Source organism: Paenibacillus pabuli NBRC 13638, assembly GCF_001514495.1.
GTDB lineage: Bacteria > Bacillota > Bacilli > Paenibacillales > Paenibacillaceae > Paenibacillus > Paenibacillus pabuli.
This window is the reverse complement of record NZ_BCNM01000001.1, coordinates 634,385-749,727: the sequence shown is the minus strand read 5'-3', so window position 1 is coordinate 749,727 and position 115,343 is coordinate 634,385. Positions and strand designations below refer to the sequence as shown.

Below are 115,343 nucleotides of genomic sequence, written 5' to 3'. Positions count from 1 at the left end.
CAGCAATTGTTTTACCTTCAAATATGACTGGAGCAACCGTAACCGAAGTAGCGGATGCATATCCAAGACCTGAGGAAATGCGAATATAGTTTTGCGGCAGGTCATTCATACACAAAATCCGTTTCTCAATAGCACTTTGACCGACAAGACCTTCACCTGGTGCGATGGATACTTTACCAAGTGAACGTTCATTTTCTCCGTCAGCTGCATATGCCGCAATACGAATCAGTCGATTATCCTTCCAATAATATAAGACGCTATAAGGAATTTCCAACAGAATCGCGATTTGGTTCAGGAACAGCCGTGACAGTCCCTCCAAATGATTTGGATTTTGCAGCAGAGTGGCTATATCGGCAATCTTGCTTTTCAATCGATTCTGTTCCTGTACCGTATCAAGCAGGTGATTGGTCTCTTGCCCAAGATCACCTACTTCATCATGTGTTCGTACATGAACCCGCTGCGTTAAATTTCCCCCTCTGGATATATCCGTGATCGTTTGTATTACATCTCGCAAGGTTTTGACAATATTGCTTGATACAACCAAGCCAGCCGTAATGGACAATGCAGCAATAATTCCCCATAGTGTGTACATGACTGTAAGTAACGTTGAACTTCGTGAAGCCAGTTCATTTACTCTTGTTTCGGTCAGAGCAATCTCTGTGGTTCGAAAGGAATCAAGCTGAGACCTCAACAAATCCATTTCATTTTTGCCTGGATCGGATTGAAAAAACGCAATCACTTTCGCTTGATCCCCTTGTTTCTTCAGTTCTACCAAAGGTTCTCCGGCAATCTCAATCCAGCGTGTAATATGTGTTTTGATGTTTTGCAAACTCCGCTGCTGAGAAGGATTGTCACTGATCAATGCGAATAACTGATCATAGTTGTAATTCCACTGCGCGAGCCCCTGTCTATATGGCTCAAGGTAGCTTTCATCCCCTGTAATCATGTATCCACGCTGTCCTGTTTCCATGTTCAGCACATTTTTCTCAATCGTGTTGGTCAGGTTGTGCACTTCTAGGTCATGGTGGCTGATAAAATCATTCTCTTTTTGCAATACATTAATTTGAGCTGATAGAATCAGTAAAACAGCACCAAATAATAGCACCACCATAAGATAGCCCAATAGAATTTTGGAGCGTATCGTAAATCTTCTCTTTTTCGACAACGCTGAAACCTCCAATGAAATAAACAATTCCCATACCTAATAAAGAGTTGCATATGTAGTTTATACGTATACGTATAGTATGACAAGCATATATATGGTCATTGTCCCAATCCAAAGACGACCTGCTCGGGCAGGTCGTCTTCATAAGGATTACGATGCTTCCAATTCGGATGGAATTAGGCTTTCGGAGCTATCATTTTCGCTGGGTCCACATATTGATCGAATTGCTCTTCCGTAAGCAGACCTGTCTGTAATGTAGCTTCTTTCAGAGACAGCCCTTCCTTATGTGCAAGCTTGGCAATTTTGGCTGCATTCTCATAACCGATGTGAGGATTGAGAGCAGTAACCAGCATAAGGGAATTATTCAGATTGTGTTCAATCTGGCTGAGGTTAGGCTCAATGCCGACTGCACATTTATCGTTAAACGCAACGATGGAATCCGCAAGAAGTTGAACAGATTGCAAGAAGTTATAGATAATAACAGGTTTGAACACATTCAACTCAAAGTTACCCTGACTTGCCGCGAAGCCGATCGCTGCATCGTTCCCCATCACTTGCGTAACGACCATGGTCATCGCCTCGCTCTGGGTTGGATTCACTTTACCCGGCATAATGGAACTGCCCGGTTCGTTCTCTGGAATACGAATCTCTCCCAGACCACTGCGTGGGCCACTCGCGAGCCAGCGTACATCATTGGCAATTTTCATCAAGTCAGCTGCAAGCGCTTTAACAGCACCGTGAGCATAAACGACTTCATCATGACTCGTAAGTGCATGGAATTTGTTTGGAGCGGATACAAAATCCTTACCTGTATGTTTACCAATCTCCTTGGCTGTATAATCACCAAAGTCGGGATGTGCATTGATTCCGGTTCCAACAGCCGTACCACCAATTGCGAGTTCTTTCATATAGTTGACACTATCCCGAATCATGCGTTCACTCTTATCGAGCATCGCTTCCCAGCCGCTGATCTCCTGACCGAGTGTAATTGGCGTTGCATCCTGAAGATGAGTACGTCCAATTTTGATAATATCTTTGAATTTTTCCGATTTGTCTGCAAAAGTTGCTTTCAGCACTGCGATTGCCGGCAAGAGCTGATCTTCAACCGCAAGCACACCCGCAACATGCAGAGCCGTCGGGAATGTATCATTGGAGCTCTGGGACATGTTCACATCATCATTCGGATGCAGACGTTCTTCCTTGCCCTTCTGTTCAAGCAACTGGTTACCCAGATTGGCAATGACCTCGTTCACGTTCATGTTAGACTGTGTTCCGCTACCCGTCTGCCATACCACGAGCGGGAAATGATCATCAATCCGGCCAGCAATAATTTCATCAGCGGCATAAGCAATCGCATCTGATTTGGCAGCCGATAGTTTACCCAATTTATGATTGCTTGCAGCAGCGCTTTTTTTCAAAATGGCAAGAGCACGTACGACTTCCATCGGCATATGCTCGCGACCAATCGGAAAGTTCTCCTTGCTGCGCTGCGTTTGAGCTCCCCACAGCCTGTCGGCTGGTACTTTCATTTCACCTAACGTATCTTTCTCAATGCGGTATTCCACTTGCTTCTCCTCCTCCAAAAAGATGGTTTGTGTCTCTACAAAATACGTATACATTCTTTTGTTCACAGCATCTTGCATTTGTTGATTCCAAAGTGATCGCTGGGGATTTATGCAAAATGCTCTTTATGAGCAAAGCTTGTGTATCTTGTCATATTATACATGATTGCCTGCCAGGTTTTCACCTTTTCGACAAAATTGTAAGCGTGACGCAAAACGTGCAAATGTTTATTTTTGTGGCTTGATTGGGTACAAACGACTGGATTGTTCGAATATTTCACCAGGCTCAAGACCAATAAGACCGATCTCTTCAGCAGGAACGCCCTGTACATTCGGAGCATTAACCAGGTTCATCTGTGGTTCAGGACAGAAGAAGTCGCCCGCCATGTTGTTGTTCCAGATCATCCAATGCTTGTAGGAAGTCCCTACATCATACACCAGCTTGTCGCCGGTACGATGATCAGTCAGTTCCATATAGTTACGCCCATTCTGAGGTTCTGCCGTGTAGTGATTATCCATGGCTGCAAAAAACGGACTGACACCCTCACCTTTTAATTGTTCTTCTTCTGGTGTAAGCGGTTGAAATTGTCCCGTAGGCAAGGAACGTTCATTCAACTCCCGGCGTTGTCCAATTGTTGCTTTGGCCGTATAATCGGATGCTTGGCTTTCCGGTGCAAATGGAACACGGATTGCGGTATGAAATGCAAACAGATTCGGCATACGCTCCTGACCATTATTGCGGACATTCAATTGCTGTTGAAGTCCATGGCTGCTTAGCGAATAACGGAGCGTCACAGTAAATGTGAATGGCAGGTATTGATGGAACACATGTCCTTCCTTGACTTCCTGACTAAGTACGACATAACTCTCCAGCTTATCAGATCCATAACCCTCAACCTTCCACTCAACATTGTGCAAAAACCCATGCAAATGGTTGCCTGTAGCTGGTTCGTTTATAGGCAATTGATAGACTTTGCCATCCCAGGGAAATTGACCATCCTCATAGCGATTTGGTGGAGAAAGAATCGGAATTCCATATACGGCAGGAGCAGCCATAAAATCGTCCATATGCTCCTGATCCGGCTCCCGCAAATAGCGGAATCCCCGCTCTGTATCGCGGAAAGCGACAAGGTTGGCACCCACGCTTGGAATGACAGCTGCTTCAAACTGATCAAAGCGAAGCCAGACAGCCGGTATACCTCCAAATTGTTCTTCAAAAGCTGCATTCTGCTGTGTCATCGTTATATGTACCTCCTGCATACTAAGGTTATATTATACGGCTCGACTATATCATGCCCGGGCACAAAATACCAATCTATGATAGAGAACAAATTCATCATGGAAAGACAAAAAAGACAGCCGCGGCGCTTCGCAGCTGTCTCTATAGGCTCATGTGCCATAATAGAACCCTTCCACAATTCTTTGGAATGTATTCCTAACCCCGGCTCAGTCAGTCCACATATTTGCCATGATCCGGAACGGAAGTTTCTTCGAAATCCAGATCGAGTTGCTTCAGCGAATCCCTCAACATATCGCCGGTTAAGGTATGTCCATGCCCTGTAACAGCAACCTTCGGCTGCAATTGGCGAATATGATGTACTGATTGATGAGCCGCTTGCCAATCTGTCGTGAAATATGCGGGCGGACCGTGTAACTGTTTGTCCTGAAGCAGCACATTCCAGAGCGATTCCTGTTTTACCGTGACAATCGCGTCTCCGGCAATCAGGATACGATCTTCTTCACGAAATAGTGAAACATGCCCCGGCGTGTGACCAGGGGTGTGTATCCATTTCCAAGCCGAAACTCCTGGAATGGAATGGTCATCCGGCAGACTGAATATCCGATCATCCAGATTGATGGCTTCATTGGGATACGTGAATGACAACCGTGCCATCAAACCTCCACCTACGGTAGGGTCCGCCGGAGGGTAATCCTTCACACCTGTCAAATAAGGCAGTTCAAGCGGGTGTGCATACACCGGGACACCCCAGAATTGTTCCAATTCGATGACGGTCCCTACATGATCAAAATGACCATGTGTCAATATAATCGCAGACGGAGGACCAGGAAAGCGTTCAGTTGCAACATGAAGGATCTGATCGGTGAAACTCGCTACTCCTGTATCCACGAGCACCCAGTTTCGGCTTCCCGGCTCACCGATAAACACAACATTAACGAACAGTGTACGCAGACTGAGGATATCGTGCGCGACTTCTTCGAGTCCCGTCATCCCTGCTGTAATCAGATTGTCAGATGCCATTCACGGTTACCTCCCATTCAGGCGGATTGTCTCTCTGGTTCCATTCATCTGTCATAGACTTCCCTTTTCTGGAGTATCTATTCCTTACATCCAATAAAATAGACGGTGTACACCCTGTTTCAGGCATACACCGTCTAGTATAATCAGCTACATCCCATATTAGAACAAGGAATCTCGGACATATTACGCCGGGTAAGCATCCAGCGCCGCATCAAGCAGCTGATTGTACATATCGTCGTCGTTTTCCAGCAGCTCGTCCATGCGCAGCAATTCCTCTTCATCCCCGGACTGTTCGGTGAAATGCAGACTATAATCCCAATCCTTGCCGTTCTTGCTCATGAACGTAATCTCATATACTGACTTTTCGCCTTCTGCACGAAAAACCGTATTCCCTACATAATTTTTTTCGTCTTCACGACGCATCTCTGCACGAATAATCTCAATATTCACAATCGTTCTCTCCTTTTATCTCTCAACTGTTGCGGGTCTCCACAATTTATGGTAAACCTAGTTTGGTAATTATTATTGGTTAATTGTACAATATATATTGTAGCAACGTATACCTTATTCAATGAGGGAACCATACTAACTCCTTACATACTTGTAATGAGGACTATAATAACAAACAGCTACGACATTATACCAAATTGGAGGAAAAAATAGCATGAACAATTTTGAATTGAATTTACAGCAATATGCCGAACTGGCTGTCAAAGTTGGTGTCAATGTCCATCCGGGGCAGACTCTTGTCGTGAACGCACCCATCTCGGCAGCACATTTTGTGCGTTTGATCGTCAAAGCGGCTTATGGGACAGGTGCCAAACTGGTCAAAGTGAACTGGAGTGATGAGGTAATCACACGTCTTCATTATGATCTGGCACCAGAAGAATCATTCTCCATTGAGCCGAAATGGTTTGCAGGTGAAATGACCGAACTTGTTGAAGAAGGCGCCGCCGTTCTGCATGTTATCGCAGAAAACCCGGATTTACTTGCTGGTGTTCCTCAGGAACGGATCGTGACAAGTCAGAAAGTTCGCGGTAAAGCATTGGAAAAATATCGCTCCTATCAAATGGCAGACAAATTCAGTTGGTCCATCGTAGCCGTTCCTTCTCCTGAATGGGCAGCCAAAGTATTCCCTGATCTTCCGGCAGAGCAGCAAATCGATAAATTGTGGGATGTTATCTTCAAAACCGTTCGCATTGGAGAACAGGATGCTGTCGCAGAATGGAAAACGCATTTGAAGAATCTCGATTCTCGTGCCGATCTGCTTAACGAAAAAAAATACAAAAAGCTTCACTATACGGCCCCTGGCACAGACCTTACGATTGAACTTCCCGAAGGTCATATATGGGTATCCGGTGGCAGCATCAATGAACAAGGACATGTCTTCGTTGCCAATATGCCTACAGAGGAAGTGTTCACCGCTCCACTCAAAACCGGAGTTAATGGCACTGTACGCAGCACGAAGCCTCTGAGTTACGGCGGCAACCTGATTGACGGCTTCTCCCTGACTTTTGAAAATGGTCGGATCGTTGACTATACTGCCGATCAAGGACTCGATACACTGAAAAGCCTGATTGAAATGGATGAAGGCGCCCATTATCTGGGCGAGGTAGCTCTCGTTCCGCATCAATCGCCAATTTCCGATACGAATATTTTGTTCTACAACACCCTCTTTGATGAAAATGCATCCAACCATCTGGCGATCGGTAACGCTTATGCCTTCTGTCTGGAAGGTGGCAAAACAATGTCCAAGGATGAATTGGTCAGCCATGGCATGAACTCCAGTCTCACTCATGTGGACTTCATGATTGGATCAGGAGAAATGAACATTCACGGTGTCACTTCCGAAGGCAGCGAAGAACCGATCTTCCTGCAAGGCAACTGGGCTTTCTAATTTAAACGGTGTAGATGAGAGAGAGGGTCATTCCTCTCTTTTCCTGCGTAAGCGGGGCATTCATGATATGGAGGAACTTGATATGTTGAGTTTTGAACAAAAACTGGATCATTATGCTGAACTGGCCGTAAAAGTTGGAGCCAACGTTCAGCCCGGACAAATCTTCGTCATCAGCGCCATGATTGATACAGCTGAATTCGTGCGTTTGTTGGTGCGCAAAGGCTACGAGGCCGGAGCTAAGAATGTCATCGTCAAATACGGAGACGAGACGGTCAATCGATTACGTTTTGAAATGGCGCCTGAGGATTCCTTTCAAGACCCACCGAAATGGCATGCCGCTGAACTTGAGGAGCTGGCAGCGAACAATGCTGCATTCCTGACCGTATTGTCATCCAGCCCGGACCTATTGAAAGGAATCGATCCAGAACGCATTTCCACCCATCAGCGTACATACGGTCAGGCGATGTCCAAATACCGTCAATATCAGCAGGCCGACAAAATGAGTTGGACAGGAGTAGCCTGTCCTTCACCGGATTGGGCCGCCAAAGTGTTTCCCGACCTTCCAGCTGCCGAGCAGATGAATCAGCTCTGGGAAGCCATTTTTGCTGCTGTAAGAGCCGATCTGGATGATCCAGTAGCAGCTTGGGAGCAGCATATTGAGCGTTTGGAGCACAAAGCAGTTGCCCTGAACAGCAAAAAATATAAAGCTTTGCATTTTGTATCACCTGGAACAGACCTTACCGTTGAGCTTCCTGAAGGACATATCTGGGCGCAGGCTGGTAGTGTTAATGAACAAGGCACTCGTTTTGTCGCCAATATTCCGACCGAGGAAGTATTCACTGCCCCAGCCAAATACGGCGTGAACGGTAAAGTGTCCAGTACCAAACCACTCAGTTATGGGGGAAGTATTATTGATCGCTTCTCCCTAACATTTGAGAAGGGACGCATCATTGATTTTCATGCCGAAGAAGGTCAGGATACACTCGAACGGCTCATTAACATGGATGAAGGGTCCCATTACCTCGGTGAGGTTGCTTTGGTGCCCTTCCATTCACCAATCTCGGAAAGCGGTATTCTCTATTACACAACGCTATATGATGAGAATGCTTCATGCCACCTCGCTATCGGCAGTTCCTATGCCTTCAATATCGATGGTGGGAAAACCATGTCAACCGAGGAGCTTGCAGCTCGCGGCATGAACTCCAGCATTACTCACGTGGACTTCATGATGGGATCGCCGGAAACGAACATATACGGCGTGACAGCGAATGGCGAGCGTGAAGCCATCTTCCTAAAAGGTGACTGGGCTTTCTGAAGCTAGTTGAAACTGATAAAATTCCATAATTATTAAATATCATTTAGAGGCTGCCCTACTGACCATCATTTACTGGTTAGTATGAGGCGGCCTCTCTCTAATTCAGAATATACTTTTCCTTATTCTGTCGGGCTAACCTCCCATTGTATCGCTTCCATATAATGTTGTAAAATGAAATGATACCAATGTTTGTGGATTGTTCACCAGAAAGGAGAACATCATGGCCAATCGGCTCCAATTACTTTTAGCCTCGGATTTCCATAATTTGGGCCCGCAGCTTCAAGAAGAAGTGTACTACGAATACTATAATATGGTACATGGTCTCATCGTTTACATCATCAAGGAACGTGCAGCAGCAGAAGATGTTATCCAGGAAGCTTTTATCAAAATCATTAAAAACAAACCTCTCTTCGACAACGAGGTCAAACTGAAAGCCTGGCTGAAGGTAGTCACACGGAATACCGCCATTAATTATCTGAGAAAAAATAAAAATAACCGTAACCAACTGGATACGGATAGTGTTTTTATAGATATGGAGACAATGAATCAGACGGCAGCTTCCGTGGAGAGCACGGTGGAGACTCAAATGATGCAGGAATCCATCGAGTTCTACCTGGAACAGCTTAAGCCAGAATACCGTGTACTCGTGGAACTGCGCTGGAAAGAGGGTCTTTCCTATCGGGAAATGGCTGATCTACTGGATACATCCGAAGAAATTGTGAAGCAACGTTTGTTCAGAGCCCGGGGAAGTATAAAGAAGAAATTACATAAGGAATGGGGTGGAAGCATTGAGCAAAGGCAAGTCCGATAAGCAGATTGATTCATTCGATCCAGAGCTGGAAGATGAATACTTTGATGCCGCGTTTGATACGGCTTTTGACGAAGCCTTCCGTCAGGCTGTATCTGCCTTCCCTGCTTCCAACACCGAACCTATGCGTCAATCCTGGCTCCACGTTCAAAAGGAGATTGCCCGGGTTGGCGTACGCAAGAAAAGAATGCGCACCATACGTTTATCTGTCATTGTGGCAGCGTCTGTGACCATCGGCGCCGTTATCTTCAGTATGCCTACTGGGACGCAAGCCGTCTCTCCTTTTGTACAATCAATCAAGGACTGGGGCAATGGTATGAAATCCATCGTTATTGAGGATCGTACTACTCATCTAGGCGCTGATCCGTCGACAGCCAAGACACCTCCACCTCCTGAACGAGGAATCAATGAGGCTCCCACATTTTCCAGTGGAGATGAACCACCTGTAGAAGCAGATGGAGAGATTAAGCTCCCCTTCTATGAGACGTCACACTTACTTGAACCTATTATCGTAACAAAGGATATCGCACGCTCGGGATTTAAAGGTGATTTTTTGTTATCAAAAGCTATTCCCGAGCGGTTTACAAAGATCAAATTTGAGCTCATGCTGGATACCCTCAATCCCGTCAATCCGGAAGATTATTACGAATCTCAACGAATGAGGGTTCGTTATAGCGGAGAAGGCAAAAATGGTGAAGAAGAAGTCATTCAGTTTGATTATGCCTATGTTTCGCCTGGTCAGATCATTGAGGGGCCCATGCTTCGCGAAACAAGTATCGTCAAATTGGCTGATGGCAGCGAGGCATTTATGTACCTCGGACCCCCCTATAATACCTTTCAATGGATGATGGGTTCTGTAAACATGAGCTTATTCGGAACCGTCTCGGAAGAAGAGATGATTGCTATTGCCAATGACCTGCAGGAACAAAAATTTCCAGGTAGTACCCTAAAATAAATTAAAATAATACGTTGCTTGAAATATGTGTTGTCGTCTCAGGTTTGACCCCGTCGTCGGCCGTGTGAAGACTGACGACTCGATAGTAATATCCGGTTATAACAGTCCAGCTCGATTGGGCATTAAGAGTCTGCGTTTGGGTTTTCTTCTTGGAACCGGATTGATAGAGTATCCAGGCCGATCCCGTCCAGCGTTCAAGTCGATAATCGACTTGCAGTGATTTCATTTCCGAGAAGGTTGTTGTCGTTGTATTTACAATCGCAGTCAGCCCCCCTCCAGGTGTAACCGTTCCGACTGCCTGATAAATATATTTCGGGGATGTCAATGCATGAACACTTGGTTCCAAGGGCGGTGGTGGTGGAGTAAGCGCGTGAGGCTTGATACTTGGACTGGCGACAGCTACCTCAGCCGTTGGTAGAGCAAGAATTATTGGTGCCGATAGCGCTGCAACAATCATGACTTTCAGCATGGACGTTATTCTCATTTTCCGCATATGTATCCACCTTTCATTTTCCAAATTTTGATTTTGTGTAAATATTAAACGGATGTAGTGGTTTGAAGGTTTCAAAAAAATAAAAGACGCACCGACTTACATGTCGGCAGCGTCTTTTGGTCCTTTGATGCATTCGGGTGAATACATACAGAATGGATGGAACCTAAATAATTCCATTCCGTATTCATAAGATAACGTTGATATGAAATTATTCTCACCTGCCTCAGACCAAATGACAGGCTACAAAATGATCCGATCCTATGTTCCGATATGTTGGCGTTTGCTGCTTGCAGATATCTTCTGCCCATGGACAACGCGTATGGAACTTGCAGCCTGTTGGCGGATTCACTGGACTTGGGATATCCCCTTTAAGCACAATTCGTTCCCGTTTCAATTTGGGAATCGGTACAGGTACGGCTGATAGTAAGGCTTTCGTATACGGATGCAGAGGATTGCCGAACAACTCATCTCTGGAAGCCGTCTCGACCATGGAGCCCAGATACATTACTCCAATGCGGTCACACAGATGTTCCACCACACTCAGATCATGCGAAATAAACAAGTAAGCAAGGCCCCTCTCTTGCTGAAGCCGTCTGAACAGGTTAATAATTTGAGCCTGAATAGACACGTCCAATGCAGATACCGGTTCATCTGCGATAATCAGTTTTGGATTTAAGATCAAAGCACGTGCAATTCCAATCCGCTGTCGCTGTCCCCCAGAGAACTCATGGGGAAAACGATCAATATGGTAGGATGACAATCCGCAGGCTCCGAGTACCTCCTTGACGAGCTCGCGCACCTCGCTTGCGGTCGCCAATCCGTGATCCAGTACAGCCTCCCCGATTGCATCACCAATACGTATGCGCGGATTCAGTGAACTGTATGGGTCCTGGAAAATAAGTTGAAGCTGCGGACGGATCTTCCGCACTTCCTGCATAGACAAATGATGCAAGTCTACACCTTGAAAACGAATCTGTCCTTCTGTTTTCTCTGTTAAGCGTACGATGGTTCTTCCAACAGTGCTCTTGCCGCTTCCGGATTCACCCACTAATCCAAACGTCTCTCCTTCATGGATCGTGATGCTGATATCATCGACCGCTTTCACATGGGCTACTGTACGATTCAATAAGCCTTTGCGCACTGGAAAATAGGTTTTAAGATGTTCAATTTCCAATAAAGGTTTAGACATGACTTAATGCCTCCTCATACAGCCAGCATGCAGCCTTCTGTCCAGGTCCAAGCTGCTTGAGCGTCGGCATTTGTGTGGTGCATATCGACATACAGTGCTCACAACGATCAGCAAAATGACAGGAATCTTTTAAGGATAACGGATCAGGTACATGTCCGGGTATAGAATACAATTCATCCTGCCTTTGATTGATAATCGGCTTGGAACGGAGCAATCCCTGGGTATATGGATGTTTGGGAGACTCAAACAATTGCACAACCTCCCCCTCCTCCACCACTTTGCCTGCATACATCACAACGACATAATCCGCCATTTCGGCTACAACTCCAAGGTCATGTGTGATCATCAGAATGGAGGTTCCTGACTGGGATTTGATGTGCTGCAACATATCCAGTATCTGTGCTTGAATGGTCACATCCAGTGCGGTGGTTGGTTCATCCGCAATTAACAGTTTCGGGTTACATGAGATGGCAATGGCAATCATAATGCGCTGCAGCATACCTCCACTCAGCTCATGCGGATAGCTGTTCGCAATCTGTTCCGGTCGTGAAATGCCAACTTCGGCAATCAACTCAACTGCTCTTGCGCGAGCCTGTTTTTTACTCATTTTCAAGTGTACAATCAGCGGCTCCATCAATTGCTCACCGATTTTCAGAACGGGATTCAGAGATGACATCGGCTCCTGGAAAATCATGGAGATGTCATTGCCCCGAATGGCACGCAGCGAGGATTTACTTTCACGGAGCAGATCCCGCCCTCCAAAACGAATTGCACCGCCTACCACCTTGCCTGCCGGTTCTTCGATTAAACCCATAATCGACATGGCGGTTACACTTTTGCCGCAGCCTGATTCACCAACGATGCACACCGTCTCCCCTTCTCGTACATTGAGGCTTACGCCGTCCACAGCTTTGACATGGCCTTCTTCTGAATAAAAATGAGTTTCAAGTTGTTCAATTTCAATCATATTTTGCATGAGGTGCTCACCTTCTCTTCTGTTTGGGATCTAATACGTCTCGAAGACCATCACCAAAAATGTTAATCGCAATAACGGTCACGAAAATGGACAGTCCTGGCGGAATCCATAACCACGGATGCTGTTGAAAATCAATCATGTTGTTGGCCGCATCGATCATATTGCCCCATGTAGGCGTTGGTGGCATGACACCCAGTCCAAAAAAGCTGAGCACCGATTCGCTGAGAATGGACCCTCCGATATTCAGAGTCGCCATGACGATGAGAAGCGGAACGATATTGGGCAGAAGATGGTGAAACAGTTTCCGTCGGTCACGCAAGCCAAGAACAACAGCAGCCTGCATGAATTCCCGCTCACGCAAGCTTAACATCTGTCCTCGTACCATTCGGGCCATACCGGGCCAGTTGACAAAGCTGAGCATCAGCATGACGATATACATTCTGGAATCTGGCGGAACTTTCCAATCCGATAACAACGCGCCGAAAATAAACAGCAGCGGCAGTCCGGGAATGGTAAGCAGCAAGTCGGCAATCCGCATAATGACCTGATCAACAATGCCGCGATAATATCCGGCGATGGCTCCAAGCAAGGAGCCGATAAAGACGGATAGAACCATGGAGGCCAGACCAACGGTGAGCGAGATACGGCCAGCCATCAGCACGCGGGTAAGCACATCCCTGCCGAGCGCATCCGTACCAAGCCAGTGATGAATGCTTGGACCTTGTTTCATTGCTGCCATATTGATCTTGTTATCGGTGTAAGGTGAGAACAGCGGTCCAATGAAACAGGCCACAAACATCAACAAAACCACGATGAATCCGCCAACGGCAAGTTTGTTTTTGAGCAGTCTTCGCAGCGACAATTTCCATAAAGAAGACTTGGCAGGAACCTTTAAAGGCAAGGCAGATTCTGGGGCATTTCTCGTTACAGACGATGAAGAGATTGTCATGTTCATAGCCCCCTTATTGCAAACGGACACGCGGATCGGCGATGTGATAGAGCACATCGGACAGCAGCGTTCCAATGACGGTCAGGATGGCGATGAACATGGTAAAGCCCATCAGCAGCGGATAATCCCGCAGGGAGAAGGACTGCATATATAACTGACCGATACCGGGCCAGCTGAATATTTTCTCAATGATCAATGAACCACCGAATAAGGATGGCAGCTCGAACCCAATCAGTGTAATCGCAGGCAGCAGAGCATTGCGCAAGGCATGGGTATATAACACTTTGCTTTCTTTTAATCCTTTGGCTCGTGCCGTTCGAATATAATCTTGTTTGATCACATCAATCATGTTGCTGCGGAAGTAACGGGTAAGTGAGCCTACCCCGAGCAGGGTCATGACAATTACAGGCAAGGTCATATGTTGAATTACCTCTTTAACATACGCCAGACCGATGGCATTACTTCCTGTGGTCATCATGCCGCCTGGAGGCAACCATTTTAAGTCAACCGCCAGCAGTTTAATCAAAAATAATCCGATAAAGAAGGATGGCACGGACATGGCGGCAAAGATGCCTATCATCACAAAGGTATCGAACCACGAATACTGCTTATAGGCAGCAATCACACCGATAATAACCGCGATGAACCAGGTCAGGAATGTGGTCACAGCAGCTAACAGGAATGAATTCCAGATATATTCGTTGAATAGCGCGAGCACTGGCTTTTGTTGTGCCAATGAATATCCGAAGTCTCCGTGTACAGCATTTTTCATCCAGATGAGGTACCGTTCGATAACCGACTTGTCCAGTCCATACAATTCGCGCAGTTCGGCCTTACGCTCAGGACTCAGTTTAATATTGCTGGAGATGTAGTCTCCAGGTGTAAGTGCATACAGGCTGAAAATCAGAACGGAGGCGGCCAGCAAAATAAGAACCATATATGTCATCCGTTTCACAATGTAAGTGCTCATATCAGGCTCCTTATCAATGCGTCCCTTGCATCTGCGATATCGCAAACGCAAGGGACGTTTTGTTTATTTCTCATTTATGCTCTTGATTCGTACGACCGCTTATTTCAGAGACCACTCCGGCAAGCTGGTTGCAATCCCCCGATATGGACTGACAGAGAGCCCATCGATCCGACCGTTATAGGCGTAGACTGTTTTTTTGTAACTGGTGAAAATGACAGGCAGCTCATCATTGAGCAACTGGTACAGCTCTTTGTATACTGCCTTGCGTTCCTCAATGTCTGTCGTAGCCAGGCCTTTGTTGAAAAGCTCTTTCACCTTGGGATTGTCGTACCCTTTCAGCTCACCATCCACAAATTGCAGTACCCCGTCCGCAGGATCCGTTAGCATCGCGGTGGAGAAGGAAGCCATGTCGTAATCGCCGCCCTCCACTTTGGAGACAAGCGAGTTGAAATCAGCGAAGACTTCAGGCTGGAACTGCACGCCAATCGCTTCAAAGTTTTCTTTGGCAACTGCAATGAAGATATCCGTGGCCGGACTTTTCGTTCCGAGGAAATGCAGGGACAACTTCTTCCCGTTTTTTTCACGGATGTCATCCGCTCCAGGCACCCAGCCAGCGTCGTCCAGCAATTGATTGGCTTTGTCCGGATCATAGGCGTATGGATTAATGCCTTCTTCCGTATATGACCAGGAAATAGGTGAAGTCGGAATGTTGGCAACAGCGCCTGCCCCCTGGTTAGCGTCCACATAGATGGACTGACGATCCAGGCCATACGTGATGGCTTGGCGTACTTCTTTTTCCTGAAGCTGTTCATGTTCCAGATTGAGCTGTAAATATCCGTATGTACTTGGTGTGTAAGGCAGAAGGTTGAGGTATGGGATATTTTTCAACTTATCAATATTCTCCTGAGTAGCCGTGAACGAAGTGAAGTCGATCTCTCCGGTCTCAATAAACTGCCAGGTGTCTCCTTCCGATGTTTTATATATGAAATGCTCCGTTTTCGGTTTGCCCTTGTAGTAGAATTCATTCGCAACGAATCGAACTTCCTGACCCGGAATGAACTTTTCAAGTTTGTAAGGGCCATTGCCTACAGGCGTGGCGTGAAGATTTTTAATGTATTCGAGCTTCCCGAATTGATAGTCTTTGCCGTAGTAGGCTTTGGACAATACTTCAGAGCCCAGTGTAAGCAATGCAGTCGCGTTTGGTTGCTCCAGAGTGACCGAGATCGTTAACGGATCAATGATCTTAATACCCTCAATGTGATCTGCCTTTCCTTCGGTATACGCTTTGCCACCTTTAACCTTGGTGGAGAAAATATCAAATCCACCGTCATACGACTTGTCGTGCAGAATGGTCCAGGTAAAAGCAACATCATCAGCGGTGAGCGGCGAGCCGTCACTGAACTTGGAATCTTTTCTCAGATGAAACGTGTATGTACGCTGATCGTCCGATACGTCCCAGCTTTCAGCCAGGTCCGCCACAGGCAGTCCTTTCTCATCCACAGTAACCAGCGAAGCAAAAAGCAATGAGGCAACGTTGCCATCATATCCGCTCTGGTGGAAGTACGGTGTGAAAGCCCCGCTGGGATCCGTAAGTCCCACAATAACCGTATCCGTCCGTTTTTTTGCGGTCTCAGGTAATTGATTCAGGTCCGTCGCCTGAAAGGGTGCATCCAGTGCTGCAGCAACCGGAGTCGCCTTTGTGCCCGAATTCGTTGTTCCACTTCCAGAAGAAGTGCTCTCTGTTCCTCCACTACCAGCACATGCAGATAACACAATTGCACTACTGATCATTAACGATGCCACAGATAAACCTTTCAATCTCATAAAATCCTCCCCAATTCATAAATAGTCCATATTTTTCTCGCTCAGCCGTTCCTAATTCCCGAAATAATTCAGAATATATATATAATTCCTATGAAATTAGTAAGGTATAAGTTCGATAAGCCCTATTATAAGAACCGCATTTGGTTCTGTAAATAGAGAACCACAAAAAAATATTTATATTAAACCCATTAATATCCACTTTAAAGCGATAAAATAGCCGTATGTTTAGTGCGGATTTCCTGAATAAATTTCAGTTCGACCACAACAAACATACGGCTGGATCAGAGGCAAACTTTTTTTCTAAAAACCACATTTTGATAAACGTTATTGCTCCAAATAATTCATGACATTCGGCAAAATTTGCTCCAGTGCATGAAGACGAAGTGAATACTCTACCAGGCTCTCTCCTTCAAAATGCGCATAGACCAATCCTGCTCCACGAAGCTTGGAAAGATGATCATGAGTAATTCCTTTGGAGAGCTTCAAGTGACGAACAATCTCTATAAACGAATGCGGTCCCTGATGCAGAAAACGCATGATTTTCAGTCTATTCTTCTCTCCTAAGCTGCGGATCACGCGTAAATGATGGGTCGGAATATACTCATGGTCTCCCATATACAATCTGGAGGAATAATGACACAGCAGGGTATCCCCAAAATGCAGGATGACATTTAACGGCTGAAAATGAAATTGTGGCACAAGCAGCAGTCTCTCCAGCCCTTTCATATCCCGGAACATCAACCCATTGGTCGCATCGTCGAGTACCTCTTTCTGGGGAGATTGATTTAACTGCTTCTTACGGTTCATAACCTCGTGGCGCTGATGTTGTAAGATTACGGGATCCAGCAAGCGAAAATATTGATCGTTCCATCCGGTCAAGACATAGGTCATCTTGGTCTGAAAGGCAGCGATATCATCCGTATAGGGGAAACTGTACCGGGCAAAAATGTCACGGAGCTCAAGCACTGTTCGTTGGCTGAACCATTCAATAAAATCTTCCGGCTCCTCAGCTTCCACTCGCAAACAGACAAGTAAATACATCCATTTCCAATCATCATCCACGTTCATATTTTGCAAAACAGCAGCAAGCTCAGGGGTTAGCTGCCCTTCTGTACCTTGCGCCCAAGCTATGGATAAATCAATCTTTTTATGCGATTTCCGGCAAATATATGTATGCAAACTGGCCATGAATTCAAATACAGGCGTAAATCCAAACTCAATGCGATAGCTCAATCTCAACCTCTCCTATCTTGCAAAGTCGTTCCATTATACCTTGTTTACAGCCGTGCGAGCTACGTTTATAGGGTAAACACAAAAAGCCGCACAGTGAATTAATCCACCGTACGGCCTTTCTATAGACCAGATCTCATTTCTCCATAAATAACACCTTGGATCAGGCCCCTTCGCCTTCTACCATCAGATCAAGCTTAATCACATTTACACGTGAAATCCGCTTATGCTCGGTCTCTTGAATAACAAAGACATAACCACCATACTCTACCGATTGCCCCACTTCTGGTGGGATGGCTTCTACTCTGGAGTATAACCAGCCGCCAATCGTGTCATAGTCTGCCCGGTCCATATCCAGACCAAAGCGCTCACTAACCTCTTCAATCAGCATGAGGCCGTCAATGGAGTATTCCATTTCATCCACTTTCTCAATCGCTGGCCGCTCTTGGTCAAATTCATCCTGAATCTCGCCTACAATCTCTTCCATGATGTCTTCAAGCGTCACAAGACCGGATGTGCCCCCGTATTCGTCAATCAGGATGGCAATCTGTGTCTTGCTGCGCTGCATCCGCTTGAGCAGGTCACTGATCGGGGTAGAATCGGGTACGGCGAGAATCGGCCGGATCACCGAGATTGTATCTGTAAGCTGAGACCGCATCAGGTCTTTGATGTGAATGAAACCGATAATATGATCTTTGTCACCGTTATAAACCGGATAACGGGTGCGCATGCTTTCACTGGCAATTTCCAAATTTTCCAGCATGGACTGATTGGCATTCAGGCAGATCATTTCCGTCCGCGGAATCATAATTTCACGGGCGGTCGTTGCCGTAAAATCAAATATATTATCAACAAGCGCCAATTCAGTATTGTCAATTAAACCGCTCTTATTGCTTTCTTTCATCAGAATGCGTATTTCATCTTCACTATGCGCCGAGTCATGCTCCGAGGCCGGTGCCATGCGAAACACTCTCAGCAGGCTGTTCGCCATTCCATTCAGGGCCCAGATAAAGGGATACATTAATTTGTAAAAGAACGTAAGCAGCGCCGCAGACCATAACGTAATCGTCTCTGATTTGCGGATGGCCATCGTCTTGGGAGCAAGTTCCCCGAGTACAATATGCAAAATCGTAATAATAATAAAAGCAATCGCAATGGAAATTCCGTGTACATATACCGGTCCCATTCCTAATGCAGTAAACATGGGCTCTAACAGGTGAGCAATCGCTGGCTCTCCCAGCCATCCGAGTCCAAGTGAAGCGAGCGTGATGCCCAATTGGCACGCGGATAGATAAGCATCTAGGTTGCGTACAATATTGGAAGCATACATCGCATTTTTATTGCCTGTTTCCACCAAAGCTTCAATCCGGCTGCCACGAACTTTGACCATCGCGAATTCTGCTGAGACAAAGAAACCATTCATCAATACAAGCAAAGCAATTAAAAATAAATTCAATATACTCGGTAAGGGGTCACTCAAATTATCATCCTATTCGCCGTCATTCTTCGGCAAATAGGTCCACCTCCTTCGAAAATGTAGGATATTTGCTATTCTGCCGCTCATATGCAGTTTCAATTTCCCAATGCGTTCACCTCCACCTTCTTCTGTCGAATAACAAGGATATGCTTCTTTTATTATATAATTCTACACTACACAGTCAATCCGTGTCCTATGACAACGAAATGATGCATACGGGCTATTTCGTTAACAAATGTACCGAATACGCTGTTTTTTTTACGTTTTACTAACAAATATATGCATCTTCTTACTTACGGTTTAACTTTTCTCTTACGCTCAGTTAATCATTCAGCTATATACTTCCAAATAGAACAACAATTTTCGATTCCGGAGGTATGTACATTGAAAAGCCATCATGCTATGAAATGGAATGCTCTACTACTCAGCGCGGCTGTTGCGATCACAGCAGTGCCTTGGCAGGCCAATGCTGAACCCGTATCTGCCCAGCACCAGACGGCCCCGGCCGCATTTACCATTTTACCTATCGATCGCGCTCAGATTCTGGCTGGCCAAAAGCTGGATTTTCGGGTTGAACTGAACGGTGCCAAGCTCCAATCGGGAGATATCAAAATCCAGGTTAATGGCTTGTCACCGGACAAATATTTTGGCAAATCCGGAACCTGGACAAGCAGCAGTGATCTGAGCACAGAATACACCATCCGGGATGTTACCTTCAAAGAGAGTGATTCCATCGTGGTAACCGCCGAAACAACGGCTACAGGCAAGCGTACATATTCGCGGGTCGTATACCAAGTGTTCAATCCTTCCAAAGACACGGCCATACTGACAAACGGTGAGCAAGCCAAAAATGTCGTTCTGATGATCGGCGATGGCATGAGTGCCAATATTCGCACCGCCGCTCGCGTTGTATCCAAGGGTATTCACGAAGGCAAATTCAATGGCTGGCTGGAGATGGAACAAATGGATGCCATGGGCATGGTCACCACGTCTGGCATGGATTCCATCGTTACCGATTCGGCCAATAGTGCTTCCGCATATGCAACCGGTCACAAAACGGCCGTCAATGCCGAGGGGGTCTACCCGGATAATACACCAGACCCTTTTGACGATCCGAAGGTGGAAAACATCGTTGAGCTGGTCAAGCGGACGCGTGGCATGGCTACTGGGCTTGTAACGACTGCGGATGTAACGGATGCGACGCCGGCTGCAATGGCTGTCCACACGCGTAAGCGTGGTGAGCAAGAAGCGATTGCCAGCATGTATTTGAATGAAGCCAATCGACCGGATGTTATTCTGGGCGGTGGACTGGAGTGGTTCCTTCCGGCGAAGGATGGTGGAAAACGCAAAGACGGACGCAATATTGTGGAGGAGTTCAAAAAAGAAGGTTATACCTACGTTACTGATGCAACGAATCTGGATAAGTCTGCCTCTACCAAATCATTGCTCGGTTTATTTCGCAAAGGCAACATGAACGTATATTATGACCGGGAATATACTCAGCCTAACAACAACGAAATTGTGGGCACGGATACCGATCAGCCAACGTTAATGGAAATGACCGACACAGCCCTTCAGGTGCTGGAACAGAACAAGAATGGATTTTTCCTGATGGTTGAAGGCGCATCGATTGATAAACAGGCTCATACCATGGATTTTGAACGCTCCGTATGGGATGCAATTGAATTCGATCAAACGGTGGGTCGGGTTAAGGAATATGCAAAGGAACACCCGGATACACTCGTGATCGTCACATCCGACCATGGTCATTCTCTTACCCTCAACGGAACATATAACACGGAAGCCGCCAAAGGTAAATCGGGCGACGAACTCCGTGAATTGATCGGTACCTATGCTGATTCCAAGTTCCCGACGTATGTGGATGCAAACGGGGATGGCTTCCCGGACAACCCGGATTCGGAGTGGAAGATTGCTGTCGGCTGGGGCAATATGCCGGACAATAATGAGGACTATCTTTCTAATCCGGTGCCAATCAGCCCTACCATTCAGGATCCTAATGTGAAGGACAAAACATGGTATATCGCTAACCCGGATAAAGATCCGGACGGTGTCCACTATACGGGTAACCTGCCTCATGATGAAGGCCAGGAAGTCCACACATTCGACGATGTACCAATCAATGCCTCAGGACCCGGGTCCCGCCTGTTCTCCGGTTATCTGGATAATACGGATGTGTTCCGCAAGATGGTAACTGCATTGAAATTGGATGCGTCCAAATAGAATAACGGTTGACTAACAAAAGAGTATCCTCGCTCATGTTGAGACATGGCAGGATACTCTTTTTACGCGATTTTATGAATAAGGTTTGAATAACGCCGATCTACGCTCAACTGTTTCTACTGCTTTATTCTGCCTCCGCTACGATCACTCTCTATAGGATCACTACGTTTTCTTTAACGGTGTCCCAGCGCCATGACGTGTTTTCCCCTTCCCCAATCTGAAGACCGCCAATCCATGATGTTTCTTTTCGTAACAGCGCCCAATCTGCTTCTCCGTTCAGCACCTGAATACCTAGTTTGGTCAGAGATAGGACACCGTTACGGAAATCGTCATGCTGCTGCTGGAAATCAGGAAAGGCTTGTACACCGCTCAATTGAAGTAAGGCATGAGGTTCCTCCGTCATTCTCTTCAGATGCGCCCAGTACTCCAGATCCCCCATCCCCAAGAGATGCAGCCTGTTTCCGACATGCTTGAATAATGGATAGGGGTGATCCACGCCCTCACTTACAGCCTCCAGTGTGGTTTGCTCAATGATGCTCAGTCCATTGAATACGGAAGGCAGACGGGACAGATGGGCCTTGAATGCAGCGTGTGCAAAAGGGAGCACGGATGCATTTTCCAGCAAATAGTCCTGGTGATCCTGAATGTCAGATGATGCATAAGCTGCCCAAAACTCGCTGCCAGCCTGGAGTTCCTCTGATTCCATGACATGCCAAGTACCTGACAATCGTCCTATTTGCGAAGGGGTAAGCTGTCCTAGTCCCCGAAAATGCTCAATATCCGGATAGGAATCAATGCATAACAGATTCAACTTCGTATCCTTTAGGTCCTGTTCCTTGAAATAATCCAGCAGGTATGAAAGCATCGACTGATCATAGAGGTCATACTCAAACCACAGAACGATCTCTTTGTATGGATGGAATGAGCTTAACCTCTGCTCCAGTTCTTTAATTTTCAAATATTCTGTCTGCGGAATATTCAAATGCTGCTCCAAATATGGTGCACGTGCACTTCGCGCCTTCTCATTCCTCATATTTCTCGTTATCGGTCCGAAGGTATACAGTTCTTTCCAGACCAAAATGTCACCTTGAATCCCGCTTTGTCTTAACCGGTCAGCCGCATGGTCACCATTCATAATGTGTAGCATTCCTTTTCCTCCTTCATATAGATCACTAAATACCGAGATGACGTCCGCCACAGGAAGTGATCTCCTGAGTCTGGACCTGGCATCATACAGGCGTTTCTTCAGTGCCGGAACGTTCACACCAAGGAACTCTGACATTTCCTTAAGTGAATAGCCCTGAAAATAAAACAAATCCACAGCAAGCTGCATGGAAGACGGTAAAATGGCAATTGACTCTCGTAAGAGACGACGGACCTCTCTTTTCAAAGCCTGTTCTTCAGGATTGTGAGCTTCATCCTCCTCCTGAATGAGATCCTGAATTTCCAGGACTGGAACGGTGGCATGCTGCTTACGCCTCATTTGACGGTAACATTGTCTTTCCACGATGACTTTGAACCACCCGGGAAAAGCATCGGGATTCTCCAGCTTCGACAGATTGGCAAAGGCCTCGGTGAACGCCTCTTGAACCACATCTTCGGCCAGGAATGTGTCCTCTAATTTTTGATAGGCTACTGCCTGTGCCATCCCACGAAAATGCTTCACCAGCTGTTCATAAGCCTCGGCTTCCCCCTGAATTGCTCCATCGATCCATGTCTTCAATATTGTCTGGCTCCTTCCTGTGCGCTTGCTGCATGATGTATTTATTTCTAAGTGCCCTGATTTGAGGAAAAGGTTACTTCTGTTAATGTTCTTTTTTTATTTGTTTATGCTCTATATCATAATATAGGAAAAGCTGCCCCGTTTGCAGAATAAGATCCGCATTCGAGACAGCCTGTGTATGGCCGTATTATATTATGTTCTCTTTTTCCCTACAGAATAGCGTCTGCTTGGTTGCTGCGGATAGTTCCCGATCACACCTGGATATTGATACAACAAAGGCTCATCGAATGTAGCGTAGTCGAGATTGACCATCAGCAGAATGATGCGTTTTCCGGTATTGGGATCACTGATAATGATATGGTCACGACCTGCTGCTTCCAGTATACCTTGGAAAATACGAGCATTCCACTCTTTGTTACCTTCATAAGTCATGTAGAACGTACCGAATTTACCGAGGTTCAGACGCAAAATGTTTTCAATGTAGGATTGTTCAAACTGCGGTGCAGTTGTTGTGACAACGCCACCTCCTGGCGTCATTGGACTGCCACTGGATACGAGTGGAGGTACACTTGTGGAGCTTGGTGAAACCATGCCTGGTGTTGGCGACATCGAAGGCATTCCGTTACCGATTTTGTAAGATGTTCCTTGAACTTGCGAGTTGGCCTGTTGACCCAGTGCCTGCGTTGTTGGTTGATATGGTTGGTTAATCATTGTAATTCCTCCCCAATTTTAATAAACTTCCGGACAGTCATCACCTGTCGGACTGAAGAAACAATGCGCCTTGAAACGGCCTGTATTTTGCTGGTTATACCACGTTGGTGGACAGTCGCCCACAGGTCGGAAGAACCAAAGGGAATTGCTGGCCGGCCAGATCCGTTCACCATTGATGACACGCTGCGCCAAGCGTATTTCCGATTGTCTTGCCCGTTGGTAGAAGTACCCTTTTTGCGTGGACTCAAAGCCACCGGGATTCTGAAAGACCATTCGATTAATGTCCCGAATATCGCCGAAGTCCAGGCAATCAACCAGCACCCGGTTTACACCCACATTGCCTACAAGCAGCATGCCTTGTTCGCCGTCACCTTCAGCCTCGGCCCTCATCAGCCTTGCGAGCAGCTTGACGTCTTCCGAGTTGGCTTTAATAACAGCCATATCCTGTTTCCTCCCTTGTTGAACCTCTTCTTCACCGTACATCGTATTGTGCAGACGCCCATTCGGTGACACAATTTCGCATTTTGGCGTAAAAAAAAGCCCGGAACCTCACTGCAGATGAAGTTCCGAGAAAAATGATTTCCTATATCCCCCACTATTCAGGGCTTGGCTTCAATCCAATAATCATAAGCATGGACGATATTGCCTTTATAGGCGTTATATTCACTTAAAAGATCTGGAAGGAGAGCCAGTTGACGTTCCATCTCCGCTGCTCCTTTATCATAAAATGAAATATGTTTCCCTTCAAAATTCTCCTTCATCTCCACCGAGATGAGCAGTTGTTTACCCAGACGATCAGCAATAGCCATCTCCTGACTGACAACGTTGGCGATACCATTGGAGCCCTCGGCAATGTTGCGGAAGGCCATCAGGGATACGTGATCCAGTGTCGTTATCATGTATTCACTGACAGACATGTCTCTTCCGGGTAACGGTAACGTATCGAGCCAAACAGCCAGATCTGCACTCGTTTCCAAATTGCTATCTTTTTTCGTCTCTTCCTGGAAATAAGCAATATTCGCAGCCCATTCGGTCAGCAGCATATCCCGATTATTTTCCCATTCCGGCAAGGTGTAGGGTTCAATATCAAGGTGAATCCCTTTGAACTGTTCATTTGGTTCAGATTCGGCATTATAATTTTTCACATAATCGATCAATCGCTGGATCCGTGGACGGTTTTCCTTTTTCCCCCAGATGGGATGGCCGCCCATGGCGTGAACCTCAATACCTTGAGCCTGAGCACGTTTCACAAAACTGCGGTAGCTGGAGTATGGTTGATCCAAATCAAGCCTGACATATAGCCAGTTAATTTTTTGTTCTTTCGCAAACTCCAGAATGTGATCTCCTCCATCATCCGTAACCTCAGAGGCCTGCCAGATATACGTACCCCGAATTCCTGGTTGATTGGCTGGATTCTCAGGCAAAGGCTGGTCATCCGGCTCCAGCTGTCCCCAATAGACAATGTCATGTACGGCCGAGCCTGCGTAGGAAGTGTGATCCGTGAATGCAGATGCTACTTCATTTATGACATTCTCCAGTTGTGTTGTACCTTTCCCGGCAAATGTGGTGAACTCTTCGCCAGGCATAGGCTTGGTGTTGACTCCAATGGTAACAGACACATTTCTGGCGTCAGCCCATATCATTTCTTGTTCAATCAAACGTATAATTCCATTGTTTCCTTGGGCGCTATCACGGTAAGCGAGCAGCGTAATATGATCAAATTGTCCGATAAACCAGTGTGACAATGACTCGTTATCCGCATCTTCAGCAGTTCTGCTGCCTGTCACGGTGTAAGAGTCCAACCAAAAAGGCAAGTCAATATTCAATTCGACTGCCCCAGTCTGTTTCACCTGTTCCAGCAATAGCTTCATATTGGCAACCCAGGATTGAACCAGCGGCTTGGCATCTTCTTTCCACTGTGGCAGTACATAAGGTTTGATATCCAGGTGTATGGCGTCAAATCGCTCATTCGGCTCGGCAGCCAGATTATAATTGCTGACCCAGGATGCCAGCTTGAGCATCGGTCCTTCACGACCCTTCACAGCCCATGACGGATCTCCGCCAAGAGCTTCCACGGCAATTCCAGCCTCGCTGGCTTTGGCGATAAATGTGTGATAGACCTCCTCTGACAGATTCATATCCACATTCACATATAGTCTGTTGATCTTATGTTTAGCTGCATTGTCCAGCAGCTCATCTCCTCCGTCACTGACAGACTTGGCCTGCCATACCCAGGCTGCTCGTATATCTGCATCAGCTTTTGCAGTAGATTCGAAGCCTGTCATTATAATCCCTCCAATCACCAATAATAGCCAAAACACCTTCCGGGATGGTTTCCCGAACATATTCTCCCTCCATTCCTGTACTGTGGTAAATCACATTCATTATAGCAACCGAGTTATCAAAAACAAATAAGCCCAAGTGCTTAACTTGGGCTTATTTCTGCTATGTTTTCAAAAGTTTACAATCGTCTGGAGAAATCCCGGTACTAGTCCTCATATATCATTTTTCGGGTCATGCCCCCATCAATAATCAGGTTGGTCCCTGTGACAAAGGTATTGCTTGGATCGGACAAATATAAACATGCGCGGGAGATATCCGAAGGAACACCTACACGTCCTGCTGGGTGCTGTTCATGGTCCTCCGGCTTCAGTTCCTCGACATTACCAGTCTCAATCCATCCCGGACTGATACAATTGACCCGAATTTGATCCTTGCCCAGGGAGACCGCCATTGCATGCGTCAACGCCACGATAGCGCCTTTGGATGCAGCGTAAGCCTCTGTTTCGGGCTCAGACATAAAGGCACGCGTAGAGGCCATGTTTACGATCGCTCCACCGTCTTCATTATGCTTCATATGTTTGGCCGCTTCCCTGCTTGCGAGAAAGCAGCTTCGCACATTCGTATTGAGTACATCGTCCCACTCTTCCAGGGTTAGCTCATAGGGCGACTTCCATCTCGCAACCCCTGCATTGTTGACCAATATATCAATCCGCTTGAATTCCTCTATCGCAGTCTGGATGAGATTCGAAATATCCTTTTCCTTGCGAACGTCACACGGGACAAAGATGGCCTCACCGCCTTCATTGCGAATGGAAGCTGCTGCTGCAGCCCCCTCGGCTTCCTGATAGTCGGCAAGTACGACTTTAGCCCCTGCAACCGCATAGGCCTCAGCCACACTCCGTCCGATACCCTGAGCGGCTCCCGTTACAACCACGACTTGATCAGTAAATGACATCTTTATTACCTCCTCTATGGGGATGGTCCTTCATCACATAAGTCGACATACAACTCGCTGAATACGACCATAGAATGAATAAAGTCTCTTCTTATATAGAAACACGTTAACCCTATTAAGAAACGCTTGTCCACAAAAGATACAAAAAAAGCTTACGCCACAGTGGCGCAAGCCAGCCGGCTTATCCGCGTACACGCTCTGAATACAAACGATTGTAGCGTTCAAAGCCTACATAACGCGTTCCCTTGAAAGAGAGTCGACCTTCATCTCCCTCGGCGCACAAGCCGTACTCATCACCATTCACTTTGAATTCGAGACGGTCCCCGCTCTCTACTTCAAAAGTGATGTAATAAAGCGTACGGGCTGTGCTTCCTGGTTCGGAGTGCGACTGACTCATCTGCATTCTCCTGCTGGTAATTCGTGAAGGTACAGTTAGGAGCGGCTCCGAGTTGTTTCGCCCCCACCTCCATACTTCCTTCCCAACCGACAAGAGAACAATACCTATAATCAGGACAAATACTACCGGAAAGACGGTTCCAAAAAAATCAAACATCCAGGATGATTCAATGCCCATGTCTCTCCCCTCCGTTCATCAAACCTAGGACAGCCGGAGTCTTGACCCGTCTCCTGTAATATATATGCGCATGAACAGGGAACTTGTTATTGGGATTGAAATTGAATGGGAGAGCATGGCAGATCTAAGTAGATCCCAGACAAACAATATAGCTTCCGATTATGCTAATTGTGTGATGACAAGATGTGCTGATACTGGTCGTGTTCCGCCTGCAAGCGGTGTAATCGTTAATGCCGTTGAATTACCGGCAGGGTTCCGTACGGTCAGGATTGAATTAATAACGGTCGTTTGTACTAAGGCTACCCCTACAATCTGAGACGTTCCTGTTGCTCTGCCAACAACGGTGGGAGCCAGATCAGCGCCATTGAGGGTTAGAATAAGTTGACCGGCTTCATTTATGCTCACTTGAAACAGCACCTGATAAGTGCCTATTGCTGCTAGATTGAATGAGCTAGGTCCTGTTCGAGTAATTGTTGTTCCGCTCGTAGGGCCATCTTGCGGAAAACTTACATCCGTGCCCGGAGCAACCGTTGCAGCATTGTCTGGAGGCATCAGCGCAAAGAAATCAGCAAATCCCAGAACGCCCCCGGCTACACCTGTAGCTCCAGTGGCACCCGTGGCACCCGCTGGACCTGCCACTCCGGCAGCGCCTGTCACTCCGGTAGGCCCCGCTGGACCTGCCGCTCCTGCAACACCCGTGGCTCCGGTGGCTCCCGCTGGACCTGCTGGACCAGCTGCTCCTGCCACCCCGGCTGGCCCCGCTGGACCCGTGGCCCCTGCGGCTCCGGCCGGACCTGCCGCTCCTGCAGCACCCGTGGCCCCAGTCGCACCGGGAAAGCCTTGCGGTCCAATGGCTCCAACTGGACCCGGCACACCCTGCGGCCCTTGTGGACCCACAAGTCCTTGTTCCCCAGGAATACCCTGCACGCCCATGGGTCCGGCTGGGCCAGCCAGTCCCTGTGGACCCATGGCTCCCGCTGGTCCAGGTTGACCTTGTGGTCCTTGTGGACCTGGAGGGCCTCCGGCAGGCCCCTGAACTCCGGCAGGCCCTCGAGCTCCGGGTGGCCCTTGTACCCCTTGTACCCCTTGTTGGCCCTGAATCCCCTGTGCTCCCTGAATACCTTGTGGTCCTGTTGGACCAGTAACCGTAGGCGTAATAATTTTCACTTTAGATGGCGGACATTTTACCTGAACTAATTTCTTTGCCACCTTCATTTTGCAATTTTTTCTTTTAGATTTGCAAGGATAGACCGTTACCTTTTTTCTCTTAGATCGCTTCTTCTCTTCTGAACTGCTCATCGTGTGGACACCTCCCTATAGACATAGTTTAACGTACGTATGTGGTTAGTTTGGTGTATGGACGAAAAACCATATTCAACTAAACTACAACCTATATTTAGGAAAAAGAGGCTATTTACATGGTAGAGTAGCCCTTTATTTGCATGATTCCCCTGCCCTTAACCATTTAGTTTCATTGGATATCCAGGTAAATATATGAACTACTATTATAAAAACTTAAAATACCAAAAAAAGAAACGCCCCCATTTGGAGTCGTTCCCCGATGATTTAACTTCGATATTCAGAACACGGTATACATTACACTCTTAAATCTAAGCGTACATCAAGTCCATCTTACTGCTCTTTTCGCTCACATACGTTTGTAGTTGTACAAGCTGATTTATTGCTTTCCATCTGAGTTTTATCCAAAGAAAGGTCATTTATATCTGGCCTTATTCGCAGAGATTGTGATCTTTTATGTGATGTATTTCATTTAGTGTGCAGTTAATCGTACGTTTCGAGTATTATTGCTGATACAAATAATTTAGTTTTCTACACTCGTTCCTCATGGATTACTAATTTCAAATCTTTCTCTTTGTATTCTCTTCCATTAATTTTTTTAGCTTTTATTTCTTCGATAAAATGATATTTCACTTCTATACTTCCGTCTGTTATTTCAATTGATTTGATACTTTCATTTATTAGACGACAAACTAACTCTTTTCCAAATCCAACTAAACTAAATAAGAAGTGTTCTTCTGGAAGCCAGGTACGATCCTCTTTTTGATATACTTTTTCGATTATCTTGTAGTGTTGAACACTTAAAGAATCTTTAAAGTCTATTACTTCCTCCCGAGACATATCAGACAAATAATCATATAGCTCAAATGCTTTGGGTTTAATAGTAAAAATATCAGTAGATTCCCTTGCTTTTAAATAATCATTATAATCTGTTCCCATCCATTCAACGAATAAACAGATATTTTTAGCCATGTCCCAAAGTACATTAGAAAAGAATGGACCTAAGTCCATTGTAAAAAGTTCATTTTTTTGTACAACATGTTGTATTATACTGAAATTAACTAAAGCTTCATCCCATATAGGACCTCTTCCCATATAGGAGGCTTTGAAAAAGAATGCCAAAGGGACATCGAAATACTTTGAGGCTCTTAAAATATGTTCTAACGTCGGAAACGCAAGTCCATCAAAATAGTCATTTATTTTATCCTCTTCAAAACCTAGCCATTTTGCTACCTCTAGTTTATTCAGTTTGGATTGATAAAAACATAATTCCTTAATCTTGTCTCCGAAATTCATTGCAGTAAATTCAAAGTTTCCATTCAAGTAATTATGAAAAACTTTATATTCAGTGTATGCGGACTCCTTATTAGCTTTTATAATTTCTTGTTCTTTTGGTGTAAAATTATATGAAGAAATTTTGTGCACTCGCGTTATTATCTGATTTAATTGTTCTATAGTCGCTTTAATGCTTCTTGTACCTCTTCTTACATAAACAGCTTCCGATTCTATAATTACACCTTTCTCAGATGAATATGTTTTAGGAGAATAGAACAGGCGACTAGCGCTTTTAACTTCAAGTAACCCAAACTTTTTAATTTCTTCGTTTAAATTATCTTCAAAGTAAAGTAATTTAAAATCAATAATCGTGTTTAAAGAAGATTCAATTTTTTGGGATAATTCTGCTTCATCTATTTCGTTTTCTACGCCTACTAACTCATGAGTTTTATCTTTAACTCCAAGTACTAAATAACCCCCATCAGAATTAGCAAAAGCTAGCATATCCTTTAAGACGTTATAGAACTTCTGTTTATTATCAATTGATAGGTTTTCTTTAAAGTCCCACTTATCATCTTCCCTACCTGTAGCCAATATTTCATAAAACTTGTCTTTATTTATCATGTAATCAGTCCTTTTTCGTGTTGATCTTAATTTAAATGCAGTATATAGTTCGCCTCAGATTTCAACTGAAATCGTATTTTAACGCAATCCTTCTCACAAATTAATCTGATTCATTTCCCTTGTAAATTTTTTGTTTACTTATGTAGCAGAAAAACACTCGACTAAAAATTATACAGACTGAACAATCCAGATTATAACAAGAAGTGCCCTGGCTATAAAGACCAAGGCACTTCTTTTTTATATGCTTGCTTTAATAATCTCTTCTATTCTTGGCCAACTGTAATCTTCATCACCACGTACAAGTTTGATTCTCCTGCTTGGCTTATCGATCGATGTTACAACGCCTCGCAGCTCCTCGTCATCAAACGGATTAAATACAGTCAGCGTGATAGATTTGCATTCCTGGTACGATTCAAAAATCGCTTCCTCAATGAGCTGCATTTCTTGTTCATCCAGGACTGGCTTTCCCCGTCTCTCCTGCACACTCATTTCGTTTAAGTAAGCTTCCCGATGTTCCGGAAGAATAATGCGAGATCCTTCAAAGATCCCGTTACCTGTCAATTTGCTTGCCACAGTTCCATTCCTCCTTAATATTGGGTCCAGTAATCAGTGTTATTGGTATTAGATGCTGTTGGTCTATGATCGACCTTAGGCCGCTCACCTTCACGCTCCCAGCCCTCTAAAATCACTATGTTAGACGTATCCGACTTATCTTCCCAATATATGTATTCAGCAGTCACAAGAGCTTCCAGCGCAGCCATGACGTCCGGTTTATGCTTACCTGTCTTAATCGTCAGTTCATGTATGGTCGGAAACCGACGCCGCCCACCTTTGTAGTTGTACAAGATCCTCAGTACCTTGCGTTGAAAATCCGTCAACATTTTAAGTCCCCCTATGCTGTCGTTCTTATAGGACGGCATGCCAGTAAACCAGATTCGCGAAATGTCCGTGGCTGCCCCGACAATAGATCATCAGCTTTGATCATTCCGGATCGGATGCTTTTGACCTGGATACGGCGTTTCGTGATCTTTCCGCTTTGGTCCTCGTAAATGATCTCCACCAACCACCCCAAGTATTTCACTGGCATGTTCATCCCTCCAATTTAACAGAACATTTGTTTGTTTTTAAACATTATATGCGAATATACGTTCGATATCCAACAAAAAAAATATCCATTCAAAATAATCAGATAATATCTACATTAAATTAAAAAAGGTCATTACAGTAATAGACGGTTAATAACTGCTTTTAAATGTTAAAACGTTGTGTTGGAATATTGGGACAGAAATGATAAATTAAAGATAGTTTAATTGAAGGGAGGTATTTTATTGTGTGGTTAGAAGTTGTTTTGAAATCATGGAGAGAATTCGAAAAATTAGTTAGCACATTTCCCCGAGGACAATGGATATATCGGGGACAATCAAATGCAGAATGGAAAATAGTTACTTCTTTACATAGAGAGTTTGATAAGGTACAAATGTTCAATGAATACATTAACATGGAAATTGGATTAAATTACAACTTAGCAGAAATGGAAATGACTAAAGAATTTATTTCATCGTATAATCTTTACTCAACTCATACTTTATATGAACCAAAAGAAACAGATTCAAAAGAGAGAGCTCTTTACTTTTTAGAGGCTTGGTCATTAATGCAACATTATGGTGCCCCGACTCGATTGCTTGACTGGACATATTCGCCATATGTTGGGGCTTTTTTTGCTGTAGATGGTGCAACGTCTGATTTTTGTATCTATGCACTAAAAATTAAAAACTTTTTAAATTATAATCATAGACTCGTAGATGAAAACGACGAATTACTGATAAAACCGGTATCGTTAGGTTTTACTAGCGATCCGTCATATTTTCAGACCTATGAGCCACTTAGGAAAAACGAAAGACTTAGACGTCAACAAGGCTTATTTATAGTATCAAACGAAAATTATGAACAATTTGATAAAACATTATTGAATTATCAATTAAATAAAGGAAAAATTAACGAAAAAGGTGAAATTGTGGCTTACAAATTCATTTTCCCTAAGAAATTCATTTTGGATACTTGGGATAATTTACAACGAATGAATATTAATCATGAGACTTTATATTCAGGGTTGGAAGGTTTTAGCAAGTCAATTAAGTTAGGTTTGCTAAACCGTAATGTTACCCAGTTTATTAAACTAAAGAAATGAATTTTATGCTTCAAAATTCAGTGAAGGATGCTCTCGGGATTAAATAATTGATCTAGGGCGGCCTATCGATCGCCTTATAAACAAGATCTTCAGAAGGTTCAGGAACAAGTTAACTAAACAAGGAATCCTGTAATTGAGGGTGTATATACTAATCAGTAAAAAAAATAAGAAGTACCACTTCGTATTGAGCAATATGGAAAGTATAAAATAATCTTGAATGAATTAGGTGAAAAATGTGGGCATCATAGAAAAAGAATCTTTATTATACAAAAAAACCTCTAGAACCTTAGGCTATATGGATTTTATGAATGGAAGGGTAACTTTGAATGTTTCCCCTAATATACATAAAAACACTATCAAAGGAATGAGGAGAGTTACTGCTCCCGAAAACAAAGTTAAAATCTTGCAACACGAACTAAATAACAATACTCATTATTCAGAAGATAAAATTAGATATCTACAAGAAATGACAACTTATTTCCATGAATTGAAGCATTGGCATGAATACGTGGGCACTAGTCTTGGTTACGAAATCTATAAAATTTATTTAGAGTATTATTCAAGGACAATAATGATTTTACGTTATATGGGAAACAACTCTAAACAAATAAAGTTACCTTTAAACTCTTTAAATTTCTACAACAAGGCAACAAAACAACATTATACTGAATACAACGATTTCCTTAATAGGTTTGGAAAGTTGAAAAATAGAAAAGTTTTTATTGTTGACAATATTTTTGAAGACGTTAGAAAGCTAAAAAGTAAGAATTTTAATAAAAGAATATTAAAGGATATCCCATTTTTCTTAGATGGATTAAATATAGAAGAAATTATATTTGCAGACGTTCCGTTAACAGGAATTTCTTTGCTAGAGGCCTCAGCTGTTCTTACTCAAGTTTTTGCAATCTACGATATATATGGTCTTGAAGAGTCGAATCTCTTCCTTAAACAAGCATTTGAGTCTCCTATACTCTGGGCATACAACTCAGTTATTAAATCAATGTTATGCGCACATCCAAATGTTCCAAATGAAATGATGCAGGCAATCATTACACATTCAATCACTTATCCCTTAGTAAAGCAACAGACAGCTGAGAATGATCCGATTGAACGATTTATGATATTCCTTGAAGAATTAAAAAAAACTGATGAAACACCCCGATCTCTCCCAGAGATTGAACAATGGATATTAAACATATACCGAAAGCTAAATTGGACGGAACCGAAAGACTTTCTAACAGAGCAAGTTATTGAGTCAGAAAAAATATTGAAACAACATCAACTCGAACTAGAGAAAACGGATAATTTCACTGATGCAATTGAGGATTATAATGCTTCCTATCACTCTGATAGATTGTACTTTTTACACAAGCTTCGTGAGAATATTATTTATTGGTCGAAAGATTATTATTATGAAGACACACCAAAACCACATGCAGTAAATTTAACTACGAGCTTCAAAAAACCATTACAATTTACAAATAATGAATTGAACTCTAGTTTGAGATGGTATTTTTCAACAAACATAATTGAACAGTTATTCTCAAAATCTAAGGAAGAGTTCATTTGCCCGTTCAAAGGCAAAAATGAATGTCCTGCTGAAACGGAATCCTGCGGTAAATTCCCCTTGCAGATGCCCCCTGATCATCCTGAATGCGAATTTCTTGTAACTTCATGCGAAATAGTTCTTCCGAATTGGGACATACTCTAAAAAATATAAAGCCCTCCAATGTGTCTGGATCATTAGAACGCTACTAGGCTGCTATGTTGTCACCGAGCACTGAGCTATGGATGAAGCAGTGGACACGTTGTCTGAAAAACAATATATGCAAACAAAAAAAGACACTGCCAGCGTTATGCCAGCAGTGCCCTTTTCACCGATTCTTTCGGATTTAGATATATTATAGCCCGTTTCGACATTTTTGTAAATTATTCCAATAAAATATAGAAACATTTTCCTAGGTCTGATAGACTATATCCATAATACATATATTGGAGGAAGAACCTTGAAGAAAGCTTTATTACTACTCTCTACACTCATGCTTACTGCCTCACTTACAGCTTGTGGATCAGACAAGACAGCAATTAAGGACGACAACCCCGCACAAGCCAAGGTAGAAGAAACAGCAGCTCCAGCAGCAGAGCCAGCTGCTGAGCCGGTTGTTGAAGAAGTGAAAGAAGAAGCACCATCTCCAGACGATATTTGGACGTATTACGATAATGCCACATGGTCAGACGATTTCAACGGCGTAAAATCCAGCATTGAGACAGTAGTCGTTACAGATCAAGCCCCTAAAGATTATGACGAAAACAATCTCACAGCATCGGCAGTTGGGGTCAAATTTAAGATCGAGAATACGACTGATAAGCTTTGGACTACATACCCAATTGTTACTCCGTTCTCTGTTGGTAACCAACAGCCGCTCACAACTGTGAGCGCTGCTACTTCTATCGTCCCCGCTTATTTCTCGGTTCCAGCTGGTTACGGACATGGTAAATTCTACTTCCTAAACAATGGAACAAGTAATCTAACTGTTACGATGACACACTCATCAGGATTAGAGTATATTGCAGCTACTGTTAAGCCGGGAGCAGCATATACTTGGAGAAGCACGGCGGGATATGCGCAAGGTATGCGCGGTGGTGATTATACCATCTCATTCCATTGTTCCAGTGGTGTAAATGCAAAGTGGTCTGCATTCGCTTCCAATAGCGTCACTGAAGCTAACGCATAAAACATTAAAATCCGTTACGACTGATTATTCACAAAAAAGGATTCGAGGCCATTATCGGCCCACCCATTAAGCCCTTAATGATTTAAAATCTTTACTTGGCTCAAGCCAAGCCTATGCTGAAGCATATACAGACAGAAAAGGGCAGCCCTTTATAGGCCGCCCTTTTTAATATTCGGAAATTACCCCTTGCCGGCAAGTTGGCCAACAAATTAATGTTCGTCTTTAACGTGATATTTACCCGGCTGCAGAAACGTTGCTCGGATCCAAATTGCATCTAGTGATGTGTCTACATTGTCTAAATCAAAAGAAGAACATAAGGAATTATGTATGAAGTTCGTTGAAGAAATGAGATCAGAAAGTGATGTATCTCCTGAAAAGTTTTTCGAAATTATGATGAATCACGTCTATGAGACAGCTTATCTCAAGGGGGAATACGACGAGAGGAAACGACAAGAGGCACGATCAAATAAGGCCCTGCCAGCTAAGTGCTGATAGGGCCTTTTGTATTGCCAAGCGCTTGGGATTACTTAATGATAAATTCAATTTTTGTTCCATTTATTGATGTATATAAGTCCTGCTACACCAATAAAAAATAAGACAGACATAGGCCCAGCCACCCCTAGCCCGAATGACCAGCCTGCAAGCAATGCAATTCCACAATAAATTAAAAAAATCATGCCTATGGAGGCGCGCCATGTGAAAATGACACTACCAAACAACGCAAAAAAATTCAAATTCCTCACCCCCTATTTTTCTCCCCATGACTTCTTAATAAAATAAAAATGCCCCGCCAGCACTGGCAGGGCATTTACCAATTCTTTCGGATTTAAGCGTAGATTACCACAATCACCCTTTTTGGTCAACGTATTTTAACAACCGGCTAACCACAACCGCCATTTCTTCACGGGTGACAGAAGCACCTGGTCTTGATCCATCGAAGAATTCCTTCGCTGTTACCTCTGCCCACGCCGATTCTGCCCATTTACTTACAACGTTAATATCCCTTACTGTCACTGGCTTGTCCCCCTTCACGGGCGTCTGCCCATAGTAGTTGATTAAGTATTGGGTAGGCTCAACGACGCCAGCTTCTGTGGCTGTATAACCAAACTGAGGTGAGCAAGCTTTACGAACTTCATAATGCAAATGTGCCCCGCTGCTGATGCCGGTACTGCCTTGCTTGCCGATCAGTTGCCCACGTTTTACTTGTTGGCCAACTTTTACACCTGCAGCTGAAAGATGGGCGTATACGTGTAAATAACCTTTGTCATCTTTGATGGCCACTACGATTCCATAATTACCGAAGCCGGATCCGGACACACCCATTTGGGCATGTGTCACTTCACCAGCCACAAATGCATTGATTGGTCCGTCTGCAGGTGTGACAACGAGATCCACGCCCCTGTGAAACTTGTTAGCCCCGCTCACTGGATGCTTTCGCATGCCGAATGGACTTGTGATCTTGTACCCGTCAAATGGATTACTCATGTCTTGCTCCTTTCCATATCGCTTCTTTAAATCAGTCAGGCTGCCGTTGAACTCATTGAGATCCACGTTGCCGACAATACCCGGTACTTTGCCAGCGTCGCTATATTGCCATATGGTCCAGGTCTTCCATGCAGGCTGATCATCTGGAACCTTTGTGTTACTATAACGGGCAATCCATAAATCATAACCTGATAAACCAGAATCAAAGTTGCTTGCAAATGAATTGCCGGTATAGATGATCGGTTTGACACCCGTCAGCCGTTCCAACTCCGTCAGGAATGCTTTGGCCACAATGTTGATCTGTGTCTTGCTGATCCCGTTCGGATTGTTCTCGTAGTCCATAACAGGCGGGAGTTGCAGGGCTTTCGCCCCGCCGATCTCCTCGAGGGATTTTGCATAATGGGCTGCCTCTGCCTTTGCTGCAGCTGCCGATGTGGCTCGTAGGAAATGATACGTCCCAACCATCAACCCAGCCGACAACGCCCCCTTAACGTTGGCCACAAAGTTTGGATCTGTGTACGTCTGGCCTTCAGTAGCTTTGATGAAGGCAAATTCTCGTTTGTCAGCTTTAACAGCTAGCCAATCAATCTTCCCCTGGTAACGGGAAACATCAATGCCTTGAACATTGTTATCCTTACGCGCTTGCACCTGTACCAGCTCCTTTATCGTTGTCGTTTCCACCTTTACCCTTCAGGACTTCAATTGCCTGCTTGATTACGGCGGGGATAGGCGCACCCATTTTTCCGCCATTTTCAGTGATCGATAACAGCTCATTTGCGATATAGAAGAATGCCACAGTGTCACGGAACAAATGCCCATCACCAAGAATCCCATCCACCAAATGGCCAACCGCAACCATGGCAAAAATAAAGACCTTACGGGCGATCCCTATAAGGCCAATTTTACTTTTCAACCCTCCATTAGAACCGGCTGCCACGACACCTGTAAGATAATCAAGCACCACGAACACCAGCAATACTCCCAACACTCCAGACCAACCCCCAAATAAATAAGACACTAACCAGCTACCCATTGCCAAAGCCCATTTCCCCACGTTCTCCAATTTCCTATCCCCCATCTATTTAATATGAAAAAAGCCCCCTGACCACTCCAGAGGGCATAAAAATAGCGTTCCATATTTGGAACGCTTGTTACTTATCAATTAAAAATTCAACTCCACTTTCGGTCAAAATAATGTCAACTTCTTTTCGCAGAGAGATAGGTACCGTCTTGTACTCTGTTGTTCCGAAAATAATACGTTGTGCAAAGAACATAGCTACCATGGTATCACCTCCTTCCAAGCGTAGGAGCAGCCAGAATAGGAGTCGCTGGATCATTCATACACCTTTATTGCTATTTCTGCTATTACATCATCAGTAAAAGCCGCTCGTTCTGCAAGAGCCTTGCTCTGAGCTTTCAGAAGTGTGTTATCTTGCTTCAAATTCTCGAAATCTTCACTCGGGACCGATACATACACAATTGGCGGTTGATTAGGTTCATCACCAAACACGATATAATTCCCATCAATTAACCTACTCTCTTCTAACAGGTACTTATCTTTGTTTTTATCTATTAGATCTAAGCGCTCAGATTCGTTATTGTACTGGTATGTGTACTTCATGATACCCTCCTTTAACCCAGTAATGTTGTTGTTATATCACTGACACCGATTTTAAAATAACCTATAAAACCACCGTAGATACTGTTTGTCCCGTACGCATATAATTCGATTACATCACCAGCATTAACAGCTATATCTTCTGTAAGATAGGTTGGGTATTGAGTAGATGCTGCGTATTTATTCCCACGAGCGACACCATTAACATACGTTTGTGTATATACTTGGCTACCAATAGATTCTCCTGAAGGTGAGTTATTTAAAGAACAGGATACTCTATAGGTACCCGCATAGTTTGTACGAATTCTGTATGTTGGTGTTGGTGTAGTAGAGGAAAACGACCTCGGACTTGGATATTCATATAACGTTTGGGTCCCTGGTAATAAGCCCAGATCTAGAGTACCTGTGATATCAAAAACCTTGACACCTTTTTTTATATTAGCAGCCTTTAGATTTGCGTCCCCCAATATGACAATATCCGTTTCATAATTGCCTTTGGTTTTAGTTTGGTTAGTTGTATTTGGTGTAACCGTACCACCGACACCTCTATTGGGTATTGTGCCTTCTGTACCAGCGATGATTGTTCCCTCAAGTACCTTATCTGCTGGAACGACCACACTTGGTACGATAATGTCACCCCCGTAAATCCCAGCTGGATGTGTTTTAGTACTCCCCCCAGGTGTTATTGTCAATGTGCCTGTGGTGCGTTCTGGTAACGTGCCTACAATATCAACTCGCTCCGAATTAGAGAAGCTTTTGCCCTCCCGTACATCTGATGGATTAGCATTACCTTTAGCTCTCACCACTCCTTTCATTTTGGTAATTAACTGTGACCATGTATCAGATGTGGATGCCGAAATCCCCATAGCAATAAGCGCGGCAACCACATCCGCTTTTCGCTCATTGCCAAGCTGCTTTGCCTCCAATGCCACCTCATAAGCTTCTTGGATGCTTAAGTTAACACGTTGATCACTCGTGGAAATAACACCGCTGGTATCAGTGACAACATAAAAAAGCAACAAACCAGCTTTGGCCGTTGCCTGTGATGTTGTCTTTTTAACCACGCCATCAATGTCCACGTATAGATATTGTCCTTGAGTTGGATTCAAAGCCATTTCTCCGGCAGTTATTTCATAGCGGCGCCCACCTACATAGGCGACACCAGCTGTCCAACTTGCCTTTAACCCTTCAGCACTACAAACCAGCCCCATTAAACCATCAATCACAGCAACAAAGTTGCCGCCCATTTCTTTAGCCAGCTTTTCAAGGAGTGTGTGCGCGGATTCGATGCCGCCTTCCATCGTGTTAAGCCTGTTTGAAGTAATTCGGGTACCAGCTTGTACGAGCTCAAACAATGGTCGTCCTGTTTGCGGGTCCGTCTTTTGTTTCCCAGATGAATCTAAAATGGGCCGGGTCATATCCGGGATCTCGTCCAACCACGTTTGTTTGTTATACACCTGTCTTCACCTCCAGCTTTATATTGAATTCGAACCCGATCAAATAGCCGCGATCATTCTTGATCACGTTTTGTGCCTGATTGGCCAGCGTACGCCCTTGGTCGTCCATGAGCGATGCGCCTAGGATCTGTTTGCCGACCAAATCGGTGTCAGCAAGAAATACATATTTGCGGACGCTTCTTCCGGAAATAACTGTATTGTGAATCGGGTACGGGACAAGTTCCCCGCCAACATTGACCAAAGCATGGTCAAAATATGAATCCACACTATTGACCACATTATCAAGCAACAACGGTTGAATAACCTCAGCAGCCATTATGTTGACCCTCCTTGCATTGGTATTTCTAAACCTGTAATTGGACTATCTATCCGGGCCGACGTGGTTACTGCCCCCGTTGTGATTGTCCCTTGTGACAAAGTTCCGCTTGTTCCAAGTTCGATCGGCATTTCAAGTCCACAAATCGGGAAGTCTACGCTGTATCCATAGGCTTTCACGCCCATTGTGATGGTCGACTTGGGGGCTTGGACAACCGGTACACCCCTGTTAATATGGACCGGGCGAATATATTCGAAATCGGCAAATAACCCCGCCAAATTGATCGGGGCGCCAGCATCATATTCGAAGTGGATTTCCTTGGCGAGAAACTCTTCCGTCACCTTTAAAAGCTTGCCGTATTGCGAACCAATTTGTCGTAGGATCGGTAGCTTAAATGGCTTCTTGGCCAACCTTTTTCGTCGAATGGCTTCACGACGGTTTGCCAACGATCCTACCTGTTCCGTCCGGAAGTAGATCCATTCCCAAAGACCAAGCCCCCAGGTCGCCCGCTGCAGCAAGAACTGATCCACTAATTCATCCATCTTCTTCTCACGCAGATCGATTTCTTCTTCCATTACTCCAAAATGCCAGCCTGCTACTTCGTTTTCATACCAATACGGCGGTAAAACTTCCCGGTACCGAACTGGAATCATAGCAGCACCACCTCAACCTGCAGGAACGATACAGGTGGGACATCAACATCCTGAACATCATCATTAAGGGTAAAGTCACTGTAGTTCTCCACGCCTGGCACGAGCAAGAGAGCGGCAATATAGTTGTATAACAGCTTGCTGCGACCGTTAGCATATGCAATTACCCGTTGGCGGATCAGTTCGACCAGTTGCTGTAGATCTTCAATTGTTTGCAACGTGGCTTTAACGGTAACAAGGAAGATCGGAGCAGGATACACGGCCAGGTCATGGCCAGCAATACGGTATTCCTCCCACATCAACGCTTTGACTTTCTCCGCAAACTCGGCTGTGATTGGTTGTCCGGCCATGTCGGTCAGATACAGATCAATAGAATTGTCATGGCGTTCCTTTTCCACGGCCACAGCTCCACCCACGCCTTGGATCTCTTTGGCCCAAATTTCATAGTCCTTTCGGCGGCCGTTGCCTTCTTCAACAAAAGCACGATCAAGAATACGCAGGCGGTAATCATCGTTGGATTCGCCTTCCTTCCGGACCATACCATCAGCCCATCCATGGCCGTCCAAAAATTCATCATCTGCCCAGATCGGTGTGGACTGCAACACGCCATAGCCCCACAATTCTTGCTGTTCAGCAATCTCCTGAGCGATAGGGTACCAAAGATCATAGAAGTATTCCCCTTCGCCCACAGGAGGCGGTGGCAGCCCTCTTTCGTTGGCCATCGTAATTGCCCGGTTAACCCATCGTTGATAGATCATATCTGGGGTTTCTTCCAGCACAGGAACAGCGGGGAATTTGGGCAAATCATTAATCGTCAAGCTCATGTATCGATCACCTCATTGAGTTCGGCGACGCCTACAAGACCCGTTATCTGGATGGTTAAATCCATACCCCGATCAACACGTGTCATTGACGTTACCTCGGCTTGCTCAATCTCCGGGTGAGCCGTCAGCGCTTCTTCGATATCGCGGATAATTTCAGTGTCTTCCCATCCTGGCCATTCTGATTTTTCAACGCCCATGTCAGCACCGTATACAACATATTGGAATCGCTCGGTACAAATGATCTTCATGGCGGTTTCAACAAGAAATTCCTCATAACTGGTTGTCCGCACTGGACGCCCCGACTCATCCAGAACAGCCCTGCGGTTACGGTAGTCCATTTTGTACGTCCATTTGGTTGCAGAAGGAATGTTGTCCACCAAATCGGTGACGTCTACTTCTTCAAGATCCAAATCCGGGAATAACGTTTCGTCCTCATCCATGCACTAACGCTCCTTTCCTAGCACGTAATAACGCTGACCAGTCATGCGGGAAACAAGGAGCCTATCCCCGACTTCTAACGGACTTGGTATCAGGAGTTTGCCTTTTAAGATCGTTGGTTCTGGTTCCACAACGTCAAATGTGACCTCAATTTCCCGTTCTTGCAGGTAATCTGCGAAGACCAGACTTGCCGACTCATAGGGATGAGGATCTCCATCCACCTCAATCTTTGCAGTTGGCCAGCTCAGGAGGGTTGCACGCTCAGTATCCCGCGCATCAATATGCCCCGCCACCTTCTGTTGTAAAAGTTTCATTGCATCACCCATCATTACGCTTCCCTCCGTTCCAAAACCAACTTGACCGTAAATATGCCCTTGCTCCAGGTCGTATCGGCGCTCTCCACGATCCATTTGGTGACCACCGTCGTCTTGATCAGCACGAGCCAGCCAGCCCGTAGCCCTGCCAAAGTATGATCTTCATGACGAACGGTGATCTTCTTGATCTGCTTAGGTTTGGACATCGCCTTTACCCGTTGCGTCGCCACTGTCGTTGGATTCTCGTCTTCCTCGACTTCAATGATCTCTTCCATCCGGCCAAACGTCTTCAAAGCTGCAGCATTGGTTTTCGTAATAGATGCTGCCAGTTTGTCATCCTTGTACTTCTGCGCGGTAACCACCGTGTACGTTTCCTCAATGTTATAGCCTGCACTGCTGGCTTCCATTTGTTCGGGCACGAAAATAGGAACAACCTCGTTCTTGCCCTCACGAACCACCTGCAGGTAAAAATTTGTTTCCGTCCGGACAACATCCACATGGTATCGGTAGCCGCTACGCTCATATGCTTTTTGCAATACGTCCAGGATGATCTCAGAATGCGCCAGGGTCCCATATCGCTCATCCAGATTAAAGCCGAGATTAGGACACCGGAAATCGACGCCAGTCGTCTGGATGTACCTCTGCAACTCAGATCCTGCTTCGCCCTTCAGGTATGGTCTGGTGCCTTTGTTCTTTGCCAAATACCAACCAATCTCTCGGGCTTTAATCTCCCAAGCACCTGTAAATTCATCTTGTTCAAAGTCGATAATGGGACCGTGAAAGAACTGGTTCTTATGATGAAGAAGGGACTTACCTATCTTATGGGAAAAGCACATCAGCATACCGGCCACGCTAATCGTGGGGATGTCACGCAGCCGAACAGTCATGTTACGCGCAATTTCGTCCCGTTGAGAAGACCATGATATATCGGTTATAGCAGGAGCAAGGGCCGCCCTGGCATCTTGCTTTCCGTATACAACTGCAAATTTGTCCATGACCGACCCCCTTACTTCATTTTTTTATTTGCCGCCGCAATCTTGCTCTTGCGACCAGTATAGTCAAAATCACCCGTTACATTATCTGCAGCTTCCTTCGCAGCAGCTGAACTCTTCTTCTTATCTGTAGCTTTTTTCTTCTTTTTGGTCGATTTCTTTTTGTCCTTTTTGCTGGACTTGGCCGTTGTATTGGGTCGACTCTTGGAAGACTTCGTTATAATCACGCCAGGCTTCAGGAGTTGCTTCGTGTTACTGTAAGAAATGATTTTCACAGGCTTGTGTTCAACCAGTGACATAGTGATATGAATATTGCCTTGGCCATCTTTATAAACGATCTCCATGTTCTCGATCAACATGGTCTGGGAAAAGAGTTCATCGAAGTTCAATACAACAGGCTTTGGCTTCCACTTCTCCAGTAGTTGCCACGTGGTTTCTGGTCGCTTATAGGTGACTGTCTGTTTCTTATCCGTCTCCCACAGTTCCCGCCATTCACGAGGCAAAATGGTCGTAAAAGAAACCCGCTGCAGCTTGGCAGTGGGTTTCCCTGTACGCTCTTGTCCGGTGATAACGGGGAATGTATCCACGTCATTCCCCGTTGTAATTTGTACCTCGGCTGGAGTGATCGGGAAGGTCAGCCGGATGGCCCCTTGAGACATCGCCAACATGCGTTAACCCCCTGTCTCCAATGCTTTGTATATTTCTTCACCTGCTACATCACGGATCAGTGCACGCCCTTCAGGGCTTGTCAGAGCCTTGGCAAAGGATTGGAAGTCTGTTATGCCCGCTGCAATCCCTCCGAGATCGATTGTGACATTGCCAATCGTTACAGACTTGCTTCCACTGGATGCCTGCGCAGACAACGGAGTCGTCCGGACGGGAATGGCACTGCCGGACAAATTCGGACCTTCAATGCCATCCACACCGTCCCGCATTGTCCCAGCAATCTGGTTCATGCGTTCTCGAATCGAATCTGGTCGTAGCCCATCCGAGAACATGGAAACGAAATTCCCCGCCCATCGGTCCGACTTACTGGCAGGTCCCTCCTTGGTCGGAGAACTAAAACCAAGGTAATCTTTGATAACCCCTGCAGCTTTGGAAACGATACTTGTCAATGTCGGGAATTTACTTTGCATTCCCGCCGCCATCATACTGATCAGATTGCTGCCCCAGGTGCTTCCTTTGCTTGAAACAGTAGAGAGCGATTCAAGATGTTGCCGAGTAAGATCAATCGCGCTTTTGGCCGATGAGCTCACACCACTAAAACTTAATGCAGCTTGGCCGTTGCCGCTGATAATGTCCCTTGTGCTATTCTTTGTTGTAACGCCCAGATCCTTGGCTTTCTGTTCGGTTTCCTTGGCTGCCGTACCAACGGCTTTGACGTTACTTTCAGCCTCTTTGGACTCAGAGCCTTTGAACATACTCACTAATTTATCTTTAATATGATCTGCGGCTTGAGTGACGCCGCTCTCGTTCATTGCATCTGTAAGGCCTTGCTTAAGCCCGCTCTTTTGTACATTGGAAACAACACTTTCCATCGTTTCCTTGATTTTTTGTTCGCCTTCCTTCGTCGTGGATGCGGTCGTTGAGATAAAAGCTTCTTTCGGCAACTGAGGCGTGACAGGAACCGACTTCGGTTCTTCCTTCGGACCAAACCCCATCCATCCTTTGATTGAGTCTGTAAGATTTGAGACACCCTCCACCATGTCACGAGTAAGTCCACTCGAATCAGCAAGAGCACCAAGTTTCTCACCTGCCCAACTACCAACCGCTGCACCTGCAGCTGTACCAAGAGGACCAACAAGTGATCCCAATAGACCGCCCACTGCCCCACCTGCCAAGCTACCGACAGTTGAACCACCCTTTGTGGAGATGGCTTCTTTCCAACCTTGTTCTTTTGCTGTGCCATACATGTCATAAGCCGAGAAACCAACATTAGCAATTGTGCCAAGCACACCAAGGCCTTTCATGACACCTTTAGCTGCGCCACCGACACCTTTTACACCCGTTGACAACAAGCCATCCGGCCCAAGCTTTGGATTAATTTTAGGCGTTTTGGGCGTCTTAGCAGAAACGTCTTTAACTTTCGACTTCGTTGACGTTTGCGGCTTTGACTTCTTATCGCTCACAATATCCGTTCTGGTTGTATTTTTGGTCGAAGTGTTGGATTTCGACTTTGATCCACCTGATCCGCCATTCCTTCTGTTCTTACGTCTGTTCTTGCTATTTCCTCCGCCGTTACCACCCATGATGCCATTAACGTAAACACGAGTTGCATTAACGTTCATACTGGACACAAGATCAGATCCGCCGATTGGAGAAGATCCTCCACCACCAAACTTACGAGTGCCGGGAATTTTGTTCCATGCCCACTTTCCTGCGCTAGTAACATCACCGTAAAGATTCTTAGTTCCCTTCACCATACTAACTGTGCCCTTGAGAGCAAGCACACCAGCCAAACTAATCATTAAATAGTTGAAAAAGGTGTCGTATTCCTTATAAAGACTTACGGCTTTCCCAATTCCCGTTGCGATCCCTGATCCCAACGCCTCTATTTGTGCTTTGTTATCTGTCAACAAGGTATTGAATTCCTTCATTGCAGGGACGGAGGCTTGCATGATTGTACCGCCAATGTCCTGCATTTGCATCTGAATCTGAGCCTGTGACTGTCTGTATTCAGTCATTGGATCAGATGCTTGTTGCTGAGAAACCATTCTATCAGCCGTGCCGGTCATGTCAGGCGCTTTCTCAAAGGCAACGCCATACGTCTTCAAGATTGAGTCTGCATTATCTTCACCCGTTGCTGACCCCAGCTTGGTCAATGACTGCTTCAATTCATTACGGTCTTGGCTGGCCATATCAGCAAGTAAAGCAGCTATCGCGCCCTGGGCTCTCTGTTTATCCCCGGAATTGATGTCTGCAGCAAAAGCTTCAGCTTGTCGTGCAGCATCTTTCTTTCCTGATCCCCGAGCACCAAAGTAATCAGCCATGTCGTCAGCATTAAGAGCCTTAACCCCAAAAACTTCCTTAAAGAAATCGCCCGGCTTGTCGAAATTAAAGGCCCCTTCTTTTACCGTTTGACTTAGAAAATTACTCATTTGAGCTGAGCTTGTGCCGCTACTTGCGAAGTAGGGGCTATATTCCCAAAACGTATCCGCTAGGTCTTTTTGGGGATCTCCTACTGACATGTAAGCATGAGCTATGCTGTCAGCAACTTGCGAATAGGATTCCTTAAAGTTTTTAGCTGTTTGGGTGACTGCTCTCTGCATTTCCTCAGATCCGGAATCGGGAATGACTGCTTGTAGTTTCGTTGTGGCCGCGAAGGCTTCGCTAACCTTAGATTTGTCCTGGACCATAGGTGTAAGGGTAGAAAGTTCAGCAGCTCCTGTGGCTCTATCAGAGATAAGCCCTTGAGCAACTAATCGGTCATTTGTGGCCATAACATCTGAACGCTGCTGAGTTGATAAGTATGGGGCAAGCCGTGAAGATTCCTTGTAATAATCCCCTACACCACCGAACACTGCATCCGACATGCCTCCACCCAAAACCAACCCACCACCGAGGGCAGCAAGCCCGGATATTTTGGCAGAAATGTTATCGACCAGCGGACTGATTTGATCGTCGGCATGTAGTCTTACATGGGCATCAGATACACCCTTTACCTCAGCATCTGCACGAGACACAGAACGACGGAAGTTCTCGGCGCTGGAACGTGCCCGTCGGAATAAGTCCCCGACCACAGCACGACCGAGCTGCCTTGTTTCGTCTGCAGCTCGTCCGACCTGGGCTCCAAGATCACGCGCTGACTCCCCTGCACGATGTATGGACGATGAAAACTCACTGCCCATACGATCTGCAGCACGGCGAAGACCACCAACATCGTCTTGCGTATTTCTAAGCCCGCTCTGCATACGACGCAGTGTACCAGATACGAGATCCCTTGCTTCAATAGGTACGGTTATTCTACTGGCCGTAGCCATATCTTTCACCCCTCCCTATTTCTTATTGAGCTTCTTCATTTCTTCTTCGGCCAACATCGATGCGGCCAAACAAAAATGATACTGCCTGTTCCGATTAACTTCATACGGCAAGACTTCGGAAGGTAATTTCTTCTGGTTAATCCAAAAGGATGCTATCCAGCTTGCTTCGCCGTCTCGCCGGATGAGTTTTTTGCTTCTTTAAGCAACTCTTCCTTTGTTTCTTGGAAGTTACGAACCGCCTTGGCCAACACAGCATAGTGATCAGGGTTGTTTAACATACGTGGCGGTAACTCGTTTTTGTTCACGCAATTGTACGCCTTCAGAAGTTCAATGTTTTTCCAATCGAAATCATGCTCTGTGGCTTTTACGATCATGGCATCAATGTCATTGAACGACCCCTTTTCTGTGCCATCATCGTTATATGCTGCCTCATAAGCGCGGCGCAGGTCCATAGTGGTCAGACGACGCACAGACCATTTTTCCCCGTCCACTGGCACTTCAATTTGTTCAGGTTTAGCCGCCTCTGTACCGGCAGCGAGATACTTCTGTAATTTGTCACTCATTGGTTGTTCCTCCTTTTTTGTTAACAAAAAAGCCCCTATTATTTTAGGGGCTCTTGGTATTCGGTTTGAGGTGTTTCCTTAGGTAACAATTTCAATATCCTCAAACCCAATTCTATGGCTTCGTAAATTTCAATTTCGTTAAAAGCAGAATTATGTCCATGGGCTGCGTAGTTTCGAATCTTCATGAACTTCTCATTCAGAATCCATATATCTTTAGAAATTATTTTTTTATTAACTGCTTCTTTCATCGCAGCCCTATGGTTCAGATACATCTTGTTATTCTCTTTGAGAACAAGTAATCTAACTCGTTTTTCAATTTCAGAAGAAATGAGGATAATAAGGGGCACAGGGTGATCAATTAGTTCTTTTATTTGTTCTTCAAACGGATCCCTTTTAACTTTTTTTGTTGACACCTCATATTCTTCCGGAGCTTCTTTGACAACATCTTCTTCGTTTAAAGAATCATTCTTTGGTTCTTTGTTATCTTTGATTAGATTCTTAGTCTGTTTTTCCTCAACCTCTTCAACTTTATCTTTCAATTCCTGAACAATTTCGGACAATTCTAACTCAAAATCACCTTTTTTGAATCGTTTGATTCTAAGCAACAGATCTTTTAAATCTGGAATCAGCGTAGTGACTATTAATAAAACCAAAATGTAAAGTGAAGTGTTATCAAACCGGATGTTGTCCGAGAACATTCTTAGAATAATGACTGTTATACATAGGGAAATAATGCTAACTTTGAGTATGTTATTTTTATACCGAACAGTTCTCTTATAAAGTTCCACAAGCCTTCTATGATTCCAAACGACTAGCCCTGATACTATAAAGAAAAGAACATAGCCATCGATCTTAATGTTAGGAAGCCTTATAAAGTCTGGTAAAAATAAACGTACTACTCCAAGTAATAATAGAATTATGGCTATAACACGCACTATCATACATTTCCCCCGAGTCAATTATCAATTACATAATATTACCACAAGTTTTCCGACTTTGGGGTATTTATTAAGCCATATAATCCGGGAACTGTTCCACAAATTCAAAGTCTGTAGCAGTTCCTTCAAGGGTAATATCGATTCCGGTATTACTGTCGATCTGGGCGACCAAAATGTCCATGTTACCGTGAATATGAATACCCGTCAGAAGGACCCGTTCCGTATTTCCTGTTTGCATGTCTTCCAAGGAACCAGTGATGCGATCGAGGAACATGGTTTTACCTGCTTTAAAAGCCTCCAACAGACGATAACGCAACCTGGATTCCAATTTGGACATGACCAGTTTTACCGGGATTTCATAACCTACGATTTGTTTTGTCTTCGCCATTCGGCGAGCTCGGACAACATCCAATGTTTCAGGATTCAGTGTGACTTCAATTTCCTTGATAGTCTGAACTTTATCCCCGTTATCGTCTTCACAAGAAAGATTCCGGCCAATTAGTTCGCGTTCCATCTACTATGCCACCTCCCATGTAATATAGAATGCTTCGATGGCATCGAGCGGTTTGGCGAACAGCTTGAAATAAGCGTAATCGAAGTCACTCACATTGTTCGGATCTTCCGTGAAGGTATAACCTTCATCAATCGCTTTTTGGCTCCTGCGGATTGCCAGGTATTCAAGCACAGCCGCAATAAACATGCCCCGGCCATCCTTATCATTGTCAAGTTTAGCCTTCCACTTCTTGGCCGTGGAATAGATATCGTTCAGCACCTGATCAATCGTCATGGAGACACGGATCTTGCCAAAGTCTTCACGTTCACCTGCGCCCATCGTGGTCAGTGTATTCACTGCAGACTCAATGATGTAGTCATAACCGTCACGAGTTGCCATCAGAGTGCCTTCCGCTAGTCCTTTCATGACTTCCGAATGGCTCCAGTCAATTGCTGCAACTGTCATAGGGACCTTAACACCAGTAAATGACCTATTGGCAGGAGTACCAGCCATTAGACCAGCCAGCCAAGCCGCCCATTGCACCGAGTTGTACGTCTTCCCATTAATGTGTGTACCAGCGATGGCACAGTTAACGATGTATCGGGCGTTCATAGCTCGGCTACGGGCATTATGCTTATCAATGTCGGTGTCATCCAATGCAATGCCAGCAACGACCAACTGAGCAAGTCTGCGAGCCTTTGTACGGCGATCAAGCAACCATTGTTTAGCAGCTGCTTGGACGGCTGCATCCGTGGATGGCAGATAGAACACATCGAACGTCAAACCATCCACCCGATTAAAGATCCGACTCCAGTCTGACGTCGTGATTGTCGATGAACCAGATACGGCGCCCGTAAGCGCCGTGTATGCCACGTCCGCCCAAGCAACAACACCTGTCGATTTGAAGCGGATCATATTGGACTTCTTCAGGGCTTCTTCTGCAGCAGCCTTATCGGCAACTGTGAAAGTTTCTGTGTCGTAAATCCCTTTGGTATCTCTGATGATGATCTCTTTCTTGGAGGCATCAACCAAGCTGGCACGGATCATATATTCAAAATCATTACCGCGCAGTCCTGGGTAACGTGCTTCAATTGTGTAACTGTCGGTAACTGCTGAAGCAGCAGCCTTTTCAGAACCGTTTGTTACCCGGTACCCGACCACAGTCGCCCCAGTTTCGGATGCCAGCTCCAATTCATCAACCTGCAGGCCGCTTTCCTTCAAACGTTCGGAAGTGTCAGCCATATCAATGGCTTGGTTGGCCGCCCCCCATTCCGCTTGGTAAGGGATCAGTACACGGCCTGTCACTGGCACGACTCTGGCCTTGGCCAAAGCGATCAACTCAACATATCCCCCTGGTCTAACCCTCTGAATCGACATTCAACGATTCCTCCTTTTGTACCGCTGGTTGCAAATATGCTTCCAGTCGGTTTTGTACTTCCTGCTGGGATAGCAGGGTATCAGCTTTGCAATCAAAAAGGGCGCCCGCCACCTCGAAGCGTTCATGCTTCAAGGCGGCTGCACCCTCAATCCATTCCTGTTTGGTCCGCTTGTTCAGGTCCTCCTGGACAGCAGCGGCGACAAGCTTATCCTTGCGTGCTGTGCTCATGGGGTGAGCTCCTTTCCATATCCAATGTGAAATTCATTTATCTTTGGTACCGGAACCTTCGGCACTGCCAGAAGATATGAATACCTGCAGGTGACCTCAATCCGATCTTTTTCGGGTCGGTTACTCGGTGGTTCCATCACCAATGCCACACCAAAGCGTTTTGAAGCGTAGCAAAACCGTTGTTGCCGTAAGAATGTGAACAACGGATCCAGATCAATGGGGATGGGTTCCCCCTCGTCTTCTTCCGTTACTCGCTCCTTATCAAAATGGAACACAAGTCCCACATCCTCCACAATCCGGTTAGCCCGCGGGGTATGGGTCTTGTCTGACACAAGATCCGTTTCAATGAACACCGATGGCCGTTCGAAATTACCAGCAAGCCATTGCGTCCGATCCCGCAGGATGGTCAGGTCCGGATAAACATGCCGTACAATCTCAGCCCAAGCTTTCAATCCTGCATCCATCATCGCAGCACCCTTTCTAGCTCTATTTCAAGCCGCCTTATGATGAGCCTGTTCATGCCGCCTTCGAACTGAGTAACGGCAATGTCAAAGTATCGTCGGCCAATGAAGCTACGCGGTTTTGCCATGAATCCAGTCTTGGCATTTCTGTCATACACAAATGATCCACCACTGTTCCAGTATCCCGGTACCCAATGGGCTTTGTGAATCGTGTAACCGTCATTGATCAGACGCGGATAACCCCATGCTCCCTGATCGTTTGAACCGGACCCAAGATCAGAACCGACTTCCAATGTGATAGAGTTCCTGTCAACATCCCATTCCCATACGTTTCCGTCGCCACCACGGGTAAATGAGTTCCACATCAGGCCGGTATCAATAATGCCTTGCCTATCGATTTCGTCAATGATGTGGTTTAACAACGTCTCCCCCAAAGCTTCGGCAATGTTGGTCAGAACCCGCTTCATCCCTTGATCAGCCAGTTTTCTGAATCTACGTGCCAACCCATCAAAGTCATTAACGATCATTGCCTTTCACCTCACATGTCATCAGCAGCTCCATCCAATAGCGGCGAGGATTCGCATCGATGACTCGAAAACGACGACCGAACAATACAATTTCATCGCTGATTCTCACATCAGCCGTTTTGGCCACGCCGATCGTTTTCTTCACGATGTACATCACGGGTTTTGCATCAGCCTTGTCGGATGTCTCCGTCTTGATAACATGGCATTTGAGATCCGCAATTTTGCCGCTCTTCCGATCATTGAACAGATCATCACCGTCCCGCTTGCTGCCTACCCGGTAAACGGCAAGCGGCGTTTTAAACCGATGGTTCACAACAAATAGGCCGTGATGTTGCCATCGTCCGGCCCTTCCTGTTGTTTCTTCACCCAAAGGAACAAGATTGCGTCCACGTCCGGGTTACCCGTGGTCATGCCTGCAATCGCTTGTCGGGTGTATGTCCAAGCCCCATCGCTCTCTGAAGCATAGTTCCGAGCGACAGCAGCCAAATATTCCTCACTGTCCTGTAGGGCAAGCCCTTCAGCCAGCTTCACCCATGCGAGCATGAGCTGCCGATCCACTTCTTCAGGGAAAGGAATGGGCAAATACAACTCAATCCGTACCTGGGCGTCATCGATGTACTGTTCTAACTGCTCAGGTGTTGCCTCTTGGATTGGTGAGACACGGCTGCGGGTTTTAAGAAGTTGGGGCGTTAGCATAAGGATCATCCTTCTGCGACAGGGCTGCCAAGGCTTCAATCAATTCGGGCTTGTTCATGGATGAATACCCTTTGATACCCGCAGCCTTCGCTTGCTCCTTCAATCCGGTTAGGTTCGGTTCATCTTCCTTGCCGCTATCATCCACTAATGGAGCGGGTTCCGATTGAACTTCTTCAACCGTAAAGTCCTTCTCCTGCGCCAACTTCTCCGCAACCTCCGAAGAAACGAGTAGAGGTTTTCCTGGTTCAAAGCGATGATTGTATTTTGTCAGTGAAGTGTTTTGACCATTAAAGGTAACCTTATGCATCAGAATTGCACCCCTTCCGCCATTGCAACAGCACCTGGCTCTTCAAAAATGAAGTCCCCATCAGCATGCGTGGCATAGAATCGTTTGTCCTCTGTTACAGCCGCTTTACCTTCGGTTGTCTTACGGATGATCATGTCATAAGTATTTACAATGACAAAGTTCGGTTTATACGTGAATAGAACAGCACCCTCAGGCATATGTGGCACTTCTTCCACATCGTAGTTGTTGATTCTCTTTTGTGCGCCCAAAATCTGAATTTGAATAGAAGCACTGGTATCTTTCGATGCCAAATGTTCCAAACGTTCAGAAAAAGTGTTAGGGTGCATGAAATACTTAAACTGTCCGCCATTACGCAACCTTGTTGGCACAGAACGTTCCAAACGGAAGAAGATACCGAGCTTCCCTGCTGCGTCAAGCGTAGACCAATCGGTGAAATTCCCTGTGTTACGAGCCTTTTTCAACCAACCATCAGCAATGCTCAGGAAGTCATAATCAGGATCAGTGTTCAGAGTGCTCATATCACCATTAAAGCCCAAGTCCTGCATGTTTTCGCCAAAGTTTCGGGTCATGCCACCCATGATGATTTCTTCAATGTTCTGTTTCCGAACCCGCTGTTCCATCCGAATCTTCTCTTCCGTGATCTCATACTGGAGAGTTACAGGAACAACAGAATAAGGAACTTGTTGATACACAGGTTCAGTTTGCTTACCAGCGGGATTCCCCTCTCTTTTCTTACGTAGGTTTCGCCCTGTCACGCCGATCTTGTCAATAGTACCCTTCGAACTGTCTCGGGTTTCAGTCCGGATTCCTTTCAAGAATTCTGTGGATTCGTATGCCATCTGCAAAAATGCATCGACTTCCTCATAGTTCATCGCTGCTGGATCAAGTCCAGTATGGATTGCGCCTTTGCGAATGCTGCTGTTTGCGATTTGTCCGTTGTTTCTCATATGTTTAGAATCCTCCTTTTAATTAGACGAAACGGGACAATGTAGAAGCGCCCGATGCCTTGTGAATTTCTTCTTGTTCTCCACCTTGCCGGGAACCACCACGACTGTTTTTAACAATCAGCACATCAGCAGCCAGCGTGTTCATTTGCTGGGTCAGTGGTTCAAGAGCCTTGGCAATAGCGTCAGTCAAAGCATCTGCTTGCGGCTCTGTTGCAGTGCCTACATCAGGAGTACCTTCACCCTCCTGCTTTTTCAGTTCCGTAATCTCGTTGGTCAGGTCCGTCACTTGCTTAGCAATAGGTGCAACTGCTGCCTGAACGGCTTTTGCAATATCTTCTGGTTTCAAATCGTCTTCCTCCTCTTGCCCCTCGTCTGCAGGAGCTGTCTTGTTTTTTAATTCGGTTAATGCAGCAATAGCGTCATCTACATGCTTGAGATTACCTGCGGAAATCTTCTTACCAGCCTTGCCAATGGCTTCAGGCGGTTTACCAATTGCTTTTGCAATATCCTCTTGGATCAACACTTCTTGGGCAATTGTGATGAAGTCTTGGAGCGCTTCGCGGATCGTTTCAGGATCGCGTTCCATCTCACTATCCCAATAGTCCCAGTTGAAAATTACACTGTTCAGTGCATCCTGAGCAGCCCAAAATTCACGGCGACGACGGTCCCGTTCATATTTATCTGCAACCGCACCTTTAGCAATCTTTTCATTACTGTTACTGCCAGTGAAAAATGCCTTCATGGTACGAAAAAAGCCCATAGCTTCGTCATCCGACTTGGCCGCAGGCTCCTGGTTTTGCTTTTCAATCGCTTCTGCGGTGCCGGCCATTGAATAACCGGTAATATCACCGCTCTGGATTTGCTCCCAAATGTCGTCGCTTGCTTTGGTAACTAGTACCCACGACCCTTTACGGATTGTCTCGCCACCCAATTCAAAATCTACAGGTGCGATGTAGCATTCCACCACATCCCCCACTCCGGGGTCAAAATCGTGTTGCGTGTCCATAACCGCACCCTTGGCAATCGCAAGATTGGACATAAATCCATGAACAGCCTTTTCGATCTCTTCGGCAGTCATCATGTCGCCGTGAGTATCTTCTGCCTCCGGCTCATAAACAACACCGTATACCAGTTTCTTCGCATCATCAGCCTTTGTAATCAGACGGACTTGCTTTTGGAAATCCGGCTTCTTGGCGGACTTTGTAAGGAAGAACCGCTTTTGATTGGCTCCCTTGTCAACGTAACTGATGTGCGTGATATCGACATTTGTTAATTCTCTTGGCATTTTCGCTTTCACCTCCTCTCAGGTACAACTCCATAGCAAACAGGCATGACCACAACAGCACCATACCAACACTTCTCATATGCAATTCACCTCGCTTAATCAAGTACCAGTTGCATCGTACAACGGCAATTTATGATTTCTTCAGGAGATCCTGCGGGATCACCAGGGTACATCAGCTTGCTTTTGCCGACCTTGAACGGCTTATCCAGATCCACAACTTGACCATTTGCCTTGCGGTGAGTCTTCCGGGTTCTCGCACCAGCAGCAGAACGCCATTTCTTACCCTTGGCAACTTCTGACTGCTTCCAGCCTTCCAATTTACCACCGTTGGCTGCTGCTGTACTCATGGTTCGCGAGATCCGCTGAGCTCGTTGCATGGTAAATGGACCATCCTCGCCTGTAGCAACTAAAGAACTGATCTCTTGAACCAACAAAGCACGTTCAGATGGTGTATTCCCTTCCTTGATCGCTCTCTCAAAGCTACGAAGGAGCGTATCCGTTGATGACTGGTTCATATCGGGCACTAGGCTGCGGATCTCCTGCACAAATTGTTTGGCTGCTTCGTTGCCTATGCTCCATGTCTTCTCATCATCCAGTTGCAACAGCTCTGATTCCCCCGCTAGATCAAATAGAGGTTCAAAAGCTTCTTGGACTGCCTCTTCGAACAGGTCAGAGAAGACATCGGATGTGTGCAAAGCAAGAAGAACCTTCCCCAGTTCACCGATATTCCCGAGGGCTTCCTCACTCATTTCAGCAATGGCATCCTGGAGCGCTTGTCCTTGAAGCTCAAGGATCTCCATGATCCGGTCTTCACCCTGCTTGTACAGTTCTTCCAGCAGCTTGCGTTCCACATAGGATAATTCCAGACTATCCAGAAATTCATCGTCATCTGCTTTGACAATCAGTTCCCAACAAGACTCACACATTGACGCCCACCTCTGCTGAGCCTTTCCGCAACAGACGCTTCGCAATAACGGAAACACGCTCTTGCAAGTCGTCGGCATCACCCTCGCCTTCAGGATCAATAATAGCAGGTTGGCTGCTTGCCAATTGAGCGATAGGAGTATCCAGGTATTCCTCGCTGTACTTGCTCTCGTCAATGGTGGTACCCAATACATCCTCAGCAATCGGAATCAAGTCACGAACCAGCATTATGCCTCGGTCAGCGATAAAGTCCAGCATTGCCTTACGATCCTCAGGATCAATGATGCTCGGCGCACGAAGAACTGCCTTCACCCGGAAGATTCCCATAGCTGGGAACAAACGCTTGTTGAATATCTCGTTCATGATCCACTTGCGATAGGGCTCAAATACCTGTTCTTCTGCAAACTGCAATGCTGCCTGAGCTGTTGCACGGTTGTAGTCCGAACTTTGCCCGACGAGAATCGGAGGAAGCCGGAAAGATGACAAGATATCAGCCTTCTTCTCCTTCCCGTAACCCAAAAACAAAGCATCCTGCTGCAGAAGATCATTCAACTTGTCTAAATTGACGGATACTTTCTCGACCTTATCGTCCAGTGGTCCGCCTGTTTCTTGCCCTTTGGCTTCGAGGTACAAAATACCACCCTGGGACTGTGAACCCTTGACGTTTTTCAGCAGCTCCATGGATTGCTTGGTCAAACGTCCGTTTGTCACAGTCAAAATCATGGAGAGCATACGCCCGTTTGAAAAGTAGGATACGTTCAATTCCTCAGCTTCACGGGAGCCGACCACACCAGGCGCGTTCCCAAACCAGCGGGGTTCACCGTAGGCCCCGTCATTGCCAACCTTCAATGGAATAACTTGATTCTCAGTGCCATCGGTACCGAACAACCGGAACCACACAACCGAAGTTCCCCGTTTCATAGCATATCGCCGGGCATAGATTTCCTGCGTAAACTCTTCGACCTGTTTGGTTGAGCTGATACGACGTTTACGCTTAATGGTGGCCTTGGTGCTTTCCTTTGTATACCTTACATACTTCGGGTCCATCCGGAAGATCGTCGGGAATTCACTCCCACTCGGCCAAGCAACTTCCATGTTGGCCATCCCCGTGCTTTCCAAATCCTCAATAAGCTGGCCTATGATCTCTTCAGGATTATCTTCGAGGTTACAAGTCTCCAAAAAGCGTTCAGCACGGTTCCATTCTTCCTTCGCAGTCTCGTCACTCTCGCCTGGCAAATACTCCAGTGCGATACCATGTCCAGCAATGTTGCGCTTGTACGCCTCAATACACTGAGGGATAATGTTACTGTTTTTGACAAGCAACCTGCAGGAAGTAGGATCGTTGCCTGATTCAAATGGTAACAGCCCGTGATGATCGTATAAGCTGTCGAATACATCGGGAAGTTGGGCACTGGATGGAATGTGCTTACCTTCTTCCTTCGCAAATGGAACCCATGTTGCATTGCCTTCACTCAATTAAATCCACCCCGCTCCCCCATTGTTTTCTTCATGCTTCGATTCCTCCTGTTGCTGTTGTTTTTTCTTAAACCATTCGAACCATTTGTCAGCCACTTGCCGCACCTGCAGGGCAATGGAATACGCCATGATACGGTCATCATGACAGCCGCTATCAGCTTCTGCCTTGCCCTTGTTATCGATGAACGTCATACATTCACCGTACAGATCAGGACAGTAAATATCGTATAACTCATCCCGAATGGCTTCTTTGAAATCACTGATCATCACTGGACGGGTTGCTTTGTTTGTTTCCCAGCCAAGCCGCCCCTTTTTGTGAAGAAACAAAAGTGGATAATGGCATGTGTTGAACAACGTATTCAGCACGGATTCCCCAGTGTTGTTGTTCTCAACGGCCAACAATGCAGTGTTGTAATACAAGCCGAGTCTATTCAGCTTCTTCCCGTATAAGTCGGTATCCCATTTACCGTGAAGAGCGGCGCACATTTCGCCTGTACGTGCATCGATCACATAGGCAGCATCATAGTCACCATCTTCTGTACCCTTGGCTGTATCTGCCGACAAGATGTATCGTTTACCTTGCTCTGGCTGCCGATAGATGACCAGTTCCCCCGCATGGGCCGGGACAACCTTTTCTTTAACAAAATCAATTTCATGAATGACACCTTTCAGTCTAATTGCTTCCTTCAGGCGCTTAATGAATTTGTTATCAAAGATGCTTTCCCCAGATAACAGGAACGCTTCTTCAGGTTCAGAAGGATACTCCTGTTCGAACTGCCGTGAATCGCCACCGCAATCGTTTCGGATTGTGTAACGTCGCCATTGTAATTGCTCATCATCCAGCTTGTATTTTGCCTTCAGTTCCAGTTCATCTTCGGTCAGTTCAAAGCCCGGAGGAACAGGCTTCCGGTAATCGGGCATCTCGAACCATGCAAAAAAGAGCGGAGAAAAATCATTCTCGCCCTTAACGGCTGCATCCCATATTTGTTTAAACTCTTCCATGCCGTTCGCTGTGGATTCGATAATTCCGATGCTTCCTGGCTCTTTGGACAAAGCAGCAAGAAGGGAAAGCAAATGCCGCTTCTTTTTCTTGGCTGGCCAGAACGCAACTTCGGAAGCATGCAGATAATGAATCGTATCGGAACGGGCAAGAACTCGGCTTTCGGCTGTCTGAACGGTGATCTTGGATTTAAGTCCCGGATTCATGCGACGGTCTGCCGTCCGGATCGCGGGATTCTCGAAGGTCAGCTTCTTGGCATTGTTTTTACGCGTCATGGGCTGTATGACTGATGGCACGCGTTCATAGTAAAGTTGGAACATATCGAATAAGTTACTGGAAGCATCTGAAGACTGAGCAACGATAAAGGCATTCTTTGCTTCCTGTAGGGACGTGAAATAGTAGATTAACGCTTCTGTCACCGTTGAAAAGCCCATTTGCCGAGCTTTCAGAATAATGATCCGGACGGGCTTCCCTGCTTCTAAATCTTCAAACACTTTGGCAGCATATCGCCGTTGAGCATCATTAAGGATTAACCGAACCATGGCCCCGGACTTATCTTTGATCTTGAGCATGCGGAAGCAAAACTGTTCAAAGTCTAACAGGATTGCTTTCAGTTCCGCCAACTTATCTGGCCGTTGTTGCAACTTACGCTTGATTCGACGACGGTGTTCCTTCGCTAATGCAATTACCAATCTAAATCATCCCCATCGTTCTCTTCATCGTCGTCACCTTCTCCCCCGCCATCGCCGCCATGACCCAATGCCTTGTATTTGTCCAGCTCAAGACGTTCACGGGCGATTCTCAATTTCTCTTCCTCTTGCTGCAGGCTGGCAATCAGATTAATAACCCGTAATTTCTTATCCCTCGTTTTGACCAAGGCTTCCTCTTGTTTGAGGATCTTGTCTAGCTTCGAAGTGACAACGGTCGTAATCTCCGTTACCTTCATGCCTTCAGTGACAACGGGTACCGTAATTTCTTTCCCCGTCTTGGGGCTTGTAATAGGTACCTTGTCCTTCCGCTGCATGAGCTCTTGCTTGGTCTTACGTTCTTCGTCAGTCAGACCGGCTTCAAGCAACTTGACCCGCTTCATGTGCCTGCGTTCTTGCAACGACAGCATGATTAACTGCTCATTGAGCTGGACAAGTGGAGAAGTGTCGATCTGATCAAACATATCCTGCTCATCTGCATCAAGGGCATCCAGAAAGATAGTTTCATACATGCCTGTCTTCAATGCCTTTTTATTGCGGTATGGACCACCAGGGCCACCGCTATTCCCCACGGCATTTTTATTCCCGGGTGGAGCACCGCCCCGATTGCCAGCAGCATTCTTGTTGCCTTTGGGCGCTCCCCTTGATTTCGGAACGCTCCCATTCGTTCCATTTGGAGCGCTCCCTTTGGAATCCCCCGAAACGCTCCCATTGAGTTCATCTTCCCAACGATCCATGGACTTCCACTTGCGGACCCTGGACTCGGGAACAGAAAGAGCGGCGGCGATGTCTTTTAGCTTCAACGTTCCGCCGCTCTCCAGCCACATCAGTTTTGCCTTGTCCCGTTCAGGACTTCTTTCTCTGGCCATCTACATTCATCACCACCCCCAACAGGAAAAAGCATGGAATATTAACACCCCATGCTTGTCTTTTACATTTTTGGTCATTAACCCCCTCCGGATAACATACTCTAAAAACGAAGGGGGGGAGGTACTTGAAAAGAATCAAGCGTATTACAATAAGTCTGTTAGGTCTGACTGTATCCATTGAGTACATGTACGTTTGATTTTGAACTTACTTACTGAGGGTAGAGCCCCACTCTGCCCTCTTTCTTTTTCTTATTTGGCTCTTACTACATGTGTATTTATAAAAGCCAAAAAAAGTACTCTTTATTATTTATTCGTTATTGATCATCCCGCTGAAGCTTGATATCCAGCTCAATCAACCGTTCCAAGTCGGCAACAGTCTGCATCTTTATATTTCCAGCCTGCAGATCCTTCACCCACTGGGCGATAGCTGCCTTGACGATTTTGCGGTATTGCTCCTTGGATTCGAGGATACCTTCCGCGACTTCGAGTTCATGCTGCATTAAAATTTCATCTTGTGTTCTCATGCGTACCCCTCGGCTTTCCGTGTAAAATGGAATGCGAGATAGCGGCGGTGTCGATAAATGCCGCGCGCGGCGGGCCGCTATCTCAGCCGGGGGATACCCTGGGTGATGGGGAGGACGTTCATGCGTCCTTCTTTTAATTTTGAGCAAAGAAAAACCGCCAATTATTAGGCGGTAGATTTGAATCTCTTATGTCTAAAGTTGTGCTAGTGCCCTCTTATTCCCTTTGTTAGTTATATCTTTTGAACAACTTTTTAAAATGCATTACCATACTAAGCCTGTTGTTCATTGCATAACTTCCTCCACCAGTTTGAACTGGATCATCAGCTCTTCCATCACCACCCTCCCCTTCTGGGGGTCCAGGATTATCATCACCATTAAAAACCTCATACGCTCTTGCGGGGCATGTTTTCGTTAACCTAATTGGTGCAGAACCAAGTATAAATATTTTCACTTTCCCATTAAGGTCTCCTTCAGATACCGCTAGAACGTCTCCAGAGGGAACGTCAACATAATGCGACATTTCAAAACTCGAATACAAACGAACTATGTCTGCATCTGAAGGCCCTATATAGCCAGACAACACTACATATAGCTCTGTTCCAAAATTACTAGATACCTCTTGTAACAATGGATGGACTGTGATATTTGACATGCAATCCTTCAACCTCCAAGTTTTAAAGTTAATACTCGAAAGTAGTATCCGCACTAATTTTCTTTTTAATTCTATAGGGCATAGAAATGATTTTAGACTACAGGATCAGTCCGATGCACCAGCACTACCTCAGTGCCGGTAAATGCCTGATAACGTCTCTTAATGACGTCGCAGAAGACTGGGTCCAGCTCCATGGTTCTGCAGGACCGGTCAAGCTGTTCACAGGTCAACATAGTAGATCCACTGCCGCCAAAGAAATCAGCAATCGTGTCCCCGCGTCGGCTGCTGTTCAGGATGGGAATGGCTAGGAGCTCCAACGGCTTCTGCGTGGGGTGAACGTACTTGGTCACGTCTCCCTTCGAAACCTCCCAGACCGTCTCCGGAAGTGGATCTCCTGCCGGTAAGCCAGCCCGCCATACCGTGGTCTGCGTGCGATCGCCGTACCAGGCCGGGGCCTTGCCTTTCTTGTGGGCATAAAACACCGGTTCATGCTTCCAGCGGTATTGCGCCCAGCCGAAGGTGGCCACGTTCTTAACCCAAACGCACTGACAGCGGACAGTGATGCCAGCAGCATTCATCGCGTCCTCAAATTCCCGCTGATACGAAGATGGATGGAAGACATAGATTGCTGCGGTCGGTTCAATGACCACGGCATACTGTTCAAATACAGCATGCAAAAAGCCCGCGAATTCCTCTGCGGGCATGTCGTCGTTCATTATGCTACTGCGACCATCCCCGGCCAACCGGGAAGAGTCACTTTTCACAGCTACATTATACGGCGGATCAGTCACCACCAGCGCTGCCAACTCCCCATCCATCAGGCAACCGACATCTTCTTCGCTAGTGGAATCCCCACACATCAATCGATGTGGGCCAAGCTGCCAAATATCACCCCGTTGTGTCTCAGGCTCACGGATATTGTCCAATGCACCTTGAACGTCAAAATCATCCTCAACGACTGGAACTTCAATCTCCGTATCTGGAACAGTACCAAACTCTGCGATCAGATCCTCGAATTCCTCCTGATCAAAGCCTGACAGTGTTAAATCTGCCCCGCTTTCCTGCAGCTCGTCCAACAACCTTCCCAAAGCTTCGTCATCCCAGCGTCCAGAAACCTTGTTCAAGGCGATATTCAGGAGCCGCTCCTGCTGATCGTCCAGATCCACCACAGAAACTTGCAGCTCAGTGTGGCCCAGCTCGTTGACCATAATCTTGTATCGTTGATGACCGCCGACCATATGCCCTGTGCGTTCATTCCAGACAATCGGCTCAACATAACCGAATTCCTCTATGCTGCGGCGAAGCTTCTCATATTCAACATCCCCGGGCTGAAGATCAACACGGGGGTTATAGGCTGCTGCATTAATCTGATCGATTGGCACGATTCTGATGTTCATATATTGTACCTCCAGTAGCTTTATGGAAACAAAAAAAGCACCTATTGGTGCCTTTATAGTGTAATATTCAAATTTTTAAACCCTTTCTTGTCCATTTAAAGCAGACATTTTTTGAACGGCTTGTTCATCTTGCATAAACTTAAATAGTTCCGCTTCTTTATTTGCCATTGCTATTTGTAATGCTGCATTTGTTTCGCTAGAAATGACAGATTTTGAAGTAATCAATGAATTAACCAATTTCGTTAATGGTTCTCCAATAGCTTGTCTAAAATTGAAACCTAGTAATTGAGCTATGCTGAATAATTCTTTTGAAAGTAGGGGTTTCATCATTTGAAGTGTTTCACGCATTTTATCGGCGTCTTCCCCGGAGTTTCTTTCGATCAGTTCTTCCAAAAGTGGAAATATATTTTGAGTAATATAATCAATTTCTGCATCAGATATTTTTTGTGTTATAAGAACTTCTTGATAAGCCTGAACTGCTTGAATAAGTTGATTTCTATCTGAGATAAGTTCATTAATTATCTCTTCTAAACTGTTAATTGTTTTATCTTTATCTTTTGAAGCTCTAGCAGCATCTATTCTTGAAGTAATTCCTTGAGCGGTATCCTTAATCAGTCCCCCTAATAGGCTAGCCCCTGCTTTTACTACCTCATTATGAACTCCTTCAAATTCCATTCCCATCTACCTTCAATCCTCCATCCATTTTTTGTATCTTAAACTCCAGTATCAGACAAGAAGGTGGATAGGTCAAGGCCATGTTTGTGTTGAGTTGGTTTCCACGTAGGGGTCACCTTCATATCCGTGCGTACGCTCACTCAGACGCTGTTCTCCGCTCGTCTATGGAATGATTCCTGTATTCACGCAATCAATTAGACGGGCTTAGAACGGCTCACATTCTGTCATATGAAGGCAAAAGAAAAAGCACCCCGAAGGATGCCTATTCAATCACCTGGAAAACTATTTCCCAAACTGGTTTTTCTGGGTCGAACAACGAAAAATTCTTTTGTATAATTCGTGTCTTAACTGAACTCCTGCTGTTACTCCCATGACTACGTGGATATGTAACAATATCTGAGTTTAGCAAAGCTGTTACTTGAGCTTCATTCAAATCATACGTTCTACTGCTGTACTCATCAAAACTTCCATCTGCTTCTTGAAGATTTGCATTAACTTTTACCATGACTCTTGCAACTCCCTTCGCCTAGGATCCGATTGCACTTTTGATATATGCTCCTATAACACCGCCTATTATTGCGGAAAGTGCTATTTTAGTTAAATCCCAATAAATTTGCCACTGTCGTTCACTGAGCTTCCGTTCGAGAATCAACAGCTTCAGTTCCACTGATGACTTAGTGTCATCAATTTCTTTATTAATAACTTTGATGATCTCCGGACTTGCGAATTTAGTGAAGATGTTCAAACTTGTCAAATGTCTCTCATGCTCCTTAAATTCAGACAGAATAAACTCATTGAGTTTAACCCGAAGAGCAGATATATCTTTTTTTCTAACTTTTGTCTGAGAAATTTCCTGAATTAAGTATATTAATTCTTTCTTTAACTCCTCAGTTAAAATGGCAAATGTACTTGTGATCGCAAACGTACTTCTTAGGACATTGTTACTTGCAAGATCAGCGATTTTTTGACTTGGTGCAATCTTGATCCTGCCGGCTATAGATTCTAATGAATAATCTATAACATCACTAATTTTCAAAGCACTCCCCCCCAGTCTCTTATAATTCGACATCAGGGAAGATTTCCCTTCCTAACACAAGGTTGTCTACTACAGAACTGTTTCACTCCATCCCATCTGCCCCATACACAACCTTTGCATTTTTCCGGCTGCTTGTTGGGTCTTGCCCGTTTCCTTTTACGTCTTCTGCTGCTAATCATATAAAGCTCCAATAAAAAAAGCCGATCCATGAAGGAACGACTTTAAAATGTGATATGTATGATGTTGGTGTTGCGTCCTAAAAGCATGCGCCCGAAACGGTCGCCGCAAATGCGCTGCGCTCTTTGCTTTAAATGCATACGTACTATGTAACTATAGAGGAAGAACAAGACCATTTTACTGATGATGCGAAATCTGGGTCAAGAATCAGAAAACGGGTGAGCCCTGATCATGCAGAACAAACCCGTCAATTCCTTTCAATTCCTCGCTAAATCGCATTTACTCCAAAATGTTCTCGGCAACTACGATGAAAACAGAAAAGGCGGGAAGAGGAACGCCCCGGTCTAATGCTGCATTATGCAGCCGTGCGTATCATTCGCGCCTTTTTCTATGCTCCTAATGTATCATGGGAATCGCATCATGTGGTGCTCAACTTAGGGTCAATCTGAGTTCAGGCTGTGTTCACTTTAACTTCATAAATCATGCATGGTTCGCTCTCCATTTGAAGATTCATTCATCACTTGTTGACATTAATTACTCTTCTAGCCAATAGAAATGTTTTATTCCAATGAGGCTTATTAATGCTTGTCAGGAATACATTTGATGTTGGGATACAGTGGATCATTTTCTGCTTACCAACATAAATGCCAACATGGCCTACGATGTCGTTCGTAGGATGTTTATCTGGCACGTAAAAGAACATGAGATCTCCAACTTGAAGATCATCTTTCTCAACTTCAATGCCTTGTTGTGATTGCTTCAGGGTAGTTCGGGGAAGAGAAATGCCGTATTTAGCGTATACCTTTTGTGTGAAAGATGAACAATCAAATTTTATAAGCGATGAGTGATTTTTAAACTGCATACCAACAAATCGTTTAGCGTATCGAACTATTTTATTTGAAATGGACAACTTCAATCTAACCATTTCGTATAGGTGCTAACTGGTACGTTAGGGGTTTTATCCCGATTATCTCTCATAATGCACATGCTTGCTTCTCCAGCCATGTAAGAAGTGTATTTACCTGCAGGGTGACGATATCCCTCTCGGTGAAGCCAGGCATGCAGGAGAGATCCGGCAAGAAATTGATTTGATACACTAGTTTTACTAAGATCACTTGCATTAATAGTAACTGAAAGCGAAGCAGTTTCAGGGTTCGATGCATTCACAGCCTTAATCGTGGAATTGACTGATTCTTGATACATGATGTAGGCTTTAGACGCTATCCCAAATCCATTGGCAACTATCATTTCTGTTAAACCATCCATTTGAACACCAGCGGCAGCATATCCATTTGCAAGTTTCTCTTCGAACCATACAGGACCTAAGTTGAAACGCGCATATTTATCAACGCAAATTTCATAGGCTGATTGTTCTCCCTGGTTTCTCGCTCTAAAATGTTCATCCCATTCTGCAAGGATAATACCTATCATCTGCCTTATCCGGGTTACTTGTGTAGTGGTAAACCGTGCATCTACATAAAACGTCATTGAAGGCGGCAGTACACCCTCTACAGGAGCTTGTGGAACCGCTACTTGGATAGTCTTGTATGTCGCAGTTACCTTTACTTTTTTCTTTGATGTGATCGGAACTGCCAACCGCCGTGTTTTCTTTTTCATGAATAGATCATTCCTTTGGTTTTTAACAAGATATGCGTGTATATGTTTGACCAATTCCATGTTAGTCAACTAGGCTTTCTTTTGCCTCTTCCTCAAAACTCCGCATTGTCCTGCTCAAAGAATCCCATAAGCTTTAGGGTGTTGGCCATGCTCTCAGTGCCTTCCAGTAATCTACGACGGATCGTACTGCTACTGAGACCATGCCGAAAGAACAATAAAGTCTCTTTATGCGAGTACCCTTGAATATAACGGTAGTCTATTGCTTGTTTAGTCTCATTTTCCTTAATCAGTGCGCAGGCCCTGCGAAGTTGGTTCGTGTAAAACTGATATCTTTTATATACCCAGCGTTGCTTTTCAATCAGAATTGTAGCGTTAGCCGTTTTGTCCGCATGCAGATCCGTTTGATCAATGCGGCGAGCTGCTTCGCCTTCAATCGTTATTTGTTGCATATCCTGCTCAAATTGCTCAAAGTCTCTCATCAAGGAGACCATATCTGTATATTTATCGAGCAGGAACTTTGTCCGCTGGATTTCCTGTTTAGATGCTTTTGCAAAGAGTTCCCCTTGTCCCCATGCCATCGCCATTCCCCTCATTCCCCTTTATCCTGTGATATACTAATAAGAGGAATGAGGAAATAACATCCACTACATCCCCCGCCTGGCCGCCAAGCTTGCGGGGGATATTTATTATTCCGGAATCACTTCGCTACAAAATTCATCCCATTCAGCTTCGCAGTCTTCAGCACTCCAGCCACTTACCAAGTCCTCCGGAAAACCGTATTCCAACAACAATGCTCTATGATCTCTTTGCAAACCTACCACTCACCCCCGCGTTTATAGTACCTACTGTTGCCGTTATGCTGTTGTGGAGCAGTTACAGCCTTCTGCCGCTTTCTGGTCTTTCGGGTGGGTGCTCAGCGCCGATGTCCTTCAGATGTCTCCACGTTTCCATCTTCAAGCTTCTATAATCCATGTGCAAATTTTTTCCGTATGAATGCCTTCCTACGGATCCGGTTATCTTGAGATGCGGCCCCTAATTCTTTGATAATCCAACTGCATTACCTCAGGTGAAATGGGCCTAATTTTTATATGTTATGTTTACTAGGTACGAATTACTTGAACTATCAATCTCTTAAAAACAGGCTCACAAAATGCCTCTGGATTGAGTACTCTATTAAAAAAAGGAGTGCTTGCCATGACAATTCGTGCGCTTGATATGCGAGTTTCCGAACATAACTCTGGTACAGGTGGTAATATTGAATACGTCTTTGTAACCCCAATATTAATAGGTGATTTGGGTATTCAGACTTCTTCAGTAAGCCCTGACTTAAACAGTGTAAGGGTATGGCTATCAGGTTCTGTAACATTCTATAAAGCACTAGATTCACCCGATGATACCGATGTTACTGTTGTTATCGAAAGAAACGGAAATGGAACTTTAGGATCAGGTACACGCATTTATCAATCAGTTGTTAGACCAGGTCCTATAGATGGTACGGCTTCAACGATCTCTATAACTGCAGCAGATCTCCCCAATATTCAAGCATTAATAACTGGCCAAATTCGATATAGTCTTTTTATTTATTCTAATTTGGAAGTAGGCCAACCTGGAGTATGGATGGTAAATGCAGGATTTAATGGAATAGCTTTTTCAGGTTAACATCTGATTAATGCAGATAGTATCCCCGGCCAACCATTGACTGGGGATGCTGCTATGTGGAGGGTTACGCTACCCCGTTGCCTACCATTTTCTCCTTAACACGTTCCTTATACTTGGTTAACTTGCTGCTAAGTTGACCAGACGTTAGGCCCACGCTATTTGCAATTTCCCGCCATGTGACCCCTTGGTCCCGCTTCTGTTCAAAGAGATTAGGGAAATCAAGTGGCATGTCAGGGAATGTAGGACGTTCAGTGATGATGTACTGTTCAAGCGCATCCTTGTCCACCTCACCAGAAGCCCCTTCTGCATCACTTGCAGGTGGATCTTGCTTCACTTCCTGCTGTTGATCCGCTGGCGGCTCCGGTTCACCTTCTCCACCTTCAGAAGTAAAGTCCATCTCCTTCGATCCGGACTGATCATCTCCACCTTCCTTCATCCAGTCAGGGATGTCATCGTTATCACCGTATGGATCATTTGGATCGCTACCCGGATCATCGCCGCCCGTAGGTGGAACAGTTGGCTGTTCGTTCCCATCCTCCGATTCTTGACCATCTCCGGTCGGTTCCTGTGGCTGAATCGGCTCACCGTCTGGTCCAAACATTTGAGCTTGGTTCTCGTCCTGTTGAGGTTCATTCCCTGTCTTCTCAATCTGCGTCACTACACCAGATTGATCAGTCGTTACGCGGTGACCATTCCATTTGCGGTACATATCGTCCTGGTCCTCGAAGTTAAAAGAAGCTTGCGGATCTCCAAGGTGCACTAACACGTCCTCGCCTTGGCTGTTGCTCAGGAATTCCAGAAACGGTACCGCTGATTTCAAAGGAATCAGAAGTTTTACTTCAACTTCAGAACCGATTTTGATACCCTTTGCTACCTCTGCTGTAAATTTGGCGAATTCGATTGTCATATTGTTCACTTTCCTCTCTTGGTTTTGGTTTTAGATGTGGTTGTTTTTTTAGGTGGATGCAGCAGATTGTGAATTACTTCCTGCTGTGGTTTCGTCAGTTGAATCGGCTGGTGTATGGCCCGAACGATTTGAGCCAAAACAAACGCGTCTCGGACGTTATCGCTTTCGTGTTCGAATCCCCAACGTTTGAAGATTGGGAGAATTAGATCTTCTTTGCTTCCTTTACCGACTCCAGTAGCAAATTTCTTTAGTGAGTTCGGGGCCACTTCAATGTACTTTTGCTTGCGATGGTATAGCCCGATACGGATTGCCCAGCCAATCGCGTATTGTTGCCCAACAAATGACCCTGTTGATTGAAATGAAAAGTTCTCTATGGCCACGACGTCCGCTCTTTCTATCAGCCTCAATGTCCGGACAACAACGTCGTTAATGCGCCCCGGTTCTTCCTCCCCTTGGCCTTGTATCTCAATATTCTTTAAGACATTTCCGGCAGCGTCCAGAATCACGACGCCTGTCTTTGTACTTGGATCGATTCCCACATAACGGGTATTCATTTGGCTTTCCGCCCCTTCGTGTTTTGCTTACGCCGCTGATTTGCCGGCAGCATGTCCCGCCGAATGACAAAAACTTCGGCCATCTTACGGCCATCGTCACCGCGCACGGCATAACTCAAATGTGTCTGATGGTGCGGATCAATCAACTTTCGCATGTTGCGCCTCCAGTTCCGGCCATTCGCCAGCAATTGCATCAAACTCAACGATCCCTTCACGGAGTTCAGTTTGATCAATTCCCTCGAATTCTGCCTGCAGCTCGTCCTGATCGGGCACTTCTCCCGTCCGGAGAAAGCGGTGCTTCATGTATTCGTATATCGACCATCTATTCCAAGGATTATCCATCATGCTCCCCGCCGGATCGTACGTGCTTTGCCAGAAAAGCGATGAACTATCACCATCATGGATGGCAGATCCCGTTCAACTAGCCAGTTGTCAGCGTTCAGGCCGTTCACCTTGATCTCCATCTTCTGCCGCTTTGTCGGCCGTTTACCTTGTTTCATGCCCGTTCCTCCTTATGCATACTGGCGCTTCTCTATATCTTTGGGCGGTGGTGGCGTAGGCCCGAATGAATCGTTATGAGTGCGTTGATAATTAACGAATTTATTGAACTGTTTCAAGAAGACCAGTTCAACGGTACCAACGGGACCATTACGCTGTTTGCCGATGATGATCTCGATGATGTTCTTCTTCTCCGATTCCTGGTTGTAGTAGTCGTCCCGGTACAAGAACGATACGATATCGGCATCTTGCTCGATCGAACCCGATTCCCTCAAGTCAGACATCATCGGACGTTTGTCCTGGCGTTGTTCTACTGCCCGACTAAGTTGCGACAAAGCAACAATAGGTGCATCCATTTCTTTGGCTAACTGTTTCAATGTCCGAGAAATAAGGGAAACTTCCTGCTGCCGATTCTCACCAGCTTTAGAACGTCCGGTCACCTCAATCAGCTGTAGGTAATCGATGACGATCAGCCCGAGCCCCTTTTCCTTTTTGAGCCTGCGGCACTTGGAACAAATGTCTTGAACCGTTATGCCTGGCGAATCATCGATGAAAATATTGGTTGCGCCCAATGTGCCAACCGCATCTGCAAGGGTCGTCCAGTCATCATCCACCAAATCCCCACTCTTCATCACACTGGCATTCAGGTTGCCTTCTGCACTGACCATCCTTTGCACCAACTGACCCGCTGACATTTCCAAACTGAAAATCGCTACAGTCTCATCCGTTTTAATGGCCACATTCTGTGCGAGGTTGAGTGCAAAAGCAGTCTTACCAACGGATGGCCGAGCTGCGACGATAATGAGATCCGTCTTTTGGAGACCACCTGTGATGCCGTCCAGGTCAGCGAAACCTGTCTGTAAGCCAGTGACAATACCATTTTTCAAGTTGGTTGCCTTGGTTTCAGTCGTTTCCACGAATTCGACCAACACTGATTGAATCGGCTTGAAGTCTTGTTCTGGTGCCGCTCGATCCGCCAGTTTGGTATTAGCTTGTTGAGCACTCGCGAGAAGTTGCGGAACTTCAGTGCCAGCCATAGCCTGTTCAATCTGCAACATGCTCGTCCGGATAAAATCACGTCGTATAGCCGCATCCTGCAACTGGTGAATGTACATGTCGTAATGAGTAACATTGGCTTGCTTCGGAACAGAACCCGCTAGATCGGAAAGATAAACTACCCCACCAACATCTTCTAATTCGTTCTTCTCTTTCAACCGCCCCATAACCGTAATCAGATCTACAGGGTTATGATTCTCTACCAGCTCTACAAGAGCTTGATATATCAAACGATGCTTTGCGCTGAAGAAAGTGTCCAAATCCAGTCTTGTTACAATTTCTTCTGCCATTTCAATATCAATCAAAGCCCCACCTAATACTGCTTGTTCAATTTCAAGGCTATGAGGTAAATCAGGTGTTCCGAAGTTTTGCAAGTAACTCATCCTTCCATCCAGGCGGCGGTAACGTAGCTTTTGCCCGGTTTGCTTCTCGTTGGTCCAGATAAGCCCTGGTAACTTCCAGTTCACGTTCACGCGCTGACTGATCAGCGGCGAATCCCCGTATCTCAGAGATCTTGGGGTAAAAACTGTTTGTCTCGATGTGCCGTTCAACGTTTTGTACAGCCGTATCAAAAGGGAAATCTTTCAGCGCCTTGAGATGGCGATCCACGTTCTCGTCACTGTCATCAAAATTCGGATATTCATCGGTTATCACAACGAACAACCTAAGGACATCAGCTCTTTCCACGGGCTTCCTCCTCTCTCAGTCTTTGCTTAAGACTCTCTCTCTTTTGTTGTTGACGGCTTAATCTGCGGGGCTGAGTAGCTGCTGGCGGTTCTGACTTTGGAACAACATAATGTCTAACAGGCTGCTGTTCCGTTGCTTGTTGGATTTTCCAAGCTTCCTCGATCCCTTCCAGGTAGTACAAAAAACTCTTGGGAAGCTTGAATGTGTTTCCCTCACGAATGCGTTTTGCCTCAAGCAGGCTTGCCATAGTTCGGATGGTAAAAGGGCTAGGCGTACCTCCGGCGACCATCTTACCCATGGCTAAACGTTCTTTTGGAGAAACGTTAAAATCCAATTTGTTATGCATCTCGCAATAAGCATTTAATATTTCAATCATTCCACCGCTTCCATCATCGCGATGAACAGGATTCAAAATGTCATCCCACGATTCCGGATTATTAGCAGTAGTAACAGTAGTAGTAGTAGTAATATCTTTTAGATCGGACAGTTTTGTCCGATCACTACCCAAATCTGCCGTGTGATCGGACATTTCTGTCTGATCACTTGGTGACTGATCGGACAATATTGTCTTATCGCCGTGATTGTGATCGGACACTTTTGTCTGTTCACTTTCGACTGATCGGACATTTTTGTCTGATCTCTTTTTGGAGTTTCGAACCTTCAGGATCAACCCTCTTGGTGCCCTGGTCACATTGATGTAATGATGCTGTTCCAATGCATCCAGCCAACGACTGACGGTTTTGTCATTGACTCCGAAATAACCGGCTATCTCAGACAGCTTCATTGGCTTGCCACCTAGGACAATGCCCCAGACAGTTCCCTCCTTCTCCTGCTCCATTGTTGTGGAGCTGATGCACCAGAGGAAAAGCCATATCGCGTTGCCTATGTTCTTGTAGTGGTCTGGCTCCAAGATGCCGGAGTAGATCGGAAACGGGTAACTGCCTTCTGGCATGCCGTTCATCCCCTTGTTTTATCGCTTAACATTTACGGCGTGGACTTGAACACCAAAACGGCCATTCACTCCGTGTTCTTCCAGCATCCCCGCTTGGACACCTCTGCCAAATTCGCTAATCAAATCATTGATGACTGTAGGCATTTCATTGGGGTCCGACATAACTGCAGCCTGAGCCCCAATGGAGAATGCCAAAGCTTTAAAATGAGAATCGATTGCTCCAGGCCCTCTCTTAGTCGCTTCTTGTAACAGTAAATTCATTTGAGTATAAACATTTTGGTTGCTCACTTCGGTTGCCCCTTCCCTAATCCCTTACGAATCTGATCTTGTACCTTTGCCCAAGCATCTTCATAAGCGACGCTCGGATCATCATCGTTATGTAACTCCATAACGATATTCGCTTCAACCTTAAGGCTTTGAAAATTGCCAAGATTTTTTGTAAATGAAGCACCGACAGATATTTGTACCACCTTGGGCATCCTTAGTGCCCCCTTCTGTGTTGTAAGAATACATGCGGATACTTGACCCGCTTTACTTCCCATTCCGGGTACCCGCGTTCAAAATACGCAATAGTTTCACGTTGAAAGGCTGCCTTGTCAGTATCGAACAACTTCCAAATCCGTTCCCCCATCATGCTCTTCAGGAACGGCTTGCCTGACAGATCGTTCATATCGATCACCTACCCGCTACATATACCTGTTTGCCTGTGAGAGCCATAATCTCGCGTTTGAAAAGTGCTTCGTCGCTGTTGTTGTCCGACAAGTGAAGTAAGTGAATCTCTTGCACCCGCCGCATGTCATTAGCTCGGATGAATTCCTTCACGTTCTCGAGCGAGAAGTGTGATCGGAGCAGCCGATGCTTCATCACCGCCGGCACATGGCCAGCGGCAATATTTTGATTGAGTATTTTGATTGAATAATTGCATTCCACCATGATGTGGGTCAGACCCGTGAAACGATGTTTGATGTAATAGGTATCAGTTGCAAACAGAAGCTTGTCCCCTGCTGTATTAGCCAAGAGGAACCCCAAAGGCTCCGCTGCGTCATGCTGTGTATCAAAAGGTAGAATCGACCAGGTACCAATGATGAATGGTTCCAGGGCAGAAACTGGCCGCACACGATGGCCATCAATGCGTAATGCATTGGCTGTACCCTTGCTGGTGTATATGTCCACTCCTGCCTTGATCAGATCCTTGACAGCGATGCTATGGTCGCCATGTTCATGAGTTACGAGACATCCGAACAATGAAGACACCTGAAATGTAAGGCCGCGCTGAATGTCCTTATAGCGCAGCCCTGCATCCAACAGGAGCGGGGTTTTGCCATCCGTAATTCGGTAGGCGTTACCCGCGCTGCTGGAGCCAATAGAAGTAATCTCAATCATCAGAAGTCGGGACCGCTACCACTGGTAGGCTTTTCATCCCCGAAATTCATTTCCCGTGGTTCCTCATGTTGATCATGTTCGGGTTGAAGGTCGTTCTCTTCATTTGGTTGCCCTGGCTGTGGTGAAATATCAATCGGCTCTGTATTGGCATGTTCAGCGATTTCGCGTTGAACCTCGCTGTACGATTCGTCTGTTGCTTCGGTGTATGACATTTCAACCAACGCATTACCGAAGTCCTTAGGAATCTTCTTCACGACGTTGTTCCGCATCTTACGGATGATCATCGATTCACGACTTTGAGGTTCAGTCCAGGCTGGACTAATGTATTGTTGAAGTTCCGCATCGTCTAATGCTGCCATTCCTGCAGCTTTCGCTTTGTTGAGGATTTCCGATTTCTTAGCAGCTATCGCTTTCCTTTGGTCGGTGGTTGCCTTGTATCGATCAGCACAGACGCCAAACGTCTCGTTCATCATGTTGTTACTCATGTGTGCGACAAGATTCCGGACAACATCCTCCCTTTCAGCGATGTGAAACTCAATGGTTCCATCCTTCTTCATGATAGGATATACAACCCTCACCACATCACCCTTGCCCTTAGGGCGCCACGTTGGCGGCACAACCTCAAATCCGGTGTATTCCGGATAAGTGAAATCGTCACCTTCCCGTACAAGCCAGAACTGTCCAACCTTCTTTACATCACGTCCATAACGGGCGAGGATGGCATCGTTGCCGTCACCCTCAATGCCCATCTCAACTTGTTTTTTCCATGTGGTTACATCCTTGCCATCAACCTTCTTCTTGACGGAGACGTTCCGAGTTTGGAAGTAAACCTCCCGAGGGCTTGCCGCGGCATTCAGTTTGAGAGAAGCCACCTGCAGCAAGATTTGAGTAATATTGCTCTTATCAAGATCACTGTCATTCCAGCTGATCCCTTTAGAATCCAAGGAATTGTTAATCGCTGAAATGGCATTTAGTACACATGATTTTGCGTATTCGTCCATCTTCACGCCATTCCCGATGAGTTGACGCTCGATCATCGGGAAATAGTTGTCGTTTACCTTTGAAAGTGTTGTCGAAAAGTCGCTCAATTAAATCGCCTCCTGGATGTCGTTATGCTCCAAACGGAGCTTCTTGTTTCTATCGCTCCAAGCAGCTTCAGCATCTTCATAACTGCCATGTTGCTTAGCAAGCTCTTTTTGTGCCTCTTTTGGCAAACTACGGAACGTTGGTGGAACAACCAAACGAATCATTTGGGCATCCGTATCAATCAATTGTGTTACTGCCTCAGCGTTATCCACGAATATCGGTGCTGAGAATCCGTAATGCTGTCCAAGTGTATTGATGATGTCCAAGCCAACATTAATCCGAGCAGCGTTGTTCAAACCGCCTTCATAAGGCACACCGTTGAACAATGTCTTGCAGACGTCCTTCAACCCACCATTGACTTGCTCTTCGAACAAACGGAACCGTGCATATTTGAATTTGCTGTTGATTTTGGATTCAAGCATCGAAACCTTGGTACGGGTGAATTCTTCTGTCAGGAACAATTCGTGTTCCAATTTCTCAAATTCTGCGGCCAATATGCGCTCTTGTTGCTCCAGCTCAGTGATTCGTACTTTAGTCGCTGCTACTGTTGCCAGCTTCGCTTTGTCCGCTTCCAGGTCGTCAACCTGACCGCGAAGGATTCGGATCTCAGCTTGTACTTTGCCCATAGCATCAGCAGCAGAAGAACGAAGCTGTTCGATCTCAGCACGAACTTGTTCACCTTCTCGCTGTTTGGATTGATACTTAGTATTGTCTGATGGATCAGCAATGTTGGTTTGTAAGGTCTGCAAAGTTGCTTCGGCTGCCGTAACTTCGGCTGCCTTTGAAGCAACTTCCTCCTGCAGATTGTTCAACTCGCCTTCAAGTGTTTTCAATGCCTTTTCCAGTTCATTTTTCTCTGCTGCAGCAAGCTTACCGTCAGCACTAATTGCTTCAAGGCGCTTGGACTTGTCCAGATTAAATGTTTCCAGCGCTTTGTCCTGTGCTGCCTGCATTTGATCCTCAGGAAGTGCTTGTCCACAAGTAGGGCAATTGGCATCATGCTGATGCTCGTGCACCGGATATTGAAGGCTATCAAGAGATGTCCATTCTGCCCGCAGCCTTTTAACTTGGCTATCAGCACGATTGATCTGTCCTTTATAACGTTCTGCCTCACGTTGTCCCGCGTTTAACCGGGATTGTAGTTCAGAAGCTTCACCACGTAATTGCGACAGCCTTGCTTGTTGCCCGTTTACTGCTTGTAGACCATCCGCCTGAATCACTTGCTTAATTCCTGCCAGCTCCGCATTAATCTCACGCAAGCGGATCTCCTTGGAAGATAACTCACCACCAGACTGAATCCGTTGAAGCTCGGCCGTCTTGGCATCCACCCTGCCGCGCATCGTTTCGATGTCCTCTTGCAACAACTCAGCGTCCAAGTCAGACACATCTGGCATACTGCGGCGGGCTTCATCGATGCGAACCGGAATCTTATCTAGTTCCTTATTGATCTCAGTCCGACGAGCTGCGATCACCTTGCGGTGATCCTCAAGGCTTCGATCTCCAAGAATGTCAGCCAATGGCGCGAGTTGCTTGCTGCTTGCAATGATTTCGGCATCCGTCATTTCCCCACACACTTCCAAAAGCACTTTGCGGCGCGCATCCGGTTTAAGGATCTCGTTAAAGTAGGCAGGATTAGTGAGAAGTTTGAAAACATCCTCATTAATCAGTGCATCCACCTCAGCTTTGTACTGTCCTTGCTTAACCGGCACGCCATCAACGTAATAATCTGTTGTATGACCACCAAATTCTGCCGCCGCTTGCCCCCGCTTACGCGTCCATTTCTCGGCAAACACCTTTTTGAAAGAACGACGACGACGGTCAACCATCAGGATTGCTTCAACCTCATGTTGCAGGCCGTGTTCAGCAACTTTCCCAGCTTCGTCCAGAGCTTTGATTTCAAAGTCCGTACGATTTTGGCTGTCTTTACCCAACAGCGTCCATACAAACCCATCGAACAACGTTGTCTTACCAGTGGCGTTGTCGCCGTAAGCAGAAATACTGCGACCGTCAGCTTCCAATACAAAATCCCGTAACCCTTTAAAATTGCGAAGGATCAGGGAAATCAATGTAATTTGTCTCATGCGCTCTTCTCCTTTGATTTAAAGTGCTGGCTGATTGCATCCGCTACAGCCGCAAGTTGATCGTCATCGGCCATCAGTTCAACGGAACCAAATGTACCCGAGACGGAAAGTATTGCTGGCGTGTAGTGCATCGCTGGCTTAACAGCAGCGTCAATGGTCTGAGCGGATAAGTCGACAGTAATAGCAGTCGTTTTACTCATAACGTCCTCCTTGTTTGGAACGGCCACCCATGGTAAGATGACCGTGTATCCATATTTAATTTTCAATGTTCTGAGATAGCCCGCTGCAACGGGCTATTTTTCGTTTTCGGCGCTTAGCTGATCCATTGTTTCCTTTAACCCGTTCAACTCAACTTCCATTTCCTCAGCCTTGTCACGAACTTCCTCAAGGTTAGAAATCAAGTCACCAAGTTCTCCATCCGTAAATTCAGATAATCTACGAAGGATGTAAGGCGTATTGTTTATAGCGTCATTAGTGTCATCCTTCAAACTGTTTAAGAGATTCAGCATCTTATCAAACGATTCTTGAATGCTCATTTTCTTGTGTCCTCCTTTCATATGTATTGGTGGCAAAGTACCACCGCGAGAGCCGCCATTTTCCCAACCAATCGACCCAGTGAGCCGTCAATCGAACTCCTCAGGCGGTTACGTGGCTAATGGCGTGAACCAGACTTTTGTCTTGAACCTTTTGTAGAGGGAGCCAACAAAGTCTAAAAATGTAACCCTCGCGCTAATACTCTGTGATGCGTCAGCCGCATCTTCCGACGCCGTACGGGAGTTGGTTATGAAACCGTCCGACGCCGGAAGACAAGGCCGACATGGGCCTGTCCATATCTCGTTACAGTTAAATCTGATCGATTGCCGCTACAGCTTGCGCTACGTACTCATCAGGTAGTTCCCGAAGGCTTGCAGCAGCGTTCTGCCAGCGGTGAAAGATCATTTCCCGTTCTTGCCAAATGGATTCAAACTCCTTCCCCTGAATCGATCCATTAAAGGATGTCACTGCTGCCGTGTTTTCGCGGAGGGCCTTAGCACACTCCGTATAATTAATGATGATTTGGATGTATAATTGATCTTTCATACCGATTCCCCCTTGCGCTTTGACTCGGGAGACGATAAAATAAGCAGCACAAGAGACTTTAGTCGAGTTCTCAAACCAAGCGTTCGGCCCGCCAGCCGGACGTTTTTTATTTCCACATCTGCGAATCGAATCATCCGATTCAAGTAATCCTCTGCATTCTCCATTTGCCCAGGCAACATTCTTTCAGGCTGCTTCCGGATTACTTCCAAATTGTGCTTCGAATTCTTCCCAGCCTGCAGCGCTTCGTATGCCAACTGTTCACGAGTCATTCAATCAACCTCACTTCATATATTTTTTTGCCTTCAGATCCGCTCGATGTTCTTTCCAGGTAGCGAACCAGCTGAAGGAATACTCCTTGCACAGCACTGCAGCGAAATGCGTTAGTGCAGTGATCGCTTCGACTGTTTCCATAAGCAGCCGTTTCATGATCAATCGATCTGATTCTGTGAGCTGGTCGCCCGTTTTATTAATCGGTGCCTCGGATGATAAAGCCAGGACTTCCTTTACTTCTTCCACGGTCTTGAACAAAACTGATGCTCTATGTAAATCCACGTTGTCCAGCCAGGGAGCAAAAGCACCGCCAGTGACTTCCCCGGCTGCTGCGATGTAAAGTTGGCCATCATCGTAATGTTCGACTGCACCCCTCATTAGCTCTTTTGAAGGCTTTCTAGTGCCTTTGATCACTTTTCCAATCTGTGAGCCATCCATGTGCACTGCTTCTCCTGCTTTTGCCAGAGTATCGCCAGTGCGTTTGAGAACTTCGCCCAACGCACTGGGAAAATGTCCAATTGTCATACTTGTTATGTCTCCTTTGTCCGATTTAGTTAGATGAATTTGGACAGAGGGCTGATGTAATATTGTGTTGTAAGGTCTTCCCCCAATCCCCTTCATCGTCCGCCGGCAGCCGGTACAGCTCCGGCGGTTTTTCTTATATGCTCAAGGTGAGCGTGGGTTGTTTCCTTCAATGTGTTTAATTCGTCAAACGTAATGTCTTCCGGATTGTCCGTATGGCGACCGTTATATAACGTTTGCTGGAGAGCTTCATCCGGCTCCATACCTTTTAGTAAAACTCGAATAGCTGCTCCTGCGGCGCATGCTGCTGGCGAGGTATTCCGGTACCAATGTAGTGACATTAGGCAACGCCTCCCCGCTGCTCCCAATATCCTTTGGCGTTGGCCTTGACCCACTCTGTGTGATCGTCAATCCAAGCCATGAGTGAATGAAACGGTACCCTTGGATGACCAAACTCTCTGATCACTGGGAAGTCCTCTCTGTTAAGTAGTTCAGCTGCTTTTGTAGCACCGATCTTCAGGAACTCCATTAGCTGCTTCTTATCCATCAAGGTTGGATGCGTTTGGGAAGAAGCAAACGGTGATTGCTCAATTGCCTTTTGTACAGCAGACATAATCATCTGTTCCAGTTCGGTCGGATTGACTTCAATTTTGAACATGCTGTGAGCCTCCTTTGTTCCGTTTAGACAACTTCTTTTCTACTATTATCGTTGTCATTTTGTTCTTTAAAGGAACATTTATCGTCAAAAAAATGTTCCCATGGAAAACACAATACCTTTGCGATTGATTTTGCAGCTTTGACAGATGGTGTTTTAGTTCCATTTTCAATATTAGTATAGTAACTGCGAGATATTCCTGCCTCATCAGCAACTACAACTTGAGTTTTATCTGCAGAATCACGAAACTCTTTGAGCCAAATTCTCATTGTGCTCACCTCCTGTAATGTTCCTTTAAGTAACTTTATAATCGAATTATATGTTACTAAAAGGAACAAGTCAAGGGTTTGTTATACTATTAGGAACATTTCTTTAAAGTTTCTTAAAGGAACATTATAATAAGTGTATCCTCAACGAAGTTGGTGTCTAATATGGAAAAGATCTTCTCTAAACGGCTAAAATCTGAAAGAGAACGTAAAAAGGCTTCTGAATCTAAGTGGACCCAAGGGTATGTCGCCGATATTATTGGAGTAGCCCGTACAACATACACGGCTTACGAGAATGGAACCAAAGAACCACCATTGGATACATTGAACAAGATCGCTGACCTTTTTGAAGTCTCTTTAGATTACTTGCAAGGACGGTCGATTTCTCGTCTTCCAGCAGGTGGTAGTGCGTACATGGATGGCGGTAAAGGTTGGACGGATGAAGAAAAAGAAGTAGCGAATGCAGCAATTCAAGCTTGGAGAGAAATGAAGAAAAAGCAACAGGAGCAGCAGGACAAATAGAATTACGACAATAGAATTTAAGAGGTGAGATTTTGCAAAGCCTATTCGTTTTAATGTTTTTATTAGGTTTAATTGCCCTTACCGTATTTCTCTTTCTTGGAGTCTCAGCAGTCAAAAAGCAAAATGGTAAGGCTAAGAAACATTTTATTCTCACTGGAGCATTTATTGTGATGACTTGCGTTGGCGTTTTTGGCATTCGACTCTTCTCGGACAATCCAAGCACCAGTACAACAACAACTATAGATACTCCAACTGAGGCTGTAACGATAAATACTCAGCAAAATGTTGATTTGTCTCTGCCTGCACTCTTCAGTATGTCTACGGATGAGTTCAAAAATGAGTTTAACGCTATAGTTGGCAAATACAGATTAAACGATCTGGGAATTACGCAGTTTAAAATTGAAGACGCTCAAAAAAGCAACACTAAAACATTCCAGTATATTTTCAGTGATGATTTAAGTATGATGGGTACGCTAAATCCAGAGGATCAAATACAGCAGGTCATGCTTATAGGAACCGGTGGTTTCAGTGAACAAACTGGCGGAACACTCATGACAGCTATTGCCACACTAATCATGACAAGTAATAACGGATACACATATAACGATGCCCAGGACGTTATAAAAGATATTGGGCTACTCGATGGCGACATAAATTTGAATGATTTTGATGGAGCTACAGTTAGAAACGGATATAAATATCGATTCAAAATTCAAGACAATAACATTTCTACATTTGGTATCACTGCAGCTAAGTAATTATCTAAAGCCCTTCTGGGCTTTTCTTTTAAACCGAAAAGCGAACATATGTACTATTCTACAAGGGGAAATGGCACAATGCTTCCATATTATGAACCAACAGATACAGAACTGTTGATCTGCGATTTGTATCAAGTGTTTGGAATTAATCATCCGCATGAATTGGATATCGACTTAATTGCCTCCATATGGGGCGCGGATATCATTTACTACAATGGAAAACCAAAATCTCATTGGGAAGATTGGGGGAGCGTTATTTTTCTAAATAAAGATACTTCTCTCATACAACAACGGGCAGATTTCTTTCATGAGCTTGCTCACATCGTTCGTCACGAGGGCCACCAGGATGAACTTCCTAAGCTTTTTGTAGATCTTCAAGAGATCCAAGCATCGAACTTTAGATTAATGGCTTCTATGCCCTATTACCTTCTCCCTACGCCTTTAGATATGACCTGGGGTGAATATATAGGGCTTCTATCAGAAGAGTTCAGAGTGCCCATTGAGCTCGCTGCAGACCGTGCTGAACAAATCGCCTCCAGGTTACATGAAGAATATCACACCTACCGTGAAAATATTGAGATGATGAAAAGTAAAATTCAAATGGCCGTCTCTCTATTTCGTTCATCACAACCAAAGCAACCTTCAAACGAGTCAAGACGTCTTCTCCAACAATTAAAAAATCAAACTAGTTAAGTTGAGGAGCTGATCATATATGGCATCTTACACTAAGATCAAAGCAAATAATAAACAGGGATACAAGTGGATTTGCACACTGGAAGGTCCACCAGATCCGTTAACTGGGAAGCGAAAACAGATACCTCGAAGAGGTGATACTCAGAAGGAAGCATTCGCTCGTGCTCAAGCTGTGTATGATCAATTATCAAGAGGTGTTAATGCTAAAAAGAATAAGAGTTTAATATTTGAAGATGTGGCTGAAGAATGGTTTAGAGTTTATTCTAAAGGTAAGGTGAAAAAACGAAGTATTATAACCAGAGGAGTTGAAATCAAGAATTTAAACAAACACTTTGCAAAAAGAAAGATCTCTAGTATTACTCATAGAGATTTTCAAGAGTGTCTTTATCAGTTGTTTGAACAAGGATATTCTTTCAACACTATAAGCGGTTTGAAAACTACTGCGAACATGATCTTTAAATATGCAATTAAAAACAAGTACATTCTTGATAATCCAACTACGGATTCCATTATTCCTGTTAAGATGCTTACTGTAGCTGAAATAGAAAATAAGGATCAACTTGTTGAAGAAAAATATTTAGATCGAGTTGAGCTAATAAATTTTTTCAACGTCATAAATATTTATGGAATATACTTAGACAAAGAGATATTTAACCTTTTAGCATTCTCTGGATTTCGATCTGGTGAACTTTGTGCACTTAAATGGCCAGACATTGATTTTGAAGCAAATCATATTAGAATAACCAAAACCCTTCATGCAAAAAGCTTTATTGATTATGAACTAACACCACCAAAAACAACTTCGTCAATAAGAGTCGTACCCATAGACGAATCTATAATGCATATGTTAAAGGAGTTTCAGCAACAATCCAATAATAGTTATCTTCAACAAAAAAAATTGTATAAGCATTACCATGATGAGAACTTTGTTTTCAGAAAACCCGATGGTTATCCTATACATCAGAAGTACATCCTTACAAGAATGCAGCAACTTATGAAAAAGACAACTATAAAGAAACATGCTACACCTCATATTTTCAGACATACCTATATCAGCATGCTTGCTGAAGCAGGTGTTGATTTAAAAACGATTATGCAAAGAGTGGGTCATCGGGATGAAAAAATAACTCTCGGAATATATACTCACGTCACTCAGAAAATGCAAAATAATGCTGACCAAAAGTTAAAAAAACATTTTGCTGAAGTGTTAAATATGAGTGTGCTGCAGGAAATGTGATTTTTTTAGTTATTTTTTATAATAAGAAAGCCCCCTAATGGGGGCAAAACGTTGATGCAGCAGTGCTTTTTTGATCAGTTTTGATAACTAAGCGTACATCAAGTCCATAAACCCGCGTGTTACTTCTCCACCCTCAGTCTGCTCCGTTTCGATAACCTGGGCATTTTTGGCCATGCAAGCTTTGACCTCTTCCTCGGTTGTACAGCGGTTGGCATCGTCACATGTGTAGCATAATTGAAGCATGTATCTGGTTAACTCGTCCGCCTGCGTGAATTGAGCTTGTTCATTCGTTCTCATGTTCATCACTCCCATCTCTTCTTGAATTCAATATAACATCATTTGAAGGAATATATTGTGATTTATTTCACAATGTAATTCAAAAGAAAAGAAACCCGCAGGTTCCTCTTCTTACGCTATCGTTTTCCATCAAAATTTATAGTACTTTCCAGTGTACCCCACCGTCTACGGTTTGGAGTAAGAGTGATCGTTTGGCATCCGTATTTTCAACCAGAATCCAGCCTAGCTTCGAGGAAACCATCTGAAGCTTGACAATTTCCGGGTAGTCTTTGTGAATGCTTTCCAACACTTTACTCACCGGAAGTGCTTTCCATGTTTTACCGGCATCCTTGGTGTAATAGGTTTTTCCTTTTTGCATGGCCCAACCTTCTAAGGGGTTCAGGAATGAAGGAGCCAGATTGCGATTAATGCCCGTTTGTTTGTTCAGACTAAACGCTGACAAAGTCCAGCTCTGTCCACCATTTGTGGTAAAGAAGCCGTTGAATTTCGTGCTTTCTCCCTGTGAACAGGACATGGACATCCAGGCTCCCTGAGCTTCCCGTCCAAAAAATTGCGGCGAGCTGATATTAAAATTGCCACATCCGTTGAATTGGTCTCGGTCAAAGAACGACGGTCCCGACTTCCAATGTTCACCGCCATCCACTGTGACATACAGTTTCGGTGTACCGAACTCCAGCACTGTCAGGAACCCGTGGTTTGAATCGGAAAAGGTCATGCCTGTAGTATATCCCCGTGTCGGGATCTCCGCAGTGGACTGCTTGCCCTCAGCATCACTCGACGACATCTCATTCCAGGTAATACCGCCATCCTCGGTCAGATATAACTTCTTATCCTGTTTGCCAATGGACGTATCCGTCGTGGTCAGTATCCAGCCTTTCTCAGGAGATGCGAATGTGATGGCAGTCACCTTATCGGTCTTCGACAAAGAAGACAGGCTCCAACTCGCTCCCCCGTTGTTCGTGCGGAGGACCATCGTATCTGTTCCGCCCATTCCTTCACGAACGATCCAGCCATGTGTACTATCTACAAAATAAATGCTTTGTCCGTATTGCGGATTCGCCGGGAACTGTACATTCTCCGACGGGGAAATATTGGTCCAAGTGCTTCCCTGATCCTGAGTGTAATACAGACGCAAGGCGTTCCGCGTCACTCCCCAGGCTAATCCACCATTTCCATTAAGCAGCTGAAAATCGGTTAACCGGGTCTGAATTTGATATTTGGCTGTATCTGCAGATTGTGTACTGTTTGCCGGGGGAACCACAGTCAGTGTCTGGCCCGTATTCCCGTTATCTTCTTGCTCCTGCGGCGGCTTTGCTACCGGGGTCTGTCCCGAAGAATCCGTACAAGCTGCCAGCAAAGCGGCTATACCGATAGACAGCAATGCTGTCTGCGCGATTTTGATCCATTGCGAACGCAAGTGGTTTCCACCTCTCTCATCCAATAAGCAGGCGCGCATGCCTGTCCATTCAAGTTGTTTTTTACGATTCATCCAAATCCACTGCTCCTATTCTAACACAAACCATGTCGAAAAGGCTCATCTCCGCTCTTGGAAGCAGGAAGCGATCTGTATGCAGCTTTCATCCCTTCTGGGAATCACAAACCCTGTTTTCGACGAAATATACTGAAAATAGACAGGGAATGTGAAAAAGTTTATAGACTTTGCTCGCTTTTCGGACACGTATCCCTTAATATGGATGGAAGTATACCCCAAAAAGGAGAGGATATGAAAATGGTAAACAGTGCAGCGCTCAAACCAAGTCGTGTCGTTATTGTAGGCATGGGTGCGGTGGGAACAACAACGGGATACACGCTGATGTTAAGACAGCGTTCGTCCGAGTTGGTATTTGTGGATGTGAATCATGATAAGGCTACCGGCGAAATGCTGGATATGAACCACGGTCTCCCATTTACCGGAGGCGTGAAAGTATGGGCAGGCGATTATTCGGACTGCAAGGATGCAGACATCATCATCATTACTGCGGGTGCTTCCCAGAAACCGGGTGAGACTCGAATTGATCTGTTGAAGAAAAATGCAAGCATTTTCAAAGAAATCATTGAACGTATTACTGAGGTTAATTCCCATGGTATTTTGTTGATTGCCACGAATCCAGTAGATATTTTGTCCTATACCTCATGGAAACAAAGCGGCTGGCCGGCTTCCCGTGTCATTGGTTCAGGTACCTTACTGGATAGTGCGCGTTTCCGCTATCTTATTGGTAAAAACAAAGGCATTGATCCACGCAGCATTCACGCTCATATTATCGGGGAGCATGGTGATTCAGAAGTACCGGTATGGAGTCTTGCGAACGTTGCAGGTACGGATCTGGAGCTGGATGAAGAAACGCAGCAGGATATCTTTGACCGGACTAAAAATGCAGCTTATGAGATTATTAATGCCAAAGGAGCCACTTCCTATGCAATTGCGCTTGCATTGGACCGCATCGTCGCTGCCATTCTGGGTAACGAAGGTTCCGTACTGAACGTCTCCACATTGCTGGAAGATTACAATGGCGTATCGGATGTATATCTGGGTGTTCCATGTGTGGTCGATCGCAACGGCGTACGCGAGATTCTCCCACTTCCTTTGAATGATACGGAGAAAGTTGCTTTTCAGGCATCCGCGAACAAATTAAAGGAACAAATTGCCGGTTTGGAGTAATTCCAGTCGTTTACAGGGTAAGCCTTATTTCTGAAAAACAACTTTTATCAAGGTTGCATAGACAAGAGCCACAAGTTTCTTCTTTCAAAGAAGATGCTCGTGGCTCTTTGGTTTTATTATAAACAGAATGAGCGATATTATGGAAGATATACCTTATGGTAAGTATGAAATAAGAATCTTTTTATTAGTTTACATAATAAATATTCTGTATATTTTAAACCAAAACTATTTTCACACTAACATGCGAATTTTCATGAATGCAAACTGTAATGAATTTCAGTGACCTATTTTTGGTATAAATGGTGTCTGAACCTTAGAATCAACCAACATTGACGATATAAGCTCTCTATGATTCGTTATATTTCAGTTCTGAGTACATTGGCGCAAATAGCGTGTGCTAGGTTGACTAGGCAAAAAACGCTAATAAGGGCTGTCCACCGTCAGACTCATGACTTATGGACAACCCCGCTTTAAAATTAATACTATATAAGTAATTTCGTTGAATTTACAAGTGTATTGCCATCATACCTCAGCCTCAAACATCGGAAGTTTGACATCCAGCAGGGCCATCGCTTCCTCCTTCTCGCGGCTGGTTACGTGAGTGTATACCGTCGTGGTCTGGATGGACGAGTGACCAAGCAGTTCCTGAACGGTTCGCAGATCTGCACCGCGTCTGAGCATCATGGTCGCAAAAGAGTGACGCAGCTTATGACTGGAGTAATTCAAACGCTGATTGGACGGCGACTCTCGCTGGAAGCGTTCAAAGGTTTCGGTTGATATGAGCTGGATACTGCGAATCGATAAACGCTTTCCTTTCTGCGAGACGAATAATGCTTCTTCCTTCGCACGCCATGGTGACAAGCGCTCCTGGATCGCCTGGGACAACAGTTCAGCAACGGTCTCCGGTACAGGCAATGTTCGCCACTTCCGGCCCTTACCGAATACATCCAGCGTACGTCGTTCCGCATTATAGTCTTTGCAGTTCAAGGCATGAACCTCGCCAACACGCAATCCCATGTATCCCATCAGCAGAAAAACAGCCAGATTGCGTTTACGGTATTTGCCCCCGACAGATTGCAAAAATCGTTCCAGTCCACTTTCATCCAGAAAAACAGGGGCGCGGTTTTGTTCGGTTTTGGATTTCTTGATCCCGAAAGCCGGATTATTCGTCAACAATTCAAGCTCAATCAGTGACTTGTAGAAACAGTTTACCGCTGCGTGTTTCCGATTTCGCGTTGCATCACTGACTCCACGTTCCCGGGCTCGGGACAGGAAGGATAATACATGAAGCTTTTTAACCTGATCCAGTGACTTTCCATGAATAGATTCGAGAAATTCTGCAACGTCACCCGTGTATGATTTTACCGTATGTCCTGTATACCCGGCATCCTTCATCCAGATGTGAAAAGCTTCAAGCTCGTCCGCATATTGCTCCTGAATCTCCTCGGTTATCATCTGTCTACGTCACCTCGATTCGGTTCTTTAAAATTGACTAAGATTATTTACACGGAGACTACGATGACAGAACAACCTTTCAATCGCTGTTATCCCCAGATTTTTCTGATTCCCTTTTCTAAAGGGGAAAATCCGTGGATAAAGGCGAAGCGTATGCTTCCGAAGTAGCTTTCTTGCAGAAAGCTTTTAGCTTCGCTTTTTCAGGTTCTTTCTGTCCTCTCCGTTATCGTGTAAATGATTAGTTCAATTTATATATTTATAATAAAGCAGTGCTCCTACGCTTCATCCACAATGACAACGTCAATCAGCGGAATGATCGCTTCGGGTTTGCCCTGACTACGGGTAAGTACAAACGATGGCAATGGATTCTCGTGCAGCCCATTCACGGATTCACAGATCTGAGTGTACAGATCCATATGCAACGTCTCGCCTTCACCTGCCACATCAATGACAGGCCAATCGTTTTGAAGGCAGGCAGGCCAGTAAGCTAGCTCATTCGCAGGTACGATACTTAATTTCTGAATGGACGGATCAAGATGGTAAATCCCTTGCCGTTCAGGTTCATCGCCCAGCTTATCCACGGCAAGTATTCGAGAAGATTGCTCATCTGGTGCAGAATAGAGTGAATAACACCACGGAGTCACGCCCCAGGCGATCGCCATCAGCCCCTCTTCCAGCAAAGTATCCGACAGGTTTCCTTCAGCAAATTGTTCGATCAGATTATGGTTACCCGGTCCCATCAGTTCCTCTACACGTTCAGCGAGTCGAGGCAGGTCAGCGAGAATGAATCCTCCTCTGCCGTAGGAGTCAAACACATGATGGTTTCTGCTCCACACAGCTTGAGATGGTGAACTCAACGACGCTGCTTCTGCCGGGAAAAGCGATATATCTACGGTAATCACCTGCGCATACTTAACCATTGCAAGTTGTTCAGGTTCGAGCGCGCCTTCAGCAATACGTGGTGTTTTCATATGCAGAGAGATTCGAAGTTCGTATTCCCCTTCTATAAATGCTGACCAACCAAAATCAACAGGATGTTCAAAGCCTTCAATAGAAGCAATGGAGATCGAGCTATCCGGTTTCAGGTTAACAACATACTGCACGTATGCTAGCTCCTGACCATAGATGATATTGGCATCCTGACGATTGACGGGTGAATCCAACTGTTGTGCGATGACAGATACTTTACGTCCATCCTTCAGAAGGCACTGCGGATCAATATCCAACTGTAAGGTTTGTGAATCCTCTAATTGTGAAACAAGCAATTGTGCATCTGCAAGTACGGCTGAGTCAGCCAGCGCAAATCCAAAAGCTGCATTTTGATGATCTGAATTCGTATGTAATGGTGTGTTCATGATACATCCCCTCTCTTATGTCTGATGGCATGTCACATCCCCAAATATATTTCATATTTGGCTTAGCCGCAACCCCGGCCCCTTGATTAAGTTCGTCACGCCCCTTATTACTTACCCATATATGAAGAAAATTCCAACCTTCCCCTGCTGTTATCCCCCTTTATCTTGCTATATAAAAAATCCCCATCCCGCTTCGCCTAAGCGATACGAAATGAGGAGAATTGAAGACGTTCTCAACTAATCTATTTATCCTTCGCTCTGAAAGCACTGGAGATCCGGCGTGCCGGATTCAGATGACTGTAATGCCGTCCATAGGCAAAGTAGATGATCAATCCGATAATCAACCAAGCAAAAAACGTAATCCATGTCAGAGCCGCAAGGCGTGTCATCAAGTATACACAACCCAAGGCACTCAGAATCGGAATCAGTGGCACAAGTGGAACGCGGAAGCCGCGTTTGAGATCAGGGTTATTTTTACGCAACACAACAATGCCCAGACTTACAACTGCAAAAGCAAACAATGTTCCGATGTTCGTAAGCTCCGCCAGATGTCCCAACGAGATGAACCCGGAGAACAAAGCCACGATAATGCCCGCAACCCATGTCCCTACAGCTGGTGTCTGACTTTTGCCACTAACCTTGGAGAAGACCGGCGACAGCAGTCCGTCACGAGACATGGAATAGAGCAGACGTGTCTGACCATACATCATGACAAGCAATACGGTCGTAATGCCGGCAATCGCTCCAAGAGATACACTCCAGGACAATCCCTTCAATTGAACAAATTCAAATGCAAACGCAACCGGATCACTTACATTCAACATGTTATACGGCACGATCCCTGTGAGGATCAATGATACAACGATGTAGAGAACAGTACAGATCGCCAGTGACGAAATAATTCCAATCGGCAAATCCCGTTGTGGCCGCTTAACCTCTTCTGCCGCTGTGGAGACCGCATCAAATCCGATGTAAGCAAAGAATACAGTTGCTGCTCCAGCTGTTACACCTGAGATACCAAAAGGCAAAAATGGCTGCCAGTTGGTTGGCTCTACATAGAAAACACCTACACCAATGAAGATCAGCACAACAATAATTTTAATCGCTACCATGATGCCGTTCGCACGAGCCGCCTCCTTTACCCCGCGAGTGAGCAGGAAAGTAATGATTAACGTAATGACCGCAGCCGTGATGTCAAAATAGGTTCCTTTTTCCGGGCTGAACGCACTCGTAAGTGCATGGGGTAACTCCAATCCGAATCCGGACAATAACGTCTGGAAATATCCCGACCACCCGCTGGCTACCGCCGCACTCGCAAAACCATATTCCAATATCAGATCCCATCCCAGAATCCAGGCAATCACTTCTCCAAAAGCCGTATAGCTATACGTGTACGCACTACCCGATGCCGGTATGCTTGAGGCAAATTCCGAGTAACACAATGCAGCGAATGCACATATGATACCTGCCAGCAAAAATGACAGTACAAGGCCCGGGCCAGCATACGTGGCGGCAGCTACACCGGTCAGCACAAAAATCCCGGTACCAATAATGGCACCCACCCCAAGTGTGGTTAAGTCCAATGGACCGAGCGCCCGTTTCAATGCACTGCTGTTATCGCCCTCGGAGGCAATTGGTTTTTTACGAAATAATGAAGATCGATGTTCGTTCTCACGCATAGTCATGTTCCTCTCGTCATGAATCTTGAATGTGCTATATGTGCTATGGATGTAGCAGAGATTGGATGGCTTCCCATCTGTTCTATGAAAAAGTCATTTGTTCTATCTTATTGATCACCTATAAAAACCTATCGAATTCTACACGTTATCGCGTTGCTTGGTTAAATTTATTTTTGGAGATCACTTATTTTGTTCTTTTTTCGCGAAAATTATCATGATCTATTGCACGTGGTTAAATATGAAAATCGATTTAAAACAAAACTGCGTATAATTTATATTATGCGCAGTTTTTTAATGATCTTTTTCCGAACTGAAATATTACACTATGGTTGTTACATGCACTTTGGCAAATGAAGGACCTTTTCGCTTTTTTTCGCTGTCTGTTCCTTGCTAATTCTGTCTTATTCCTCGGTAAAAGGGTATATTAAAGAGCCGTATATCCCTATACGGCCCTTCATCATTTAAAAACATATAAATCTATGATATAGAGGCTAAACCTCATTCATTTCACCGTGCTTCATTAACACTTAAGAAAATATAATTCGCTCTGCATCCGACATCCGATACTGGGATAGTAAATATTCCTTGCTTACCAACGCTTTACGACGAACCTCGTTCAGATCGACATGCAGCAGCTTGCCTGCACGCTTCACTGGCCGGCCGGCTACAAATACCGTATCCACATTCGACGGATTTGCAAATTGAACGACGGCTCCAACCGGATCATGTACCGGGAACAAGTTAAGGTCGGTGGTACGAATCATGATCAGATCTGCCTCTTTACCAGGCGCAAGTGAGCCAATCTTGCGCTCAAGTCCCAGAGCCTGTGCCCCAGCAGACGTAGCAAATCTTAGAACTTGGCTGGACTGAAGGTTCAACTCCCCCGGCATTTCGCCCTCTCGCAAAAGCTGTTCATTCATTCTGGATCGCTCTGCCTGAAGTGCGAATTTCATCTGTGAGAACATATCCCCGCCCGTTGATGTTACAACGTCGACTCCAAGCGTTGGGGTTCCCCCATGTTCTAGGAAATAACCCGTTGCCGGATACCCATGCCCCATCATCATCTCCACTTCCGGTGTGACAGACAGTGAGGCACCGCTATCGGCCAGCATTTTATACTCATCCGTGTCCATCGTGTTTCCATGGACTATATTCACACCTGGACTCAGTAAACCAGCCTCATACAATTTACTCACCGAACGATCTACAGAGCCCCAGCTGCCGAATCCAACATGCATTGAACATATCGCATCCAGCTCCTGAGCCAGCTGAATTTCTTTTACCGTGGTATCCCATTGGCTGAACTCCGGACCGCGAATAGCAAGACCGAACGTAAGCAACTGATCCCGTGAAGAAAAATATTGTTCCTTGATCCTTCTCACATCATTTGAATAAGTCAGCTGGCTCTCCCTGTTCCAGTAAGGGGTCTCACCAGGCACACCATACGCGAAAACGGACCGGATACCCGCATCCTGAAGTCCACGAATCAATTCATCCGTGTGCTCCGGGGAATACGGCATACTCCAGTCAAGCACCGTAGTCACTCCCGCGTTAAGCGCTTCCAAAGAACCCAGAAGATTGGCGATGTAGCTGTCTTGTGGCCGGAGTTTACTTCCCATCGCCCCATAATAGAGATTTTGCAGATAGACCGGCAGTGACCAGTTAGTCCCTGCTGTTTTTACAAGCGACTCCCACATATGCCGATGTGTATCCACGAAACCAGGGAGTATGATCATCTCCGATGCATCGAATACTTCCGCTTCCGTACAACTCAGGTCGGGCTGAATGGCAGTAATAAGAGAATCCTCAATTAGAACGTCCGCCCTCTTATACTGACCCACCGACGAATCCATAGACAGTACACAACCGTTCTTCAGTAGATAACTTGTCCCCACAAGACACATCTCCAATCATTGTTTTTTGTTGGATATACGCTTGAAATACAGTTATTGATCTTCACCTGAATAACCAGCTGAAATATTTTAAGTACATATACATTATATAGAAACTAATGGAAATATTCAATTTATGGAGTGAGATATTTCCATTTCAAGCATGCTTCTGGTTCAACTCAAGTATTTTCGTTGCTTAACGAACAAAAAACCTTACTTTCTGGTGCATCATCTTACTCCTTCTGCGGATCCACCTTCTTTTTTGCCCGGAACCTTCTAACCTTCATCAAATTGCCGCACATCTTGTCATCACAATATTTCTGGGTGCGACTGCGCGTATCATCATAGAAAATCCAGCGGCAATCCGAATTATCACAGATTCGTATCCTCCCTCCACCCCCTTTAACCAGTGTATTGGCAAAATCAGCTGCGACTTCAGCCACTACCTGCTGCCAATGAGCCCAGACTGGAATCAGCGAAAGTTTGAGCCCCTCATCTATTTCAGAATTCAGTCTTCTGGTGACTTGACCTTCACTCATCATGGCATTAAGCCATTCTAAGTCTTTATCCATCAATGAGTCTCCAGCAGATAAACGAATTGCAAGAAGTTGCAATTCATTTCTGAAGTTTCTCAATGTTCTCTCATCTTCAGGAGATGCTGGCACAGGTGCGCTCATTTCCCATTCATCCAGAAAACGTTGCTGCCACTCCTTTTTGCCCAGTCTGTCCTCCGAACGATCCCCGCCACGCCAGTCATGATAATCACTATTCACAAAATCAGTCCATAGTCTGTCCATACATACCTCCGCTAAAATGTAACCATCTAAATTTAAAAAAATAGTTACATTCAATCCGATTTGAGTTATATTAATTGTAACCACATTTAAGCATTTTAGCTAGTTACACGAAATTCATTTTAGGGAGGAAAAATCAATGACTACAACGGCAAAAGATCTATTGCTTATTCAGAAAGATGACACTTGGGATCAGTGTAATTGGATTGTGCCTTTGTCCAAGGCGCTCGAAGGACTTACTGCAGAACAGGCAGCCTGGGTTCCATCATCCGGTGGATTAAGCATCTGGCAGTTGGTTAACCATATGTATTATTACAACCATCGGTTGTTGAGTCGTATGCAGGGTAGAACACCTTCCGAAGCACCTGCCGAAAATAATGAATCCACCTTCGGAAGTTCCGGGGACCCTTCTGATACCGATGGCTGGAGTACTCTTATGCATAATACAATTCAATTAGCCGGACAGTTTCGGGAACAGATCGCTTCATTAGAAGAATCTGATCTCGAAGCCCCTTACATGGATTCCGATGCAAAATGGGCACATCAACTTGCCCGCTGGGTCCTTCACGATGCCTATCATGCAGGCCAGATTGTACTACTGCGCAGACAACAGGGAAGCTGGAAAATCATATTCTAAAAAAACACTTGAACTGCTAGCGCTTACAGGAATAAGATGAACTTATTAATGTTACAGCTTGTTCAATACACAATCTAATTGAATAGGATCTTCGGGGTAGGGTGCAATTCCCGACCGGCGGTGATGTTCTTATAGAACCAGCCCGCGACTCGCTGTTTGACCAGGCTTTGGATATTCAGCGACTGACTTGGTGTGATTCCAAGGCCGACGGTACAGTCCGGATGAGAGAAGATCAACACATTGACATGCCATTCCGGGAAGTCTTATTTCCTTACGGCATGTCCATGATTGAGCCCCCGTTTATTTGGTGTATACCAAAACGGGGGCTTTTGTCGATTTTGCCAACTGAAGATTCCGTGTTCTGACGAAGGAGTCCTGAATATGGAAAAGACCCAATCTGCATCAACGGTTTATCGCAAGGAACGAAGTAATACCGGATTCTGGCTGGTTGTTCTCGGCGCTGCCCTTTGGGGTGTAGATCCGTTATTCCGCATTATTTTGCTCAAAACGATGACATCCACTCAGATAGTGCTTGTGGAACATATTATTGTCAGCCTCGTGGCAATCCCCGTGCTGTGGAAGTTTCGGGCAGATCTGAAAAACCTGCGTGCACGCCACTGGATTGCCGTGATTTTTATCTCCTGGGGCGGATCAGCTCTCGCCACGGTATTGTTTACACTTGCGCTTACACATAACGATCCCAACACCGTCTTGTTGTTGCAAAAGATGCAGCCGCTATTTGCGATCGTTCTGGCAAAGCTGCTGTTGAAGGAAACATTACCTCGTCGTTTTGGTGGACTGTTTATCATTGCACTTGCAGGAACATATCTGCTGACGTTCGGATTCACCCTTCCCCTTGGGAACTGGGATAACTGGGTTCATGCCGGCAGTTTGCTATCGCTGGGCGCTGCTGCCTTATGGGGAGGTTCAACCGTTATGGGCCGGCTGATGCTGGGGCAAACCCGTTATGAAACGGTCACCTCCCTGCGCTTTGTCGTTGCCTTGCCATTGCTGATCTTTATGACATGGAACGAGGGTGCTGCGTGGACCCTCCCTTCCGGAACAGGCGAACAGGCCGCTGTAGCACTCAATATTCTGGGTCAAGCATTGTTACCAGGATTACTGAGTCTGCTGTTATATTACAAAGGGCTGTCCTCCACCAAAGCCTCTGTCGCCACGCTCGCGGAACTAAGCTTCCCGATGGCCGGAGTGCTGGTCAACTGGATTGCTTTCCGTACATTGATTACCTGGGAGCAATTGGTTGGATTTATCCTCATCTGGATTGCACTGTTCGCCATCTCCAAACAACAGGAACGCTCATCGACTATTTCTGATGCTGCACCAAAGCTTCGTACAGAGTGAATGCATGTTATCCACAATATAAATATAGTAAAAGTTAATGTCAAAAGCACTGGTCGTCCGAATGGATGACCAGTGCTTTTCGATATATGCGTATAAGAACTAATCTCTGATTCTATTTTCATGTATGCTTTTATCGACTGCGATGGTACGATGAGATATGGATAATATAGATGAATTATATTCAGAGAGGAACGATCATCATGTCTTCATTTTCATATACTTCCTATGATGCCGTAGGTTTGGCAGAACTGATTCGATCCCGAGAGGTTTCCCCCGTTGAATTACTGGAAGCGGCATTTGCACGCATGGAAGAAGTAAATCCTCAGGTTAATGCGGTGGTCCGTACATATGAGACACGTGCACGTCAGGAAGCAGGCCTCGTTCGACCGGGTGAACAACCATTCGCCGGCGTCCCCCTGCTCTTGAAAGATATTTCCCAATCGCTCGAGGGCGAAATCCTGACCTCAGGCTCCCGATTGTTCAGCAAGCATCGCTCAATCCGCAATTCGAATTATGTCACTCGACTACGTGAAGCAGGATTTATCATCATTGGACACACCAATACGCCGGAGTTTGGCTTAAAAAATATTACCGAACCTCGCCTGCACGGCCCAAGTCGGAATCCCTGGAATATCCATCACTCACCCGGTGGTTCAAGCGGGGGTGCCGCTGCTGCTGTAGCTTCAGGCATTGTTCCGCTTGCCGGAGCCAGTGACGGGGGCGGTTCGATCCGCATTCCCGCTTCATTCAGCGGGTTGTTTGGACTGAAGCCCACCCGTGGGCGCACTCCCGTCGGCCCTGGTGTTGGCCGTCAATGGCAGGGTGCATCTATTGACTTTGCCTTATCCCGTTCTGTTCGGGACAGTGCTGCCCTGCTTGATACGCTGCAAGTCATTCAAGCGGAGGCAGCGTTTCATACTCCTCTCTTCCCAGGGAGCTACCTTGCTGACATGAACTATCCACATCAACGTAAACTGAAGATTGCATATACGACCGATTCACCGGTAGGCACACCTGTTAGTGAAGAAGCCAAAGAAGCAGTCTACAAGCTTATTCGCTGGCTGGAAAAACAAGGTCATCATGTTGAAGAAATGCTTAGTCCGGTCAATGGAGTCAAGCTGATGGAGAACTATTACATGATGAATAGCGGCGAAATGGCTGCGATGATATCTTCCATGGAACGATCCATGGGCAGAGCACTAACAGCGAATGACATGGAAATTGAATCCTGGGTTCTGGCTGAAGCCGGCAAAAAAGTATCTGCTGCGGAATTCGTGCACAGTCTTGCCGAATGGGATGTTGCTGCAGCTCAAATGTCCACGTTGTTCGAGCGATATGATTTCTTTGTGACACCCGTCAATGCTTTTCCTGCGCCCAAGGTCGGCGAATTGACGCCTCATGACGAACAGATTCAGAACCTGATGCGTATCAGTGAATTAAACCATATCGAGCAGCAGCAGTTAATATACGAGATGTTTGAGCCCAGTCTAACGTATACACCGTTCACTCAACTTGCCAATCTTACAGGACAACCAGCTATGAGTGTGCCACTGCACACAACTTCAGAAGGCTTGCCTATGGGGGTTCAAGTAATGGCAACCAAAGGACGTGAGGATTGGCTGCTCCATCTGGCTGGACAGCTGGAAGCCTCAGAGCTTTGGATCGGGATGAATGGAAATCCGTTGTTCCCGGCATAAATATGCAATAGATCTCGCCAGCAGACGTATACTGCTGGCTTGTTCTATTTTTTAGGTGATGAAAGAAATAGATCTATACCAATTTAGTTTACATAATAATTATGACGTTAATAAATAAATCACCTTCGTATCTTTTCGATCCTCCGTATAAGATCTCGGGACAAAGGAAACTATAATTCAGTGCAAAATTAACCTGATGGAGGGATCAATTATGGGTATTCTTAGTGGTAACCCCAAAAATGAGCCTATGCATTATGGAGAAATCTATAGTGTGTGGCAATGTTCCATGGTAGCCAAAGGGGCTGTATCTTGTTACCAAGCCTTCATGAACCATGCCGGAGATAAAGACTTGAAAAAAATTCTAGATGACCTGCTCGATCAGGCCAAACTCGAAATTAAAGAATGCGATGCACTATTAACCGAGAATGGCATAGCTCCAGCACCAACGCTTCCAGAAAGACCACCTGTAAAGTTGGAAGATATTCCAGCTGGCGCAAGATTCACGGATCCAGGGATTGCTGCAAAAGTAGCTGCAGATACAGCGCTGGGCCTGGTTGCTGCAAGCCAAACGATGGGTCAGTCTATCAGAGAAGATATTGGTGCTCTATTCGCCAAATACCATGCAACCAAAACGGCCTTAGGTGTCCGAATTCTTCAATTGACCAAAGAAAAAGGCTGGCTCATTCCCCCGCCGCTTCAAGTTAAACGGCCGGACGCGGAGTAACTAATCTGGCGGCGTCTAACCATTTTGTAGTGAATTTGTGAGACCAAGAAAGAGAATCATTAAATTCTCCTTCTTGGTCTTTTTGTTATCTTTTCTGTTTAACTTCCTATGATTAGGTTAATTAAATTTTGAATTTAATAGACATTCATATGGAGGGATTTACATGTTTCGACATCAGAAAGAGCTGCAATTTGAAGTCAAAGTAGATCGTCCCGATCCCATGTTTGCACGCCAGGTTCAAGAAGTATTGGGAGGACAATTTGGTGAAATGACAGTCATGATGCAGTACCTTTTTCAAGGATTCAATTGTCGGGGTGAGGAAAAATATAAAGATATGCTCATGGATATTGGTACCGAAGAAATTGGTCATGTCGAGATGCTCTGCTCATTGATTAGCCAGTTACTCGATGGTGCTACACCTGCCGAACAGCAGAAAGCCGCTGAAGATCCTGTGACTGCTGCAATTATGGGTGGAATTAATCCGCAACATCTGCTGGTCAGTGGTCTTGGCGGTTTACCTACCAACTCCAACGGTGTTCCGTGGAATGGAGCTTATATCGTGGCAAGCGGTAATTTGCTTGCAGACATGCGCTCTAACCTTCATGCCGAAAGTCAGGGCCGCCTTCAGGTAGCCAGACTGTACCATATGACAACCGATGAAGGCGTTCGAGCAACTTTCCGTAAAATGTTGGCACGCGACCGTTACCACCAGTATCAATGGATGGCAGCCATTCAAGAACTGGAGGAAAAGAACGGAGTCGTTGTTCCAGCTTCCTTCCCTCCTGAGGCAGAGCAGGAATCTCAGCCTCAGGCCTATGAGTTCTGGAATTTATCCGAGGGAACAGAATCCAGTGAAGGGTTATGGGCGACAGGAAGTGCTCCTGATGGAAGCGGTGACTATGTATATACCTCGAATCCTGTCCCTAAGGGACAAATTCCTGACCCTATGATCCCTGCTACCGAACTTCACCATGATCTGGATGGGAAATCAAGTGATAAATAGTTCAGCAAAATGCTGATTTTTATATACTTAACCCTCATTTCGTTGCATGATCTGGAGAAATCAGATACGACGTTGAAATTGCAGGGTGACAACTAAATTGGTTGTAATACGAAGAATCAAAGTTAACAAAACGAGTAGCCATCCTTGAAAGGATGGACTACTCGTTTTGTATGTGTTCACTTCAACTTTTTCAACTTTCGAGCAACGAGATTAGTCTTTGAAGGAGAACAGGCTCTTCCTTGCGGAATTCCTCCAATCGGAGCCTTACCTTCGCAAACACGGCTTTGTCTTCACGAATTTCATGACGGATGTATTGATCCCTCAGCTTCATTGCCCTGGTGGTTATATCCTGATAACCATTCACCAGTTTTTCGTCGTAAGGGATCATCCCCCCATCGACCAAGTAGGCAATCCGTTCCCGCATCATTTTTTTGTGCTCCCAGAGCACATGAAGATGCCTGACATCGTTACGGTCACCAAGCCGAGGATCATTGCTCTCTACCGCATCATAGTACATTTGCAGATAGTCGTAGACGTTAATTCCAAAAGCCTGTTCGTCGTCAGGGTTGTAATTAATGCGATTCAGATGGGTCTCTCCGTTCAGATAGTCATGCAGCTGGTCGAGTGCTACGATTTTATCGAAAGGATAAGGAGAATGCGGCTCGTATTTGTAAAAATAAGTGTGATGATCCGAGGTGAGTCCCTCTCTCAGCAGATGTCTCATGGAATGGACAGCATCCAAAAACTCTGTGTACGGAATCTGTACATTGCGGTAAACTCCCGTATGGTCAAACATGGAAGCATCAAAAATGCGTTTGTCCCCATCGAAACCGTACAGAAAAAGGTGATGAGGAAACGCTTCTTTTTGGTAGGCCGCAGCTGGCGATAATCTGGACTCGTCCAAAAATACGATGCAATAATAGCCGCTTCGAATCTGATCTTCAAAAAATGGGGGCCAGGCGTCCAGTGCCAAGTGCTCCAGAATCGTATAATTGACGGAGCATGTGAGCAGAAACGGATTATTGAAATTCAGTTCGTTGGGCTGGCCCCGGAAAAAATCGATATAAAACTGTCTTCCATCCTCCAGAAAGGTTTTCTTGCAGGACAACTGAATGAAATTGCTGTAATACCAAGGATTCGTTTCCTCATGTGCACTGGTAATCGAAAGCGTGTAAGCCCACCGCAAAAAACCCTTAAGCGGCGGATTCAACACGGGAAGCTGAACAGCATTCATCCTTTCTCCCCCTTCTGATATCTGAGTCTTTGCCTGGATACTTCACCTTACGTCCGAGCATCCGACTTAACTGCTTGCACTACTATATCCCTTCACAGCCTGTTTCCAGAGCACACGTATAACTGTGAAAAGTAGAAGCGAACCGACCAGCGCCAGACCTGTATAGAGCCAGCTGAGCTGTCCCAGCAGGAACATCGGTCCGAAATTGGTAATCAGGAACAGCGGAATGACGAAGGTACCGATCCGCCGGACCCAAGTTGGGTATATGGCCATTGGAAAATTGTTGGCGTCCCAGGCGGAATGGGCGATCTCCGATGCAGAACCCGTCTGAACGAACCGAAATGACAGCAATGCAGGGATAATCATTAGACAATATGTGATGATAATGGAGACGAATAACAGCAGCATAAACCCGGTAAGCTGGAGAAACGTCAGAGGTATATCCATCGCATGCCAGCCAATGCCAATCATGACGAAACCAACCAACACATCAGGGATTGGCAGTGCCAGATCGACATAACGCAGGGAAGCCATAAATTGAAGAGAAACCGGCTTCGTTAGCATTAAATCCAGTGATCCGTCCTTGATATATTCTGGAATTTTCGTGAAATTGGTAAAAAACAGTCCCACATACATTCCAGTCACCACAGTGTGCATGCCAATAAAGAGAAGCAGCCCTTCCGGCGGTATGCCATCGACGTGAAGATCGGTGCGGAACACAACGAGCACATATAACAGTTTGGCGAGCAGGTAGACGGACTCCACGAGCAGGCTCATCATGAAATTGCCCCGAAACTCCATCTGGGCAATGAGACAATTTTTGATGAACATGCCATACAAATGTGCGTATTTTCTCATGACTCTAAACATATGGAATATCCGCTACCCCCCAACCGCTGAATATTTCTTCATGGATATTCGCCATGTTAGACGGGATAGCCATAAGAACAGGAGTATCCACCCGCACTGGATGAGCAATCCTTGATACATCGCCGCCACTTCTGTTTTGCCGCTGAGGACATTGACCGGGAAATAAATGGTATATGGAAACGGCGTATATTGGAGTGCGTCCACAATCGAATCCCCGAAAATCTCCAACGGAAACATGCCTCCGCTCAGAATATTCACAAGCAGACTCGTAATGACGAAAAAATAAGAGATTTCGTTGAGATAAAAAGCACTTGCACAGATGCAGTAGGCAATCAGGAAATTGAGCAAAAGCGCCCCCGACAACGTAACGACGAACAAGATCAGCCGTATGACCTGGAACTCAAGCACACCATCAGCAGATGATAACCAGATAATCCCAATGAGCAGCACAGCTGTAACGCCATAATAGATTGCCTTCTGTCCGAAAAAGGATACTAGCCGATATCCGAAGTAACTAACCGGTTTGATCAAATACTTGTTGAGGCCGCCATTCTTGATATCGTCGACAATCTGGTGCTCGAACTGGGTAGCGATCAGCTTGGATACCAAACCCGCCAAGATCGTATACAATATGATCTGATGATATGAGTACGAGAATAGCGCCGTTTCGCCGGAATGTTGGTATACCGCTGTCCATATAAAATACTGAACAAGAATCGGAAAAACGGCTCCGAGAAGACCGAGAAAGAAGTGAAATCGGTATTCCATGGAATGCTGCACCCCCATCGAAAATACAGCCATGTACAATTTACGCCCATTCATCCGACGGATTCCTTTTGGTAGAGCATCGAGATACTCTCCTCGATCGGCACGTCCTCAATCGTCCAGTCAACGATCGGAAACGAATCGAGCACAGCGCGTGACACTTCTTTTAGCCGGTGTTTGGGCAGCTCGAGAACAACGCTGTAGTCATCTGCGCTGATCATTTTCCCGAATTTGGCCAGCCGCTGCTCGGCAACCGGCTCTGAGAACTGCAGCTTTACTATTTTGTGCTCGCCAAACAGATCGTTAATCTTATGAAGATCTCCGTCATACAGAAGACTTCCTTCGTTAATGATGATTGTTCGCTTGCACAGGTCCTCTACGTCCTTCATGTAGTGGCTCGTCAGCAGGATCGTGGCGCCAAACTGCTCATTATAGTATTTCAGAAATTCCCGGACCCTCTTCTGAGAGGGGAAATCCAGGCCGATCGTCGGCTCGTCAAGATACAGCAGCTTTGGTCGGTGGATCAGTGCGGCGATTAACTCCATTTTCATACGTTCACCCAAGGATAGTCTACGGACCTGAACATCCAGCAGGTCTTGCACGTCCAGCATTTCCGATAGCTCGGCAAGACTTCGACGGTAGAGATCATCCTCGACGTCATATATACATTTGTTCAAATAAATCGAATCGCTGGCGGGAAGGTCCCACCAAAGCTGATTTTTCTGACCCATCACAATGGAGAACAGCCGTTTGAATTCATTCTTACGCTCCCATGGCACATAGCCAAGTACGTCAGCATCTCCGCTTGTGGGATATAGAATGCCTGATAACATTTTGAGTGTTGTGGTTTTACCTGCACCGTTCGGACCCAGAAATCCAACGCACTCTCCGGGACCAATATCAAAGGAAACGGACTTAACCGCTTCCTTCACAAGTGATTTGCGAGCAAACAGGTTTTTCAGTGAATGTTTGAGTCCTGCTTCTTTCCGGTAATATATGAACGATTTGTGCAGTTCCCGTACACGGATAAAGTCCATCCCCGCTCCTCCTAAATGATTGCATGTTTTCCCTTAGTGGCGGCTTAAAGTTAAAGCGATTAAACTCCGTTGTTATATAAAAGCACGCATTTGGAGCAAATCGGTGTCAGGCCGCAGGCCAGAACCTCGCGCTGTTTGCGCAGATCTTCTCCGTGGAAAATATCAGCCACACTTTCTTCGTATAAATTACCGACACTGAATTCCGGGAAAAATTTGCATGGATTGACCTTGCCGTCTGGCATCACGTCCATCCGATTCGAGATCGAGAAACACTTGGTCCGATTCATGGCTGGCTTTTCGCTACCCCGGATAAAACCTTCAACCTCATCGGGCTCCAGCGCAGGCTGATAGCGGATACGTACATTCCACACCCGTGAATTGACTCGTTTAAATTCCTCGATCAGCGTGTCGAAACGGTCCGGCGAGATGTGGAACGTGAAAGAGTGCCAGCTGTTCTTGTGGTCGCTCGCAAAGCGGGAGGCCAGGTGCGGAAAGTGGGCATCAAAATAGGTGTCCATTTTTTCTGCCGTTTCGGAAGGAATGTACCAGGGGAAGCAGAAGTACACGGAGTCAACACCCATCTCTTCAAAGAATTCCATCAAGCTATACAGCTGATCGACCATCTGATCATTTACGGTCAGAGCTACGGACACTTTGCCTTTGTACAAACCCTGCTTTTGCAGATCCAACAGCAGCTTTATCGCGTGAATCACTTTTTTGAATGTGCCTTTGCCCCGGATCGCGTCATTCTCCTTCTCGAAGCCTTCCAGGCTGACCAGCATGACTAAATTCTTAGACATTTTCAAGATGGAATCCAGCTTTTGCTCAATGAGAATCGCGTTTGTACATATGGTCGTATGCCGGTCTTCCTTAGCCAGAAGTTCTGCCAGTTCATCGAACTTGGAGTAAAATAGCGGTTCTCCGCCCCACAGAAACACACGCGATTTGCGTTCTCTCGTTTCGGCCAACAGTTTCTCCACGACGGGAATCTCGATTTCGTCTCTCTTCACTTCACTGGCAAAGCCGTGATGGAAGCCATCTGGATTCCATTCAAAGCAATGCTTGCATCGCAGGTTACAGCCGTTATTAAGCTTAATTCCGATCTCATAGGGCACGGGTGCGGCATACGTCGGGTCCTCCCGGCGTTTCCTTCCCGTTTCCGCGAGTGGAACGAGGGTTCTTTTCATATTTTGGAATGTCAGCTTATCAAACGTAACTGCTGTTTTCGGCTGCATACGTTTTCCTCCCCAAATGATTGATTTTTGATCGCTGCTTCAGCAAACGTCTGTACATTTCTTCGAGATGTTGTTCCGAGTAATCCAGTGCTTTCCATTCCGCGAATCGGATACCGAAACCACAGGACTCCCAATAGTTTGAATTCTGAAGCTCATGGTCGCCGAACGGCTCTAACATGACAAAAGGAATTCCGTAGGACAACGAGTCGTTGAGTGTCGCTCCTCCCGGCTTGCTGATAATGGCAGCACAATTGCGCATCAGGTCCGTGTAAACCGAGTAATCACGGAGCGGAACTGTCCGAAGAATGCTATTTTCACGCACATATTGGTTCATTGGCGGGAACGAATGCTGCCCTTGGGCATTCCGGCTCCACGGACTCCATGAAGCATCAGTCCCAAAGTAGCGTGTACTCCCATCATTCTCCTCCACCTCGGAAGGATCGTAGACAATCACATCCAGCAGGTAACCGAGTTGTCGAAGCTCTGAAATTGTTGCTGCATACGTCCCGATCCCCCAGCCACCGCCATGGATCAGAATGCGTCCCGTACGCTGCGGATAAGGCAGGAGTCCTCTTTCATCTGAGGCAATATAGGAGTCCGGAGAAAACCTTGAAGGCTCGTAAAGCCAGACGTTATCGTAGTCCGGATACAAGGACTTGTGTACTTTAAACGAAGGTGTATCGCACGCATCCAAACGAATCAGTTGAATATCCAAAGGGGTTTGTGCCATGGTTTTGTAGCGTTCCAGAACGGGCAGCCAAAAACCGGTAAACACAGCAAAGCTAGATACACCGTCACATACCCAGGTGTGGAGAAGTCGTTGAACTACCTCCTCATCCAGAGAGGAGTCAACAGGCTTGGCCAGTTTATGGCCCATAAGGGCAACGGAGAAATCGGCATGAAATGCTTTTTTGGTAGAATTAATCTTGCACCTGATTTCTTCATGATACAGGTTCTCCAGAACGTGAACGTCCGTTCTAACACCTCTATCTTGCAAGTACGTGTGTAGATGCATAGCCGGAATGTATGCACCAAGCGAATTGCCCGAGGCAAGCAGGGTAACTGAAGATGAATTCATACGCAGCCTCCGCATTCCAGAATTAGTTGTACACTTTAATGGACAAGTCATCGAGTACCTGCCTCAGACTCACGATCAGTTCACTGCGATGATCGTTATCACGACCCACCACCGATATATACAATCGTCCCTTCGGCATACCACGATGACTCTGGATTCCCTCGGATATACGCCGAGAGGTCAGAATATCATTCACCATTACGGTGTTAGATGAAATGGGCATAATTCCGTACTCACCTTGCCCCCTGAATAGAAGACCGGATACATGCAAAGCGTCCAGCAAACTTCCAAATATAAAGCCTTCAGGCAGACCCAGGGACAGGAATGTGAGCAGACCGGTATGGCCGTGCTTTTCCAAGCCCTTATCGAGATAAGCGTTAATGAGGCCCATGGATTTGCGAGCGTTAATCTCTATAATGGGGGCGATCTCCCCATCCTCGAGGATCATGGAGTCGAAGCACACGAAGCCGTGGTATCCGTCCTCGAATAATATCCGAAGTGCCTTTTCCATCGTATCGAAATAACCCGCGTTCTCCAGCAGAAGGATCAAAGCCTCATCTGCTCTAATAGACCCGCCGTAATTCTGCTGCTGATTCAGCATACGCTGAACGGAAATGAAATCCCTCTCACCGCTCTTATGAATGAACCAATGTGAGCTAAAATCGATCTCTTTCCTCAGCAGTGGCTCCAGCAGGAATTGCGAGCGCAATCCTCTTCTCTCCTGCTTGTCCAGGTGTTCTGCTATCCTTCGTTGCATGGCTTCATTTTCAATGAGCATGTTGCCCTTGCCGGAAACACCGAATGGATCTTTCAGCAAATACGCCCCTCGCTTCAGCAGCGTATTTCCGACAGCCTGCACTTCTACTACACTGTTCACTTCCATGCCGTAGCAGTTCTCTCCGATTCTGGTTAGCAGACGGCTAGAGTAAAATTTGGAATTTACATGCTTAACCGTCTCAAGGTCCGGCAAAGAACCCGTTAATCCCGTTGCATGCAGATACTCTTCCGTATCCGATGTAATAGCGTAAGGAGAGAGATGTTTTACGTTGTGGGTCAATAACCCTTCATGTTGTAGACTGCTAGCAGCAAGACTGAATATGCACGGATTGAACATGTCCGGTCCAGGAAGAGACTTGTTCTCATCGTTCAGATCAAAGTGGTAACGGCTGCGAAAGGAAAAACCTAACCCGTTCAGATACGCGTACAGCTTTGGATCGATTTTGCACCGGGTGTAGAGGATATCGTCCGACCCGCAGAATGGAAATAACAGCTCGTCCATACATAGGACAATGGATTCCCGATCCTTATCAGGCATAGCGGGTAACTTGGCTAAGTTCGGATCCCTCCATCGCGTTTCAGGATCAAACGTCCCCATAACGATGGTTGGATTTACACCAGCCTCATTTCTGGACATCTTCGTACATAGACTGATCCTGAGTCTGGCAGCTTTTTAGAAAAGTCATAAATGTGTCGATGGATTGGAGGTGCTCATAATCGAATTGGTCATAATCAATGACTACGTTCAGCTGATCCTCAACCTTTAACATGAACTGAATCATTTGCAGTGAATCGAGACCTATATGGTTATTGAGATCTGTTGCCGGGGATAACAATGGACGAAGTTCCGGTTGGTCTTCTTTAATAGCGCACAAAATGTCTACGATTTTATCGTACATGACTACACTCCTTTAAAGTGATAATGGCATGAGGGTACCAGCCGATATGACGACGTTTAAATAGATGGGACAGTAATTAAGCCTGATGTTGAAGCGCCTCCCCCTTCTGAATTTACAAATATTATCTTTTTAATGACATTTTATGTCAAGGGATAAAAACCTACGATGTTATCCTTTGGACAATGCCCCTGGCACACAAAAAGCCGCCATTTCGGCAGCTTTTTGCGAGGTGTTATGAAGCAATATATAATCCATGGGCACTCATCTTCCTCTTTCTTTTTAACATACTATTCCAATATTTCAATGTACCCTTCTGTTCCATGCACACGAATGCGTTGTCCATCTTGTATCAATTGGGTCGCATTCTCTACTCCGACAACTGCGGGTAAGCCATATTCACGTGCAATCACTGCTCCATGGGTCATCAGACCGCCAACTTCAGTGACCAGGCCCTTGATGGATACAAACAATGGTGTCCAGCTAGGGTCGGTAAAAGAAGTGACTAAGATATCTTCGTCTTCCAGGTCGGCATCTTCCATGTTAAAAATGACACGCGCTCTTCCTTCTATCACACCAGAAGAAACAGGTAGACCAGCAATCGCATTTGCCGGCAAATGTTCTTGGTGGTACTTACCGGTAATGATTTCACCATCGGACGTGATAACGCGTGGTGGAGTTAGCTTCTCAAAAAAATGGTAATCGTCTTTTCGTTTGCTAATAATCTGGTAATCCAGTTTATTAGTGCGTACGACATCGTGAAGTTCCTCAAAAGTGAGGTAGTACACATCTTCTTTGTCATGGATAACGCCCGCTTGTGCAAGTAGTTCGGCTTCTTTCAGTATAGCCTGCCTATAAACGAAGTAGCGATTAATATATCCATATTTCGGATATTCCCGATAACCGATGAAATTCCGGATGAGGTCGATCATTCGTTTGGTTTCTTTGGCTTTTTGTTCACCATCCGGCAATTGCTTCAATCGATCTAATAACTCCTGTTCTTTTGCCAAAGCTTCCTGACGCCCTTGCTCAAACTTTCGCTGGCTGGCGTTAGGTTCAAAGTTCTTGACGTTGCCCAGAATTAACGGGACAAGTGTGATTGGTTTTTCGCTCCAACGCGTTCTGGTTATGTCGATCTCTCCGGAACATCGCATTCCGTATTTCTCGAGATAAGCATAGATAGCAGCCTGGGCCTCCTGCCCACCAGCAAACCTCACCAGATCATCTAAAAAGTTATCATCTTTTACGTGTTGTAAATAAGCAATGACTTCTGGATAAGGACGAATCGCATCTGCGACATCCAATAGCGCCAGACCCATTTCCGAAGTAATATTGTTTGGCACAGATTGAGAAAGCGTATCAGCTGCGTTGATTTCACCCAACCACTCTTTCATATTGTCATTGATCCAGGATGAAGCATTCATAGCAGCCATAAACACGCTTGTACTCTGCGGGTCAAATAAAATTCTCTTTAATTCCTTGATATCTTCCAGAATAAAATCGAATAAATCCGCTCCTGATTTCGTTTGGATGTTTTGTTTTAACTCTTCTATCGATGTTTGACTACGCTTAATCAATTCAGAAACGATGGTCGGATCGTTCTCGAATTGTGCCGGCGCATCTGTATGACTTCTGTTCAGAACCGGTGCGGTTTGATCATTGGGTAACAATTTAATAAAATCTCGCTCTATTATGGTCATGAGTGCGCCTTTTATGAGCGGATCGGAACCCATGGTATTTAAAAAAGGTTCCCTTCTGACAGGCGAAGCCAACATAGGTGCAACATCAACAAACAACCGCCCACCGGCTTTACGCATAGGTGCAGAAGTAATTAACAGGTAAAAAGACAGTCCCAATGGTTTTATGGGATCGGTCATCATTTGTTGATGTCCAACGGACAAATATACGTGATTTTCTTCATCATTCGCTTCAGGGATCGGGTATAGAGTCGTGATTGGACGACTTTGGACAATATAAAAGGTATCATCCGCCAAACACCATTCGATGTCTTGTGGGGAACCAAAATAAGCTTCAATCTGTCGCCCGATTTGTGCTAATTCCAAAATTTGTCCATCCGTAAGTGTTTGGGCCTGCTGCTGCTCAGGATCGATCTGCCGGGTCTCTGTTCCGCCTTCGTTTAATCCATGAATCGCCAACTTTTTGGTTGCTATCCTCCTATCGACAATTTCCCCTTCCTGAACTTTATAACCATCGGCCGATACCAAGCCAGAGACTAACGCTTCTCCAAGTCCGAAACTGGCATCGATGGACACTAACTTTCGGTTGGATGTAACGGGATCAGCGGTAAATAAAATGCCTGAAGCCTGTGGGAAAACCATCCTTTGAACGATAACGGATAAATAAACCTGACGATGATCAAACCCATTTTGTATACGGTAGATAACCGCTCGATCCGTAAACAGGGAAGCCCAACATTTGCTGATATGCTTCAAGATGGATTCTTTGCCGATGATATTTAAGTAAGTATCCTGTTGGCCCGCAAAAGACGCATGTGGTAGATCCTCAGCGGTCGCACTGGAACGTATTGCATAAGCATGCTCCTCGCCAAATTGGGAGAGATAATGAGCAACTGCTCTCACAACATCGGAGGGAATTTCTACTTCCATAATGAGTTGTCGAATCTCTCTGCTGATTTCACCAATTTGAACTCGATCTTCTGCTTTTAGCATCGTTAGTCGATGGAGCAAAGCGTGATATGTTTCGTTTTGTTCAACGACTTTTTGATATCCCGCGGTTGTAATACAAAATCCTTCGGGTACATGAATTCCTTTTATCTTGGATAACTCCCCCAAATTCAGCCCTTTTCCGCCTACGAGTAAAAGCTGTGTTTCTTCCACTTCGTGAAAACCGAGAACCATAGAATTCATTCAGTTTCTCCCCTAACCATTAAATTGTGAAAAAACGTTTGACAAGAGTTTTCCCGACATGATATCATAAAGATATAAGATGAGATTTTACCGACTCAAAATACAGATTTAGGAGCGATCTGATTATATCATCGCGCCTATTTATATGCAAGAAAAAGAACCTGATATTATGATCCAGGTTCTTTTTTATTGCCCTTATTAAGGGCTTCATCATTTTTTATTACAAGCAGTGGCAGTTTGTGATATGTTCATTGAGGATGTGCTATAAGCACATGTACATATGCATATAAGGCGAGGAGAAGTATGAACGTGAACGAGATACAAGCAATGAAACAACCGAACCCATTCAGCAATCCATTAGTAGTAACACTCATTGCAAGTTTATGCTGCTTGTTGTGGGGAAGCGCCTTTCCATCTATTAAGCTTGGGTATATTGCCTTTGGCATCATGCCAGAAGATATTGCGTCAAAGTTTGTATTTGCGGGATATCGCTTTATATTGGCAGGCTTACTTCTCTTGATCCTATTTCATATCGTTAGAAAGAGGAAGCTCGGATTGTCCAGGCGTCAATGGGCGGGTCTAACCATGCTTGGAGTATTGCAAACTGGATTGCAGTATATGTTTTTTTACGTGGGTGTATCCAATACAACCGGTGTCAAAGGCTCCATTATGAATGCAACAGCAACCTTTTTCAGTGTAGTTCTGGCCCATTTTCTTTATAAGAATGATAAGCTCAGCAAAAATAAAGTAGTTGGCTGTTTGCTTGGATTCATCGGCGTTATTATTGTTAATTTCCATACGGATCTATTGGCATTCTCGTTTTCATTCACCGGGGAAGGCTTCGTTATTATGGCGTCTCTTATTTTTTCCATTACAGCCATCTACGCCAAACATTTAACAACCTCCATCGATGTCTTGATCATAACGGGTTTTAGTCTGTTTGTCGGCGGCCTGGTGCTTACCCTCCTCGGATTTTTGCTCGGTGGCAGTGTTACGCATTTTACGTTGGAGTCTACGGGTAACTTAATTTATTTGGTTTTACTCTCGGCAACCGCATTTTGCTTGTGGAATCTACTGCTTAAATATAACAAAGTGGGGAAAGTGTCTGTATTTAACTTCCTTATCCCTGTGTTTGGCGCGTTACTATCCGCGTTGTTTCTGGGAGAAACAATAATGGAATTGAAAAATCTAGTCGCATTGCTGTTCGTGTCGATCGGTATCTATTTGGTTAATCGAATAAGCACAACATAACTCCAATACTCTCGTATCTAATTCAAGAAGAAAAGAAAAAATAAAAACAGGGTTCGCGTTACTCGCGTCCCTGTTTTTTCATTGTAATAATGCCTATCACCAATGTCATCCGTAACGAAATCAAATGCATCGCCAACCGCCAGACCGGCCCCCCTCACAAGCAGGAGTACACAATATTGCGCAAGCGTCGATGAATGTAAGGTTCTTGATTGTTCAATAAGTGCTGGGCATACATAACGGTGAGCTCGGAGTCCGGGTCAATGATGGCCATGCATCCGGCAGCCCCGCTCCAGCCAAATTCTCCGAGAGAGCTCAGCGAGCCGCTGCCCGACTTGCTGATATGAGTACGGACACCCAGCCCATAGCCGTATCCATTCATATGATCCCATGAGTAATCACTGCGGGTCATGTCGTTCAGATGGTCCGTACGCATTAAATCCACTGAAGCCTGTGACAGAATGCGCACACCTTCCGGGCTGGTACCGCGCCCAGTCAGGGCGTTCAGGAACAATGCATAATCGCTAACGGTGGACAATAGCCCAGCGCCTCCACTTTCCAATTCCGTACCTACACGGAATCCGTTCCCGTCCATACGTACAGCTTTTTCAAGCTCATCATTGTACACGTACTGCGGTATTAGGCGAGCCTGCTGCTCATCATTCAGATCAAATGCTGTATCATTCATGCCAAGCGGTGCGGTGATTTCTTCCCGTAGATATGTTCCAAAGCGTCTGCCGCTTACAACCTCCACCAAGGCTCCGAGAACATCATGACACATGCTGTAGTTCCAATGTGTACCTGGTTCAAACAGAAGAGGTTCCTTGGAGAGCGCTTTCGCAAAATCCCGTGTCGGTAATGTACCGTTCGTGCTCTTCACCGCTTCCTGAATAGACGGTGATCCAACGTCATAGGAAAAACCGGCAGTCATCGTAAACAAGTCGCGTACGGTGATCACCCTTGTTGCTTTTTCCAGCCTGACTTCTCCGTTCGACAGTGTTTTCTTCACCGTCATCTCGGCGTACTCAGGCAGATAGTCGGATATCGGATCGCTTAGCAAGAGTTGCCCCCTCTCCACAAGTTGAAGCGCTGCCACACAGGTCATGATCTTGGTCATGGAATAGAGGTTGAAGATTGCTCCATCGCCAATGGGCGTTTTCTCCTCCAGGTTGGCGAGACCGCTGCGGTAATGGAAAACGGTATCATTTTGATGCAATACCAGCACCTCAGCCCACGGAATTCTCCAGGATGTGATGCGGTCCATAAATGAAGCAAGTGGTTTAAAGTCCATGTTTCCCCGTCCTTTTATGTAGAATCGTTAGGTATAGCACAGTGTGGATCTGTGTTTGTCCACATGACCCACATAGTATTAATATACGGCCATTCCCTTGTATTGACCACTACCTAATAGAATGCAACCAATAAAATCGGTGCTATGGATGCAGCCTTTCTCTATATTCTGTGGGACTGACTCCCGTATATTCCTTAAACACCTTGGAGAAATAATGCTGATCACTGAACGAAAGCAAATCCGATAACTCCTTAAACTTCATATCCGGCTTGCACTCCATGAGTCTGCATGCTTCCTTAATCTTAAGCTTTGTATAATATTGGACAAACGTGACTTGCGTTACGTTTTTAATGACTCTGCTGACGTATGAGGGACTGACGTGAAACTTCACAGCAATGTCATTGATGGATATTGAAGTATACTTGTTCCGTTGGATGTACTCATCTATCTGCTCAAATAGAACTTCTTTGCTCTTCCGACCTTGAGATTGAAGCATTTCAAAACTTTGTACGATCCATTCGGTTAATTCACGGCAAAAATCACGATATGTCTCTTCAGCCCATAGCTTTTTAGCCCTGAGCTCCAGACCAAGCCTAATTCCTGACCCCTGTTCTTCAACCAAATGTGCGAAAGTATCCACCACCAATCCGATAAATCGTTCCACTTCCTTTACATACACGTTTTCCTTCATCCATTGATTCATCAACTCGGAGAGCTTGAGAACAAACTGTTCCTTCTGATGAGCATGTATCATGTGGACAAAAGCCGGCTCACTTATGGAATCCAGGCTCCCTGATTCACTTCTTGTCATGGAGACGGAATTTCCGGTATCCAGTACCAATCCATTGTTCAATCGTTGATGCGTTGATAAAATGAACGATATTTGGTGATACAGTTCAGACAGATTAACCGTTTCCGACCATGCCACTTGTCCACCGATACTAGAGTCCATACCTTGTACATGCAGATGTCGCCGTAACGATTCGAGACATTCATGTACAGAAGAATACAGATCGAGAACGCTCCTGTTCACAAAAACGATGAATTGCTGCGGTGTTTGGCTCAGAAACACTTTACAGGGGCGTGGAGCAAAAAAATCCTCCAATGAAGCCTGTAACGTCTTTTGCCCCCATCTTTCCCGTTCTGGGGTAAAAGGCTGTCTCCGCAGAATGATCATCATTTGGGTCAAAAAAGCAGAATATTCACTCGGCTTGAGTTCAGCATAATCATGGGGATCAACAATCTCCTGCAATTCATGAAAGTTCCTTGACCTTTGGTTATCAAGCTGTTTAATAACTCTGCCCATGACTTCTTCCATAGCTTCTAGCTCAACAGGTTTCAGCAAATAGTCGAAAACCTGCAAATTCAGTGCTTTTCGCGTATATTCAAAATCGCTATACCCGCTAATTAGAATGACCTTTAATTCCGGCTGGGAAAGCTTCGCTTGCTCAATGAGGGATAAACCATCCATCTTGGGCATTCGTATGTCTGTCAACAGAAGATCAATGGACTGCTTCTGAAGCGCTGTCAGCGCCTCTTCCCCATTCGTGGCTGTAACAGCCACGTGAATGGGAAGGTTCAGTTTGTCCAAGAGCATTTTGATATTGCGTAATATGGGTTTGCTATCCTCAACGATCATGATATTGTACATGTTATATTCCTCCTGTGCTCAGTAAAAATCCTTCGTCATCGAGCCGATGATTTGAATGGTTGCCCCTTTTTCCTCATCCGAATGATTGTTGTATATATTAAAAAATAGCCGATTGCTATACATCAGTTTAAGCCGATTAACGCTATTGACGATCCCCATGTTGCCAAGAGCTGTTTGGCGATCAGGAGGCTGATTCATTCCGGAACCGGAATTCTGGATATTGGACAAAATCTCTTTTATTTTGTCTGATGGGAAGCCCTCTCCGTTATCTTTGATCTCCAAAGCCCATAATCCGTTATACTGCTTTACAGTAATTTGGATACGCCAGGGAGGTGTGGTGTTGAAAAATGCATGTTCAATACAGTTTTCAACGAAAGGCTGGATGACCAACCGCGGCAGCCGAATTTCACTCGTCAGAGCATCTGCATGAATGCTCCATTCCAAATCATCCTCATACTTTTGCTGTACCAATGACAAATAATGTCTCGTATGCTCTAGCTCATCCGTCATGGTCACATGTGCGTAAGGGGAAGACACAATATAACGCAAGCTGTCTGACAGATGTTTGCACATATCAGAAACGACCCGGGTTCTCCCCTCTTGGGCAGCAATGCTGATCAAATAAAGGACGTTATGAAGGAAATGAGGGGCAATTTGGGCTTGCAGTGCGGAATTCCGCGCGGTGACTTCTTCATGCAATGCCTTCTTCTCACGGTCAATGGATTCCTGTAATCGTTCCATCAAATCCTGAAAAGCTTCATTCAGCAGCAGCAGGTCATTATTTTTGGGCCGATCATCGACTTTCAGCTGCATATTGCTGTAGTTGATGCGCCAAATCTGGCTGCGAAGCTTGCGAATGGGAAGCAACAGGTTCCGTGTGGAGAAGAAGATGTATACGAAAGAAATGAGCATCAAGGCAGTGATCAGCAAAATGGACATGCTTTGCACGGAATGGATCGAGCCCAGAACCGAGTTTTTCGGTGTGACGATAAACGTGACCCAGCCCGTTTGGTGAGATGTGGAATGGGTGACGTAATTATTTCGTTCGTCGACGATCAGTCCTTCATCGGATAAAGGCTCTGTCCATTCCAATATGTACTTTTTCGCTTCAGAGCCAGTCATTTGTTCACCCTGCTTGTTCAGGATATAAACATCCCCTGCGGTAATTCCTTCCGTAAGGTTTTGAATATAACCCTGATCCATCTGAATACTAAGATATCCATATAACTTGCCATTCTGATCGTTGATCGTGCGGACGAAGGAGATGGTATCTGTCTGTCGGAGGAGAATAAAACCGTTACCTGTCCACTCTCGTCCACTTTTG

The 115,343-nt window shown here is 45.5% G+C and carries 124 protein-coding genes and 1 riboswitch (2 of these 125 running past the window's edge); of the genes, 20 read left to right on the top strand and 104 right to left on the bottom strand.

The window, feature by feature from the left end; translation table 11 throughout:
• The 5 genes from PPA03S_RS02905 to PPA03S_RS02885 form a co-directional block, all read right to left on the bottom strand.
• On the bottom strand, positions 1-1,165 hold the 5' portion of the coding sequence (locus PPA03S_RS02905) for a CHASE3 domain-containing protein (RefSeq protein ID WP_068963919.1). Its footprint begins 1,580 nt before the window's first position; 1,165 of the gene's 2,745 nt are visible here — the first part of the coding sequence; it begins with the start codon at positions 1,163-1,165; its stop codon lies beyond the left edge, outside the window.
• Between the two features lie 176 nt (positions 1,166-1,341).
• Positions 1,342-2,730, bottom strand: a complete 1,389-nt coding sequence (gene fumC / locus PPA03S_RS02900; RefSeq protein WP_062319921.1) for a class II fumarate hydratase — start codon at positions 2,728-2,730, stop codon at positions 1,342-1,344.
• A gap of 225 nt (positions 2,731-2,955) precedes the next feature.
• The gene (locus PPA03S_RS02895) at positions 2,956-3,966 is read right to left on the bottom strand and encodes an aldose 1-epimerase (RefSeq protein WP_062319601.1); all 1,011 of its coding nucleotides are present in this window, start codon (positions 3,964-3,966) and stop codon (positions 2,956-2,958) included.
• Positions 3,967-4,177: 211 nt separating this feature from the next.
• Entirely contained in the window at positions 4,178-4,987 is an 810-nt protein-coding gene (locus tag PPA03S_RS02890) for an MBL fold metallo-hydrolase (RefSeq protein ID WP_062319599.1), read from the bottom strand.
• Positions 4,988-5,170: 183 nt separating this feature from the next.
• Positions 5,171-5,437, bottom strand: coding sequence for a hypothetical protein (locus tag PPA03S_RS02885; protein ID WP_174532100.1), 267 nt, complete (start codon positions 5,435-5,437; stop codon positions 5,171-5,173).
• 214 nt (positions 5,438-5,651) lie between these two features.
• Here PPA03S_RS02885 and PPA03S_RS02880 point away from each other — a divergent pair, with 214 nt between their 5' ends.
• The 4 genes from PPA03S_RS02880 (at position 5,652) to PPA03S_RS02865 (ending at position 9,962) form a co-directional block, all read left to right on the top strand.
• Complete coding sequence (locus PPA03S_RS02880; RefSeq protein ID WP_062319597.1) at positions 5,652-6,884, top strand: aminopeptidase; 1,233 nt, start codon at positions 5,652-5,654, stop codon at positions 6,882-6,884.
• A gap of 82 nt (positions 6,885-6,966) precedes the next feature.
• Positions 6,967-8,199, top strand: coding sequence for an aminopeptidase (locus PPA03S_RS02875; RefSeq protein WP_062319594.1), 1,233 nt, complete (start codon positions 6,967-6,969; stop codon positions 8,197-8,199).
• A 220-nt stretch (positions 8,200-8,419) separates the two neighbouring features.
• The gene (locus PPA03S_RS02870) at positions 8,420-9,010 is read left to right on the top strand and encodes an RNA polymerase sigma factor (RefSeq protein WP_062319592.1); all 591 of its coding nucleotides are present in this window, start codon (positions 8,420-8,422) and stop codon (positions 9,008-9,010) included.
• Positions 8,979-9,962 (top strand): hypothetical protein, encoded by a 984-nt coding sequence (locus PPA03S_RS02865; RefSeq protein ID WP_217998912.1) that lies wholly within the window; start codon positions 8,979-8,981, stop codon positions 9,960-9,962. The genes PPA03S_RS02870 and PPA03S_RS02865 overlap by 32 nt, the downstream gene beginning before the upstream one ends.
• Position 9,963: 1 nt before the next feature.
• Here the strand turns inward: PPA03S_RS02865 and PPA03S_RS02860 are convergent, their stop codons facing one another.
• The 8 genes from PPA03S_RS02860 to PPA03S_RS02825 all read right to left on the bottom strand — a co-directional run bounded on the left by PPA03S_RS02860 (position 9,964) and on the right by PPA03S_RS02825 (position 19,073).
• Complete coding sequence (locus PPA03S_RS02860; RefSeq protein ID WP_062319588.1) at positions 9,964-10,455, bottom strand: hypothetical protein; 492 nt, start codon at positions 10,453-10,455, stop codon at positions 9,964-9,966.
• A gap of 223 nt (positions 10,456-10,678) precedes the next feature.
• Entirely contained in the window at positions 10,679-11,644 is a 966-nt protein-coding gene (locus tag PPA03S_RS02855) for an ABC transporter ATP-binding protein (protein WP_062319586.1), read from the bottom strand.
• On the bottom strand, positions 11,637-12,620 hold the full coding sequence (locus tag PPA03S_RS02850) for an ABC transporter ATP-binding protein (protein ID WP_062319585.1): 984 nt from the start codon (positions 12,618-12,620) through the stop codon (positions 11,637-11,639). The genes PPA03S_RS02855 and PPA03S_RS02850 overlap by 8 nt, the downstream gene beginning before the upstream one ends.
• Positions 12,621-12,627: 7 nt before the next feature.
• Complete coding sequence (opp4C, locus tag PPA03S_RS02845; protein WP_062319583.1) at positions 12,628-13,569, bottom strand: oligopeptide ABC transporter permease; 942 nt, start codon at positions 13,567-13,569, stop codon at positions 12,628-12,630.
• Positions 13,570-13,582: 13 nt separating this feature from the next.
• Positions 13,583-14,539, bottom strand: coding sequence for an ABC transporter permease (locus PPA03S_RS02840; protein ID WP_062319580.1), 957 nt, complete (start codon positions 14,537-14,539; stop codon positions 13,583-13,585).
• Between the two features lie 99 nt (positions 14,540-14,638).
• Positions 14,639-16,363 carry an ABC transporter substrate-binding protein gene (locus PPA03S_RS02835; protein WP_062319578.1) on the bottom strand — a complete coding sequence of 575 codons (1,725 nt, stop codon included), beginning with the start codon at positions 16,361-16,363 and terminating at the stop codon, positions 14,639-14,641.
• A 324-nt stretch (positions 16,364-16,687) separates the two neighbouring features.
• Positions 16,688-17,596: an ArsR/SmtB family transcription factor gene (locus tag PPA03S_RS02830; protein WP_245683496.1), complete on the bottom strand. Its 909-nt coding sequence runs from the start codon at positions 17,594-17,596 to the stop codon at positions 16,688-16,690.
• Between the two features lie 160 nt (positions 17,597-17,756).
• Positions 17,757-19,073 (bottom strand): hemolysin family protein, encoded by a 1,317-nt coding sequence (locus tag PPA03S_RS02825; protein ID WP_062319576.1) that lies wholly within the window; start codon positions 19,071-19,073, stop codon positions 17,757-17,759.
• Between the two features lie 381 nt (positions 19,074-19,454).
• Between PPA03S_RS02825 and PPA03S_RS02820 the strand changes: the two genes are divergently transcribed.
• Complete coding sequence (locus tag PPA03S_RS02820) at positions 19,455-21,311, top strand: alkaline phosphatase (RefSeq protein WP_217998911.1); 1,857 nt, start codon at positions 19,455-19,457, stop codon at positions 21,309-21,311.
• A gap of 151 nt (positions 21,312-21,462) precedes the next feature.
• Here PPA03S_RS02820 and PPA03S_RS02815 read toward each other — a convergent pair whose 3' ends face one another.
• From PPA03S_RS02815 to PPA03S_RS02765, 11 genes are all read right to left on the bottom strand, one after another.
• Complete coding sequence (locus tag PPA03S_RS02815) at positions 21,463-23,034, bottom strand: sigma-70 family RNA polymerase sigma factor (protein WP_062319574.1); 1,572 nt, start codon at positions 23,032-23,034, stop codon at positions 21,463-21,465.
• Between the two features lie 192 nt (positions 23,035-23,226).
• Positions 23,227-23,745 (bottom strand): spore coat protein GerQ, encoded by a 519-nt coding sequence (gerQ, locus tag PPA03S_RS02810; RefSeq protein WP_157283907.1) that lies wholly within the window; start codon positions 23,743-23,745, stop codon positions 23,227-23,229.
• Positions 23,746-23,763: 18 nt separating this feature from the next.
• On the bottom strand, positions 23,764-24,186 hold the full coding sequence (locus tag PPA03S_RS02805) for a cell wall hydrolase (RefSeq protein WP_062319572.1): 423 nt from the start codon (positions 24,184-24,186) through the stop codon (positions 23,764-23,766).
• 158 nt (positions 24,187-24,344) lie between these two features.
• Complete coding sequence (locus PPA03S_RS02800; protein ID WP_245683495.1) at positions 24,345-26,030, bottom strand: hypothetical protein; 1,686 nt, start codon at positions 26,028-26,030, stop codon at positions 24,345-24,347.
• Positions 26,031-26,233: 203 nt separating this feature from the next.
• Positions 26,234-26,983, bottom strand: coding sequence for an SDR family NAD(P)-dependent oxidoreductase (locus PPA03S_RS02795; RefSeq protein WP_062319568.1), 750 nt, complete (start codon positions 26,981-26,983; stop codon positions 26,234-26,236).
• 181 nt (positions 26,984-27,164) lie between these two features.
• A complete protein-coding gene (locus PPA03S_RS02790) occupies positions 27,165-27,557 on the bottom strand; it encodes a DUF2500 domain-containing protein (RefSeq protein ID WP_062319566.1) in 393 nt (130 codons plus the stop codon).
• Between the two features lie 159 nt (positions 27,558-27,716).
• Positions 27,717-28,772, bottom strand: coding sequence for a collagen-like protein (locus tag PPA03S_RS34165; RefSeq protein ID WP_281189009.1), 1,056 nt, complete (start codon positions 28,770-28,772; stop codon positions 27,717-27,719).
• 615 nt (positions 28,773-29,387) lie between these two features.
• Positions 29,388-30,755, bottom strand: a complete 1,368-nt coding sequence (locus PPA03S_RS02780; RefSeq protein WP_062319561.1) for an ATP-binding protein — start codon at positions 30,753-30,755, stop codon at positions 29,388-29,390.
• Between the two features lie 237 nt (positions 30,756-30,992).
• The gene (locus PPA03S_RS02775; protein ID WP_062319559.1) at positions 30,993-31,328 is read right to left on the bottom strand and encodes a YolD-like family protein; all 336 of its coding nucleotides are present in this window, start codon (positions 31,326-31,328) and stop codon (positions 30,993-30,995) included.
• A 14-nt stretch (positions 31,329-31,342) separates the two neighbouring features.
• Positions 31,343-31,675: a hypothetical protein gene (locus PPA03S_RS02770; protein ID WP_174532099.1), complete on the bottom strand. Its 333-nt coding sequence runs from the start codon at positions 31,673-31,675 to the stop codon at positions 31,343-31,345.
• Positions 31,648-31,842: a hypothetical protein gene (locus PPA03S_RS02765; RefSeq protein ID WP_062319556.1), complete on the bottom strand. Its 195-nt coding sequence runs from the start codon at positions 31,840-31,842 to the stop codon at positions 31,648-31,650. The genes PPA03S_RS02770 and PPA03S_RS02765 overlap by 28 nt, the downstream gene beginning before the upstream one ends.
• Positions 31,843-32,085: 243 nt before the next feature.
• Here PPA03S_RS02765 and PPA03S_RS02760 point away from each other — a divergent pair, with 243 nt between their 5' ends.
• From PPA03S_RS02760 to PPA03S_RS33545, 3 genes are all read left to right on the top strand, one after another.
• Entirely contained in the window at positions 32,086-32,943 is an 858-nt protein-coding gene (locus PPA03S_RS02760; RefSeq protein WP_062319554.1) for an FRG domain-containing protein, read from the top strand.
• Between the two features lie 235 nt (positions 32,944-33,178).
• Positions 33,179-34,654 (top strand): hypothetical protein, encoded by a 1,476-nt coding sequence (locus tag PPA03S_RS02755; protein ID WP_062319552.1) that lies wholly within the window; start codon positions 33,179-33,181, stop codon positions 34,652-34,654.
• Positions 34,655-34,949: 295 nt separating this feature from the next.
• On the top strand, positions 34,950-35,678 hold the full coding sequence (locus tag PPA03S_RS33545; protein WP_062319550.1) for a hypothetical protein: 729 nt from the start codon (positions 34,950-34,952) through the stop codon (positions 35,676-35,678).
• A 539-nt stretch (positions 35,679-36,217) separates the two neighbouring features.
• Here the strand turns inward: PPA03S_RS33545 and PPA03S_RS02745 are convergent.
• From PPA03S_RS02745 to PPA03S_RS02560, 39 genes are all read right to left on the bottom strand, one after another.
• Positions 36,218-36,412 (bottom strand): hypothetical protein, encoded by a 195-nt coding sequence (locus tag PPA03S_RS02745; protein WP_062319548.1) that lies wholly within the window; start codon positions 36,410-36,412, stop codon positions 36,218-36,220.
• A 112-nt stretch (positions 36,413-36,524) separates the two neighbouring features.
• Positions 36,525-37,811: a GH25 family lysozyme gene (locus tag PPA03S_RS32145; RefSeq protein WP_082703962.1), complete on the bottom strand. Its 1,287-nt coding sequence runs from the start codon at positions 37,809-37,811 to the stop codon at positions 36,525-36,527.
• A complete protein-coding gene (locus PPA03S_RS02735) occupies positions 37,798-38,196 on the bottom strand; it encodes a phage holin family protein (protein WP_245683502.1) in 399 nt (132 codons plus the stop codon). The genes PPA03S_RS32145 and PPA03S_RS02735 overlap by 14 nt, the downstream gene beginning before the upstream one ends.
• 118 nt (positions 38,197-38,314) lie before the next feature.
• Positions 38,315-38,446: a hypothetical protein gene (locus tag PPA03S_RS34160; protein WP_281189002.1), complete on the bottom strand. Its 132-nt coding sequence runs from the start codon at positions 38,444-38,446 to the stop codon at positions 38,315-38,317.
• Between the two features lie 50 nt (positions 38,447-38,496).
• Positions 38,497-38,784, bottom strand: coding sequence for a hypothetical protein (locus PPA03S_RS02730; protein ID WP_062319544.1), 288 nt, complete (start codon positions 38,782-38,784; stop codon positions 38,497-38,499).
• Between the two features lie 11 nt (positions 38,785-38,795).
• Positions 38,796-40,238: a hypothetical protein gene (locus PPA03S_RS02725; protein ID WP_062319543.1), complete on the bottom strand. Its 1,443-nt coding sequence runs from the start codon at positions 40,236-40,238 to the stop codon at positions 38,796-38,798.
• Positions 40,231-40,554, bottom strand: a complete 324-nt coding sequence (locus PPA03S_RS02720) for a hypothetical protein (protein WP_062319541.1) — start codon at positions 40,552-40,554, stop codon at positions 40,231-40,233. The genes PPA03S_RS02725 and PPA03S_RS02720 overlap by 8 nt, the downstream gene beginning before the upstream one ends.
• Complete coding sequence (locus PPA03S_RS02715; RefSeq protein ID WP_062319540.1) at positions 40,554-41,207, bottom strand: putative phage tail protein; 654 nt, start codon at positions 41,205-41,207, stop codon at positions 40,554-40,556. Before PPA03S_RS02715 ends, PPA03S_RS02720 begins: the two co-directional genes overlap by 1 nt.
• Complete coding sequence (locus PPA03S_RS02710; RefSeq protein ID WP_062319537.1) at positions 41,204-42,028, bottom strand: baseplate J/gp47 family protein; 825 nt, start codon at positions 42,026-42,028, stop codon at positions 41,204-41,206. The genes PPA03S_RS02715 and PPA03S_RS02710 overlap by 4 nt, the downstream gene beginning before the upstream one ends.
• Positions 42,025-42,468 (bottom strand): DUF2634 domain-containing protein, encoded by a 444-nt coding sequence (locus PPA03S_RS02705; protein ID WP_082703961.1) that lies wholly within the window; start codon positions 42,466-42,468, stop codon positions 42,025-42,027. Before PPA03S_RS02705 ends, PPA03S_RS02710 begins: the two co-directional genes overlap by 4 nt.
• Before the next feature lie 3 nt (positions 42,469-42,471).
• A complete protein-coding gene (locus PPA03S_RS02700; RefSeq protein WP_062319534.1) occupies positions 42,472-42,795 on the bottom strand; it encodes a hypothetical protein in 324 nt (107 codons plus the stop codon).
• Positions 42,795-43,775, bottom strand: coding sequence for an XkdQ/YqbQ family protein (locus PPA03S_RS02695; RefSeq protein ID WP_062319532.1), 981 nt, complete (start codon positions 43,773-43,775; stop codon positions 42,795-42,797). The genes PPA03S_RS02700 and PPA03S_RS02695 overlap by 1 nt, the downstream gene beginning before the upstream one ends.
• Before the next feature lie 11 nt (positions 43,776-43,786).
• On the bottom strand, positions 43,787-44,440 hold the full coding sequence (locus PPA03S_RS02690; protein ID WP_062319530.1) for a hypothetical protein: 654 nt from the start codon (positions 44,438-44,440) through the stop codon (positions 43,787-43,789).
• Between the two features lie 3 nt (positions 44,441-44,443).
• Positions 44,444-47,752 (bottom strand): hypothetical protein, encoded by a 3,309-nt coding sequence (locus PPA03S_RS02685; RefSeq protein ID WP_062319528.1) that lies wholly within the window; start codon positions 47,750-47,752, stop codon positions 44,444-44,446.
• A gap of 152 nt (positions 47,753-47,904) precedes the next feature.
• Positions 47,905-48,315 (bottom strand): hypothetical protein, encoded by a 411-nt coding sequence (locus PPA03S_RS02680; RefSeq protein ID WP_062319527.1) that lies wholly within the window; start codon positions 48,313-48,315, stop codon positions 47,905-47,907.
• 38 nt (positions 48,316-48,353) lie between these two features.
• The gene (locus PPA03S_RS02675) at positions 48,354-49,256 is read right to left on the bottom strand and encodes an APC family permease (RefSeq protein ID WP_062319525.1); all 903 of its coding nucleotides are present in this window, start codon (positions 49,254-49,256) and stop codon (positions 48,354-48,356) included.
• A 67-nt stretch (positions 49,257-49,323) separates the two neighbouring features.
• On the bottom strand, positions 49,324-49,767 hold the full coding sequence (locus PPA03S_RS02670) for a phage tail tube protein (RefSeq protein WP_062319523.1): 444 nt from the start codon (positions 49,765-49,767) through the stop codon (positions 49,324-49,326).
• A gap of 3 nt (positions 49,768-49,770) precedes the next feature.
• Positions 49,771-51,123: a phage tail sheath subtilisin-like domain-containing protein gene (locus PPA03S_RS02665; RefSeq protein WP_062319520.1), complete on the bottom strand. Its 1,353-nt coding sequence runs from the start codon at positions 51,121-51,123 to the stop codon at positions 49,771-49,773.
• Entirely contained in the window at positions 51,104-51,352 is a 249-nt protein-coding gene (locus PPA03S_RS02660) for a hypothetical protein (protein WP_062319518.1), read from the bottom strand. The genes PPA03S_RS02665 and PPA03S_RS02660 overlap by 20 nt, the downstream gene beginning before the upstream one ends.
• Positions 51,349-51,819, bottom strand: coding sequence for a hypothetical protein (locus PPA03S_RS02655; RefSeq protein WP_062319516.1), 471 nt, complete (start codon positions 51,817-51,819; stop codon positions 51,349-51,351). The genes PPA03S_RS02660 and PPA03S_RS02655 overlap by 4 nt, the downstream gene beginning before the upstream one ends.
• The gene (locus tag PPA03S_RS02650) at positions 51,816-52,340 is read right to left on the bottom strand and encodes an HK97 gp10 family phage protein (protein WP_062319514.1); all 525 of its coding nucleotides are present in this window, start codon (positions 52,338-52,340) and stop codon (positions 51,816-51,818) included. The genes PPA03S_RS02655 and PPA03S_RS02650 overlap by 4 nt, the downstream gene beginning before the upstream one ends.
• Complete coding sequence (locus PPA03S_RS02645; protein ID WP_062319512.1) at positions 52,330-52,653, bottom strand: hypothetical protein; 324 nt, start codon at positions 52,651-52,653, stop codon at positions 52,330-52,332. Before PPA03S_RS02645 ends, PPA03S_RS02650 begins: the two co-directional genes overlap by 11 nt.
• Positions 52,650-53,036: a head-tail connector protein gene (locus PPA03S_RS02640; RefSeq protein WP_062319511.1), complete on the bottom strand. Its 387-nt coding sequence runs from the start codon at positions 53,034-53,036 to the stop codon at positions 52,650-52,652. Before PPA03S_RS02640 ends, PPA03S_RS02645 begins: the two co-directional genes overlap by 4 nt.
• Entirely contained in the window at positions 53,014-53,343 is a 330-nt protein-coding gene (locus tag PPA03S_RS02635; RefSeq protein ID WP_062319509.1) for a Rho termination factor N-terminal domain-containing protein, read from the bottom strand. Before PPA03S_RS02635 ends, PPA03S_RS02640 begins: the two co-directional genes overlap by 23 nt.
• Positions 53,343-54,290 (bottom strand): phage major capsid family protein, encoded by a 948-nt coding sequence (locus PPA03S_RS02630; RefSeq protein ID WP_062319507.1) that lies wholly within the window; start codon positions 54,288-54,290, stop codon positions 53,343-53,345. The genes PPA03S_RS02635 and PPA03S_RS02630 overlap by 1 nt, the downstream gene beginning before the upstream one ends.
• A gap of 22 nt (positions 54,291-54,312) precedes the next feature.
• Positions 54,313-55,575: an XkdF-like putative serine protease domain-containing protein gene (locus tag PPA03S_RS02625; RefSeq protein WP_062319505.1), complete on the bottom strand. Its 1,263-nt coding sequence runs from the start codon at positions 55,573-55,575 to the stop codon at positions 54,313-54,315.
• 95 nt (positions 55,576-55,670) lie between these two features.
• Positions 55,671-56,501 (bottom strand): phage minor head protein, encoded by an 831-nt coding sequence (locus PPA03S_RS02620; protein ID WP_062319503.1) that lies wholly within the window; start codon positions 56,499-56,501, stop codon positions 55,671-55,673.
• A complete protein-coding gene (locus tag PPA03S_RS02615) occupies positions 56,494-57,975 on the bottom strand; it encodes a phage portal protein (RefSeq protein WP_062319502.1) in 1,482 nt (493 codons plus the stop codon). Before PPA03S_RS02615 ends, PPA03S_RS02620 begins: the two co-directional genes overlap by 8 nt.
• Positions 57,976-59,667 carry a terminase large subunit gene (locus PPA03S_RS02610; RefSeq protein ID WP_062319500.1) on the bottom strand — a complete coding sequence of 564 codons (1,692 nt, stop codon included), beginning with the start codon at positions 59,665-59,667 and terminating at the stop codon, positions 57,976-57,978. It abuts the gene before it with no gap.
• Positions 59,661-60,551, bottom strand: coding sequence for a phage terminase small subunit-related protein (locus tag PPA03S_RS02605; protein WP_062319498.1), 891 nt, complete (start codon positions 60,549-60,551; stop codon positions 59,661-59,663). Before PPA03S_RS02605 ends, PPA03S_RS02610 begins: the two co-directional genes overlap by 7 nt.
• Before the next feature lie 314 nt (positions 60,552-60,865).
• Positions 60,866-61,075 carry a hypothetical protein gene (locus tag PPA03S_RS02600; RefSeq protein WP_062319495.1) on the bottom strand — a complete coding sequence of 70 codons (210 nt, stop codon included), beginning with the start codon at positions 61,073-61,075 and terminating at the stop codon, positions 60,866-60,868.
• Positions 61,076-61,301: 226 nt separating this feature from the next.
• Positions 61,302-61,727, bottom strand: coding sequence for a hypothetical protein (locus tag PPA03S_RS02595; protein WP_062319493.1), 426 nt, complete (start codon positions 61,725-61,727; stop codon positions 61,302-61,304).
• Positions 61,728-61,819: 92 nt separating this feature from the next.
• Positions 61,820-63,124: a site-specific DNA-methyltransferase gene (locus PPA03S_RS02590; protein ID WP_062319491.1), complete on the bottom strand. Its 1,305-nt coding sequence runs from the start codon at positions 63,122-63,124 to the stop codon at positions 61,820-61,822.
• Between the two features lie 75 nt (positions 63,125-63,199).
• Positions 63,200-63,805 carry a hypothetical protein gene (locus PPA03S_RS02585; protein ID WP_062319489.1) on the bottom strand — a complete coding sequence of 202 codons (606 nt, stop codon included), beginning with the start codon at positions 63,803-63,805 and terminating at the stop codon, positions 63,200-63,202.
• A 256-nt stretch (positions 63,806-64,061) separates the two neighbouring features.
• Entirely contained in the window at positions 64,062-64,304 is a 243-nt protein-coding gene (locus PPA03S_RS02580) for a hypothetical protein (RefSeq protein ID WP_062319487.1), read from the bottom strand.
• Between the two features lie 21 nt (positions 64,305-64,325).
• Positions 64,326-64,835: a hypothetical protein gene (locus tag PPA03S_RS02575; RefSeq protein ID WP_157283905.1), complete on the bottom strand. Its 510-nt coding sequence runs from the start codon at positions 64,833-64,835 to the stop codon at positions 64,326-64,328.
• A gap of 694 nt (positions 64,836-65,529) precedes the next feature.
• Positions 65,530-65,874, bottom strand: coding sequence for a C40 family peptidase (locus tag PPA03S_RS34325; RefSeq protein ID WP_167665967.1), 345 nt, complete (start codon positions 65,872-65,874; stop codon positions 65,530-65,532).
• Positions 65,875-65,924: 50 nt separating this feature from the next.
• Positions 65,925-66,689 carry a hypothetical protein gene (locus PPA03S_RS02565; RefSeq protein WP_062319482.1) on the bottom strand — a complete coding sequence of 255 codons (765 nt, stop codon included), beginning with the start codon at positions 66,687-66,689 and terminating at the stop codon, positions 65,925-65,927.
• 32 nt (positions 66,690-66,721) lie between these two features.
• Positions 66,722-67,213: a hypothetical protein gene (locus PPA03S_RS02560; protein WP_062319480.1), complete on the bottom strand. Its 492-nt coding sequence runs from the start codon at positions 67,211-67,213 to the stop codon at positions 66,722-66,724.
• Between the two features lie 610 nt (positions 67,214-67,823).
• On the opposite strand from PPA03S_RS02560, the gene PPA03S_RS02555 reads away from it, so the two are divergent.
• Positions 67,824-68,288 (top strand): hypothetical protein, encoded by a 465-nt coding sequence (locus PPA03S_RS02555; RefSeq protein ID WP_062319478.1) that lies wholly within the window; start codon positions 67,824-67,826, stop codon positions 68,286-68,288.
• A gap of 64 nt (positions 68,289-68,352) precedes the next feature.
• Here the strand turns inward: PPA03S_RS02555 and PPA03S_RS02550 are convergent, their stop codons facing one another.
• From PPA03S_RS02550 to PPA03S_RS02455, 22 genes are all read right to left on the bottom strand, one after another.
• Positions 68,353-69,195 carry a hypothetical protein gene (locus PPA03S_RS02550; RefSeq protein WP_062319476.1) on the bottom strand — a complete coding sequence of 281 codons (843 nt, stop codon included), beginning with the start codon at positions 69,193-69,195 and terminating at the stop codon, positions 68,353-68,355.
• Positions 69,196-69,200: 5 nt separating this feature from the next.
• Positions 69,201-69,749 carry a crossover junction endodeoxyribonuclease RuvC gene (locus tag PPA03S_RS02545; RefSeq protein WP_062319474.1) on the bottom strand — a complete coding sequence of 183 codons (549 nt, stop codon included), beginning with the start codon at positions 69,747-69,749 and terminating at the stop codon, positions 69,201-69,203.
• Entirely contained in the window at positions 69,746-69,904 is a 159-nt protein-coding gene (locus PPA03S_RS32710) for a hypothetical protein (RefSeq protein WP_157283903.1), read from the bottom strand. Before PPA03S_RS32710 ends, PPA03S_RS02545 begins: the two co-directional genes overlap by 4 nt.
• Entirely contained in the window at positions 69,888-70,094 is a 207-nt protein-coding gene (locus PPA03S_RS02540) for a hypothetical protein (RefSeq protein ID WP_062319472.1), read from the bottom strand. The genes PPA03S_RS32710 and PPA03S_RS02540 overlap by 17 nt, the downstream gene beginning before the upstream one ends.
• Positions 70,091-70,249, bottom strand: a complete 159-nt coding sequence (locus PPA03S_RS33190) for a DUF6906 family protein (protein ID WP_167665966.1) — start codon at positions 70,247-70,249, stop codon at positions 70,091-70,093. Before PPA03S_RS33190 ends, PPA03S_RS02540 begins: the two co-directional genes overlap by 4 nt.
• Before the next feature lie 12 nt (positions 70,250-70,261).
• Positions 70,262-71,686 carry a replicative DNA helicase gene (gene dnaB / locus PPA03S_RS02535; RefSeq protein WP_062319471.1) on the bottom strand — a complete coding sequence of 475 codons (1,425 nt, stop codon included), beginning with the start codon at positions 71,684-71,686 and terminating at the stop codon, positions 70,262-70,264.
• Complete coding sequence (locus PPA03S_RS02530; protein ID WP_245683501.1) at positions 71,655-71,957, bottom strand: replicative helicase loader/inhibitor; 303 nt, start codon at positions 71,955-71,957, stop codon at positions 71,655-71,657. The genes dnaB and PPA03S_RS02530 overlap by 32 nt, the downstream gene beginning before the upstream one ends.
• 19 nt (positions 71,958-71,976) lie before the next feature.
• Positions 71,977-72,942 (bottom strand): hypothetical protein, encoded by a 966-nt coding sequence (locus tag PPA03S_RS02525; protein WP_062319466.1) that lies wholly within the window; start codon positions 72,940-72,942, stop codon positions 71,977-71,979.
• Positions 72,943-72,960: 18 nt separating this feature from the next.
• Complete coding sequence (locus tag PPA03S_RS02520) at positions 72,961-73,203, bottom strand: hypothetical protein (protein ID WP_217998909.1); 243 nt, start codon at positions 73,201-73,203, stop codon at positions 72,961-72,963.
• 23 nt (positions 73,204-73,226) lie between these two features.
• Entirely contained in the window at positions 73,227-73,421 is a 195-nt protein-coding gene (locus tag PPA03S_RS02515; RefSeq protein WP_062319462.1) for a hypothetical protein, read from the bottom strand.
• Positions 73,422-73,423: 2 nt separating this feature from the next.
• A complete protein-coding gene (locus PPA03S_RS02510) occupies positions 73,424-73,612 on the bottom strand; it encodes a hypothetical protein (RefSeq protein ID WP_062319460.1) in 189 nt (62 codons plus the stop codon).
• A gap of 5 nt (positions 73,613-73,617) precedes the next feature.
• Positions 73,618-74,325: an MBL fold metallo-hydrolase gene (locus tag PPA03S_RS02505; protein ID WP_062319458.1), complete on the bottom strand. Its 708-nt coding sequence runs from the start codon at positions 74,323-74,325 to the stop codon at positions 73,618-73,620.
• Complete coding sequence (locus PPA03S_RS02500) at positions 74,325-75,413, bottom strand: hypothetical protein (protein WP_062319457.1); 1,089 nt, start codon at positions 75,411-75,413, stop codon at positions 74,325-74,327. The genes PPA03S_RS02505 and PPA03S_RS02500 overlap by 1 nt, the downstream gene beginning before the upstream one ends.
• Complete coding sequence (locus tag PPA03S_RS02495; protein ID WP_062319454.1) at positions 75,414-77,492, bottom strand: hypothetical protein; 2,079 nt, start codon at positions 77,490-77,492, stop codon at positions 75,414-75,416.
• Positions 77,489-77,692, bottom strand: a complete 204-nt coding sequence (locus PPA03S_RS02490; RefSeq protein ID WP_062319452.1) for a hypothetical protein — start codon at positions 77,690-77,692, stop codon at positions 77,489-77,491. The genes PPA03S_RS02495 and PPA03S_RS02490 overlap by 4 nt, the downstream gene beginning before the upstream one ends.
• Before the next feature lie 93 nt (positions 77,693-77,785).
• Positions 77,786-78,028 carry a hypothetical protein gene (locus PPA03S_RS02485; protein WP_062319450.1) on the bottom strand — a complete coding sequence of 81 codons (243 nt, stop codon included), beginning with the start codon at positions 78,026-78,028 and terminating at the stop codon, positions 77,786-77,788.
• A 307-nt stretch (positions 78,029-78,335) separates the two neighbouring features.
• Positions 78,336-78,572 (bottom strand): hypothetical protein, encoded by a 237-nt coding sequence (locus tag PPA03S_RS02480; protein WP_062319448.1) that lies wholly within the window; start codon positions 78,570-78,572, stop codon positions 78,336-78,338.
• The gene (locus PPA03S_RS02475) at positions 78,569-78,841 is read right to left on the bottom strand and encodes a hypothetical protein (RefSeq protein ID WP_062319446.1); all 273 of its coding nucleotides are present in this window, start codon (positions 78,839-78,841) and stop codon (positions 78,569-78,571) included. Before PPA03S_RS02475 ends, PPA03S_RS02480 begins: the two co-directional genes overlap by 4 nt.
• Positions 78,842-78,851: 10 nt before the next feature.
• Positions 78,852-79,367, bottom strand: coding sequence for a hypothetical protein (locus PPA03S_RS02470; RefSeq protein ID WP_062319444.1), 516 nt, complete (start codon positions 79,365-79,367; stop codon positions 78,852-78,854).
• Between the two features lie 92 nt (positions 79,368-79,459).
• Positions 79,460-79,705: a hypothetical protein gene (locus PPA03S_RS02465; RefSeq protein ID WP_062319442.1), complete on the bottom strand. Its 246-nt coding sequence runs from the start codon at positions 79,703-79,705 to the stop codon at positions 79,460-79,462.
• On the bottom strand, positions 79,705-80,022 hold the full coding sequence (locus PPA03S_RS02460) for a hypothetical protein (protein ID WP_062319440.1): 318 nt from the start codon (positions 80,020-80,022) through the stop codon (positions 79,705-79,707). The genes PPA03S_RS02465 and PPA03S_RS02460 overlap by 1 nt, the downstream gene beginning before the upstream one ends.
• Positions 80,023-80,045: 23 nt before the next feature.
• Positions 80,046-80,288: a helix-turn-helix transcriptional regulator gene (locus PPA03S_RS02455; RefSeq protein WP_062319438.1), complete on the bottom strand. Its 243-nt coding sequence runs from the start codon at positions 80,286-80,288 to the stop codon at positions 80,046-80,048.
• Positions 80,289-80,450: 162 nt separating this feature from the next.
• On the opposite strand from PPA03S_RS02455, the gene PPA03S_RS02450 reads away from it, so the two are divergent.
• From PPA03S_RS02450 to PPA03S_RS02435, 4 genes are all read left to right on the top strand, one after another.
• Positions 80,451-80,807, top strand: a complete 357-nt coding sequence (locus PPA03S_RS02450) for a helix-turn-helix transcriptional regulator (protein WP_062319436.1) — start codon at positions 80,451-80,453, stop codon at positions 80,805-80,807.
• 32 nt (positions 80,808-80,839) lie between these two features.
• Complete coding sequence (locus PPA03S_RS02445) at positions 80,840-81,565, top strand: hypothetical protein (protein WP_062319434.1); 726 nt, start codon at positions 80,840-80,842, stop codon at positions 81,563-81,565.
• A gap of 78 nt (positions 81,566-81,643) precedes the next feature.
• On the top strand, positions 81,644-82,258 hold the full coding sequence (locus PPA03S_RS02440) for an ImmA/IrrE family metallo-endopeptidase (protein ID WP_245683493.1): 615 nt from the start codon (positions 81,644-81,646) through the stop codon (positions 82,256-82,258).
• Positions 82,259-82,277: 19 nt separating this feature from the next.
• The gene (locus PPA03S_RS02435; protein WP_062319432.1) at positions 82,278-83,495 is read left to right on the top strand and encodes a tyrosine-type recombinase/integrase; all 1,218 of its coding nucleotides are present in this window, start codon (positions 82,278-82,280) and stop codon (positions 83,493-83,495) included.
• Between the two features lie 87 nt (positions 83,496-83,582).
• On the opposite strand, the gene PPA03S_RS02430 is transcribed toward PPA03S_RS02435, so the two are convergent.
• Both PPA03S_RS02430 and PPA03S_RS02425 read right to left on the bottom strand, forming a co-directional pair.
• Positions 83,583-83,792, bottom strand: coding sequence for a hypothetical protein (locus tag PPA03S_RS02430; protein ID WP_068963947.1), 210 nt, complete (start codon positions 83,790-83,792; stop codon positions 83,583-83,585).
• 136 nt (positions 83,793-83,928) lie between these two features.
• On the bottom strand, positions 83,929-85,281 hold the full coding sequence (locus PPA03S_RS02425) for a WD40/YVTN/BNR-like repeat-containing protein (RefSeq protein ID WP_062319427.1): 1,353 nt from the start codon (positions 85,279-85,281) through the stop codon (positions 83,929-83,931).
• A 240-nt stretch (positions 85,282-85,521) separates the two neighbouring features.
• Between PPA03S_RS02425 and PPA03S_RS02420 the strand changes: the two genes are divergently transcribed.
• On the top strand, positions 85,522-86,451 hold the full coding sequence (locus PPA03S_RS02420) for an L-lactate dehydrogenase (RefSeq protein WP_062319425.1): 930 nt from the start codon (positions 85,522-85,524) through the stop codon (positions 86,449-86,451).
• 522 nt (positions 86,452-86,973) lie between these two features.
• Here PPA03S_RS02420 and PPA03S_RS02415 read toward each other — a convergent pair.
• The 5 genes from PPA03S_RS02415 to PPA03S_RS02395 all read right to left on the bottom strand — a co-directional run bounded on the left by PPA03S_RS02415 (position 86,974) and on the right by PPA03S_RS02395 (position 93,629).
• Complete coding sequence (locus tag PPA03S_RS02415; protein ID WP_062319423.1) at positions 86,974-87,906, bottom strand: tyrosine-type recombinase/integrase; 933 nt, start codon at positions 87,904-87,906, stop codon at positions 86,974-86,976.
• Between the two features lie 275 nt (positions 87,907-88,181).
• Complete coding sequence (locus PPA03S_RS02410; RefSeq protein WP_062319421.1) at positions 88,182-89,261, bottom strand: hypothetical protein; 1,080 nt, start codon at positions 89,259-89,261, stop codon at positions 88,182-88,184.
• Between the two features lie 242 nt (positions 89,262-89,503).
• Positions 89,504-90,940 (bottom strand): branched-chain amino acid transporter BcaP, encoded by a 1,437-nt coding sequence (bcaP, locus tag PPA03S_RS02405; protein WP_062319419.1) that lies wholly within the window; start codon positions 90,938-90,940, stop codon positions 89,504-89,506.
• Between the two features lie 527 nt (positions 90,941-91,467).
• Complete coding sequence (locus tag PPA03S_RS02400; RefSeq protein WP_062319417.1) at positions 91,468-92,844, bottom strand: amidohydrolase family protein; 1,377 nt, start codon at positions 92,842-92,844, stop codon at positions 91,468-91,470.
• A gap of 221 nt (positions 92,845-93,065) precedes the next feature.
• Positions 93,066-93,629, bottom strand: a complete 564-nt coding sequence (locus tag PPA03S_RS02395; protein WP_062319415.1) for a CGNR zinc finger domain-containing protein — start codon at positions 93,627-93,629, stop codon at positions 93,066-93,068.
• A 136-nt stretch (positions 93,630-93,765) separates the two neighbouring features.
• Between PPA03S_RS02395 and PPA03S_RS02390 the strand changes: the two genes are divergently transcribed.
• The 5 genes from PPA03S_RS02390 (at position 93,766) to PPA03S_RS02370 (ending at position 99,049) form a co-directional block, all read left to right on the top strand.
• The gene (locus tag PPA03S_RS02390; RefSeq protein ID WP_062319414.1) at positions 93,766-94,263 is read left to right on the top strand and encodes a DinB family protein; all 498 of its coding nucleotides are present in this window, start codon (positions 93,766-93,768) and stop codon (positions 94,261-94,263) included.
• A gap of 83 nt (positions 94,264-94,346) precedes the next feature.
• A riboswitch (FMN riboswitch) is annotated at positions 94,347-94,500 on the top strand.
• Between the two features lie 144 nt (positions 94,501-94,644).
• Entirely contained in the window at positions 94,645-95,625 is a 981-nt protein-coding gene (locus PPA03S_RS02385) for a DMT family transporter (protein WP_062319411.1), read from the top strand.
• Between the two features lie 200 nt (positions 95,626-95,825).
• Positions 95,826-97,322 (top strand): amidase, encoded by a 1,497-nt coding sequence (locus tag PPA03S_RS02380; protein WP_062319909.1) that lies wholly within the window; start codon positions 95,826-95,828, stop codon positions 97,320-97,322.
• A 211-nt stretch (positions 97,323-97,533) separates the two neighbouring features.
• Positions 97,534-98,046, top strand: coding sequence for a DUF3231 family protein (locus PPA03S_RS02375; protein ID WP_062319410.1), 513 nt, complete (start codon positions 97,534-97,536; stop codon positions 98,044-98,046).
• Between the two features lie 163 nt (positions 98,047-98,209).
• The gene (locus PPA03S_RS02370) at positions 98,210-99,049 is read left to right on the top strand and encodes a manganese catalase (RefSeq protein ID WP_062319408.1); all 840 of its coding nucleotides are present in this window, start codon (positions 98,210-98,212) and stop codon (positions 99,047-99,049) included.
• A gap of 190 nt (positions 99,050-99,239) precedes the next feature.
• Here the strand turns inward: PPA03S_RS02370 and PPA03S_RS02365 are convergent, their stop codons facing one another.
• The 9 genes from PPA03S_RS02365 to ppsA form a co-directional block, all read right to left on the bottom strand.
• A complete protein-coding gene (locus PPA03S_RS02365) occupies positions 99,240-100,283 on the bottom strand; it encodes a hypothetical protein (RefSeq protein WP_062319406.1) in 1,044 nt (347 codons plus the stop codon).
• 66 nt (positions 100,284-100,349) lie between these two features.
• Positions 100,350-101,141: an ABC transporter permease gene (locus PPA03S_RS02360; RefSeq protein WP_245683492.1), complete on the bottom strand. Its 792-nt coding sequence runs from the start codon at positions 101,139-101,141 to the stop codon at positions 100,350-100,352.
• Positions 101,142-101,165: 24 nt separating this feature from the next.
• The gene (locus PPA03S_RS02355) at positions 101,166-101,975 is read right to left on the bottom strand and encodes an ABC transporter permease (RefSeq protein ID WP_062319402.1); all 810 of its coding nucleotides are present in this window, start codon (positions 101,973-101,975) and stop codon (positions 101,166-101,168) included.
• Positions 101,972-102,955: an ABC transporter ATP-binding protein gene (locus tag PPA03S_RS02350; RefSeq protein WP_062319400.1), complete on the bottom strand. Its 984-nt coding sequence runs from the start codon at positions 102,953-102,955 to the stop codon at positions 101,972-101,974. Before PPA03S_RS02350 ends, PPA03S_RS02355 begins: the two co-directional genes overlap by 4 nt.
• Before the next feature lie 59 nt (positions 102,956-103,014).
• Positions 103,015-104,190 carry a radical SAM protein gene (locus PPA03S_RS02345; protein WP_062319398.1) on the bottom strand — a complete coding sequence of 392 codons (1,176 nt, stop codon included), beginning with the start codon at positions 104,188-104,190 and terminating at the stop codon, positions 103,015-103,017.
• Complete coding sequence (locus PPA03S_RS02340) at positions 104,162-105,268, bottom strand: glycosyltransferase family protein (protein ID WP_062319396.1); 1,107 nt, start codon at positions 105,266-105,268, stop codon at positions 104,162-104,164. Before PPA03S_RS02340 ends, PPA03S_RS02345 begins: the two co-directional genes overlap by 29 nt.
• Positions 105,269-105,290: 22 nt before the next feature.
• On the bottom strand, positions 105,291-106,583 hold the full coding sequence (locus tag PPA03S_RS02335; protein WP_245683491.1) for a hypothetical protein: 1,293 nt from the start codon (positions 106,581-106,583) through the stop codon (positions 105,291-105,293).
• 85 nt (positions 106,584-106,668) lie between these two features.
• Positions 106,669-106,944 carry a phosphopantetheine-binding protein gene (locus tag PPA03S_RS02330; protein ID WP_062319392.1) on the bottom strand — a complete coding sequence of 92 codons (276 nt, stop codon included), beginning with the start codon at positions 106,942-106,944 and terminating at the stop codon, positions 106,669-106,671.
• Positions 106,945-107,231: 287 nt separating this feature from the next.
• Positions 107,232-109,829 (bottom strand): phosphoenolpyruvate synthase, encoded by a 2,598-nt coding sequence (ppsA, locus tag PPA03S_RS02325; RefSeq protein ID WP_062319390.1) that lies wholly within the window; start codon positions 109,827-109,829, stop codon positions 107,232-107,234.
• Positions 109,830-110,138: 309 nt separating this feature from the next.
• Between ppsA and PPA03S_RS02320 the strand changes: the two genes are divergently transcribed.
• The gene (locus PPA03S_RS02320; protein ID WP_245683490.1) at positions 110,139-111,080 is read left to right on the top strand and encodes a DMT family transporter; all 942 of its coding nucleotides are present in this window, start codon (positions 110,139-110,141) and stop codon (positions 111,078-111,080) included.
• Positions 111,081-111,234: 154 nt separating this feature from the next.
• Here PPA03S_RS02320 and PPA03S_RS02315 read toward each other — a convergent pair whose 3' ends face one another.
• From PPA03S_RS02315 to PPA03S_RS02305, 3 genes are all read right to left on the bottom strand, one after another.
• The gene (locus PPA03S_RS02315) at positions 111,235-112,368 is read right to left on the bottom strand and encodes a serine hydrolase domain-containing protein (RefSeq protein WP_062319387.1); all 1,134 of its coding nucleotides are present in this window, start codon (positions 112,366-112,368) and stop codon (positions 111,235-111,237) included.
• 142 nt (positions 112,369-112,510) lie between these two features.
• Positions 112,511-114,019, bottom strand: coding sequence for a response regulator (locus PPA03S_RS02310; RefSeq protein WP_062319385.1), 1,509 nt, complete (start codon positions 114,017-114,019; stop codon positions 112,511-112,513).
• An 18-nt stretch (positions 114,020-114,037) separates the two neighbouring features.
• On the bottom strand, positions 114,038-115,343 hold the 3' portion of the coding sequence (locus tag PPA03S_RS02305; protein ID WP_062319383.1) for a cache domain-containing sensor histidine kinase. It continues 455 nt past the right edge of the window; 1,306 of the gene's 1,761 nt are visible here — the last part of the coding sequence; its start codon lies beyond the right edge, outside the window; its stop codon occupies positions 114,038-114,040.

What these genes read in the sequence shown, in the direction of transcription:
- ppsA (WP_062319390.1), bottom strand. Translation starts at nt 109,829, where the DNA reads ATGAATTCTATGGTTCTCGGTTTTCACGAAGTGGAAGAAACACAGCTT.
- PPA03S_RS02870 (WP_062319592.1), top strand. Translation starts at nt 8,420, where the DNA reads ATGGCCAATCGGCTCCAATTACTTTTAGCCTCGGATTTCCATAATTTG.
- PPA03S_RS02540 (WP_062319472.1), bottom strand. Translation starts at nt 70,094, where the DNA reads ATGATGGATAATCCTTGGAATAGATGGTCGATATACGAATACATGAAG.
- PPA03S_RS02450 (WP_062319436.1), top strand. Translation starts at nt 80,451, where the DNA reads ATGGAAAAGATCTTCTCTAAACGGCTAAAATCTGAAAGAGAACGTAAA.
- PPA03S_RS02860 (WP_062319588.1), bottom strand. Translation starts at nt 10,455, where the DNA reads ATGCGGAAAATGAGAATAACGTCCATGCTGAAAGTCATGATTGTTGCA.
- PPA03S_RS02365 (WP_062319406.1), bottom strand. Translation starts at nt 100,283, where the DNA reads ATGAATGCTGTTCAGCTTCCCGTGTTGAATCCGCCGCTTAAGGGTTTT.
- PPA03S_RS02520 (WP_217998909.1), bottom strand. Translation starts at nt 73,203, where the DNA reads ATGAATTTACTGTTACAAGAAGCGACTAAGAGAGGGCCTGGAGCAATC.
- PPA03S_RS02345 (WP_062319398.1), bottom strand. Translation starts at nt 104,190, where the DNA reads ATGCAGCCGAAAACAGCAGTTACGTTTGATAAGCTGACATTCCAAAAT.
- PPA03S_RS02875 (WP_062319594.1), top strand. Translation starts at nt 6,967, where the DNA reads ATGTTGAGTTTTGAACAAAAACTGGATCATTATGCTGAACTGGCCGTA.
- PPA03S_RS02770 (WP_174532099.1), bottom strand. Translation starts at nt 31,675, where the DNA reads ATGCCGTCCTATAAGAACGACAGCATAGGGGGACTTAAAATGTTGACG.
- gerQ (WP_157283907.1), bottom strand. Translation starts at nt 23,745, where the DNA reads ATGATTAACCAACCATATCAACCAACAACGCAGGCACTGGGTCAACAG.
- PPA03S_RS02590 (WP_062319491.1), bottom strand. Translation starts at nt 63,124, where the DNA reads ATGAACATCAGAATCGTGCCAATCGATCAGATTAATGCAGCAGCCTAT.
- PPA03S_RS02605 (WP_062319498.1), bottom strand. Translation starts at nt 60,551, where the DNA reads ATGGCCAGAGAAAGAAGTCCTGAACGGGACAAGGCAAAACTGATGTGG.
- PPA03S_RS02400 (WP_062319417.1), bottom strand. Translation starts at nt 92,844, where the DNA reads ATGTGTCTTGTGGGGACAAGTTATCTACTGAAGAACGGTTGTGTACTG.
- PPA03S_RS02315 (WP_062319387.1), bottom strand. Translation starts at nt 112,368, where the DNA reads ATGGACTTTAAACCACTTGCTTCATTTATGGACCGCATCACATCCTGG.
- PPA03S_RS02375 (WP_062319410.1), top strand. Translation starts at nt 97,534, where the DNA reads ATGGGTATTCTTAGTGGTAACCCCAAAAATGAGCCTATGCATTATGGA.
- PPA03S_RS02525 (WP_062319466.1), bottom strand. Translation starts at nt 72,942, where the DNA reads ATGCCAGAAGGCAGTTACCCGTTTCCGATCTACTCCGGCATCTTGGAG.
- PPA03S_RS02510 (WP_062319460.1), bottom strand. Translation starts at nt 73,612, where the DNA reads ATGAACGATCTGTCAGGCAAGCCGTTCCTGAAGAGCATGATGGGGGAA.
- PPA03S_RS02430 (WP_068963947.1), bottom strand. Translation starts at nt 83,792, where the DNA reads ATGAGAACGAATGAACAAGCTCAATTCACGCAGGCGGACGAGTTAACC.
- PPA03S_RS33190 (WP_167665966.1), bottom strand. Translation starts at nt 70,249, where the DNA reads ATGAAACAAGGTAAACGGCCGACAAAGCGGCAGAAGATGGAGATCAAG.
- PPA03S_RS02545 (WP_062319474.1), bottom strand. Translation starts at nt 69,749, where the DNA reads ATGAATACCCGTTATGTGGGAATCGATCCAAGTACAAAGACAGGCGTC.
- PPA03S_RS02630 (WP_062319507.1), bottom strand. Translation starts at nt 54,290, where the DNA reads ATGAGAAACAACGGACAAATCGCAAACAGCAGCATTCGCAAAGGCGCA.
- PPA03S_RS02640 (WP_062319511.1), bottom strand. Translation starts at nt 53,036, where the DNA reads ATGCTAACGCCCCAACTTCTTAAAACCCGCAGCCGTGTCTCACCAATC.
- PPA03S_RS02340 (WP_062319396.1), bottom strand. Translation starts at nt 105,268, where the DNA reads ATGAATTCATCTTCAGTTACCCTGCTTGCCTCGGGCAATTCGCTTGGT.
- PPA03S_RS02795 (WP_062319568.1), bottom strand. Translation starts at nt 26,983, where the DNA reads ATGTCATTTACTGATCAAGTCGTGGTTGTAACGGGAGCCGCTCAGGGT.
- PPA03S_RS02895 (WP_062319601.1), bottom strand. Translation starts at nt 3,966, where the DNA reads ATGACACAGCAGAATGCAGCTTTTGAAGAACAATTTGGAGGTATACCG.
- PPA03S_RS02460 (WP_062319440.1), bottom strand. Translation starts at nt 80,022, where the DNA reads ATGTTCAAAATTGAAGTCAATCCGACCGAACTGGAACAGATGATTATG.
- PPA03S_RS02710 (WP_062319537.1), bottom strand. Translation starts at nt 42,028, where the DNA reads ATGAGCTTGACGATTAATGATTTGCCCAAATTCCCCGCTGTTCCTGTG.
- PPA03S_RS02395 (WP_062319415.1), bottom strand. Translation starts at nt 93,629, where the DNA reads ATGGACAGACTATGGACTGATTTTGTGAATAGTGATTATCATGACTGG.
- PPA03S_RS02675 (WP_062319525.1), bottom strand. Translation starts at nt 49,256, where the DNA reads ATGATAGTGCGTGTTATAGCCATAATTCTATTATTACTTGGAGTAGTA.
- PPA03S_RS02435 (WP_062319432.1), top strand. Translation starts at nt 82,278, where the DNA reads ATGGCATCTTACACTAAGATCAAAGCAAATAATAAACAGGGATACAAG.
- PPA03S_RS02380 (WP_062319909.1), top strand. Translation starts at nt 95,826, where the DNA reads ATGTCTTCATTTTCATATACTTCCTATGATGCCGTAGGTTTGGCAGAA.
- PPA03S_RS02625 (WP_062319505.1), bottom strand. Translation starts at nt 55,575, where the DNA reads ATGCCAAGAGAATTAACAAATGTCGATATCACGCACATCAGTTACGTT.
- PPA03S_RS02790 (WP_062319566.1), bottom strand. Translation starts at nt 27,557, where the DNA reads ATGGGCATTGAATCATCCTGGATGTTTGATTTTTTTGGAACCGTCTTT.
- PPA03S_RS02515 (WP_062319462.1), bottom strand. Translation starts at nt 73,421, where the DNA reads ATGCCCAAGGTGGTACAAATATCTGTCGGTGCTTCATTTACAAAAAAT.
- PPA03S_RS02335 (WP_245683491.1), bottom strand. Translation starts at nt 106,583, where the DNA reads ATGCCTGATAAGGATCGGGAATCCATTGTCCTATGTATGGACGAGCTG.
- PPA03S_RS02835 (WP_062319578.1), bottom strand. Translation starts at nt 16,363, where the DNA reads ATGAGATTGAAAGGTTTATCTGTGGCATCGTTAATGATCAGTAGTGCA.
- PPA03S_RS02730 (WP_062319544.1), bottom strand. Translation starts at nt 38,784, where the DNA reads ATGAAGTACACATACCAGTACAATAACGAATCTGAGCGCTTAGATCTA.
- PPA03S_RS02765 (WP_062319556.1), bottom strand. Translation starts at nt 31,842, where the DNA reads ATGCCAGTGAAATACTTGGGGTGGTTGGTGGAGATCATTTACGAGGAC.
- PPA03S_RS02620 (WP_062319503.1), bottom strand. Translation starts at nt 56,501, where the DNA reads ATGTGTGAGTCTTGTTGGGAACTGATTGTCAAAGCAGATGACGATGAA.
- PPA03S_RS02840 (WP_062319580.1), bottom strand. Translation starts at nt 14,539, where the DNA reads ATGAGCACTTACATTGTGAAACGGATGACATATATGGTTCTTATTTTG.
- dnaB (WP_062319471.1), bottom strand. Translation starts at nt 71,686, where the DNA reads ATGAGTTACTTGCAAAACTTCGGAACACCTGATTTACCTCATAGCCTT.
- PPA03S_RS02715 (WP_062319540.1), bottom strand. Translation starts at nt 41,207, where the DNA reads ATGATTCCAGTTCGGTACCGGGAAGTTTTACCGCCGTATTGGTATGAA.
- PPA03S_RS02330 (WP_062319392.1), bottom strand. Translation starts at nt 106,944, where the DNA reads ATGTACGATAAAATCGTAGACATTTTGTGCGCTATTAAAGAAGACCAA.
- PPA03S_RS02485 (WP_062319450.1), bottom strand. Translation starts at nt 78,028, where the DNA reads ATGAGCATTCAAGAATCGTTTGATAAGATGCTGAATCTCTTAAACAGT.
- PPA03S_RS02455 (WP_062319438.1), bottom strand. Translation starts at nt 80,288, where the DNA reads ATGAGAATTTGGCTCAAAGAGTTTCGTGATTCTGCAGATAAAACTCAA.
- PPA03S_RS02720 (WP_062319541.1), bottom strand. Translation starts at nt 40,554, where the DNA reads ATGGCTGCTGAGGTTATTCAACCGTTGTTGCTTGATAATGTGGTCAAT.
- PPA03S_RS02650 (WP_062319514.1), bottom strand. Translation starts at nt 52,340, where the DNA reads ATGATCGTTAATGACTTTGATGGGTTGGCACGTAGATTCAGAAAACTG.
- PPA03S_RS02735 (WP_245683502.1), bottom strand. Translation starts at nt 38,196, where the DNA reads ATGGGTAGCTGGTTAGTGTCTTATTTATTTGGGGGTTGGTCTGGAGTG.
- PPA03S_RS02475 (WP_062319446.1), bottom strand. Translation starts at nt 78,841, where the DNA reads ATGACTCGTGAACAGTTGGCATACGAAGCGCTGCAGGCTGGGAAGAAT.
- PPA03S_RS02440 (WP_245683493.1), top strand. Translation starts at nt 81,644, where the DNA reads ATGCTTCCATATTATGAACCAACAGATACAGAACTGTTGATCTGCGAT.
- PPA03S_RS02310 (WP_062319385.1), bottom strand. Translation starts at nt 114,019, where the DNA reads ATGTACAATATCATGATCGTTGAGGATAGCAAACCCATATTACGCAAT.
- PPA03S_RS02665 (WP_062319520.1), bottom strand. Translation starts at nt 51,123, where the DNA reads ATGTCGATTCAGAGGGTTAGACCAGGGGGATATGTTGAGTTGATCGCT.
- PPA03S_RS34165 (WP_281189009.1), bottom strand. Translation starts at nt 28,772, where the DNA reads ATGAAGGTGGCAAAGAAATTAGTTCAGGTAAAATGTCCGCCATCTAAA.
- PPA03S_RS02880 (WP_062319597.1), top strand. Translation starts at nt 5,652, where the DNA reads ATGAACAATTTTGAATTGAATTTACAGCAATATGCCGAACTGGCTGTC.
- PPA03S_RS02470 (WP_062319444.1), bottom strand. Translation starts at nt 79,367, where the DNA reads ATGACAATTGGACATTTTCCCAGTGCGTTGGGCGAAGTTCTCAAACGC.
- PPA03S_RS02410 (WP_062319421.1), bottom strand. Translation starts at nt 89,261, where the DNA reads ATGAACACACCATTACATACGAATTCAGATCATCAAAATGCAGCTTTT.
- PPA03S_RS02480 (WP_062319448.1), bottom strand. Translation starts at nt 78,572, where the DNA reads ATGAAAGATCAATTATACATCCAAATCATCATTAATTATACGGAGTGT.
- PPA03S_RS02360 (WP_245683492.1), bottom strand. Translation starts at nt 101,141, where the DNA reads ATGAGAAAATACGCACATTTGTATGGCATGTTCATCAAAAATTGTCTC.
- PPA03S_RS02420 (WP_062319425.1), top strand. Translation starts at nt 85,522, where the DNA reads ATGGTAAACAGTGCAGCGCTCAAACCAAGTCGTGTCGTTATTGTAGGC.
- opp4C (WP_062319583.1), bottom strand. Translation starts at nt 13,569, where the DNA reads ATGACAATCTCTTCATCGTCTGTAACGAGAAATGCCCCAGAATCTGCC.
- PPA03S_RS02690 (WP_062319530.1), bottom strand. Translation starts at nt 44,440, where the DNA reads ATGTTGGCGATGTCTCAAGGGGCCATCCGGCTGACCTTCCCGATCACT.
- PPA03S_RS02685 (WP_062319528.1), bottom strand. Translation starts at nt 47,752, where the DNA reads ATGGCTACGGCCAGTAGAATAACCGTACCTATTGAAGCAAGGGATCTC.
- PPA03S_RS02495 (WP_062319454.1), bottom strand. Translation starts at nt 77,492, where the DNA reads ATGAGACAAATTACATTGATTTCCCTGATCCTTCGCAATTTTAAAGGG.
- PPA03S_RS02555 (WP_062319478.1), top strand. Translation starts at nt 67,824, where the DNA reads ATGACAATTCGTGCGCTTGATATGCGAGTTTCCGAACATAACTCTGGT.
- PPA03S_RS02890 (WP_062319599.1), bottom strand. Translation starts at nt 4,987, where the DNA reads ATGGCATCTGACAATCTGATTACAGCAGGGATGACGGGACTCGAAGAA.
- PPA03S_RS02585 (WP_062319489.1), bottom strand. Translation starts at nt 63,805, where the DNA reads ATGGGAATGGAATTTGAAGGAGTTCATAATGAGGTAGTAAAAGCAGGG.
- PPA03S_RS34160 (WP_281189002.1), bottom strand. Translation starts at nt 38,446, where the DNA reads ATGGTAGCTATGTTCTTTGCACAACGTATTATTTTCGGAACAACAGAG.
- PPA03S_RS02490 (WP_062319452.1), bottom strand. Translation starts at nt 77,692, where the DNA reads ATGAGTAAAACGACTGCTATTACTGTCGACTTATCCGCTCAGACCATT.
- PPA03S_RS02550 (WP_062319476.1), bottom strand. Translation starts at nt 69,195, where the DNA reads ATGACAATCGAATTCGCCAAATTTACAGCAGAGGTAGCAAAGGGTATC.
- PPA03S_RS02415 (WP_062319423.1), bottom strand. Translation starts at nt 87,906, where the DNA reads ATGATAACCGAGGAGATTCAGGAGCAATATGCGGACGAGCTTGAAGCT.
- PPA03S_RS02850 (WP_062319585.1), bottom strand. Translation starts at nt 12,620, where the DNA reads ATGCAAAATATGATTGAAATTGAACAACTTGAAACTCATTTTTATTCA.
- PPA03S_RS34325 (WP_167665967.1), bottom strand. Translation starts at nt 65,874, where the DNA reads ATGCAGTTTAAAAATCACTCATCGCTTATAAAATTTGATTGTTCATCT.
- PPA03S_RS02700 (WP_062319534.1), bottom strand. Translation starts at nt 42,795, where the DNA reads ATGATGGGTGATGCAATGAAACTTTTACAACAGAAGGTGGCGGGGCAT.
- PPA03S_RS02655 (WP_062319516.1), bottom strand. Translation starts at nt 51,819, where the DNA reads ATGATGGATGCAGGATTGAAAGCTTGGGCTGAGATTGTACGGCATGTT.
- PPA03S_RS02695 (WP_062319532.1), bottom strand. Translation starts at nt 43,775, where the DNA reads ATGGACAAATTTGCAGTTGTATACGGAAAGCAAGATGCCAGGGCGGCC.
- PPA03S_RS02350 (WP_062319400.1), bottom strand. Translation starts at nt 102,955, where the DNA reads ATGGACTTTATCCGTGTACGGGAACTGCACAAATCGTTCATATATTAC.
- PPA03S_RS02505 (WP_062319458.1), bottom strand. Translation starts at nt 74,325, where the DNA reads ATGATTGAGATTACTTCTATTGGCTCCAGCAGCGCGGGTAACGCCTAC.
- PPA03S_RS02425 (WP_062319427.1), bottom strand. Translation starts at nt 85,281, where the DNA reads ATGAATCGTAAAAAACAACTTGAATGGACAGGCATGCGCGCCTGCTTA.
- PPA03S_RS02635 (WP_062319509.1), bottom strand. Translation starts at nt 53,343, where the DNA reads ATGCATAAGGTTACCTTTAATGGTCAAAACACTTCACTGACAAAATAC.
- PPA03S_RS02390 (WP_062319414.1), top strand. Translation starts at nt 93,766, where the DNA reads ATGACTACAACGGCAAAAGATCTATTGCTTATTCAGAAAGATGACACT.
- PPA03S_RS02780 (WP_062319561.1), bottom strand. Translation starts at nt 30,755, where the DNA reads ATGATAAATAAAGACAAGTTTTATGAAATATTGGCTACAGGTAGGGAA.
- PPA03S_RS02595 (WP_062319493.1), bottom strand. Translation starts at nt 61,727, where the DNA reads ATGTCAAATATCACAGTCCATCCATTGTTACAAGAGGTATCTAGTAAT.
- PPA03S_RS02355 (WP_062319402.1), bottom strand. Translation starts at nt 101,975, where the DNA reads ATGAATGGGCGTAAATTGTACATGGCTGTATTTTCGATGGGGGTGCAG.
- PPA03S_RS02660 (WP_062319518.1), bottom strand. Translation starts at nt 51,352, where the DNA reads ATGAGCACAGCACGCAAGGATAAGCTTGTCGCCGCTGCTGTCCAGGAG.
- PPA03S_RS02800 (WP_245683495.1), bottom strand. Translation starts at nt 26,030, where the DNA reads ATGACAGGCTTCGAATCTACTGCAAAAGCTGATGCAGATATACGAGCA.
- PPA03S_RS02855 (WP_062319586.1), bottom strand. Translation starts at nt 11,644, where the DNA reads ATGTCTAAACCTTTATTGGAAATTGAACATCTTAAAACCTATTTTCCA.
- PPA03S_RS02465 (WP_062319442.1), bottom strand. Translation starts at nt 79,705, where the DNA reads ATGTCACTACATTGGTACCGGAATACCTCGCCAGCAGCATGCGCCGCA.
- PPA03S_RS02805 (WP_062319572.1), bottom strand. Translation starts at nt 24,186, where the DNA reads ATGGCTGTTATTAAAGCCAACTCGGAAGACGTCAAGCTGCTCGCAAGG.
- PPA03S_RS02670 (WP_062319523.1), bottom strand. Translation starts at nt 49,767, where the DNA reads ATGGAACGCGAACTAATTGGCCGGAATCTTTCTTGTGAAGACGATAAC.
- PPA03S_RS32710 (WP_157283903.1), bottom strand. Translation starts at nt 69,904, where the DNA reads ATGCGAAAGTTGATTGATCCGCACCATCAGACACATTTGAGTTATGCC.
- PPA03S_RS02370 (WP_062319408.1), top strand. Translation starts at nt 98,210, where the DNA reads ATGTTTCGACATCAGAAAGAGCTGCAATTTGAAGTCAAAGTAGATCGT.
- bcaP (WP_062319419.1), bottom strand. Translation starts at nt 90,940, where the DNA reads ATGCGTGAGAACGAACATCGATCTTCATTATTTCGTAAAAAACCAATT.
- PPA03S_RS02580 (WP_062319487.1), bottom strand. Translation starts at nt 64,304, where the DNA reads ATGGTAAAAGTTAATGCAAATCTTCAAGAAGCAGATGGAAGTTTTGAT.
- PPA03S_RS02560 (WP_062319480.1), bottom strand. Translation starts at nt 67,213, where the DNA reads ATGGCGATGGCATGGGGACAAGGGGAACTCTTTGCAAAAGCATCTAAA.
- PPA03S_RS02600 (WP_062319495.1), bottom strand. Translation starts at nt 61,075, where the DNA reads ATGAGAACACAAGATGAAATTTTAATGCAGCATGAACTCGAAGTCGCG.
- PPA03S_RS02385 (WP_062319411.1), top strand. Translation starts at nt 94,645, where the DNA reads ATGGAAAAGACCCAATCTGCATCAACGGTTTATCGCAAGGAACGAAGT.
- PPA03S_RS02565 (WP_062319482.1), bottom strand. Translation starts at nt 66,689, where the DNA reads ATGGAATTGGTCAAACATATACACGCATATCTTGTTAAAAACCAAAGG.
- PPA03S_RS02705 (WP_082703961.1), bottom strand. Translation starts at nt 42,468, where the DNA reads ATGGATGAGGACGAAACGTTATTCCCGGATTTGGATCTTGAAGAAGTA.
- PPA03S_RS02680 (WP_062319527.1), bottom strand. Translation starts at nt 48,315, where the DNA reads ATGAGTGACAAATTACAGAAGTATCTCGCTGCCGGTACAGAGGCGGCT.